The organism is Luteolibacter sp. Y139 (genome assembly GCF_038066715.1).
In the GTDB taxonomy this organism is placed as follows: Bacteria; Verrucomicrobiota; Verrucomicrobiia; order Verrucomicrobiales; family Akkermansiaceae; genus Haloferula; species Haloferula soli.
The window spans coordinates 1-115,343 of the sequence record NZ_JBBUKT010000010.1 but is presented as its reverse complement, the minus strand read 5'-3'; the positions used below and the strand labels follow the sequence as shown (position 1 = coordinate 115,343).

Annotated in this window: 97 protein-coding genes, 1 tRNA gene and 1 pseudogene (1 of these 99 running past the window's edge); 46 read left to right on the top strand and 53 right to left on the bottom strand. The window is 62.7% G+C overall.

The genetic code is table 11. The annotated features are described in order from the left end of the window. Window positions 1-1,070 carry the 3' portion of an RNA polymerase sigma factor RpoD gene (gene rpoD, locus WKV53_RS21790; protein ID WP_341406925.1) on the top strand. It extends 979 nt beyond the left edge of the window, so 1,070 of the gene's 2,049 nt are visible here — the last part of the coding sequence; the start codon falls outside the window, past its left edge; it ends in the stop codon at window positions 1,068-1,070. A gap of 259 nt (window positions 1,071-1,329) precedes the next feature. Here the strand turns inward: rpoD and WKV53_RS21785 are convergent, their stop codons facing one another. From WKV53_RS21785 to WKV53_RS21760, 6 genes are all read right to left on the bottom strand, one after another. Continuing rightward, window positions 1,330-2,145: a TerC family protein gene (locus tag WKV53_RS21785; protein ID WP_341406924.1), complete on the bottom strand. Its 816-nt coding sequence runs from the start codon at window positions 2,143-2,145 to the stop codon at window positions 1,330-1,332. A 61-nt stretch (window positions 2,146-2,206) separates the two neighbouring features. Beyond that, a complete protein-coding gene (locus WKV53_RS21780) occupies window positions 2,207-3,112 on the bottom strand; it encodes a DUF808 domain-containing protein (protein WP_341406923.1) in 906 nt (301 codons plus the stop codon). Window positions 3,113-3,213: 101 nt separating this feature from the next. Beyond that, on the bottom strand, window positions 3,214-3,630 hold the full coding sequence (locus WKV53_RS21775) for a SufE family protein (RefSeq protein WP_341406922.1): 417 nt from the start codon (window positions 3,628-3,630) through the stop codon (window positions 3,214-3,216). Window positions 3,631-4,073: 443 nt separating this feature from the next. Next, window positions 4,074-4,259 carry a hypothetical protein gene (locus WKV53_RS21770; protein WP_341406921.1) on the bottom strand — a complete coding sequence of 62 codons (186 nt, stop codon included), beginning with the start codon at window positions 4,257-4,259 and terminating at the stop codon, window positions 4,074-4,076. 76 nt (window positions 4,260-4,335) lie between these two features. Then, a complete protein-coding gene (locus WKV53_RS21765) occupies window positions 4,336-5,139 on the bottom strand; it encodes a PDZ domain-containing protein (protein WP_341406920.1) in 804 nt (267 codons plus the stop codon). Between the two features lie 41 nt (window positions 5,140-5,180). Next, window positions 5,181-5,960, bottom strand: a complete 780-nt coding sequence (locus WKV53_RS21760) for a hypothetical protein (protein ID WP_341406919.1) — start codon at window positions 5,958-5,960, stop codon at window positions 5,181-5,183. A 136-nt stretch (window positions 5,961-6,096) separates the two neighbouring features. On the opposite strand from WKV53_RS21760, the gene WKV53_RS21755 reads away from it, so the two are divergent. Both WKV53_RS21755 and WKV53_RS21750 read left to right on the top strand, forming a co-directional pair. Next, entirely contained in the window at window positions 6,097-7,824 is a 1,728-nt protein-coding gene (locus WKV53_RS21755; protein ID WP_341406918.1) for an ABC transporter ATP-binding protein, read from the top strand. A gap of 32 nt (window positions 7,825-7,856) precedes the next feature. After that, complete coding sequence (locus tag WKV53_RS21750) at window positions 7,857-9,044, top strand: redoxin family protein (RefSeq protein WP_341406917.1); 1,188 nt, start codon at window positions 7,857-7,859, stop codon at window positions 9,042-9,044. Window positions 9,045-9,050: 6 nt separating this feature from the next. Here WKV53_RS21750 and WKV53_RS21745 read toward each other — a convergent pair whose 3' ends face one another. Next, window positions 9,051-9,803, bottom strand: coding sequence for a GYF domain-containing protein (locus tag WKV53_RS21745; RefSeq protein WP_341406916.1), 753 nt, complete (start codon window positions 9,801-9,803; stop codon window positions 9,051-9,053). Window positions 9,804-10,002: 199 nt separating this feature from the next. On the opposite strand from WKV53_RS21745, the gene WKV53_RS21740 reads away from it, so the two are divergent. The 4 genes from WKV53_RS21740 to WKV53_RS21725 all read left to right on the top strand — a co-directional run bounded on the left by WKV53_RS21740 (window position 10,003) and on the right by WKV53_RS21725 (window position 19,123). Further along, window positions 10,003-10,572 carry an ECF-type sigma factor gene (locus tag WKV53_RS21740; RefSeq protein WP_341406915.1) on the top strand — a complete coding sequence of 190 codons (570 nt, stop codon included), beginning with the start codon at window positions 10,003-10,005 and terminating at the stop codon, window positions 10,570-10,572. Next, window positions 10,569-12,731, top strand: coding sequence for a serine/threonine protein kinase (locus WKV53_RS21735; protein ID WP_341406914.1), 2,163 nt, complete (start codon window positions 10,569-10,571; stop codon window positions 12,729-12,731). The genes WKV53_RS21740 and WKV53_RS21735 overlap by 4 nt, the downstream gene beginning before the upstream one ends. A 141-nt stretch (window positions 12,732-12,872) precedes the next feature. Further along, a complete protein-coding gene (locus WKV53_RS21730) occupies window positions 12,873-15,476 on the top strand; it encodes a LamG domain-containing protein (protein WP_341406913.1) in 2,604 nt (867 codons plus the stop codon). A 5-nt stretch (window positions 15,477-15,481) separates the two neighbouring features. Then, window positions 15,482-19,123 (top strand): PQQ-dependent sugar dehydrogenase, encoded by a 3,642-nt coding sequence (locus WKV53_RS21725; RefSeq protein WP_341407074.1) that lies wholly within the window; start codon window positions 15,482-15,484, stop codon window positions 19,121-19,123. 1 nt (window position 19,124) lies between these two features. On the opposite strand, the gene WKV53_RS21720 is transcribed toward WKV53_RS21725, so the two are convergent. From WKV53_RS21720 to WKV53_RS21710, 3 genes are all read right to left on the bottom strand, one after another. Further along, on the bottom strand, window positions 19,125-19,367 hold the full coding sequence (locus WKV53_RS21720) for a hypothetical protein (RefSeq protein WP_341406912.1): 243 nt from the start codon (window positions 19,365-19,367) through the stop codon (window positions 19,125-19,127). A gap of 229 nt (window positions 19,368-19,596) precedes the next feature. Next, complete coding sequence (locus WKV53_RS21715) at window positions 19,597-20,991, bottom strand: DUF1501 domain-containing protein (protein WP_341406911.1); 1,395 nt, start codon at window positions 20,989-20,991, stop codon at window positions 19,597-19,599. After that, complete coding sequence (locus WKV53_RS21710; protein ID WP_341406910.1) at window positions 20,981-23,140, bottom strand: DUF1549 and DUF1553 domain-containing protein; 2,160 nt, start codon at window positions 23,138-23,140, stop codon at window positions 20,981-20,983. The genes WKV53_RS21715 and WKV53_RS21710 overlap by 11 nt, the downstream gene beginning before the upstream one ends. Before the next feature lie 179 nt (window positions 23,141-23,319). On the opposite strand from WKV53_RS21710, the gene WKV53_RS21705 reads away from it, so the two are divergent. Then, the gene (locus tag WKV53_RS21705) at window positions 23,320-24,909 is read left to right on the top strand and encodes a putative Ig domain-containing protein (RefSeq protein ID WP_341406909.1); all 1,590 of its coding nucleotides are present in this window, start codon (window positions 23,320-23,322) and stop codon (window positions 24,907-24,909) included. A gap of 125 nt (window positions 24,910-25,034) precedes the next feature. Here the strand turns inward: WKV53_RS21705 and WKV53_RS21700 are convergent. Next, window positions 25,035-25,111: transfer RNA gene (locus WKV53_RS21700), tRNA-Arg, on the bottom strand. A 236-nt stretch (window positions 25,112-25,347) separates the two neighbouring features. Between WKV53_RS21700 and WKV53_RS21695 the strand changes: the two genes are divergently transcribed. After that, window positions 25,348-26,058, top strand: a complete 711-nt coding sequence (locus WKV53_RS21695; protein ID WP_341406908.1) for a hypothetical protein — start codon at window positions 25,348-25,350, stop codon at window positions 26,056-26,058. Here WKV53_RS21695 and nadA read toward each other — a convergent pair. From nadA to WKV53_RS21680, 3 genes are all read right to left on the bottom strand, one after another. Next, on the bottom strand, window positions 25,976-26,914 hold the full coding sequence (gene nadA / locus WKV53_RS21690) for a quinolinate synthase NadA (RefSeq protein ID WP_341406907.1): 939 nt from the start codon (window positions 26,912-26,914) through the stop codon (window positions 25,976-25,978). The two genes, WKV53_RS21695 and nadA, sit on opposite strands and share 83 nt — an antisense overlap. Before the next feature lie 114 nt (window positions 26,915-27,028). Beyond that, complete coding sequence (locus tag WKV53_RS21685; protein WP_341406906.1) at window positions 27,029-27,652, bottom strand: bactofilin family protein; 624 nt, start codon at window positions 27,650-27,652, stop codon at window positions 27,029-27,031. A gap of 56 nt (window positions 27,653-27,708) precedes the next feature. Further along, window positions 27,709-28,578, bottom strand: coding sequence for a tetratricopeptide repeat protein (locus WKV53_RS21680; RefSeq protein WP_341406905.1), 870 nt, complete (start codon window positions 28,576-28,578; stop codon window positions 27,709-27,711). A 132-nt stretch (window positions 28,579-28,710) separates the two neighbouring features. Here WKV53_RS21680 and lpxB point away from each other — a divergent pair, with 132 nt between their 5' ends. Beyond that, the gene (gene lpxB / locus WKV53_RS21675) at window positions 28,711-29,838 is read left to right on the top strand and encodes a lipid-A-disaccharide synthase (RefSeq protein WP_341406904.1); all 1,128 of its coding nucleotides are present in this window, start codon (window positions 28,711-28,713) and stop codon (window positions 29,836-29,838) included. Between the two features lie 259 nt (window positions 29,839-30,097). Continuing rightward, on the top strand, window positions 30,098-30,316 hold the full coding sequence (locus WKV53_RS21670; RefSeq protein ID WP_341406903.1) for a hypothetical protein: 219 nt from the start codon (window positions 30,098-30,100) through the stop codon (window positions 30,314-30,316). Here WKV53_RS21670 and WKV53_RS21665 read toward each other — a convergent pair. Both WKV53_RS21665 and WKV53_RS21660 read right to left on the bottom strand, forming a co-directional pair. Continuing rightward, window positions 30,310-30,948 (bottom strand): RibD family protein, encoded by a 639-nt coding sequence (locus WKV53_RS21665; RefSeq protein WP_341406902.1) that lies wholly within the window; start codon window positions 30,946-30,948, stop codon window positions 30,310-30,312. The two genes, WKV53_RS21670 and WKV53_RS21665, sit on opposite strands and share 7 nt — an antisense overlap. Next, on the bottom strand, window positions 30,945-32,096 hold the full coding sequence (locus WKV53_RS21660; protein ID WP_341406901.1) for a hypothetical protein: 1,152 nt from the start codon (window positions 32,094-32,096) through the stop codon (window positions 30,945-30,947). Before WKV53_RS21660 ends, WKV53_RS21665 begins: the two co-directional genes overlap by 4 nt. Window positions 32,097-32,169: 73 nt before the next feature. Between WKV53_RS21660 and WKV53_RS21655 the strand changes: the two genes are divergently transcribed. Further along, a complete protein-coding gene (locus WKV53_RS21655; protein ID WP_341406900.1) occupies window positions 32,170-32,541 on the top strand; it encodes a glutaredoxin family protein in 372 nt (123 codons plus the stop codon). A gap of 203 nt (window positions 32,542-32,744) precedes the next feature. Here the strand turns inward: WKV53_RS21655 and WKV53_RS21650 are convergent, their stop codons facing one another. The 7 genes from WKV53_RS21650 to WKV53_RS21620 form a co-directional block, all read right to left on the bottom strand. Then, on the bottom strand, window positions 32,745-33,869 hold the full coding sequence (locus WKV53_RS21650) for a serine hydrolase domain-containing protein (protein ID WP_341406899.1): 1,125 nt from the start codon (window positions 33,867-33,869) through the stop codon (window positions 32,745-32,747). A gap of 47 nt (window positions 33,870-33,916) precedes the next feature. Further along, complete coding sequence (locus WKV53_RS21645) at window positions 33,917-34,216, bottom strand: hypothetical protein (RefSeq protein ID WP_341406898.1); 300 nt, start codon at window positions 34,214-34,216, stop codon at window positions 33,917-33,919. An 83-nt stretch (window positions 34,217-34,299) separates the two neighbouring features. After that, window positions 34,300-35,055, bottom strand: coding sequence for an LPS export ABC transporter ATP-binding protein (gene lptB / locus WKV53_RS21640; protein WP_341406897.1), 756 nt, complete (start codon window positions 35,053-35,055; stop codon window positions 34,300-34,302). A 3-nt stretch (window positions 35,056-35,058) separates the two neighbouring features. Further along, a complete protein-coding gene (locus tag WKV53_RS21635) occupies window positions 35,059-36,891 on the bottom strand; it encodes a hypothetical protein (protein WP_341406896.1) in 1,833 nt (610 codons plus the stop codon). 25 nt (window positions 36,892-36,916) lie between these two features. Further along, the gene (kdsA, locus tag WKV53_RS21630) at window positions 36,917-37,741 is read right to left on the bottom strand and encodes a 3-deoxy-8-phosphooctulonate synthase (RefSeq protein WP_341406895.1); all 825 of its coding nucleotides are present in this window, start codon (window positions 37,739-37,741) and stop codon (window positions 36,917-36,919) included. 40 nt (window positions 37,742-37,781) lie between these two features. Next, entirely contained in the window at window positions 37,782-38,033 is a 252-nt protein-coding gene (locus WKV53_RS21625) for a DUF1844 domain-containing protein (protein ID WP_341406894.1), read from the bottom strand. 76 nt (window positions 38,034-38,109) lie between these two features. Further along, the gene (locus WKV53_RS21620; RefSeq protein WP_341406893.1) at window positions 38,110-38,469 is read right to left on the bottom strand and encodes a DUF6572 domain-containing protein; all 360 of its coding nucleotides are present in this window, start codon (window positions 38,467-38,469) and stop codon (window positions 38,110-38,112) included. A 178-nt stretch (window positions 38,470-38,647) separates the two neighbouring features. Here WKV53_RS21620 and WKV53_RS21615 point away from each other — a divergent pair, with 178 nt between their 5' ends. From WKV53_RS21615 to WKV53_RS21605, 3 genes are read left to right on the top strand one after another with little or no spacing between them, the layout of a single operon-like run. After that, complete coding sequence (locus WKV53_RS21615; protein ID WP_341406892.1) at window positions 38,648-40,126, top strand: Wadjet anti-phage system protein JetA family protein; 1,479 nt, start codon at window positions 38,648-38,650, stop codon at window positions 40,124-40,126. Window position 40,127: 1 nt separating this feature from the next. After that, window positions 40,128-40,760 (top strand): DUF4194 domain-containing protein, encoded by a 633-nt coding sequence (locus tag WKV53_RS21610; RefSeq protein WP_341406891.1) that lies wholly within the window; start codon window positions 40,128-40,130, stop codon window positions 40,758-40,760. A gap of 8 nt (window positions 40,761-40,768) precedes the next feature. Then, entirely contained in the window at window positions 40,769-44,089 is a 3,321-nt protein-coding gene (locus tag WKV53_RS21605) for an SbcC/MukB-like Walker B domain-containing protein (RefSeq protein ID WP_341406890.1), read from the top strand. 71 nt (window positions 44,090-44,160) lie between these two features. Here WKV53_RS21605 and WKV53_RS21600 read toward each other — a convergent pair whose 3' ends face one another. Both WKV53_RS21600 and WKV53_RS21595 read right to left on the bottom strand, forming a co-directional pair. Beyond that, window positions 44,161-44,529, bottom strand: a complete 369-nt coding sequence (locus WKV53_RS21600) for a hypothetical protein (protein WP_341406889.1) — start codon at window positions 44,527-44,529, stop codon at window positions 44,161-44,163. 202 nt (window positions 44,530-44,731) lie between these two features. Beyond that, complete coding sequence (locus WKV53_RS21595) at window positions 44,732-47,242, bottom strand: M16 family metallopeptidase (protein WP_341406888.1); 2,511 nt, start codon at window positions 47,240-47,242, stop codon at window positions 44,732-44,734. 45 nt (window positions 47,243-47,287) lie between these two features. On the opposite strand from WKV53_RS21595, the gene WKV53_RS21590 reads away from it, so the two are divergent. After that, window positions 47,288-47,770: a hypothetical protein gene (locus tag WKV53_RS21590; RefSeq protein WP_341406887.1), complete on the top strand. Its 483-nt coding sequence runs from the start codon at window positions 47,288-47,290 to the stop codon at window positions 47,768-47,770. An 18-nt stretch (window positions 47,771-47,788) separates the two neighbouring features. Here WKV53_RS21590 and WKV53_RS21585 read toward each other — a convergent pair whose 3' ends face one another. Then, window positions 47,789-48,628: a LamG-like jellyroll fold domain-containing protein gene (locus WKV53_RS21585; protein ID WP_341406886.1), complete on the bottom strand. Its 840-nt coding sequence runs from the start codon at window positions 48,626-48,628 to the stop codon at window positions 47,789-47,791. Between the two features lie 191 nt (window positions 48,629-48,819). Here WKV53_RS21585 and WKV53_RS21580 point away from each other — a divergent pair, with 191 nt between their 5' ends. The 3 genes from WKV53_RS21580 to WKV53_RS21570 all read left to right on the top strand — a co-directional run bounded on the left by WKV53_RS21580 (window position 48,820) and on the right by WKV53_RS21570 (window position 52,229). Beyond that, window positions 48,820-50,244, top strand: a complete 1,425-nt coding sequence (locus tag WKV53_RS21580) for a cytochrome P450 (RefSeq protein WP_341406885.1) — start codon at window positions 48,820-48,822, stop codon at window positions 50,242-50,244. Between the two features lie 294 nt (window positions 50,245-50,538). After that, window positions 50,539-51,459 (top strand): SRPBCC family protein, encoded by a 921-nt coding sequence (locus WKV53_RS21575; protein ID WP_341406884.1) that lies wholly within the window; start codon window positions 50,539-50,541, stop codon window positions 51,457-51,459. Window positions 51,460-51,599: 140 nt separating this feature from the next. Further along, a complete protein-coding gene (locus WKV53_RS21570; protein ID WP_341406883.1) occupies window positions 51,600-52,229 on the top strand; it encodes an HAD family hydrolase in 630 nt (209 codons plus the stop codon). A gap of 54 nt (window positions 52,230-52,283) precedes the next feature. Here the strand turns inward: WKV53_RS21570 and hisF are convergent, their stop codons facing one another. Next, the gene (hisF, locus tag WKV53_RS21565) at window positions 52,284-53,048 is read right to left on the bottom strand and encodes an imidazole glycerol phosphate synthase subunit HisF (RefSeq protein ID WP_345789672.1); all 765 of its coding nucleotides are present in this window, start codon (window positions 53,046-53,048) and stop codon (window positions 52,284-52,286) included. A 129-nt stretch (window positions 53,049-53,177) separates the two neighbouring features. Between hisF and WKV53_RS21560 the strand changes: the two genes are divergently transcribed. The 4 genes from WKV53_RS21560 to bioB all read left to right on the top strand — a co-directional run bounded on the left by WKV53_RS21560 (window position 53,178) and on the right by bioB (window position 56,609). Continuing rightward, entirely contained in the window at window positions 53,178-54,320 is a 1,143-nt protein-coding gene (locus WKV53_RS21560) for a MalY/PatB family protein (protein WP_341406881.1), read from the top strand. Between the two features lie 29 nt (window positions 54,321-54,349). Next, complete coding sequence (locus tag WKV53_RS21555) at window positions 54,350-54,781, top strand: hypothetical protein (RefSeq protein WP_341406880.1); 432 nt, start codon at window positions 54,350-54,352, stop codon at window positions 54,779-54,781. Window positions 54,782-54,820: 39 nt separating this feature from the next. Then, the gene (locus WKV53_RS21550) at window positions 54,821-55,489 is read left to right on the top strand and encodes a hypothetical protein (RefSeq protein WP_341406879.1); all 669 of its coding nucleotides are present in this window, start codon (window positions 54,821-54,823) and stop codon (window positions 55,487-55,489) included. Window positions 55,490-55,598: 109 nt separating this feature from the next. Beyond that, on the top strand, window positions 55,599-56,609 hold the full coding sequence (bioB, locus tag WKV53_RS21545) for a biotin synthase BioB (RefSeq protein WP_341406878.1): 1,011 nt from the start codon (window positions 55,599-55,601) through the stop codon (window positions 56,607-56,609). A gap of 296 nt (window positions 56,610-56,905) precedes the next feature. Here the strand turns inward: bioB and WKV53_RS21540 are convergent, their stop codons facing one another. Beyond that, complete coding sequence (locus WKV53_RS21540; protein WP_341406877.1) at window positions 56,906-58,330, bottom strand: S8 family serine peptidase; 1,425 nt, start codon at window positions 58,328-58,330, stop codon at window positions 56,906-56,908. 273 nt (window positions 58,331-58,603) lie between these two features. Here WKV53_RS21540 and WKV53_RS21535 point away from each other — a divergent pair, with 273 nt between their 5' ends. Both WKV53_RS21535 and WKV53_RS21530 read left to right on the top strand, forming a co-directional pair. After that, window positions 58,604-60,253 (top strand): ShlB/FhaC/HecB family hemolysin secretion/activation protein, encoded by a 1,650-nt coding sequence (locus WKV53_RS21535; RefSeq protein ID WP_341406876.1) that lies wholly within the window; start codon window positions 58,604-58,606, stop codon window positions 60,251-60,253. Window positions 60,254-60,947: 694 nt separating this feature from the next. Then, window positions 60,948-61,514 carry a hypothetical protein gene (locus WKV53_RS21530; protein WP_341406875.1) on the top strand — a complete coding sequence of 189 codons (567 nt, stop codon included), beginning with the start codon at window positions 60,948-60,950 and terminating at the stop codon, window positions 61,512-61,514. Here the strand turns inward: WKV53_RS21530 and rpoN are convergent. Further along, window positions 61,504-62,907, bottom strand: coding sequence for an RNA polymerase factor sigma-54 (gene rpoN / locus WKV53_RS21525; protein WP_341406874.1), 1,404 nt, complete (start codon window positions 62,905-62,907; stop codon window positions 61,504-61,506). The two genes, WKV53_RS21530 and rpoN, sit on opposite strands and share 11 nt — an antisense overlap. Before the next feature lie 185 nt (window positions 62,908-63,092). On the opposite strand from rpoN, the gene WKV53_RS21520 reads away from it, so the two are divergent. The 7 genes from WKV53_RS21520 (at window position 63,093) to WKV53_RS21490 (ending at window position 69,596) form a co-directional block, all read left to right on the top strand. Next, on the top strand, window positions 63,093-64,484 hold the full coding sequence (locus WKV53_RS21520) for a UTP--glucose-1-phosphate uridylyltransferase (RefSeq protein ID WP_341406873.1): 1,392 nt from the start codon (window positions 63,093-63,095) through the stop codon (window positions 64,482-64,484). A gap of 60 nt (window positions 64,485-64,544) precedes the next feature. Beyond that, window positions 64,545-65,165 (top strand): HAD family hydrolase, encoded by a 621-nt coding sequence (locus WKV53_RS21515; RefSeq protein WP_341406872.1) that lies wholly within the window; start codon window positions 64,545-64,547, stop codon window positions 65,163-65,165. Window positions 65,166-65,337: 172 nt separating this feature from the next. After that, window positions 65,338-66,792 (top strand): IMP dehydrogenase, encoded by a 1,455-nt coding sequence (gene guaB / locus WKV53_RS21510; RefSeq protein ID WP_341406871.1) that lies wholly within the window; start codon window positions 65,338-65,340, stop codon window positions 66,790-66,792. Window positions 66,793-66,822: 30 nt separating this feature from the next. Next, window positions 66,823-67,185, top strand: coding sequence for a hypothetical protein (locus WKV53_RS21505; RefSeq protein WP_341406870.1), 363 nt, complete (start codon window positions 66,823-66,825; stop codon window positions 67,183-67,185). A 39-nt stretch (window positions 67,186-67,224) separates the two neighbouring features. Beyond that, a complete protein-coding gene (gene guaA, locus WKV53_RS21500) occupies window positions 67,225-68,748 on the top strand; it encodes a glutamine-hydrolyzing GMP synthase (RefSeq protein ID WP_341406869.1) in 1,524 nt (507 codons plus the stop codon). A 9-nt stretch (window positions 68,749-68,757) separates the two neighbouring features. Further along, on the top strand, window positions 68,758-69,075 hold the full coding sequence (locus WKV53_RS21495; protein ID WP_341406868.1) for a hypothetical protein: 318 nt from the start codon (window positions 68,758-68,760) through the stop codon (window positions 69,073-69,075). Beyond that, a complete protein-coding gene (locus tag WKV53_RS21490) occupies window positions 69,012-69,596 on the top strand; it encodes a GNAT family N-acetyltransferase (RefSeq protein WP_341406867.1) in 585 nt (194 codons plus the stop codon). Before WKV53_RS21495 ends, WKV53_RS21490 begins: the two co-directional genes overlap by 64 nt. Before the next feature lie 27 nt (window positions 69,597-69,623). Here WKV53_RS21490 and WKV53_RS21485 read toward each other — a convergent pair whose 3' ends face one another. Further along, entirely contained in the window at window positions 69,624-70,079 is a 456-nt protein-coding gene (locus tag WKV53_RS21485) for a DUF3806 domain-containing protein (protein ID WP_341406866.1), read from the bottom strand. Between the two features lie 650 nt (window positions 70,080-70,729). Here WKV53_RS21485 and WKV53_RS21480 point away from each other — a divergent pair. The 4 genes from WKV53_RS21480 (at window position 70,730) to WKV53_RS21465 (ending at window position 72,783) form a co-directional block, all read left to right on the top strand. Next, complete coding sequence (locus WKV53_RS21480; protein WP_341406865.1) at window positions 70,730-71,260, top strand: macro domain-containing protein; 531 nt, start codon at window positions 70,730-70,732, stop codon at window positions 71,258-71,260. Window positions 71,261-71,290: 30 nt separating this feature from the next. Continuing rightward, window positions 71,291-71,533, top strand: a complete 243-nt coding sequence (locus tag WKV53_RS21475; RefSeq protein WP_341406864.1) for a type II toxin-antitoxin system Phd/YefM family antitoxin — start codon at window positions 71,291-71,293, stop codon at window positions 71,531-71,533. Beyond that, complete coding sequence (locus WKV53_RS21470; protein WP_341406863.1) at window positions 71,530-71,793, top strand: Txe/YoeB family addiction module toxin; 264 nt, start codon at window positions 71,530-71,532, stop codon at window positions 71,791-71,793. The genes WKV53_RS21475 and WKV53_RS21470 overlap by 4 nt, the downstream gene beginning before the upstream one ends. 78 nt (window positions 71,794-71,871) lie before the next feature. Further along, entirely contained in the window at window positions 71,872-72,783 is a 912-nt protein-coding gene (locus WKV53_RS21465) for an NAD(P)/FAD-dependent oxidoreductase (protein ID WP_341406862.1), read from the top strand. Between the two features lie 32 nt (window positions 72,784-72,815). Here WKV53_RS21465 and WKV53_RS21460 read toward each other — a convergent pair whose 3' ends face one another. Continuing rightward, window positions 72,816-74,099 carry an argininosuccinate synthase gene (locus tag WKV53_RS21460; protein ID WP_341406861.1) on the bottom strand — a complete coding sequence of 428 codons (1,284 nt, stop codon included), beginning with the start codon at window positions 74,097-74,099 and terminating at the stop codon, window positions 72,816-72,818. Between the two features lie 169 nt (window positions 74,100-74,268). Between WKV53_RS21460 and lgt the strand changes: the two genes are divergently transcribed. Beyond that, a complete protein-coding gene (gene lgt / locus WKV53_RS21455) occupies window positions 74,269-75,294 on the top strand; it encodes a prolipoprotein diacylglyceryl transferase (protein ID WP_341406860.1) in 1,026 nt (341 codons plus the stop codon). A gap of 7 nt (window positions 75,295-75,301) precedes the next feature. Here the strand turns inward: lgt and WKV53_RS21450 are convergent, their stop codons facing one another. From WKV53_RS21450 to serA, 4 genes are all read right to left on the bottom strand, one after another. Next, window positions 75,302-76,063: a hypothetical protein gene (locus WKV53_RS21450; protein WP_341406859.1), complete on the bottom strand. Its 762-nt coding sequence runs from the start codon at window positions 76,061-76,063 to the stop codon at window positions 75,302-75,304. Window positions 76,064-76,182: 119 nt separating this feature from the next. After that, window positions 76,183-76,614, bottom strand: coding sequence for an exosortase system-associated protein, TIGR04073 family (locus WKV53_RS21445; RefSeq protein WP_341406858.1), 432 nt, complete (start codon window positions 76,612-76,614; stop codon window positions 76,183-76,185). A gap of 180 nt (window positions 76,615-76,794) precedes the next feature. Further along, on the bottom strand, window positions 76,795-77,367 hold the full coding sequence (locus WKV53_RS21440) for a cytochrome P460 family protein (protein WP_341406857.1): 573 nt from the start codon (window positions 77,365-77,367) through the stop codon (window positions 76,795-76,797). A gap of 113 nt (window positions 77,368-77,480) precedes the next feature. After that, window positions 77,481-79,085, bottom strand: coding sequence for a phosphoglycerate dehydrogenase (gene serA / locus WKV53_RS21435; protein ID WP_341406856.1), 1,605 nt, complete (start codon window positions 79,083-79,085; stop codon window positions 77,481-77,483). Between the two features lie 755 nt (window positions 79,086-79,840). Between serA and ilvD the strand changes: the two genes are divergently transcribed. Continuing rightward, the gene (gene ilvD, locus WKV53_RS21430; protein ID WP_341406855.1) at window positions 79,841-81,541 is read left to right on the top strand and encodes a dihydroxy-acid dehydratase; all 1,701 of its coding nucleotides are present in this window, start codon (window positions 79,841-79,843) and stop codon (window positions 81,539-81,541) included. Between the two features lie 49 nt (window positions 81,542-81,590). On the opposite strand, the gene WKV53_RS21425 is transcribed toward ilvD, so the two are convergent. Then, window positions 81,591-81,776, bottom strand: coding sequence for a hypothetical protein (locus tag WKV53_RS21425; protein WP_341406854.1), 186 nt, complete (start codon window positions 81,774-81,776; stop codon window positions 81,591-81,593). Between the two features lie 204 nt (window positions 81,777-81,980). Continuing rightward, window positions 81,981-82,766, bottom strand: coding sequence for a DUF3108 domain-containing protein (locus WKV53_RS21420; RefSeq protein ID WP_341406853.1), 786 nt, complete (start codon window positions 82,764-82,766; stop codon window positions 81,981-81,983). 107 nt (window positions 82,767-82,873) lie between these two features. Between WKV53_RS21420 and WKV53_RS21415 the strand changes: the two genes are divergently transcribed. Next, a complete protein-coding gene (locus WKV53_RS21415; protein WP_341406852.1) occupies window positions 82,874-85,570 on the top strand; it encodes a CHAT domain-containing tetratricopeptide repeat protein in 2,697 nt (898 codons plus the stop codon). On the opposite strand, the gene argB is transcribed toward WKV53_RS21415, so the two are convergent. The 8 genes from argB to WKV53_RS21375 form a co-directional block, all read right to left on the bottom strand. Then, complete coding sequence (gene argB, locus WKV53_RS21410; protein WP_341406851.1) at window positions 85,567-86,445, bottom strand: acetylglutamate kinase; 879 nt, start codon at window positions 86,443-86,445, stop codon at window positions 85,567-85,569. The two genes, WKV53_RS21415 and argB, sit on opposite strands and share 4 nt — an antisense overlap. 35 nt (window positions 86,446-86,480) lie before the next feature. Continuing rightward, the gene (locus WKV53_RS21405; RefSeq protein WP_341406850.1) at window positions 86,481-88,124 is read right to left on the bottom strand and encodes a hypothetical protein; all 1,644 of its coding nucleotides are present in this window, start codon (window positions 88,122-88,124) and stop codon (window positions 86,481-86,483) included. Then, window positions 88,121-89,083, bottom strand: a complete 963-nt coding sequence (locus WKV53_RS21400) for a phosphotransferase (protein ID WP_341406849.1) — start codon at window positions 89,081-89,083, stop codon at window positions 88,121-88,123. The genes WKV53_RS21405 and WKV53_RS21400 overlap by 4 nt, the downstream gene beginning before the upstream one ends. Window positions 89,084-89,194: 111 nt before the next feature. Continuing rightward, a complete protein-coding gene (locus tag WKV53_RS21395) occupies window positions 89,195-89,596 on the bottom strand; it encodes a hypothetical protein (protein ID WP_341406848.1) in 402 nt (133 codons plus the stop codon). Between the two features lie 89 nt (window positions 89,597-89,685). Further along, window positions 89,686-90,507 (bottom strand): ATP-grasp domain-containing protein, encoded by an 822-nt coding sequence (locus tag WKV53_RS21390; protein ID WP_341406847.1) that lies wholly within the window; start codon window positions 90,505-90,507, stop codon window positions 89,686-89,688. 75 nt (window positions 90,508-90,582) lie between these two features. Then, window positions 90,583-90,993, bottom strand: a complete 411-nt coding sequence (locus WKV53_RS21385) for a PIN domain-containing protein (protein ID WP_341406846.1) — start codon at window positions 90,991-90,993, stop codon at window positions 90,583-90,585. After that, window positions 90,990-91,229: a plasmid mobilization protein gene (locus WKV53_RS21380; RefSeq protein WP_341406845.1), complete on the bottom strand. Its 240-nt coding sequence runs from the start codon at window positions 91,227-91,229 to the stop codon at window positions 90,990-90,992. Before WKV53_RS21380 ends, WKV53_RS21385 begins: the two co-directional genes overlap by 4 nt. Window positions 91,230-91,286: 57 nt before the next feature. Then, the gene (locus WKV53_RS21375) at window positions 91,287-94,169 is read right to left on the bottom strand and encodes a M16 family metallopeptidase (RefSeq protein ID WP_341406844.1); all 2,883 of its coding nucleotides are present in this window, start codon (window positions 94,167-94,169) and stop codon (window positions 91,287-91,289) included. 92 nt (window positions 94,170-94,261) lie between these two features. On the opposite strand from WKV53_RS21375, the gene WKV53_RS21370 reads away from it, so the two are divergent. Further along, window positions 94,262-96,085: a hypothetical protein gene (locus tag WKV53_RS21370; protein WP_341406843.1), complete on the top strand. Its 1,824-nt coding sequence runs from the start codon at window positions 94,262-94,264 to the stop codon at window positions 96,083-96,085. Between the two features lie 2 nt (window positions 96,086-96,087). Here the strand turns inward: WKV53_RS21370 and WKV53_RS21365 are convergent, their stop codons facing one another. The 3 genes from WKV53_RS21365 to WKV53_RS21355 form a co-directional block, all read right to left on the bottom strand. Then, window positions 96,088-96,789: a GNAT family N-acetyltransferase gene (locus WKV53_RS21365; protein ID WP_341406842.1), complete on the bottom strand. Its 702-nt coding sequence runs from the start codon at window positions 96,787-96,789 to the stop codon at window positions 96,088-96,090. A gap of 42 nt (window positions 96,790-96,831) precedes the next feature. Next, window positions 96,832-97,302 carry a GNAT family N-acetyltransferase gene (locus WKV53_RS21360; protein WP_341406841.1) on the bottom strand — a complete coding sequence of 157 codons (471 nt, stop codon included), beginning with the start codon at window positions 97,300-97,302 and terminating at the stop codon, window positions 96,832-96,834. Window positions 97,303-97,438: 136 nt separating this feature from the next. After that, on the bottom strand, window positions 97,439-98,413 hold the full coding sequence (locus WKV53_RS21355; RefSeq protein WP_341406840.1) for a nucleotidyltransferase family protein: 975 nt from the start codon (window positions 98,411-98,413) through the stop codon (window positions 97,439-97,441). 191 nt (window positions 98,414-98,604) lie between these two features. Between WKV53_RS21355 and WKV53_RS21350 the strand changes: the two genes are divergently transcribed. From WKV53_RS21350 to WKV53_RS21340, 3 genes are all read left to right on the top strand, one after another. Continuing rightward, window positions 98,605-101,589 (top strand): DUF7133 domain-containing protein, encoded by a 2,985-nt coding sequence (locus WKV53_RS21350; RefSeq protein ID WP_341406839.1) that lies wholly within the window; start codon window positions 98,605-98,607, stop codon window positions 101,587-101,589. Window positions 101,590-101,876: 287 nt separating this feature from the next. Further along, the gene (locus WKV53_RS21345) at window positions 101,877-102,260 is read left to right on the top strand and encodes a BlaI/MecI/CopY family transcriptional regulator (RefSeq protein ID WP_341406837.1); all 384 of its coding nucleotides are present in this window, start codon (window positions 101,877-101,879) and stop codon (window positions 102,258-102,260) included. Window positions 102,261-102,273: 13 nt separating this feature from the next. Then, the gene (locus WKV53_RS21340) at window positions 102,274-103,995 is read left to right on the top strand and encodes a M56 family metallopeptidase (RefSeq protein ID WP_341406836.1); all 1,722 of its coding nucleotides are present in this window, start codon (window positions 102,274-102,276) and stop codon (window positions 103,993-103,995) included. An 84-nt stretch (window positions 103,996-104,079) separates the two neighbouring features. Here the strand turns inward: WKV53_RS21340 and WKV53_RS21335 are convergent, their stop codons facing one another. Further along, entirely contained in the window at window positions 104,080-105,105 is a 1,026-nt protein-coding gene (locus tag WKV53_RS21335; RefSeq protein WP_341406835.1) for a DUF4419 domain-containing protein, read from the bottom strand. A 22-nt stretch (window positions 105,106-105,127) separates the two neighbouring features. Then, window positions 105,128-108,595: a DNA polymerase III subunit alpha gene (gene dnaE, locus WKV53_RS21330; protein ID WP_341406834.1), complete on the bottom strand. Its 3,468-nt coding sequence runs from the start codon at window positions 108,593-108,595 to the stop codon at window positions 105,128-105,130. Window positions 108,596-108,697: 102 nt separating this feature from the next. On the opposite strand from dnaE, the gene WKV53_RS21325 reads away from it, so the two are divergent. The 3 genes from WKV53_RS21325 (at window position 108,698) to gloA2 (ending at window position 113,264) form a co-directional block, all read left to right on the top strand. Continuing rightward, on the top strand, window positions 108,698-110,752 hold the full coding sequence (locus WKV53_RS21325) for a hypothetical protein (RefSeq protein WP_341406833.1): 2,055 nt from the start codon (window positions 108,698-108,700) through the stop codon (window positions 110,750-110,752). A gap of 78 nt (window positions 110,753-110,830) precedes the next feature. Then, a complete protein-coding gene (locus WKV53_RS21320) occupies window positions 110,831-112,849 on the top strand; it encodes a hypothetical protein (protein ID WP_341406832.1) in 2,019 nt (672 codons plus the stop codon). Between the two features lie 28 nt (window positions 112,850-112,877). Continuing rightward, window positions 112,878-113,264 carry an SMU1112c/YaeR family gloxylase I-like metalloprotein gene (gene gloA2, locus WKV53_RS21315; protein ID WP_341406831.1) on the top strand — a complete coding sequence of 129 codons (387 nt, stop codon included), beginning with the start codon at window positions 112,878-112,880 and terminating at the stop codon, window positions 113,262-113,264. Here gloA2 and WKV53_RS21310 read toward each other — a convergent pair. The 3 genes and pseudogenes from WKV53_RS21310 to WKV53_RS21300 form a co-directional block, all read right to left on the bottom strand. Beyond that, window positions 113,261-114,142: an HvfC/BufC family peptide modification chaperone gene (locus WKV53_RS21310; protein WP_341406830.1), complete on the bottom strand. Its 882-nt coding sequence runs from the start codon at window positions 114,140-114,142 to the stop codon at window positions 113,261-113,263. The genes gloA2 and WKV53_RS21310 overlap by 4 nt on opposite strands. Continuing rightward, entirely contained in the window at window positions 114,129-114,992 is an 864-nt protein-coding gene (bufB, locus tag WKV53_RS21305; RefSeq protein ID WP_341406829.1) for an MNIO family bufferin maturase, read from the bottom strand. Before bufB ends, WKV53_RS21310 begins: the two co-directional genes overlap by 14 nt. Window positions 114,993-115,136: 144 nt before the next feature. Then, window positions 115,137-115,343, bottom strand: a pseudogene (locus tag WKV53_RS21300) (hypothetical protein); the annotation flags it as partial.

Sequence of the window (115,343 nt, the reverse complement as noted above, 5' to 3'; positions counted from 1 at the left end):
AGCAGCTCCACGAGGAGAACGAGGATCTCTTCCGCCAGATGTCCGCCAAGAACCCGCGCGGCAAGAAGAAGCTGGAAGAGCAGTTCGAGAAGAACCTCCAGACCCTCCATCGCCTCTACACCCGCTTCTACTTCAAGCAGAAGGTCGTCGAGGACTTCTGCGAGCAGGTCGAGGACTACCAGCAGAAGTTCTGGAAGTACGGCCGCAAGGTCCAAGCCGATCCCGAGGACAAGGAATTCGTCACCAAGCTCCGTGAAGTCCAGCAGCGCTGCTGGCACGAGGTCGAGCAGTTCGATGAAACCAACAAGCGCCTCCGCCACTGGCTCAAGGAAGCGCTCAAGGCGAAGACCGAGATGGTCGAGGCCAACCTCCGCCTCGTGATCTCGATCGCGAAGAAGTACACCAACCGCGGCCTCTCCTTCCTCGACCTCATCCAGGAAGGCAACATGGGCCTCATGAAGGCGGTCGAGAAATTCGAATACCGCCGCGGCTACAAGTTCTCCACCTACGCCACCTGGTGGATCCGCCAGGCCATCACCCGCTCGATCGCCGATCAGGCCCGCACCATCCGTATCCCGGTGCACATGATCGAGACGATCAACAAGCTGATGCGCGTGCAGAAGCAGCTGGTGCAGGAATACGGCCGCGAACCTTCCCCGGAGGAAATCGCCGAGGAAATCCACCTTCCCGTCGAGCGTGTCCGCGCCGTGCTCAAGATGGCCCAGCAGCCCATCTCGCTGCAGGCCCCTGTCGGCGACTCCGATGACACCTCCTTCGGTGACTTCATCGAGGACAAGACCGCCGACAACCCGATGGAGGAAGCCGGCTTCTCGATGCTCAAGGACAAGATCAAGGACGTCCTCGACACCCTAACCGAGCGCGAGCGCGAGGTCCTCGAACAACGCTTCGGCCTCAAGGACGGCTACAGCCGCACCCTCGAGGAAGTCGGCCGCCAGTTCCAAGTCACCCGCGAGCGCATCCGCCAGATCGAGGCCAAGGCCCTCCGCAAGATGCGCCACCCCACCCGTATCCGGAAGCTCGAAGGATTCATCGAGCTCCCGGGAGCGTAACAAACGTCTTCCACAAAAAGGCCGGCCTCTCACGAGGCCGGCCTTTTTCTTTCGCATATACCGCCGCTCTCCCATGTAGCGGCGCGTCTATGACCGTCGCACTTCAGCGGCCATAAGCCGCATCGTGAGATCCTTCTCTTGTCCCAACGGGACTACGCTCCAAAGCCCTGGGTTGCCGACGCAGGAGGCTACCCAGGGTAAAATGCCAACCATTGACCTACGCCAAAGGCGTTGAGGAACAGTTGGAGCTCACCGGCTTTCACTCCTTCACAATCTGCTGTACCACCGTCCCCTTCGACCGCAGCTTGATGTTCAGCAGCTCCACCGCCAGCGAGAACGCCATCGAGAAGTACACATACCCCTTCGGAATGTGGAAGTGCAGTCCCTCCGCCATCAGCGCCGTCCCGATCAGGATCAGGAACGAAAGCGCCAGCATCTTGATCGTCGGATGATCCGACACGAAATCGCTGATCTTTCCGGAAGCCAGCATCATCACGGCGATCGAAATCACCACCGCCACCATCATCAGCGACACCCGCGTCGGATCATTCACCATCCCCACCGCCGTGATCACCGAATCCAGCGAGAAGATGATGTCGACCACCGCGATCTGAATCAGCACCGCCCCGAAGCTCACCAACTTCTTCGGCTTGCCCGGCTCATCCTCCTGCCCATCGAACTTGTGGTGGATCTCCTTGGTCGATTTGTAGATCAGGAAAAATCCACCCAGCAGCAGGATGATGTCCTTCAACGAAATTCCCAGAACTCCCTGGTGCAACTCAGCATCAGGCATCATGTCCCACAGCACGGGATGAACCTTGAGATGGAAAAGCGGCTCCTTCAGCCCCATCAGCCACGTGATCGAAAGCAGCAGCAACAAGCGCGCGAACATCGCCAAGCCCAAGCCCATCAAGCGCCCGGACTTCCTCCGCTCCGCAGGCAAGCGATCCACCAGGATCGAGATGAACACGATGTTGTCGATGCCCAGCACGATTTCCAGCAGCGTAAGCGTCAGAAGCGCGCCATAGGCCTGCGGATCAGCGAGCCATTGAAAATCGATCAAGGAAGCAATCATGCGAAAGAAAAAGGAATCAAAGCCGCTTTCAGCAAACGCGGCGAGGCATTTGCCGCGCCACTCAATGCGCTTTCTTCCCGCGCAGCTTCATCAGCGGATGCAGGATCGCCAGCACCACCGCACCGACGGCGATGCCGAACAGGGCGTTGAAAAGCCCCTCGGCCAGTGATTTCCCAAGCCCACCCCAGGAGCTGACCAAATGCTCGATCCAGTGATGCACCGGACCGATGCCGTGGACGAGGATCTGTCCCCCCACGAGGAACATCGCCGCAGTGCCAACCACCGACAGCCCTTTCATCATGAAGGGTGCGGCCCACAAGATAGCGCGTCCCACTCCTTGAGCCGACGATGACTTTCTCCGGCTTAAATGAAGACCGAGGTCGTCCAGTTTCACGATGCCCGCCACCAGACCATACACGCCGACGGTCATCACCACCGCGATTCCCGAGAGCACCAGCGCCTGCTTGGCGAAGGTTTCATGCGCCACAACGCCGAGCGTGATGACGATGATCTCCGCGGACAGCACGAAGTCCGTGCGGATCGCTCCTTTGATCTTCGCCTTCTCATCCACCTCACCGCCCTCCAACTCGGAAATCTCCTTCTCGGCCTCCACCTCCGTTTTCTGCCCGCGATGAGCGAATTGATGCACCAGCTTCTCGACGCCCTCATAGCAGAGATAAGCGCCCCCGAGCATCAGCAGCGGCGTCACCGACCCTGGCGCAAACTTGTTCAGCGCAAGCGCCGCCGGCACCAGGATCAGCTTGTTGACGAAGGATCCCTTCGCCACCGCCCACACCACCGGCAACTCGCGCTCCGCCACCACCCCGCTCACCTGCTGCGCATTCAGAGCCAGGTCATCCCCCAGCACGCCCGCCGTCTTCGACGCCGCTGTCTTGGTCATCACCGAGACGTCATCCAGGATCGACGCGATATCATCCAGCAGTGTCAGCAAACTCCCTCCAGCCATACCCGCGCATCATGACCTGCACATGGCCTGCGGGGGCAAGGTCAAATGGCCGTGGAAATCGCCACGGATTTCCTACTTGGCTCCTGGGATCGTAGGGTTTGTCAGGCCGCGCTGAACTCCAGCGCGCGCTGCTTCATCTGCGTGGCCATCAGATTGAGCGCATTCGCCCGGGTCGGAGCCAGGTGCTCCTTCAGCCCGGTCTTGTCGATGAAGGAAAGGTCCGCAGACAGAATCGCATCCGGCGTCTCATCATCCAGCACCCGCACGAAGAGTGCGATCATGCCCTTCGTGATCACCGAGTCGGAGTCCGCGACATAGCGGACCTTGCCGTCCGAGATCCGGGCATCCAGCCACACCTGCGACTGGCAGCCCTTGATCAGCTTATCGGCGGTCTTCATCTCCTCCCCCATCGCCGGCAGCTTGCGGCCGAGTCCGATGACGTACTCATACCGCTCCTGCCAGTCCGGGAAAAAGGACAGCTCCTCAAGGACCTCCTGCTGTTTGTCAGCGATGCTCATCGCGCCGACAGGGAAAGGCCGCAGGCCGTGGATTGCACGCGGAAAGTCATGCCACGCAGGTTAGCGGTCCCACTATCGCACCGGGCCGGGCAAAACCGGCCCGCTTCCCCCGAGATCGGGAGAATCCGATGACAGGATCGTAGTGTTCGAATGCCGGGCGCCGTGCTTCCCCTTCCCGCCAAAGAGCGAGCAGGAACTCAACCCGCAGGCTGAACCAAGCAGGAGAACCAGAAAACCGGTCAGCTTCAATTTCATCGTCGTGGTTGTTGCGGGACCGCCCCCAAGACACCAGCACCTTGCCCGGGCTGCGGCTGGCTCCAAGAGGTCTTCCGGGAACCGGAAGTGGGCGGCACCGGTTCTTGCTTCACACACGATGGTGCGAGCACGGCGGCAACCGCAGCGGCAAAGATCAGGCGCATGGCAAACTCGCGGTCACCCGGGGATTAGCGGCGTGGCTGCTGCGGAAGCGCGCCAAAGGCTCCGCCCCCCTGCCCGGCCTGGGGCTTGTTCCACGGAATCTTGCTGGAGGTGGAGGGCGGTGGCACCGGCTTGTGGCCCGTTTCTTCTTCTTTATCAACGCAGGACGGCGATAGCAAGGCGACGGCGACAGCGGCAAGGATCAGGCGCATGCCCGGAACATAAAAAAGCCTCCGCGGCTTGCAAGCTCGCGGAGGCTGGGAAAGTCAGGATGACGTGACGGTCAGATCAGTTCGTGGCCGGAGCGGCCAGAATCACGCGGTCACCCGGCTGAATGCGGGCACCGGGAGCCACGCTCTCCTTGTCGATCTCAGCGATCGTCTGGGAAGGCTCGATGGCGGACGGCTGAACCTCGGCGATCAGGCGACCATCACGCTTCACCAGCAGTTTGGTCTGCGGGGTGAAGCCGGTGTTGCTGCCGGCGCCGATGATCACGAAGCCCCACTCCTCATTCACTGCGGTCACCACGGACTCCATGGCGTTACGGCGAATGCGGGCATTGCGGGCGGTATCACGCTCGTTGACGCGGACGATCTCGGCCTGGTTGGCTTCCACGGCCTTCTGGGCCGCTTCGACCAGGGCTTGGACTTCGGCGAGCGCCTTGGTCTTGGCCTTCTTGTCTTCCTCGATCTTCACGACTTCGCCGGGCAGATCTTCGAGGGACACACCCACGCCCTTGAGGATTTCGTCCACCTTCTTGCGGATTTCATCAAGCTGGGAGAACTTGGTCTTCTGTTCGTCCAGGGTCGCTTCCGCCTTCTTCGTGTTGGCGATGGTGGTGCGCTCCTTGCCCTTGAGGGTTTCGATGGAGGCGGTGAGTTCGTCCTTCTTCTTGGTCGCCTCTTCCAAGGCGGCCAATTCCTTTTGAAGTTCGGCGTCCTTGTCGTTGCCTTGGGCCGTCACCTTCTTGTTTTGATCGATGGTGGCGATCTTTTGGTTCTGCTGGTCAACGAACTTGTTGTAGCTCGAGTAGGAGAAAAAGGCGGCCCCGCCGGTGACGAGGAGCGCGAGAACGTAGAAAATGGCTTTCATGCGGGTTTGGAAATCTGGTGCTGGATATCCGGGGCTTTAGTTCACTTCTTTTCGCCATCAGCGCCGGGGACCACGCGGTCACCCACCATCAGGGTCGTTCCCTCGGCGAGCGAGTCCGGCACGATCTCAGCCGCGGCGCGACCGGATTCCACCGAACTGACGCGGAGCTTGGCGACCACCGCGCCGTCGCGGACGACGTTGAGCGGCGATCCGGAAACCACACCACCGGCGTTGCCAATCGGCAGGGTCACGAAACCGTAAGCCGGGAAGATCTGGCTGATCCGGGTGGAAGAGAAGAAGGAGCGCTTGTTGGAGTAGTTGCTGTCCTTCACGCGGTAGGAGGAGATCACACCCTCGGTGCGGGTCTTCTCGCCGGTGAGGTCCGCGAGCTTGGCCTGGTTGGCGTCGATGTCATCCTTCAGCTTGGCGAGGTCCTGGCTGGTGGTCTTGATCTTGTCGACCATCTCGTCGATCGGACCGAGCTCCTTCATGCCTTCCTCGATGCTGGCGATTTTCTTCGCGTTCGACTCAGCCTGGGCTTCCTTTTCAGCCAGCGCCGACTCGAGGCCGGAGTTCTTCTTCTTCTGCGCGCTTTCGGTCTCGGTCAGGGACGCGTTGGTCTCATCGGTCGACTTGTGCTCCGAAGCGGTCGCAGTGTACTGCTTCGAGAGGTCCTCCAAGCGAGCCTCCGACTTGTGCAGTCGGCTCTCCTCGGTCTTGCGTGCATCAATTTCGGCCTCGTACTTCGTTTTGTTTTTCGAAGCGATAAAAGCGGCTGCGGCGAGCACAATGGCAGTTAGAATGGCAAATACGTTGGCCATGGGGTTTTGACGGTGACTGGTTGGGTCTTGTTCTAAGGCGCAAACTAGGGACGCGTGCTCCGGCCCGGCAACACCAAATTTCGCGATTGTGTCACGTGGATTTACAAAGGATGCACACCGCACCAACAGCCCGCCGATGAATTCCGTCCTGCGCGTCTTTTCCTACCTCCGCCATTATCCCGGACTCGCCACTGCCCAGCTCTGCTGCGCCGTCGGCATGACCCTCGCCGTCTTCGTGTTCCCGAATGCCACCCGGCACGTCATCGACACCATCATCCCGAACCCGGCGCGCCACGGCGAATTCCCCTTCTGGATCGGCCTCGCCCTCCTCGGCTTCCTGCTCAAGGACGGCCTGAATTCCCTGAGGATCTTTATTAACAACACTTTCGAACAAAAAGTCATCTACGACATCCGCTCCGACCTCTACGCCAAAATCCAGCGGCTCCCCCTGCGCTGGTTCGACACCCGCCGCACCGGCGACGTCATGACGCGGGTGGTCGAGGACGTGACCAATATGGAGCGGGTCCTCATCGACGGCATCGAGCAGGGCCTGGTGGCGGTCCTGCAGGTCATTGGCGTCGGCATTTTCCTCTTCATCCTGAATGCCAAGGTCGCCCTCTGGGCCACCATGCCGGTGCCCCTGCTCGCCGTGGGTGCGTGGTTTTTCTCAACCAGGGGCCGCGACCGCTACCGGAACCAGCGCGACGCCTCCTCCGACCTCAATGCCATCCTCCACGACAACATCTCCGGCATCCGCCAGATCAAGGCCTACGCCGCGGAGGAGGCCGAGCACGGCCGCTTCAATCACTACTCGGAGGCCCTCCGCCAGGCCACGCTCCGGATGATGAAATGGTGGGCCATCTATTCGCCCACCATGTCCTTCGTCCGCATGACCGGCTACGTCTTCGTGCTGGCCCTCGGTGGCCGGGCAGTCATGGAAGGCTCGCTGAAAATCGGCGATCTCACCGCCTTTTTCCTCTCCCTCTCGCTCTTCTACGAACCGATCGACCGCCTCAATGGCCTGAACCAGATGATCCTCTCCGGCCGCGCCGCAGCCGACCGGGTCTTCGAGATCGTCGATTCCGAGGACGAGCCAAATGCCTCCGGCGGCGCCACCCTCCCGGAGAAAATCCAGGCCCACGTCCGCTTCGAAAACGTCTCCTTCGCCTACGGGGACCAGCCCACCCTGCACGAGGTCGATCTGGAGGCCCGTCCCGGCCAAACCATCGCACTGGTCGGCTCGACCGGCGCCGGCAAATCCACCGTGCTCTCCATCCTCACCCGCTTCTACGAGCGCGACAGCGGCTCGGTCACGATCGACGGCATCGACATCGCCACCCTCTCGAAGGCCTCCCTGCGCGACCGCCTCGGCTACGTGACCCAGGAGCCTTTCCTCTTCAATGGCACCGTCCGCGAGAACCTCGCCCTCGCGAAACGCAATGCCACCGACGCCGAAATGTGGTCCGCCCTCAATGCCGCCCATGCCGAAGCCTTCGTGAAAGACCTCCCCCAGCAGCTCGATACCAATGTCGGCGAGCGCGGCGTGAAGCTCTCCGGCGGGGAAAAGCAGCGCCTCTCCATCGCCCGCGCGCTCCTGAAAAACGCCCCCATCCTGCTACTGGACGAGGCCACCGCCTCGGTCGACAGTGAAACCGAGCGCCAGATCCAGGACGCGCTCGACCGCCTCATGGAGAACCGCACCGCCTTCGTCATCGCCCACCGCCTTTCCACCATTCGCAATGCCGACAAGATCTACGTCCTTGAAAAAGGCCGCGTGATTGAAGAAGGAACCCACGACGAATTGTGGTCACGCGGCGGCAAATATGCCGAGCTGTGCCGGAAGTCCTTTCTTCATCAACAATAAGCAAAACCGCCTCCGGGCGTCGTTGAAATCCCGTGAAAACTGCCTACGCCTCCCTCTTCCTCGCCGCCGCCCTGCCTGCCTTCGCCCAGAAGCAAGGCGACGCGGTCACCCCTGACACCCTCGGGAAACTCGAGTGGATCAAGGGTTCCGCCCCCACCGCCTGGGAGCCGGGCAAGGTCTACGTCCTCGAGTGCTGGGCCACCTGGTGCGGCCCCTGCATCGCCGCCATCCCGCACGTCGACGAGCTTTACGACAAGTATCAGGAAAAAGGCCTGCGCGTCATCGGCGTGAACGTCTGGGAAGACGGCAAGGACAAGGTCGAAGAGTTCGTGAAGAACAAGGGCGACGGCATGTCCTACCCGGTCGCCTACACCGGCAAGGGCGGTGCCTTCGAGACCGAATGGCTCAATCCCGCCGGCGTCACCGGCATCCCGCACGCCTTCGTGGTGAAGGATGGCAAGGTGGTCCTCACCACCCACCCGATGGGAATCACCGAGTCCCTCATTGAGGGCCTGCTCGCCGGCGGCGACGCGGAAGCGAAGGCGCTCGAGGGAGTCAAGGAAGGCCAACGCAAGCAGGTGGAAGCCAGCAAGGCTCTCCATGCATTCCGGACGGCCACCATGGCGAAGGACGTCCCCGCCATGGATGCTGCCTTCGCTGACCTGAAGAAGCTCGATCCCGAAAGCCGCACGCTGCCCCTTCTTGAGCTCGACCTCTTCATGGGGAAGGGCGACTGGACCTCCGCCGAGTCCTCTCTCGCCAAGTTGTCCAGCGAGCCGATCGCGGCCTCGGTCGTCACCTCCACCGCCCAGAAAATCACCCAGACGCCGGATGTCCCGGAAAGCTTCCGCAAGGCCGTGGCTACCACCTTGGCCAAGCAGCTTGAAAAGGGCGGCCACCCCGTGCAGTACCACATCCTGGCCAAGGTCCAATGGTCGCTCGGCGACAAGGAAGCCGCCAAGGCAACCGCCAAGCAAGCGGTCGAAGCGACCAAGACACCGACCGGCAACAAGATCCCGTCAGCTCCCTTCGAGAAGTTTGCCGAGGCACTTGAGAAAGACGAGCTGCCAACCGATCAGCAGATGACCGCTTGGATTCGCGAGGCATCGCCACAAACCGCACCGACAGGCGCTGTCGCTCCGCAGCCCGCACCGGCAGCAACGGCCACGCCGCAATCCGCACCGGCAGGAACGGTCGCTCCCCAGCTGAAAGGAGAGTGACCCGGATCAGCGCTCGGGCAGGGCGGACTTCCGCAGGTCGTTGAACTGCGTGGTGATCTCCTGCAGCATTCCCGACTCCTTCAATTCACCGAAGGCACCCACGCCGGCAGCAACCGAAAGGCCAATGCCGGCGATCAGCGTACCCCAGTAGAGAACGGCCACCAGCTTCCCGGCGGTGTCCAGCTTCCGGCCCACCGAGTAGCCCGCCGGGCACGCCAGCAGGCGGTATCCCAGCCAGATATTCAGCACCGGCACCAGCAGGCCGAAGAACCACAAGCCGCTCATTCCCACGTTGCGGAAGCGCTTCACCACCGTTGCCAGCGACAGCAGCCCGGCCAGCGGGAAAATCACCGGCGGCAGGTACTTCTGGAGATTCCCCGGCACATGCGGCTGGAGGAAAGGCAGGGCAAACTGCCAGGCCACGATCAGAATCACCGGCACCACCAGTGTGCCCATCAGGTAGCCCATCCGGCCCGTGCCCGGAAAGTGAGCCTTGGGGATCGGCTTGGATTCGAAGGTGCCCGTGCTCGCAAAATCTCCGGAGGCATCCATCGATCCGCCTTCCTTGACCGCCCGGCGCTCGAACAAGCCCTCAACCTCGCCCGCCGGCTCCCAATCGCTCAGCGTGGTGGTCCAGACCATGTCATTCCGCGGGTCCAGACGCCCCGACTTGGCCAGCTCGAGAAGGTAGTCGAAACCCACCGGGCCGTATCGTTCGCCACCGGCTGAAAAGAACCACTGTTGCTGCTGGGCCGTCATTGCCCCCTTTAAATATCTAAAAATTCCGGGATGGTCAAACATCAAGGCTCGGCCCGAATCCGCCTCTCCCGCCCTCCCCTGCGGCACTCTTCGCCCCCGAACCTCTTCAGCGACAAGTCTCCGACCGTTCCACAGGGGCCTCGGCACCCGCGCCCTCCCGCATCGACAAATTTCGAACCTGCGGATTAATTTTATCGGTGTGGAAGAACTGACCCGGATTCTTCAATCGGCGAGCGGCAACAGCACCCTCATTTCCGCCGAGCTCCTGCCGCTCGTCTACGATGAACTCCGGAGCCTCGCCCAGAGACGGATGTCCACCATCCCGGCCGGCGAAACCCTGCAGGCCACCGCCCTCGTTCATGAGGCTTGGCTCAAGATCTCCGGTGACGAGAGCCGCCCTTGGGAAGGACGTGCCCACTTCTTCCGCGCCGCCGCCCAGGCAATGCGCCACATCCTCGTCGACCGCGCCCGCGCCAAGGCACGGCTGAAGCGCGGCGAAAACATGGAGCTGCTGGATATCGAGGTCCACGGCCTCGACGTCCCCGCCGCCACGCTCGATGAGCGGGTCCTGCTGGTCGATGAGATGATGACCCGCCTGGAGAAGGAGGAGCCCGAGTGCGTGCGGGTGATTTCGCTCAAGTTCTTCGGCGGCCTTTCGAACCACGAGATCGCCACCATGGATGGCGTCACCGAGCGCACCGTGGAGCGCCGCTGGGCCTACGCGAAGACCCGGCTCTATCACATGATCCGCCAGGAGACCGCGCGATGATCCCGTCGATCAACGAGATGCTCTTCACCGCCGCGGCCAGCTTCCGCGAATCGGCCGTGCGCCGCGCCTTCCTCAAGTTCGCCTGCCAGGGCGATGCCGCCCGCCTCCGGCAGCTGGAGGAAATGTTAGAGATCCAGCAGGATGCCGAAGACTTCTTCGATCTTGAACCGGCGGAGGTGGAAACGGTGGACTCTCCGGCCGAAGAAGAATCCGGCCTCGGCGCCTGCATCGGCCCCTATCACCTGATCGATCGCCTCGGCGCCGGCGGCTGCGGCGTCGTCTATCTGGCGGAGCAGCGCGAACCGGTGAAGCGGAAGGTCGCCCTCAAGATCGTCCGCCTCGGCATGGACACCGAGAACGTCGTCGCCCGCTTCAATCTCGAGCGCGAGGCCCTCGCGCTGATGGACCATCCCAATATCGCCCGCGTGCTTGATGGCGGCGCGACTCCATCAGGTCGCCCCTACTTCGTGATGGAGCTCGTGGACGGCGAGAGGATCACCGCGTTCTGCGATCGCAAGCACCTCGGCATCCGCGCCCGCTTGGATTTGTTCACCCTCGTTTGCGAGGCCATCCAGCACGCCCATCAGAAGGGCGTCATCCATCGCGACATCAAGCCATCCAATGTCCTCGTCCGCGAGCTTGAAGGACGCGCCGAGCCGAAGGTGATCGACTTCGGCATCGCCAAGGCCGCCGCTGGCAGTCTCGACGCGGAAGGCACCATGACCCTGTCCGGTCAGCTCATCGGCACCCCCGCCTACATGAGTCCCGAGCAAGCGGAAGGCGGCGTGGACATTGATACCCGCACCGACATCTACAGCCTCGGCGCCCTGCTCCGCGAGTTGCTCACGGGCAGGCCGCCTTTGACTCACGATCACTTCAAGGACCGGGGTCTCGAGGAAATCCGCGCCATCGTCCGCGAAGGCGATACCGTCGCACCATCCGTCCGCCTCAGGGACATCCCCGCCGATGAGATGGAAACGATCGCCCGTGAACGCGGGGTCGATCCCCAGCGCTTGCCCTCCCTTCTGGCGGGCGATCTCGACTGGATCGTCATGAAGGCCGTCGAGAACGAACGCCATCGCCGCTACGAAACGGCCAATGGACTCGCGATGGATGTCCGGCGCTACCTGAATGAAGAGCCGGTCCTCGCCCGCCCGCCGAGCCGCCGGTATCTCTTCACCAAGCTGGTCCGTCGCAACCGCGTGACCTTCGCCGCCGCCGGCATCGCCTTGTTCGGCCTGTTAGGCGGCCTCGCGCTTTCGACGTGGCTCTTCTTTCGCGAACGCGATGCCCGCAACGAGCAGGCCCGGCTGCTTCTGGTAGCGGAAGCCGGAGACCTCGTTTCGCAAGCGGCCGTGCGGCTGAAATACAATGACGAGAAGGAGGCGGATAAACTCCTGGAAGGCCTGCCCGTCGATCGCGTGCCACGTTCGCTCGAAGCCGCCACCACCTTCATGCGGGTGGCCAACTGGAACCTGACCAAGGGGAACCTGCAAACCGCCGCCAAGCGCTTCAACGCACTCGGGCACGTCCTCACCAGCGTGGACATGACGGACTCGGAGCACATCTCCTTCGATCTCCTTTCCGTCCTCACCGCCGTCTGCGAATGGGGCGAGCCCGGGCAATTTGAAGAGTTGCGCATGCTCGCCATCAAGCGCTTTGCCAATTCGGCCAATCCGATCGTAGCGGAGCAGGTGGTGAAGGCGACGCTGATGAAACCCGCCGACCCCACCACCTTGGAACGGCTGAAGCCGCTGATCAAAGTTCTCGAGGATTCACTCGATGAACCCCTGACCGGAAAGGGACCTCACATGGTAGCCTGGCGGCAATTCTCGCTCGCCATGATCGCCTACCGGCAAGGCCGCCTGGATGACGCCGCCGAATGGGCACAGCGCAGCCTCGATATCGGTGCCAAGAGCGAAAACGACAGCGCCCATCGGAAAGTCTCCAATCAGCTGGTCCTCGCGATGGTGGACATGCAGCAGGGCCGCGCCGCAGCCATCCCGTCCGCCTTGAAGGACCTGCGCAAGGAGGTCGACCAGTGGACCAAGCCACCGTTGCAACTCTACAACGCCGACGGGACCCTCTGGTACAACCAATGGGCCGTCCTGATGCTCCTCCGGGAAGCGGAAAAGATGGCGACGGAAAAGGGCGGCTGAGGCTGCGAACCGCAGCCTTTTTCATGCGCGCGAAAAAAGTGCGTCGGGTTCGGGGGCGAGACGTCGTCCCTTGATACTGGAGGGATGCGTTCGTCTGCGGACGGACCTCAACCCGTTCCCTCCGGTAAAAACCCAAAACCCATGAAACGCTACCTCCTACCGCTTGCCACCGGCATTTGCGGCCTGGCCACTCCCGGCCACGCCACCTTGGTCGCCCACTACAAGTTCGACGAACCCGCCGCCGCGACCACCGCTGCCAATGCAGTACCGGGCAGCTCCACCGGCGCGGTAGGCTCCCTAGTGACCACTGGCGTCGCCGGCATCGCGGGAAATGCCTACAGCTTCGGCGGTGCCACCTCGAATCAGGCGGACATCGTGGATATGGCGAATGCGTCCTTCTTCCCAGCTCTCACCACCAGCGGCAAGCTCTCCTTCACCGCTTGGGTGAAGACCAACGACACCACCGGCAATCGCAACACCGTCGTCTTCGCCGGCGATAACACCGCCACCGCGGTCTATGCCGACCTCGGAGTCGCCGCAGGTCAGGTCGGCTTCCTCGGCTCCGTCAGCGCCCGCAACCGTCCCGTCGGCTCCGGCGGTGCGCAGTCCACCGGCATCTTCAGTTCACCAGCCGTGCCGGCCGTGAATGACAATGCCTGGCACCATCTCGTCATGACCGTGGACCTGTCCGCGTCCAAGATGGAGCTCTGGGTGGACGGAGTCCTCGCCAATACCCAGACCCTGACCACCCTCGCCCTGCCGGTCTTCAACAACTTCGAAATCGGCCGCCTCGGACGCAGCGCCCCGACCGATCCCTACCAAGGCCTCGTCGATGACGTGCAAGTCTACGATCACGCCCTGACCGCCGCACAGATCGGCTACCTCAAGAATCACCCGGGCCAAGCCTACACCGATGCCGACTCCGACGTCGACGGCCTCACCGACGCCTGGGAAATCCAATACTTCGGCGACATCACCGCCCAGTCCGGTACTGATATCGGCCCCGACAATGACGGCGCCACCAATGCCGAAGAGCTCGCCGCCGGCACCAATCCCACCATCGCCGACACCGATGGCGATGGTCGCACCGACGGCGCGGAACTCCATACCGCGCCCCTCACCAATCCACTCGACGCGGACTCCGATGACGACGGCCTCAGCGACGGCATCGAGGTAAACCTCCCCGGCCCCGGCACCGATCCGAACAATCCAGACACGGACTTCGACAACCTCCCGGACGGCTGGGAAATCGCCAACACGCTCAATCCGAAGAGCGACGTGGGCGACAACGGCACCTTCGGCGATCCTGACCACGATGGACTCGACAACGTGAGCGAGTATAACTCCGGCCTGAACGGCACCAATCCCAAGGACGCCGACACCGATCACGACGGCTACACCGATCGCCAGGAAGACCGCGCCGGCACCTGGACCGGCATCGTTGCTCCGGATCCCCTGCCCTTCACCGGCACCGATCCGCTTAATCCTGACAGTGACAACGATGGCCTCCTGGATGGCCAGGAAAACCCCGACTCAGCCTACGTCGCCGGCGTCACCGCGGGCACCAATCCCAACCTCTTGGACACCGATGGCGACGGCTTCAACGACAAGGCCGAGTTCACCTTCGGCAGCAATCCCAAGGATTCCGTCTCCGTCCCAACCGTCTCCAGGGGACTCGTCGCCCACTACAAGTTCGACGAAGCCGCCGCGGCTTCCACCGCCGTCAGCGCTTTGGGCAATAGCCCGGGAGCCGTGGGCTCCGCAGTCACCACCGGCCAGACCGGCATCGCAGGCAATGCCTATCGCTTCCACAACCTGACCGGCCAAGCCGACATCGTCGACATGGGCAATGCGCCCTTCCTGACGGACATCCTCGCGGCGAAGGCACTCACCTACACCGCATGGGTCAAGTCGACCGACACCTCAAGCGGCCGCAATACCATCATCTCTGCCGCGAACAGCACCCTCGACAACAGCTACGTCGACATGGGCATCGCCGGACAGGTCGGCAATGTCGGCGCACTCAGCGGACGCCTCCGGCCGAATGGCAACGTCAACATCGCCGAGATCTTCAGCAACACCGCTCCCAACACCGCCTTGGTCAACGATGACGTCTGGCACCACGTCGCGTTCACCATCGATCTCGCCACCACCAGCACCAAGCTCTACGTGGACGGCGTGCCCACCGGCCAGAACACCGCCATCCCCTTGGCCGCGTTTCCCGTGTTCAACAACTTCGAGATCGGACGTCTCGGCCGCAAGGCTCCCACCGATGCGCTCGACGGGCTCATCGATGACGTGCAGATCTACAACGAAGCCCTTTCCCCCGCCCGCATCGCCGCCCTTCATAATACTCCCGGCATCTCGGCGGATGAAGATCACGACCGGCTCGATGACCAATGGGAAATCACCTTCTTCGGCAACATCACCGCACAGAACGGCCTCGGTGATCCCGATGGTGATGGCTTTAACAATGAAGCCGAGGAAACCGCGGGAACCTCACCCGTGAGTGCAGGCGCCACCACCATCACCTCCATGGGCTTCATTGGCGGCGACTACGTCATCCACTTCTCCGGATCTCCAAACGCCACCTTCCGCGTCACGAAATCCACCACCCTCGGTGGCTTCGCCGAGATGGCTCCACCGGTCACCGCCACCACCGATGGCACCGGTGCGGGTGTCGCGACAGTGCCCGCCGCCCAGGCCACAGGCGCACGGGGCTTCTATCGCCTTGAGAACCCTTGAGCCGGATGCGCTTCACCCATCACCTGTTAGTGGCCGCCCTGTTATCGGGCGGCCACCTTCGTGCGGACCTCGTCGCCCATTACAAGTTCGACGAGGCCGCAGGCACCACCACCGCGCTCAATCAGGTCGCCGGTGCCACCACCGGCACCGTGGGATCCGCCGTCACCACCGGTGTGGCCGGCATCGCCGGCAATGCCTACCGCTTCAACAACAACGCGAACCAAGCCGGCATCGTCGACATGGGCAATGCCTCGTTCTTCCCGGCCATCACCGGCAGCGGCGCATTGACGATCTCTGCTTGGGTCAAGACCACCGACACCACTGGCAACCGCACCACCGCCGTCTTCGCCGGGGACAATACCGTCGCCAATGTCTACGCCGACCTCGGCGTCGCCGCAGGCCAGGCAGGCTTCCTCGGCTCCGCCAGCGCCCGCAATCGTCCGGTCGGTGCCGCCGCGGCCCAACAAACCGGCATCTTCAGTTCCCCCGCAGTCCCACCGGTGAACGATGGCGCATGGCACCACCTCGCCATGACCGTGAATGTCTCCGCTGCCAAGCTGGAGCTTTGGGTGGATGGCACGCTCGCGAACACCCAGACCATGACCGCCACGAATCTGCCGGTCTTCAACAACTTCGAAATCGGCCGCCTCGGTCGCGCCGCACCCACCGATCCCTTCGACGGCACCATCGACGACGTCCAAGTCTACAACGAAGCACTGTCGGCGGAAAAAGTGGGCTTCCTTCACGAACACCCCGGCATGCCGCTTTCCGCCCTGCCGCCGGCAGTCGCTTCGGATGCGGTCATCATGCATCACTCCGCCAGCGTGCTGTTAGACGTGCTCGCAAACGACGACCCGGCCGTTCAGCCCTCCACCGTCGAAATTCTAACAGCTCCCACCTCCGGAACCGCCGTTCCCGACTCGCAGGGAAGGATCCTCTACAAGCACCTCACCGGCACTCCCGCCACCGACTCCTTCACCTATCGCGTCAAGGGAACCTTGGGAGCCTTCTCCGCTCCGGCCACGGTCACCATCACCTTCAGCACCGCCCTCCGTCTCCCGAATACCACGCTGCAGATGCCGGCCTCGCCACCCGCGGTGGACTTCGCTGTCGTCGATGCCTTTCCCGGCGTGAGCTTCACCTACCCGAGCAGCATGGAGAGCCCGCAGGGCGATACAAAGCGGCTCTTCGTCGCGGAACGCGGTGGGAAGATCTACGTCATCCCTGACGTCACCGCGAGTTCACCACAGAAGCTTCTTTACCTCGATCTTTCCACCATCACCCTCGATGACGGAAACGAAGAGGGCCTCAAGGGCTTCGCCCTTCATCCGTCCTTCGCGACGAACGGCTACATCTTCGTCGCCTACAATCATCTGGAGGCAGGCTCCGAATACATCCGCCTCTCCCGCTTCAAATCCGCCACTCCCGCCACCAACGCGCCAATCTCCCTCGCCACCGAAGAGATCCTCATCAACCAACTCTACCAGCTCGACTCCGGCAACCAGCCGCGCATCCACGGCATCGTCGAGTGCAACTTCGGACCGGATGGCTACCTCTACGTCGGCTTCGGCGATGGCGATGGCCATCCCGATCCGAGCAACAATTCCCAGCGCATCGACAAGGGCTTCTGGTCCGGCCTGATGCGCCTCGATGTCGACCTCGAGCCCGAGGACTACACGCCTGCCGATGGCACCGGCAGTGACGACAGCAGCCTCCCGCCAAACGCTCATCCCGCAGTGGTGCTCCATGGCGGACATCCGCTCTACGAGATCCCCGCGGACAATCCCTTCATCGGAGCTACCAGCTTCAATGGCCTCCCGGTCACTCCATCCGCCGTGTTCACCGAATACTACGCCATCGGCTTCCGCAATCCATGGCAGTTCAGCTGGGATCCCCTCAACAACAACCTCTGGCTCGCCGACGTCGGCCTGAACGACCGGGAGGAAATCGATCGCGTCACCAAGGGCGGCAACTACGGCTGGGCCTTCTTCGAAGGAACCCTCCCCCGCAAGGGCACCCCTCCCGCCGCCGCCACGCTCATTCCTCCCGTGTATGAATACGGCCACGGCACCGGCCCCTTCCAAGGCAACTCCATCATCGGCGGACTCGTCTATCGCGGCAATCGCTACGCCGCACTCCAGGGCAAATACCTCTTCGCCGACTTCCTTTCCGGAAACATCTGGTCGATGAATGCGGATGGCTCTCCGCCCGTCGTCGCACGCATTGCCGGCGAGTCCGGACTCGTGGCATTCGCTATGGACCCGTCCGACTCTAGCCTCTTGATGCTGGACCACGGCGACGGCGTGGTCCGCCGCCTGGTCACCACCACCGCCACCGGAACCTTCCCTCAAACCCTCGGCGCCACCGGCATCTTCGCCGATCTAACAAACCTGTCACCGAATCCCGGCGTGGTTCCTTACGAACCCAATCTCACCTTCTGGTCCGACCATGCCGTCAAGAAGCGCTGGTTCGCAATCAAAGACACCATCGGCCAGTTCGCCTACGCCGCCGATGCCCCGTGGCAATCTCCAACAGGCGCGGTCTTCGTGAAGCATTTCGACCTCGAGCTCGAACGCGGCAACCCCGCCACGAAAAAACGAATCGAAACCCGCGTCCTCGTCCGCACCACCGATGGCACCTACGGCGTCAGCTATCGTTGGAATGAAGCCGGCACCGAAGCGACTCTCGCGCCAGACGAAGGAGTCAGCTTCGACCTCAACATCACCGATCACGGCACTCCGCTGGTCCAGACATGGCAGATCCCCAGCCGCTCCCAGTGCAATACCTGCCACACCCCGCAAGGCGGCCATTTCCTCAGCCTGAATACCCGCCAGCTCAATCGCCCCGGTTCCCTGGCCAGCGCAACCGGCAACTTCCTCACCCTCCTCCAACAAGCCGGCTACCTGAACTCACTGCCCCAGGCTCCAAACACCCTGCCCCACCACATCCGGCCCGACGAAACCGCCTACACCCTCGAAGCCAGGGTCCGCTCCTACCTCGCCGTCAACTGCTCCTACTGCCACCAGAGCGGCGGCACCGGCGGCGGTGAATTCGACATCCGCGCGCATCTCTCCCTGGAGTCCACCGGCATCGTCAACGGAGCCACCTCCATCGCTTCCTCACCCTACCAACTCATCGTCCCCGGCCATCACGATCAATCCGTCATCTGGAACCGCATCGCTACCGCCAATGGCTTCACCCGCATGCCTCCCTTGGCCACTTCCCAACTCGACCCACAAGGCATCCAACTCCTCCAATCCTGGATCGATGGCCCACTCTCCACTCGCCAGTTCTACACCGAATGGCGTCAGGAACACTTCGGCAACATCACATCACCAGCCGGTGATCCCAACGCAGACCCCGACACCGATGGCATCACCAACCATCAGGAATTCCTCACCCACACCGACCCTAACAGCGGCACCAGCCTCTGGCACCCGGCACTCACCGTCGGAAATACCTCGCTGACCTTCCCGAATCTGGAAGACCGCAGCATGCGGTTAGAGACCAGCACCGACTTCCAAAGCTGGGACACTTGGAACGTCCCGGCCAACGACGGCCTTCCCGTCCCCGGCGTCAGCCGCAGCTTTCCACGTGACCCCGGCGGCACCCGCCGCCTCTTCAGATTCCGCATCGAGGAACCCTGAATTACTCATCCTCGGGCGGGTTCTTCTTCCCCGCGATCTTGTGCAAGAGCTCCAGCACCGCAGCCATCCACAGCAAACCGACCAATGAGGCCACGCACATGAAGGCATGGGAAAAGTTCTCCTTGGCCATCTCGGCGGTGCTGCCAAACGCGCCAAGCACCAGCAAGATCGTGGCAAAGCCACAAATGAACGCCACGATGCGGAGCACAAGAGCGAGGAGCAGGGGATGATTGTCAGGGTCCATGGACGGATTCACGTTCGATTGAAGGGCGATCCACGCCTTTCGTTGCCTTGATTCTTCACCATTTTTCCCGGCGCTGAAGCAGATTCTTAGGCCCCGGCGCGACCTTTCCGCCTCGTTCGATTTGCCCCATTCCCCGGCCAGAAGGAAAGCCCCCGCAACCTTTTCAGTTACAGGGCCTTGAAAGTGGCATACCCAAAGAGATTCGAACACCCAACCTCTGGGTCCTTGGCTAGCTAATGATCTCCTGAATCGGCCCCCCGTTTTCCACAAGACGCGAGACGGTCCCGAGCGACGGGATCTCCATCTTGGTATGATCGATCCCGAGCTGCCGCAGAATGGTGGCGTGAAGGTCGCTGTAGTAGTGCGGACTTTCCACCGCCTTGTAGCCGACTTCATCCGTCGCACCGTGAACAATCCCTCCCTTGATCCCGCCACCCGCGAGCCAGGAAGTATAGCCCTTCGGATTATGATCACGTCCCGTCGTATTCTGTGACCATGGCGTGCGGCCAAATTCACTCGTCCACACCACCATCGTTTCGTCGAGCATCCCCCGCTGCTTCAGATCCTTGATCAGCCCCGCGATAGGCCGATCGGTGGCCCGGCACAGCGGTTCATGGGTCTTCATGTCGCCATGCGCATCCCACCCGCCATTGCCGCCGCCCGAGTTGCAGATCTGGATGAAACGCACACCCCGCTCCGCCAGTCGACGGGCCAGCAAAAGCTGTTTTCCAAACTCCGCCGTCTCCGGGCGATCGAGTCCATACAGCGTCTTGATGTGCTCCGGCTCACGCGAGAAATCCACCGCCTCCGGTGCCGACATCTGCATGCTCGCCGCAAGCTCGTATGCCTTCGCCCGGGCCTGGATGTCCGAATTGACCGCATAGCGTTGGCGGAATTCCTGATTCATCTCATGCAGCACCTGCGCCTGCCGTTCCCGTTCGGCACCACTGCTGCCCTTCGGTGGATGCAGGTTCGGGATCGGAACCTCACCCGGTTGGAAAGGCGTCGCCGCCACCGACGCGCCGAGGTAGCCGCCCGTAAGCTGCACCGGTGACGATGGCCGGCCGATGTTAACAAAGGTCGGCAGATTCCGGTTCACCGAACCAAGCGCATAGGAAATCCAACTCCCAAACGTCGGATGCTCGAATGCCCGCCCGCGATGCCCCGTGCACGTTTCGATCACCGCCGGAAAGTGATTCCCCTCGTGGCACCACATCGAACGCACCACCGCGATATCATCGATCACCCCGCCCACATGCGGAAACCAATCCGAGACCGGAATCCCGGACTTCCCATAACGCGTGAACGTCCGCAGGCACGGAATCACCGGACGCATCATCGATGCCTGATTGTCACCGAAGCCGATGGCATCGATGAGCTTGCCCGCATGATCATTGCCCTTGGGGTCGAAGGTATCGATATGGCTGACACCCCCGCACATGAACAGGAAGATCACCGACTTCGCCTTCGGCTCGAAATGAGGTCCCAGTATCGCATCCTTGATCTCACCCTCCTGCGCCCACAGCCCGCCCAGCGCAGTGCCAAGGAATCCTCCACCCGCTTGAAAGAGGAAGTTCCGTCGCGAAATCCGTCCGCAGGGAAAGAGCTCCGAATTAGCGGACATAGGTGAATTCATCGAGGTTGAAGATGAGCCACGAAAGCTGCTTCAGGCGTTCCGGATTATTCTCAAGGTAGGCCGCCGCACGATCGCTTTCGCTTGAGCTCGGCGGACGCGCGATGGTCAAGCGATACGCGAGCTCGATCGCCCGGTTCATATCCCCACCGGACTCATCCTTCAACCGCGCGGCAAGCCCCGTGGTCGCAGCTTCGATCTCCGGACTGTTCATGAGAAAGAGCGATTGCGGCGCAGTGACCGTCTGCGTTCGCACCGGGCAAGGCACACGCCCGTCATCCACATCGAAGGACTGCAGGAAACCCGGCGTCACATCACGGCTCGGCGAATACCCGCGGATCATGTAGGCAGCGCGACGCTTGGGAGATCCACTCGCCTTCGCGGCATCATCCCCACCATTGTTACGTCCCTGCCCGCCACCGTTCGGATCGAAGGACCGGCCACCGACTTGCAAATCAAGTCTGCCCGCCGCCGCGTGAATCGAATCCCAAATCGGCTCCGCCTCCAGACGCTGCAACCTGAAGTGCCACAGCCAAGTGTCACCCGGATCGATCTCCTGGCTCGCCATGGATTCCGATGGCACTTCCGAACTCATCCGGTACGCCTGTGAAGTCACCATCAGCCGGTTCATCTGCCTCATGCTGTAGCCCTGCTTCACGAATTCCGAAGCCAGCCAGTCGAGCAATGCCGGATGCGATGGCCCATCGGATTGCAACCCGAAGTCGCTCGGCGTCTTCTGCAGCCCCAGCCCGAAATGCCATTGCCACAGGCGATTCACCGCCACGCGCGCGAAGAGCGGATTGGAAGGACTTGTCAGCCAATCCGCAAACGCCTCGATCCGCCCGTCACGGAAATCATACTCGCCGCTCGCAAAGGGCCAGCCCGCCTTCACCTCGTTTTGATGCTCGGGCCGCGTCGGATCACCGCTCGTGAGGATGTAGCTCTTTTCCTGCTCGCGGGCGCGATCCACATCCACCGAATTGAATGCTGGAAGCTCCGGCGCAGCATTCCCCCGCCCCGCCTCATCGACCTTCCTCTTCAAATCGCGATACGTCCCGATCGCATCGCCCGGCAGCACCTCCTCGATCTTGTCGTTATCGATCCGCAGGATCGGGAAATAATCATCGGCGATCTTCTGCTCCGCCACGGTCCGCTCCTTCTCGCTTTTGCGAATGACCACCTGCACGTCAGGCGGAAGCATCTGGATCCGTTCCTCGCGCAGCTTCGTCTTATACGGATCGAGGAAAGCACCCAGCTCCTTCTCGAAGGGCGCACGCTTCCTCTGCGTCTCCTCCATCACCTTCCCCGCCGCGACTAAATCACTGGCACTCGCCAGATTGATCTTCTTGGCAACGAGCGGATCGAACAACGCCTTCATCGAATAGTAGTCGACCTGCGAGACCGGATCGAACTTGTGATCATGGCACTTCGCGCAGCCGATGGTCAGTCCCATGAAGGCACTCGAAACCGTGTCCACCGCATTGATCGCCAGATCCTGCGGATCCGCCCCCACACCCCGCGCCAGGAATCCCAGCGCGAAGATGTCACCCGGCCGCGGCTCCTTGCGCGAGCGGAAGCCCGTCGGCGACATCTGGCTCCTCTCGTTGACGCGACGACCCGTCAGCTGAAGCTGCACGAATTGGTCGTAGGGAAGATCCTCGCCCAGCGCGTTGATCACCCAGTCGCGCCAAAGATAGATCCCCGTCCCCGGTCCCATCTTCTCGTCCGTATCCGCATACCGCAGCACATCCAGCCAGTGCCGCGCGTACCGCACCGCGTGCTGCTCGCTGGCCAGCAGCCGGTCCACCACCTTTTCATAAGCATCCGGAGAAGCATCCGCCAGAAAGGCCTCCTGCTCCGCAGGCGATGGTGGCAGCCCGGTCAGATCCAGATGCACGCGGCGCAGCAGCGTCAGCTTGTCCGCCGGCCCCACCGCCGCGAGCCCCTTGGCCGCACGCTCCGCTTCCAGAAAACGGTCGATCGGATTCACCATCGCCGCGTCACCTTCCGGAACCGCCGGGCGGGTTACCGGCACCAATGACCACAAAGCCCCCTCGGAACTGACAACTGGAGACAAGGTCGCAACGACGACCGCGCCGACCAGCGTCGCGACCCTCGGAAATGAACTCGAAATTCTCATGGTTAATCAGCAACCGGCTCCTTCTCAACGAGGGCGAGGAAACCAGCCTTTCGACCGTTTCGGACAATTCCCGCCAGCACCGGAAATCTGACGGCAAGCCGCGCCCATGCCAGATGCATTTTGTCAGGATCCGCCACCGCGACTGAATAGTCCTTCAACCCACGATCACCAAATCCCGGATGACCCTTCCTCGCCTCTCCGCCATCGCAATCGTCGCCCTGGGTTCGATGCTGCTCGCCCACACGAGCACCCTCCGCGCCGCTGAAATCGATCGCTCTCTGATCCTGACCCCGCCCGCTCCCGAAACGCCACGCATCAATGGCCCCGACACCTTCGGCGTCCGTCCCGGTTCACCCTTTCTATACACCATCCCGGCGTCCGGAAAAGCACCCCTCGACTACGCGGCATCCGGACTACCACCCGGCCTCCAACTGGACCCACGCACCGGCAGGATCACCGGCGTCCTGAAGGAAGAAGGCACCCACACTATCACCCTCGCCGCGAGGAACACCCTGGGTTCCTCCAAAAAGACCTTCAAGATCGTCGTCGGCAGCCAGCTCGCCCTGACCCCGCCCATGGGCTGGAGCAGCTGGAACTGCTGGGGCGCTTCCGTCAGCCAGGAAAAAGTCCTCGGCTCGGCCAAGGCCATCGTGGATAGAGGCCTCCAAGCCCACGGCTGGACCTACGTGAATATCGACGACGGCTGGCAGGGAAAGCGCGGCGGCAAACTCAACGCCATCCAACCTAACTACAAGTTCCCGGACATGGCCGGACTCGGTCGGGAGCTCCACGCCATGGGCCTCAAGTTCGGCATCTACTCGTCGCCATGGCAGGGCACCTACGCCGGCTTCATCGGTTCATCCTCGCCTAACAAGAATGGCACCTGTGATTGGATCGAAGCTGGCGATCACAATGAGTTCTACCGCATCAGCACCGAGCACGAAGCCCCACGACCGAAGAAACTCAGCATCCGGAAATTCGGCGAGTTTCCCTTCGTCACTAACGATGTCTCCCAATGGTCCGAATGGGGCGTCGACTATCTCAAATACGACTGGCATCCCCTCGACGTCCCCCACGTGGAGGAAATGACCAAGGCCCTGCGAAAGACCGACCGCGACATCATCTACAGCCTCTCGAACGGCGCCGACCACAAGTTCGCCAACGACTACCAGCGGCTCTCGAATCTATGGCGCACCACCGGCGACATCCGCGACAATTGGCAGCGTCTGAAAGACATCGGCTTCTCCCAGGACAAGTGGGCCCCACATGGCGGACCAGGCCACTGGAATGATCCCGACATGATGATCCTCGGCATGGTCGGCATCGATGAAGCCATGCACCCGACCCGCCTAACGCCCGATGAGCAATACACGCACGTCTCGCTCTGGTGCCTGCTATCCGCCCCCTTGCTGATCGGCTGCGACCTCGCACAACTCGACGATTTCACCTGCAGCCTCCTCACCAATGACGAGGTGCTCGCGATCGATCAGGACGCCCTCGGCAAATCCGCCACTCGCGTCAATGGCGAGGGCGATTTGGCCGTCTACGCCAAACCCCTCGAAGACGGCTCAATCGCAGTCGGCCTCTTCAACCTCAGCCCAACCGAAGCCGTCATCACCGCCCGCTGGGAAGACCTCAAGCTCGGGAAGGACCAGCAAATGACCGCACGCGATCTCTGGCGACAACAGGATCTGGGAACCTTCACCGCCAAATTCGAAGCCAAGGTGGCCTCCCACGGCGTCGTGCTGGTGAAGCTCGTCCCCAGGTAAGCTCGGAAACCGCGCGATAAAGCCGGCAAAGAACCCCGCATTCCGGCGCATCCGCCTCCTCGCACCCTTGAGTGCAATAACCACGAAAAAGCCCTGCAACCTTTTCGGTTACAGGGCTTTGAAAGTGGCACACCCAAAGAGACTCGAACTCCTAACCTTCTGATCCGTAGTCAGACGCTCTATCCAATTGAGCTATGGGTGCTTTGTTTCGTGTGCGCCTTTCGGCGCGCGCGGGCCGGAAAGAAGCCGGAGACAGAGCCTTCTGTCAAGGAAATCGGCGGCGCGATTCACTTTTGCGCGGAGAATTTTTCGACCTCTCCGACACCACTTCAAGTGCTCGTCCAAAATTCATTAGGAAAAGTTAATCATCAACTTTGTAAAACCTTTATTTTCAACGATTTTTGAACTTCACCACCCTGAGCGGGTCATATTTTTCGAATGATTTCGGAAATTCGCACTGAGGGCTGGATCGGCAAGATCACAAAGGGCGGACAACGCGAAAAGGGTGGATCCCCTGACTTCCGGAAAGCGCTCGGCATCATTCTCGCCGTGGGACTCGCTCCCCTCGCGATGTGGCTGGTTGGCACCGCCATCATTCAGGTGGCTCCACCCGTCTATCAGTCCGAGGCCATCCTGCGGCTTCCCGCGGCGACGATGGATACCCTAGGGAACGCCGGTGCTGCCGCCATCATCGATGAAGCCGCTGCGGCACTGTCCGCCGGACACTCGCCGGATCCGATGGCGAAGCTGCTCCTGAGGTCTCACCTGACCCTCAGGCGCGAGATCGGCCAGGACATGATTCAAGTCGCCGCACGCGGACACGATCCGCTGGAGGCGCAGCGGACGCTCCTGGCGGTGATCGAGTCCTACGAGCGCCACCGTGCCAACTCCGGCTCCCGCATGCTTGTCTACGCCACTCCGATCGAATCCGTGCCCGTCGACGTGCCCCACGGCATGCGCATGGTCCTCGGCTGCGCCGGCCTGGCATCGATCGCGCTGCTGCTCAGCATTCCCCTGCTGCGACGCCTGGAAGGCGTGCCGCTGGTGCAAAGCGCCCAAGAATTGCTCAGCGCGATTGCTCGAGCATTCGCAGTAGCGGAGCCTCCGCGCGCTTCCGGATATCTTCCGGCAGCTCAACCTGCGGGCTGAGATTGGCCAGGCAATCGTGCAGCTTCTGAAGCGTGTTCATCTTCATGTAGCGGCAATCCGCGCAAGCACAGCGATCGGTCGGCCCGGCGATCAGGTTCTTGTCCGGGCACTCGCGGCGCAGGCGATGAAGCATGCCGCTCTCCGTCACCACGATGATGTCCTTCACCGGCGCATTCCGGCAGAAGGTGATCATCTTCTCCGTCGAGCAGACTTCATCGGCTAGCAGCCGCACCGCTTGCGTGCACTCCGGGTGAGCCACCACCAGCGCATCGGGATACTCCGCCTTGATCCGGTTGATCGAATCGCGCGTGAACTCCACGTGCACATAGCAAGAGCCCTGCCACAGGTCCATCTTGCGGCCGGTCTGCTCCATCACCCACGCGCCGAGATTCGCATCCGGCACGAAGAGGATGGGCCGGTCCTGCGGGGCCTTGTTCACGATCTTCACCGCATTGCCGGAGGTGCAGATCACGTCGCACAGCGCCTTCACGTGCGCCGAGCAGTTGATGTAGGCGATCACGTAGTAGTTCTTCTCCGCATTCGCCTTGAGGAAGGCTTCGAGCTCCGGACCCGGGCAGCTTTGCTCCAGCGAGCAGCCTGCATCCTTGTCGGGAAGTACGACGACCTTAGTAGGATTCACGATCTTCGCCGTCTCCGCCATGAAGTGGACCCCGCAGAAGGCAATCACATCGGCATCCGTCTCCTTCGCGTGGTAGGCCAGACCGAGCGAGTCACCCACGTAGTCAGCAATGTCCTGGATATCGCCGGTCTGATAATTGTGAGCGAGGATGACGGCATTACGTTCCTTTTTCAGGGCGAGGATCGCTTCCTTCAGATCGAGCGCTGCGGCAGGCATGGCGGGAACATGGACGCGCCTTCCCGCGGGCTCAATGCGGAAGTCCGGGAACCAAAAAGCCCGCCGCGGCGTGAACCGGGCGGGCTTCGAAAAATCGCGATGCGATCGGACCGATCAGGAATCCACGCCGGAAAGCGTGCCCTGCTTGGTGTCGGTCGGCTTGGCAGCCGGAGCCGGAGCAGCGGCGGCTTGGCCACCCGCTGGCTTGGCAGGAGCACCCGCCGGGGTCGAAGGAGTGCCAACGGCGGACTTGCCGACGAAGATCGCACCCGGCTCGATCGAAAGGGTCTTGGCCTTGATGTCACCCACCACTTCGGCGGTCGCCTTCAGCTCCACGCGGTCGGTGGCGGTGATGTTGCCGTGGACCTTGCCATACACCACCACGGTGTTGGTCTTGATCTCGGCCTTCAGGCGGGCGTTTTCGCCCACGGTCAGGTTGCCGTCGGATTGGATTTCGCCCTCGATGCGACCGTCCACCACCAGATCATTGGTGAATTTGACCGTGCCCTTGATCTCCACGTCCGAGCTCAGGACGTTGCGGGATGGGCCCACCGGACGCTGTGGCGCGGAGGTGGCGGGAACGGAGGCAGCGGCAGCTACCGGCTCAGGGTTGTAGCTGGCCGGAGCGGGAGCCGGTGCCGGAGCGGCATAGGACGCCGTCGGCGTCGGTGCGGTGGGGGCGGCGGGTTCCTCCGGCTTGTTGCCGGTGATCTTGCGAAATCCGAAGCTATTGCTCATGGCGTAGGAATAGGGAATGCGGTGATGTTGAAAGTCAATTGATTTCCCCTATCAGGTTACTCCTTTGGAGCTTCCACAGGCGGGGTTTGCGGCTCGGTGGGCGGAGTCGGTGGCTCGGCGGGCGTCGCCGGGGCTTCTTCCGGAGCGGGCGTCGCGCCACCGCCGAGGATGTTGCCCAGCGGATTGTTGCTCAGCTCCTTCGGCAGCGAGGCAGCGTCCGGAGCACCCGGTGTCAGCCCTGCGCCTTCCTTGGGAGCCGGCGGCGTGGGCGGCGCGTCGATTTCCGTCGGCGCGTGGAAACGCAGCAGCTTCAGGCGCTGGCCGGCGAGATTGTTCAGCGGATTGCTGCCGAAGTCGCTCTGCGCCTTCTTGTAGGACTTCTCGGCCTCGTCCAGCTTGCCATCCGCCTTGTCCAGATCGCCGAGCGAAACCAGCGCATAGGGCGCGATGTAGCGCGCCGCAGGATCAGCGGCCAATTCTGTGAAAATCTTCTTCGCCTCGTCCTTCTGGCCCATCTGCACCAGGCGCGAAGCCAGGCTGGCCTTGGCGCTGATCACGCCCGGATGCTGCGGCTTGGCGGAAATGAACGCGCGCAGGGTTTCCACCGCACCTCCCTGGTCACCCGCATCCCATTGCTTGGCGGCGATCACCAGCTCCGCGCTGCCCGCAGCGGCAGTGTCAGGCTTCTCCTTCACCAGCTTCTGGAGCTGGGAGACGCCTTCGGATTTCATCAGGATCGCTCCGGCGTCTTCCTCGGACTCCTGCTTGATGCCACGGACCACGATATAGCCGGCAGCACCGAGCGCGAGGACCACGCCAAGCGCGATCATGCCCTTCTGGTTACGGTCAAGAAATGCCTCGAAGGCAGACGGGCCGTGGGAAATTTCGGCGAGCGGGCGCGGGGTATCGGCGGAGTCTTCGGCCATGATGCGGGCGCGATTAAGGAGGCGGGTCCCGCGAAAGCAATGACGAATTCCCACCTTCCCGCACATCGTTTCGAGAGTGCCCCGGGATTTTCATGGCCAGCCCGCAAAGCCTTTCCCTAGGCTCCGCCGCAGATGGCCAAGGCGCTGTATGTCATCGCGGGGGAATTGAGTGGCGATGCGCATGGCGCGGGGATGCTGCGCGCCCTGCTGTCCATGCATCCGGACCTGAAAATCCACGGGGCCGGCGGCCCGGAAATGCGTGAGGTAGCCGGCGACGGCATCCGCGACTGGGTCGAGGAGGCCGCCGTCATGGGCCTCTGGGAAGTGCTCAAGCGCTACGGCTGGTTCAAGCAGCGCTTCGATGAAATGCTCGCCGAGGCCCTCGCCCTCAAGCCCGACCTGCTGGTCCTCATCGACTACCCCGGCTTCAATCTCCGCTTCGCCGAGGCCGTCCGGAATGCGCTCCCGAAGACGAAGATCATTTACTACATCAGCCCGCAGGTCTGGGCGTGGAACAAGGGCCGCCTGCCGAAAATGGCGCGCCTTTTGGACGAAATGCTCTGCCTCTTCCCTTTCGAGAAACCGATTTTCGAGGGTGCCGGGCTGGCCACCACCTTCGTCGGCCACCCGCTGGTCGATGAGCTGGAGGAAGAGCGCAATGGCGAGCCACGCGAGGAAAACCTGGTCGCCCTGCTCCCCGGCAGCCGCGAGCGCGAGGTAGCCCGCCTTTTCCCGATGATGCTGGAGAGCGCCCGCCGCCTCCACTCGAAGCGCCCCGAAACCCGCTTCGAAGCCTGCGGAGCCTCCGCCAAGCTCACCGCCCGCATGCGCGAGCTGACCACCGCCGCCAAGCTCGGCGAATTCGTCCGCGTCCGCGAGGGCGGCGCGCACGAGCTCATGCAGCGCGCCGCCTGTGGCGTGGTCGCCAGCGGCACCGCCACCCTCGAGGCCGCCTACTTCGGCCTCCCCTACTGCCTCGTCTACAAGGTGGCCTGGCCCACCTACCTCGCCGCCAAGATGCTCGTGAAAATCGAGCACATCGGCCTCATCAATATCCTCGCCGGTGGCCGCGTCGTGGAGGAATTCATCCAGTCCGAGGCCGATCCGCTACGCGTCGAGCAAGCCCTGGCCCGTTTCCTCACCGACGACAGCTATCGCGAGGAAACCCGCCACAAGCTCCTCTCCACCGCCGCCAAGCTCGGCGGCCCCGGCGCCCACCTCCGCGCCGCCACCGCCATCTCGAAGTGGATCGGCCGCTGAAAGTTATCCCATAGCGCCCCCGGCGCGCCCATAAGGGGTGTCGACGTTCCGTCGACACGACTCATCCGGCCGCACTCATCCCCTTTTCCCGCCTCTGGATGGCGTTCTTCGCATCCTGGCGGTTCATTGAATTCCCCCTGCCTTTCTCCGCGTTCTCTCCGCGACCTCCGCGCCTCCGCGGTTCGTTCCCTCCAAAACGCCAACCCCAAAAGCTTTCACCGCTTGCCATCGGCGGTCGATCCGCTACACCCGCGCCGGGATGAAACTGACCACGCTTTTCGCCGCCGCTGCCGCCGGGCTGTTCCTCGTCGCGACCTCCTGCGAACGCCACGAGTGGGCAGAGACCAAGAAGCTCCACGAGCCGCACGAACACGGTGCCCACGGCGAAGGCCATGAAGCCGCCGCTGGCGAAGCCCACGGTGCAGCCGCTCACGGCGAAGAACACGCCGTCGAAAAGCACGAGGAAAAGGCTCACTGAGCCCCCGCCTCGCGCACCCGCCGGTAGCTCAGAAAGCACTCGCCGGTTTCCGGCCGGGGATCGAATTCCGTCAGCTCGAACTGACGCGACGCCGGCAGGAATTCTCCCGGCACCCCGCTGACCGTCGGAGCCCCGTGCCCGCCGAAAAGCCTGTGCCCTGCCCACGTCAGGTGGATCTCATCCACCAGATCGCGCTCTAACAGCACGAACACCAGCTCTCCCCCGCCCTCGCAATGAACCCGGCGCACGCCGAGGCCCGCGAGTTCATCCAGGAAATGCTCCACGCTGCCCCGATGCAGGATCGCCCCGGGAATCTCCCGGCCTTTTCGGCCTCGATCCTCCGTGGCTAACAAGTGAATCGCCCCTCCCGGCGTGTGAAACAACGGATGCTCCGGATCAAACTCCCCGCTCCGCGAAACCACACACCGCAGCGGATCATGTGGTGCCTTCATCGTCATCCGGTCCGACTCCAAGGTCCCTCGTCCCACCATCAAAGCATCCGCCCCCTTCCGCAGCTCTAACAACCGCGCGTGATCCTCCCTTGAAGTCCAGCCCGACGGCCGCTTCTGCGCCGACGAGATCTTGCCGTCAGCCGAAAGTGCGAAGTTGATGGAAACAGTAAGCCTGCTCATGAGAGTGCCAGTGCTCGCTTGCGACCTTTCACCCTCTTCCACACCGCGCGGATGTAAAACCCGATCGCCGTGAGCATCAATCCGGCGACCACGGCAACAAACACAACAGCCTTTTCCTCGAATGTCATCGGCGACCTTGGAAGCTCAGGAAACTTCGGCTCCTTCCATCCCTTCCAGAAGTCTGGATGCGTGTCGGGATGCATGCCCCGATCGAAGCGCTCAGACTGATACGCGATCCACTCCTCCTCCCGCTTCTTCGCCAATCCTCTCGTCTCTCCATACCACTGTGTGAGCAACTGCCAATCAGGGACCAGATTCTCGTGGTCATCCCGATTCCGGTTCTCCACGGGATGAAGCGATTTGTGCCCTTCAGCGGTGAGCTCACCGAGGCGAGAGCTGACGAGGCGCGCCAAGCTGCTGGCTCCGTCCGCCTGAAGCGTCGCACGTAGCGCCTCGAAGACGTCGATGTTTTCCCACGCGCTGCCAAGATGAATCAGCCCGGCTAACCCCGACTCTGCATCTTTCAAATCAGGATACCGGCTGAGTCCTCCCGGTTCAGTCCTGCGGATGTCGTCAAATGTGTCGATCCCCAGAAAATTCCCATCAAGGTCTTCCCCTCCCGGTTTCAGCAACCACTCGAAAAGCTTCAGCTGATACTTCTCCCGCCCGAAATGCGCCTCGGGATTCAGCGAGATCGCATCCGCAATGTGCTTCGTCGCCTCCTTCAAATCGGAGAGATCCGCATTGCGCTCGGCAGTCGGACGAGTCGCCCAGCGATTGCCGAGGAATGATCCGAGGTTCGCGTGGTAGCGATACCGGTCCATGTTCGGACTCGGCCCCTCGATCGCATCGAGCACGGCCTTCTTCTTCGCCATCCACGCAATCGCCTCATCGTAGCGCCCCAGCCGGTTGCAGGCCACCCCGGCATCATCATAGAGATCGAGCTTCCGGGGATCCGCCTCCAACTCCTTCGTCACCCGCTCCAGCCGCATCTCGTAAAAGCGAGGCGGGTAGCGATCAAACCACCCGGTGATTGCTTTCAGCGTGTCGATCCGGCCCTTCGCCTCCTCCCGCCAGGTATCCCGATCCCAGATACACCCCGCCGCAGGCAGCAGGGAAATCAGGAAAAGGCAGAAAATGCGAATCATGCCCCAACCTAACTCCTGCCCGGAAACAGTGGCAAGGCTTGCGGGCTCGGCTCCGGCATGTATTTTCCGCCCCATGAGCAAGCCTGCACCGAAAATCACCGCCTACCTCAAGACCTTCTGCGGCTGGAGCGAAGGCGTCCGCGCCATCATGCGGAAGTATGACCTTCAGTTCGAAGAGAAGGACATCATCAAGAACCCCGCCTTCCGCTGGGAAATGGAGCAGCGCAGCGGCCAATCCCTCTCCCCCTGCGTCGAGATCGACGGCACCATGCTGCCCGACATCTCCGGCGACGAAGTCGAGGCCTGGCTCACCAAAAACGGCTATTTCGAAAAGAGCGAAGCCGCCGCCGATGCCCCGACCAACTCCGCCTGCAGCGACGAGCAGCACGAGGCCATGGCCCGCGGCGACTTCAAGCTCCCCGGCAAGATCAAGTTCCTGGGCTAAGCCTCTCTTGGCTTCATCGTAGGCGCGCTGGTGACAGCGCGGAGCGGTCCCTTAAAGCGGACTGCTCTCATGCTTCCGCGTTCTCACGAACGCGCCTACTTCCGCATTCCCGCCTCCGCCTTTAACGTAGGCGCACTGGTGACAGTGTGGAGTGGTCCCTAGCCGCCGACTACTCCCGCGCCCCCGCGTCGTCCCCAACGCGCCTACGAAAACAGCGCCCGCACCATCTCCACGCTCTTCCTCCCCGGCAGCACGCTGAGCTCCATCTGGTTCATCACGTACGCGAAGCTCACCCCGCTATCCGGATCCCCGAGCGCATGACTCCCACCCGCCCCGGGATGCCCGAAGCCATGCACCGATGGCCCATAGAGCTCGCGCACCTTCTTTCCCGAGCCATCCAGCGGATCCAGCTGGCACCCGCACGAAAACGCCGTCGGCTGCATCAACACCCGGTCATCGCCGGACACCCGCACCACCCCAAGCGCCTGCCTCACCCGCTCATTCAGCGGACTCTCGATCGCGCCAATCGCCGCCTGATAGAACTTCGCCAGCGCCGAAGCCGTCCCCACCCCACCCATCGCCGGCAAGCCTGCCGACCACGCCTTCGGATCGTTCATCTCCTGCACCGACCTCAATCCCGTCGGCGAACCGAACGCACGCCGCGGCAACGATCCTTCCGTATTGAACTCCTTGTAAAAGCCATCCTGCATCTCCTCCGCGGATGCCTTTCCAGGATAAAGCCGCGCCACCCGCGGCCACTCGCTCTCCGGCAGCCCGATCCAGAATTCCAAGCCCAGCGGCTCCGCGATCGTCTCGCGCCACACCGCCCCCAGCGGCTTTCCTGTTAGACGCCTCACCGGCTCATCCACCATCGTGCCGAAGGTCCGCGGATGATACCCATGCCCCTCGCCCGGTCGCCACGCCGGAGCCTGCGCCTCGATCGCCGCCACCACCTCCGCATGATCCCACACCGCCGCCTTGCGATCCAGCGCCGCCAGCCCGCACTGATGCGAAAGCAAGTGTGCAAACGTCGCCTCCGCCACCGGAAAAGCCGGCCACACCTCCCTCACCAGCGTCTCCGGCCCCAATCCCTTCGCATCCAGCGCCAGCAACAACGTCGCCGCCGCCGGCCCCTTCGTCGCCGAATACACCGGCACCAGCGTTCCCGCAGTCCACGCCCGCGTCCGCTCCTTCTCGCACCACCCCTCCGCCGCCGACAGCACCTCCTCCCCGCGCCACCAGACACTCACCGACGCCCCGATCTCCCCGCGGCTGCGGAAGTTCTCTTCGAAGACGGACAGCAATTCACCCAGCGCGGACGGAGACACGGCCGATCCCCTTGCCCTATGATGACGCCGCTGGCAAGGCGCGGGACTCAATCGGCAAAGTTGACGCAGCGCTCAGCCGCCCGTCGGCGCAAAGGAAGCGTCACCAAGAAGCCGATCACGACTGGCAGCCATCCCAGCAGGATCCAGCCCGCGAAAACGTTCGGGCCGTCCGGCACGGAAAAGAACTCTTCCTCCGTCATCTGCTCCCCCCGGTGTTTTGCGAGGAATTCGGACATCTGGATCGTGTTTCGCCACATCGCCAGGCCGAGCCCGCAAATCCAGCCCACCGGAAACATCATGAAGGTCATGACACGAAGGCTGACGCTCGATTCCTCGCGCCACGTCACCGCAGCGAAGAGCAAGGCAGGGAGCACCCACACCGCGATTCCTAACAGAATAACCATGCTTCCCAAGTCCCCTCGGCTGCTGCTTACAGCCTGAAATCCTCGCCGAGGTAATACTTCCGCGCCACCGGATCATTCACCAGCACGCTCGAGTCCCCTTCCAGGATCACCCGGCCGTCATGAATCAGAAACGCGCGATCCACGATCGACAGCGTCTCACGCACCGAGTGGTCCGTGATCAGGATCGTCAGACCATCCCGCTCGCGCAGCTCGCGGACGATGCTCTTGATATCCTCCACCGCGATCGGATCGATGCCCGCGAACGGCTCGTCCAGCATCAGCAAGCGCGGCTCCGTGCACAGCGAACGGGCAATCGCCAGCCGCCGCTTCTCGCCCCCGGAAAGCGCGATCGCCTCCGAGTTGCGGACCTTCGTGATCTTGAAGCGCTCTAACAACTCCTCAGCACGAGCCTTCCGTTCCTTCTTCGAAAGCCCCTTCCGCGTCTCCAGCACCGCCAGCAAGTTCTCGAAAGCGGTCAGCTTGCGGAACACCGACTCTTCCTGCGGCAGGTAGCCGAGGCCGAGACGCGCACGCCGATGCATCGGCATCCGGGAAATGTCCGTGCCATTGAATTGTACCGAGCCCGCGTCCGGCGGGATCAGGCCCGCGATCATGTAGAAGGACGTCGTCTTGCCAGCACCGTTCGGGCCTAACAGGCCAACGATCTCACCGGGACACACAGCGATGCTGACGCCATCGACCACGGCACGGCCGCCGTAACACTTGCGGAGGCCGGAAGCGGTGAGAAGCGCCTGGCCATTGGAGGAGGTGGAGGAAGACATCAGTCAGCGGGTCGGTTGCTTCGGCTTGTCCTGCTTGGGCTTATCCTTCGGCTTGTCCTTCCCCTTGTCATCTTCCTTCTTCGGCGGAGTCTTCACGTCGAACTGCGTTCCACCGCCTTGGTTCTCGAAGAGCGCCTTGGTCAGATTCCCCTTGTCGTCGGTGTAAACGAGGATGGACGCGTTCGGTCCGATCGACTGGCCCTTCATCCCGTCATCGCCTTCCTGATACACCCACGGCGAACCGCCTTCCAGGTAGATGCGGTGCTTTTCGAAATCGTATACCACCGTATGGGCGGAAGCTTCGACCGGCTTGTCTCCTTCCTTCCCGGTCGAATAGCGGATGTGGACAGCCGGACCGGTAGCCACCATCCGCTTGATGTCACCGAACTTCCCGTCTGCCCCGCCCTTGTCGTTGCCAGCGGTCACCTTGAGGCCCTGGGCCAATTGTTTGGCCCTCAGCTTCTCCAGCTGCTCGGGAGTCGGAGCCCCCTTCTTTCCCTTGGCCTCCTTCATCTTATCCAATTGCTCGGCCGTAGGCTGGGCATTCGGATCGGCAGGCTTATCCGTGGCTGCACCCTCCTTCTCCTTTCCTGCCGCATCCGGCGTTGGAGAGGCTTGCGCCGCGTCCTTCTCGGCCTTCGCCGCTTTCATCTTATCCAACATCTCCTGCGTCACCTCCTTCTTCGGAGCGTTGGGATCCACGGGAACCTCTTCCTCCGGTTCCTTCGGCTCCATGAAAACCTTCACCTCGCTCGCACCGCTGAGGTCGAGCTCGGGATTCTTCACCGTCACGTTGCCCAGGAAAATCAGAATGCCCTCCGTCGAGTCGAAGTAGCTCCCGTCCTTGCACTTGATCACCGTGTCTTCCGGATTGGTCAGGCCCGGCGGACGCGGCACGTCCGGGAGGGCGCCCGGCGTCGGGGCCGCAGCCAGCATGCTCGCCATCGAGGCCGCCTGCAGGAAATTGTTCATCGTCAGGCGGGCATCCTCGGACTTGGTCTTCACCTCGTCGAAGTCCTTGCCAGCGGCAGCGCTCGCAGCGGCGACTTGCGGAGCGCGGCTCGCCTTGTCCGCAGCCATCTGGTCGAGCTCGGCTTTGGAAAGTCGGGCCTTGGCGAAGCGCTCGGCGGTCGTGGGTGCAGGAGCTTCGGCGGCAGGGGCCGGTGCTGGCTCTTGCGCGGGTGCGGCGGCCATCATCAGGGCTCCGGCGGCGAGCGCGCGTTGGGCGGGAGTAGCGTTCATGGAGGTTCGCTTGTCGGGAGTTTTGGCCACCGCCGTGACGGGGCCGGTCAGGAATCCACGGTTATTCTTCGTGTCGAAGGAAAGGGCCGAGCCGTCCACCTTCAGGTCGTCGGAAACAAAAGTGACAGGCTCATCCGAAGTGAGCAGCGTGAGCTTCTTCGCGACCGTGAGCATCGCCTTTGACATGGCGATCTTCCCCTTCGAGGTCCGGTCGGGGTTGAAAAAGGTGATGTGAAGATCGTTGATCTTGATCTTGTCGAGGACCGCGACGGTCTTCGGCTTGCCGGTCTTGGCGTCCACCCGCGAATCATCGCGGGTGAAGATGGTCAGATCCCCGGCCTTCACCGAGGACACCATGTTGCGCGCCACGTCATAGCTCGGCAGCGTCACGTTCTTCAGGATGCTGCCATTGGGCAACAGGCCACCGGAAAACAATCCGCCGGATCCATCCTTCTCATCCCCATCCGTCGACGCCGCGTTCTCGGGCACCGTGGTCTGCGCCGTAGCCGTCGCCAACCCCAACGCCGAACCCAACAGGCCCACAATAAGCGAGCCGGAAAGGAACCACTTCGAGCGCTGGGGGCAGAGTTGCATGAGCGGGAGAGGGAAACAGGTTCAATCAAGCGCCATGAGCGGCGTGGTGAATGGCCACCAGTCGGACGAGCAAGTCCTCCAGAAATTCGAGCGGAATTTGATTCGGTCCATCGGAAAGCGCGTTCGCCGGGTCGGAGTGCGTTTCCATGAAGATGCCATCGATCCCCGTCGCGATCGCCGCGCGGGCCAGCACCGGCGCCAGTTCGCCATCGCCACCCGTCGTGCCGCCGAGACCTCCCGGACGCTGCACCGAGTGCGTGGCATCAAAGATTACCGGCAGGCCTTCCTTGCGCATCCAGTAGAGCGAGCGCATGTCGGCCACCAGGTTGTTGTAGCCGAAGGTCGTGCCCCGTTCGGTGATCAGGAAATTCCGGCAATCGAACGAGCGCAGCTTGTCCGCGATGTTCACCGTGTCCCACGGCGCCAGGAACTGGCCCTTCTTCACGTTCACCGCCCGGCCGGTCTTGGCCGCTGCTTCGAGCAGGTCGGTCTGGCGGCACAGGAAGGCCGGGATCTGCAGCAGATCGATGTACTCCGCCGCGATCTCCGCGTCCTGCGGACTGTGAATGTCAGTCGTCACCGGCACGCCCAGTTCCTTGGAAATCTCACCGAGGATGCGGCAGCCTTCCTCGACCCCCGGGCCGCGGAAAGACGTCACCGAGGTCCGGTTCGCTTTGTCGTAGGATGCCTTGAAGAGGTAGTTGATCCCGGTGCGCTTGGCGATTTCGTCGATGGACCGGGCCATCTCCCACGCGAAGGCTTCGGACTCGAGCGCACACGGGCCGAGGATGAAAAACGGGGCTGGCCCGCCGACGGGCACGCTGCCAATTTGGAAGGGTTCGAACGACATGATTGAAACTTAAGGAGGCGGAAATAATCCAAACGACCGTTTACCCCGCGGATTTCTCGTATAGCGGACGCAAGTTGGCAAGAGCCGTCGTGAGAAGTTTTTCTTCGATCTCGGTCAAATTCCCCGCCGTCTTCGCCGCCAGCATCTCCAGCGAATCGAGCACGGACTTGGCTGCGCGCAAATTGATCGTCTTCTCGCCGGTCGCCGGATGCGGGATCTGGCCGAGGAAAAGCCCGGCATTCTGGGCCTGGAGGATGACGAATTCGTTGAAACGCGGATCAGCAGCGGCCATGGGGCAAGGAGACTGGAGTTCCGGGGGAAAGGTGCCAAGTGCCAAGAGTGCGGGTGGTTCTTTCGGTGATTTTACCTCAGGCCACGGTGGGAGATCCTCCCACTTCGGCGGGCCGCCCTCCGGGTCGATACCTGACTTTGACCTCACAAAAGGCGCAACTCGCCTCCAGTTCGCCCATGAAATCGCCATCAAACTCAGGCAGCGGGTGAAGCGCCTCGATTTCGATCACATGCTCCCGGCCGATGGAAAGCGGCATCCTCACCACCACCTTGCCCGCTTCAATCGAATCGAGATAGAAGCACACCTTGTTCAGCAGGGCCTCCAGGTGCGTTCGCCGGTCGCTCCAGTCCCACTCATCGCGGATCGTGAGGACACAGGCTCCAGTGGCCGGGTCGATATGGATGGCGTCGATGGTCTCCGGTTCGTCCAGCGGCATGCGGCGCGAACCTACTCGACGATTCTCTCCGTGCAAGATGCCACCCACATCCGAAGACCGCGCCAGCAAATCACACCGAACAAACTCCCCGTCAATCACTTACCCCGGCTTCCGAACCATGAAGTCCAACGGAGCTTGGCAGCCCGGCCCGATCCACTAGCGTCGCCGTCCGCCTCCGATGGACCTCGACCCTCTCAGCCGCCGCCTGCTCGGTTCCGTCTCCCGGGACTTCTTCCGGCCGCTTTCCCGCCCGTCCGCGGCGATCTACATCGATTGCGCCGACCGCATCGCCGATACCGCGGGCGACGCTGGCCGGATTCCCCACGCCGACGCCATCGCGCTCGTCCGCGAAACCCTCGCCTCCCATCCGGAAATCCTGCTCGCCGAGGACGAAGGCGCCTCCCTCCGCGACGCCCGCCAGCGCGCTGGCCAGCTTTTCAATCGCCTCTGCGACGCCGGCTGGCTGGAAGACCAGCAGCTCGGCCTCCACGAACGCTGGGCGCTCGTCTCCCCCGGCCTCCGTCCCCTGCTCCGACTCCTCCGCGAGCTGGCGGAAGAAGAGATCGCCGAGCTCACCACCTTCGCCGACACCGTCCGCGGCGTCTGCGAGACCTTGGAGCGCCCCGAAGTGCTGCATCCAGCCTTCCGCACCACCGACGAACTCCGAGCCACCGTCACCGACCTGAACGCGCGCTTGGAGAACGCCGTCATCCAGCTCCACGGCGTCGAGAAACTCATCTCCATCTTCGACCAACGCCAGCGCGCCAGCGAATCCCCTGCCGAGACGCTACGCCTCCTCTATCAGGAGTTCGGCACCGGCCAGCACATGGTTTGCTACGATGCCCTTCGTAGAAACGGCCTCCTGCCCCGCCTGCAAGTAGCCCGCACCAAGGTCGGCGACATCCGCGACCAGCCCTTGGTAAAAGAGCGCCTCGCCGAAGGCCTCGCCACTCACTACGGCTGGCAGCCCGATGAAGCCTATGCGCGCGGCGAGAAGATGCTGCGCGATCTCGAGCGCCGCCTCGCCTCGATCCGTCTCGTCGCCGACGCCATCGACGCCCGCATGGCAGGCTTCAATCGCCTCTCCCAGCAACGCTACAATTACCAGACCGAGCTCCGCGGCCGCCGCCCTGAAATCGTGAAAGCCTACTGCGATGCCATCAATGCGGCCCACGCAGGAACCAAGATCTCCGGCTTCAAGGACACGCCTCCGGATTTCATCCCGCTGGTCACGGAAATGAAGTGCTTCTACGGCGTCGAGTCCCTCGCCCGCACCCGCCGCGTCCGCGCCGCCGCCGATCTCTCCTTCGGCACCGATGGCGAACCCCGCGAGGACGAGGACGATACCCTGGAAGCACTCAAGGAGCGCCAGCGTCTCGCCCTCACGCCACAGCGCGCGGCCCGCCTCGTGGCCCGCCTGTTAGACGAGGTCGCCGCAAGCGTCGGCACCCAGACCATCGAGTCCGCCAGCATCGATGACGTCCTCGATCTCCTCGCCACCGCCGCCTACGACCACGCCACCATGGCGGACGGCCGCGTGGTGCGCTGGTCCGCCGATGGCCCGCGCCGACACGATGGACTCTCGCCCGATGGCGTCCCCATGGACGAGCAAGCCGACTGGACCATCGAACGATTCACCCTCACCCGCCAAGCTTGAGATGAGCGATACCGATCCCTACTGGCCGCGCTTCTGGCCGGACGTTCCCGACACCGATCGCGCTCAGGTGCGCGAGATCATCGCCGAGCTCCTGAGCCGCGGCACCTTGCTCGGCAACGAAGGCAGCGGCCGCGATCTCTTCCTGCTCGCCCGCGATCACTATCAGGAGCACCTCAAGGACTACCTCGCCCCACTCGGCCTGGAGTTGATCGTCGATGACGACTTCTACCTCCTCCAAGCACGTCCACGCCCGGAAGCATGCCTGCTCCTTGCGCAGTTCACGAAGGACGAAACGCTCCTCCTGTTAGTCCTCTGGCGTGCATGGGATGACCACCGCACCAGCCGCGCCGAGCAATCCGTCATCATCACCGTGGATGACCTGTGGCAGCGATTCAAATCCACCTTCGAAAACATCGAGCCACCCGAGAAGACTCACGTGGAAAACATGCTCGCCCGCATGAAGCGCCACCGCCTCGTCCGCACCCAGCGGCCCGATCCGAATGCACCCGCCGGTGAGACCTTGATCGAAATCCTCCCCAGCCTCGCCCGCACCATTCCCTTCGACTCCATCGAGTCGTGGAGTGCCCGCGCCGCCCTCTATCAGCCCCAGTCCGCCGCGGAAGCTTCCGCTTGAGCCCTGCCATGCGTGTTCACCTCAGTCGCATCATCGCCATCAATTGGTATGGCTACCGGGACTTCATCGACGTCTCCGGCCTCACCCTGATCACCGGCGCGAATGGCTCGGGCAAGAGCGCCCTGCTCGACCTGCTGCAGTTCGTGATGCTCGGTGAATCGCTCAGCCGCTTCAACAAAGCCGCCGCCGGTGCCGGCAGCGGACGCACCCTGCGCGGCTATTGCCTCTGCGATACCAATACCGTCGGCAAGGACGGCCAGGAGCGCTTCCTCCGCCCCAGCGGCGTGACCTTGGCTGCTTTGGAATTCGCATGGCCCGCCGCCTCCGGCGAAGATGAACCCCGCCGCGAGACGTGGGGCGCACGCATCGAATACGAAGGCCCCACCGCCAAGCCACGCACGCTCTGGTTCTGCATCCCGCAGCGCTTGCAAAAGGAAGACTTCCTCGCCCCGCAGCTGTTAGACGATGCGATGGCCTTCCTCTCGGAGGAAGAATTCCGCGTCCACGTCCGCCGCGATCTGGAAGGCGACGTCTGGGATCGCCAGGCAAGCTACCTGGAAGAGATGGCCTCTCGCAGCCACCTCGGCTTTGACCGCACCCAGATGAACAAGACCCTTCCGAACTCGATGGCCTTCCAGCCGGTCGAGAGCTTCGAGAAGTTCATCCGCGACTATCTGTTAGAGCCCGGCCTCCCGGACGTGAAGGCAGTCCGTGCCAGCGTCGATGCCCATCGTCGCGCCAAGGACCGCCTCGATACGATGCACGATCAGCATCAGCGCCTCGTCCGCATCTGCGACCAGCACGCCGCCTACCTCGCCGCCTCGCGCGAGGCCGCCCTCTTCGGCCACTTGCGCGATGCCTTGATCCACGAGGAAAAGCGCGAGGTGCTGGAAGCCCGCCAAACCAAGCTCGATCAACTGCGCCGCCAGAACGAAGAGCAGCGCGCCGACTACGAAGCCGCCATCGCCGAGCGCAATGAACTCCAGCAGCAGCTCGATGCCGTGCGCCTCGTCGCCGGCAATGACGCGCAGATCGCCCACCTCGCCCAAGGCCGCACCCGCCGTGAGGAAGTCGGCAAGGAAATCGAACTGCTCCGCGAAGCCGCCAAGACCGCCCGCCAATTCCTTCACGACAAGACCCAGCACTGGAAAAACTGGCTCAAGCACGCCGAGGAACTCGGCCTCGAAGAGCCCGAGCAAGCCGCCGGCTGGATCAAGGAAATGCAAGGCGCGGACGAAGCCCCCGCCCTCGATGCCGCCTCCCGCATGGCCCGCATCTACCGCATCCTCGAAAGCGACGGCGAAGAACGCCTCCGCCCGATCGAGGAAAAGCTCAGGGAACAGGAAACCCGCGAATCACGCCTCAAGCGCGAGCTCGATGACATCGCGATGAAAGGCAGCAACCTTTCCTCTCCCCTGCTAGATGCCCTGCGCTCGCGCGGCCAAAAAGCCGCAGCCCTCGGCCGCGTGATCGAGGTAAAGCCCGATGCCGAACCCTGGTGGCCGCTGTTAGAGACACTCGTCGGACCAAACCGCAGCGCCGTCCTCGCCGAGGACTTCACCGCCGCATGGGATCAAGCCCAGCGCCTGGGCCACATCGACGAACCACTCGTCAATACCACCGAACTCGGCAAGCCCGCCAAGACCAAGGCCGGCAGCGTCGCCGCCATGTTCGACACCTCGCACGAAGCCGCGAGAGCATTCCTCGATCACCTCTACGGCGACCTCGTCGCCGTGGACAAGGCCAAGCAACTCGACAAGCACCCGCGCGCGCTGTCGAAGGACGGTTGGCTCAAGGACCCACCGCTACGCCTTCACCTCACGCCATCCAAGGAATTCACCATCGGCGAGGAAGGCCTGCGCCGCCTCCGCACCTTGCGCGAAGAAGAACTGGAAGGCGTCCGCGAGGAACTCTCCCACCTCAACCGCTCCCGCGACGACTGGAAGACATGGCTCCACCGCGGCAAGCAATGGAAGCTCGATGAAGCCGACGCACCAGCCGGCACCTCCGGTCTCCGCGACCTGCCTCGCTTGAAGAAGGAAGCCCAAGGCCTCGATGAAACCATCCGCCTTCTCGCCACCCCCGAGCGCGAAGCCACCGTCGAAAAACTCCGCGTGCTCGACCGTACCTTCCAAGGCGTCATCGAACGCACCGGCCGCCTGAATGGCTCGCTCTCCAAGTTCGAGCAGCAGGAGCGCGAGCAGTTGGATGGCCTCGCCACTTCCAAGGAAGAAGAGCAAGCCACCCTTCACGAACGCCGCCTCAGCCGCGAAAAGCTCGTCGGCATCCGCGACGCGGAAATCGACGCCCAGATCGAATCCGCCCGCGAGCAGTTTCCGAAATGGCAGCATCGCATCGATGCCGTCCGCGAGTTCGCCGACATGCAGCGCCGTGGCTCGGAGAAAGCCCGCGACACTCGCGACCTCGAGCGCAATGCCCTCGCCGAGAAGCATCCCGACACCGCCGAGTTCTTCGACGCCGCGGACGACGAAAACGCCCGCTATGACGCCCGCCGCCGCGAACTCGAAGAACACGAACTCGAGCGCTACCGCATCGAAGCCGAAGACGCCCAGAAGCAGTGGGAAGACCGCCTGCAACACCAGGTGTTAGACGTGCTGAAGGAGAAGCTCGACGAAGCCGAGCGCACCAAGCGCGAGCTGAACAAGGCCATGGACCACGTCATCGGCGGCATGCGCTACCAGCTTTCGATGCGCGCCGATCGCACCCACAGCGCCATCTGGACCCTCGTCGACAAGGGCCTCAATCCCTCGCTGGAACTCTTCGCCGCCGGCGGCAAGGAAGACATCGAAAAGGCCAAGCAGGCCCTCATGCTCGCCATCGAAAACACCGAAGACCCGCGCCACCAGAAGGCGCTCGACTACCGCTACTATCACCACTGGGACATCCAGGCCACTCCCGCCGGCAAAGGCGAAGGCTCGGCCATCTCTCTCAACAAGAGCGCAAAGAAACAAAGCGGTGGTGAAAACCAGGCACCCTTCTTCGTCGCCATGCTCGCCGCCTTCCAGCGCGTCTATGATCTCGGCAAGAAGGACCATCGCCGCAACCTCGGCCTCGTCGTCATGGACGAAGCCTTCTCGAAGCTCTCCGGCGACCGCATCGACGCCTGTCTCGCCCTCGCCCGCAACTTCGGCCTCCAGCTCGTCATGGCCTTCCCCGAAGACCGCCTCCCCACCATGATCCAGCACGCCCAGACCGTCGTGCAGGCCAAGGTCGAACGCGCCTATGACGATCAATCCGGCACCGTCACCAGCATCCGCAACTGGTGCGTCCGCGTCGACCGCAAGCGCCTCATCGAAGCGCTCTCATAGGTTCAACGGACCACACAAAAAAGGAGCCACGGCAATCGCCATGGCTCCCATTTCGAAAGTAATAAGGCCGCTTACTTGTCCGTCAGCCCGAGCAGCGCCTCGATCTCGCTCTTCGCCAGCGCGCGGTCGCCGTTCTTGTTGAACTCGTCGAACTTCTTGCCAGCGGCTTCCTTGTCCGACTCATCAGCCAGGTATTCATCTTTGGAGACCGAGCCGTCCTTGTTCCCGTCCTTCTGCTTCAGGAAATCCTTCACGGCATCACGCTTGCGCTCCTTCTCGGCCTTCTCAGCCTTTTTGCGCTCTTCCTCCTTTTTCGGGTCTTCCTTTCTGGGGTCTTCACGCTCCTTCTTCGGATCCTCACGCTCCTTCGGCGCGGCCAAGGTCACTTGGGCGGGAACGATTAATGCAGCCAGCAGCATGGCAATGGTCGTGGTCTTCATGGGGTTTTTGCAGGTTGGTTTTTGGTGAACTCCACTGGACACGGACGATCGCCAATTCAGACCGGTCATCAGACGGGCCCCGTGGGTTCAAGAGTCCAACGTTCCACGAAATTCTCCGGAAAGACAACGGAATGTTGCCTTCCGGACAATGTCGCTCGCACCGCTTGCGTTTGGGCACAAAACCCAGTTCCACCCGTCATGCCTACTCCCTCGGCAAGACCCGCGCGACCACCGGCTTGGTCCCGAGCAGTGCCCCGGCCGCCGACTTCACTTCCTCCGGCGTGATCGTCTGGAAGATCGCCGCCACCTCGCGGTGATGAGTCACCGGCAGCCCGAACAGCACATCGATCGCCGCCAGCCGCGCGATCGAACCCGGCGACTGCAACCCAAGCGCCAAGCTCGAAAGCACCGTCGCCCGCACCCGCTCGAAAGCCTCTTCCGGAATGCCATCCTCCGCGATCTTCGCAATCTCCGCCGCCAGCTCTCGCTGGGCCAGATCCACCTGCGCGGGATCCGTCGCCAGATAGAAGCCGAAGAAGCCGGCATCGTGCCCGTGGAACTGCGTTGCGCCCACCTGATAGGCCAGCCCCAGCTCCTCGCGGATCCGGATGAAAAGCGGCCCCGCCATGTCCGTGCACCACTCCTGGATCATCCGCAGCGCGAACCGCTCCGGCGCGAGTGCCGAGCACCCGGGATACGCCAGCGCCAGCACCGCCTGCTTCTTCGGCAGGAAGGCCTCGATCTCGAAATCACCGCGCACCGTCGCCGCCGGCGGCAACCACGGCTCGCCCTGCGGCAAGCGGCCGATTCCCTCCGCGAGCGCTTCCCGCGCATGCACCAGATCGAAGTCCCCCGCGAGCGCGACCACCGTATTGCGCCCTTGGAAGTGTCGCGAGTGATGGGCCGAAAGGGAGAAACGATCCAGCCCCGCCAGCGAGGCCTCCGAGCCCAGCGAGTGAAGCCCGTAGCCCGTCCCATCGAAGAGATGCGCCCGCGCCAGTCGGAAGGCCGTCGAAAGCGGATCCTCCAGTGCCTCCCGCAGCGACGCCGTCTGGCTCGCCTTTTCCCGCTCGATCGAGTCGCCGTGGAAGGCCGGTTCCACCAGCACTTCGGACAACAGCGGCAGCAACGTGGAGAGATCCGGCGAAAGCCCTGACAGCTGTGCCAAGAGAGCATTGTTGCCCGAAGCCGCTCCCAGCGTCGCCCCATGCGACTCCAGCAGCCCCGCCAGCTCCGCCGCACTCCGCCGCACCGTCCCCTGCGGCAGCGTGGCCGCGAAAAGCGTGTTCAGCCCCGCATTCTCCGGGATCTCGGAAACCAGCCCCGCTCGCACCGCCACCTGCGCGGTGAAGATCGGCACCCGCGGGTCCGGCAGCAGCGCGATCGTCGCGCCATTCGGCAGCGTCACGCACTCCGGCTCGGGGCGCACCCGTGCCGCACGCTTCAGCGTCGCCGGGGCCGGCGCATCTTCGGGATCGAGGATCGAAACGCTCATCTGGTCCTCGGTCAGCCGCGCCATCGCACGACGCACATCCGCCGCCGTCGTCGCTTTCAGCGCCGCCAGATAGCGCCGCGTGAAATCGAGATCGCGAGCCTCATGCCAATTCGAGGCCAGATCCGTCGCTCGTCCGGACGCCGTCGTCAGCGACTTGAATTGGCTCGCCGCGATCTGCCGCCGCGCCTTCGCGAGATCATCATCCAGTGCCGTGCTCGGGAAATCCGCCAGTTCCGCCAGGATCGCAGCGATCAGTTCGTCCCGCTTCTCCGGCTCCGCCTCGGCGGAAACCGCAAACAGGCCCTCGCGTCCCGCCTGGCTCCACGACCACGCGGAAATCTCCAGCGCCAGCCCGCGCTCCTCACGCAGGTGACGATAAAACCGAGCCGATCTCCCCCGCCCCAGCACCGCCGCAGCCAGATCATACGCCGGCACATCCGGATGCCCCAGCGGCGGGATCTTCCACGCCAGGCTGATCTTGCTCGTCGGCACCGCGAAGGTCGCCCGCCCCCGGCGCGGCCCGAGCTGCACCGCATCCTGCGGCACCACCGGCTCCGCCCCGCTGCCACGCGCAAATCCACCGAAAAGCTTCTCCACCTGCTCCCTCACCACCTCCGCATCAAAGTCACCCGAAAGGCACACGCAGCACCGGTCCGGCGTGTAGCGCGTGCGATGGTATCCCGTCAGCCCCGCGAACGTGATTTCATCGAAAAGCCCGCGATGCCCGATCACCGGGTGCCGCCGCGGATCCGACGTGAAAGCCGTCGAAAACATCAGCCGCCCCGCCACGTCGTCCGGATCGTCCAGCCCCATGTCGATCTCGCGGCGGATGACGTCCTTTTCCTTCTCGAATTCCTCCTCTGGCAGCGCCGGCGCGAACACCATCGCCGCCAGCACCTCTAGGAAAGTATCCAGCCCGCTCGCCGGCCCATCAATGTAGTACACCGTCCGGTCGAAGGTCGTGTAGGCATTCCAGTGCCCCCCTGCCGCCTGCACAGCCGTCGCCAGCTCATCCGCGCCAAAACGCCCGCCACCCTTGAAAACCATGTGCTCCAGGAAGTGCGAAACCCCCGAGCCTAGCAGCATCCCCTCGTGCAGGCTGCCGGTCTCCACCCACACCTGGGCGCTGACCACCGGAGCCGCCGGATCGGGGTCGAGAATAACGGTCAGGCCATTCGGCAGGTGGTCGAGAACGGCAGCAGTGGCAGGGTAGTCCATGAATTTCCGGCTTGGACGGAGAGAAATGGAGGATACACCCGTGACATGCAACGGTGGATCGTGCTTGGCGCGCTGCTTCTCTCCCTCCTCGGGGGCGGGCTCATGTACGGCTATTGGGTGAAACACCAGAGCCGGCCGGACAAGCAGTGGATCCCCATCCCCTTCACTCCAGAGTCCACTCAGGAGCAGCGTGACAAGAGCGTGGAGGAACTCCGCAAGGCCCTGCTCACCGATACCGTGCTGACCGGCATCGTCCGCGACTGCGGCATCGAGTCGAAATGGCACCTCGAATCCGAACAGGCGGCCGTCGAAGAGCTCAAGCGCCGGGCCATCATCGAACGCGGCGAAACCACCATCAAGGGCATCCCCACCGCCACTCTCAACGTCGGCTTCACGGGCAACGTGGGCGAGCAGCCGCAGTTGAAAGCGCTCGCCGAGCGGATGATCGCTGACGTGCAGCGGTTGATCGCCCCACCGCCGCCTCCTACCCCGACTCCGACCTCGGCATCCTCCACGCCGAAGTTCTGAGCAGCGCTCCCCGCTATTTCATTTCAGCGAATAGGCCGCCGTCAGCGCCGCAATCGTCGCGGCCAGTTCCTTGTCATCCAGCGGCCGCTCCCAGATCAGCAAGCGCGCGATCTGTCCGTCGAACGACTCCACGCCCGGGTGCTGGATCGCGTCGCGCTCCTGACCCACCGCCATCCGGGAGGCATTGGCCTTCGCCGAGACCGGAGCCTCGCCCTTCGCCACCGCGACCGGACCATCCACGAAGAGTTCCAGCGCCACTGTGCCCGTTCCGGCCGCCATCCGGCCGGCTAACAGGTGAAACTTCCCGGCCTCCAATTTCGCCGGCCCGATCACCTGCGGATTGTTCACATCGAAGCGCCCGAAGGTGATCCCATTGCGACTGCCCCACCACGGCGTGTTGTCGTCGTTGAAGCAGCCCCACACACCCTCGTATTTCTCGCCGTTGCGCAAGTTACCGAAGAAGGAGTTCACGTCCTTCAACCCAGTGCGTTGCTCATGCACTGAGATCACCGCGATCCACGTGTGCCCCTTGCCCGTGATCAGCCCGTCGAAGGCATCCTCATCTAGGCAGACCAGCTCCTGCTGGCGGAAATCCAGCGCCGCCTTCCCCCCGAGGCCGGCCACACCTTTCACTAGCGTCGGCCTCCCGCTGCCCGCTTCCTTGCGCCCCTCGTCGCGCTTCACGAATTCCTTCCCCGCCGTACCCGCCGCCTGATTCGTCCACGCAGCCACGCGCTCGCCATCCTCCACTTTCACGCCCTTCTCCGCATCGAGATCCAGAACGAGCGCGGCGGACGGAAGCTCCTCCGCGACAGCGAGAACGGGAACCAACAAGCTGACCAGAAAAGTAAGTCGCATGGTTCCAAACCATACGCGCCCAATCCTAACCGGCCATCATCCGCCCGCACGATTCCTCTTCTTTCGTTCGTTTCGATCGTTTCGTTGTTCCCCTCGGCACAGCCACGGAATTTTTCCGAGTCCTCAAATTTCCTGTCCGGTTCCTTCGACAGCCGGACAGATCAATGCATCTTCAGCAGAATGATCCGGCCATGACCCCGCCCGTCGTTGATTCGCCCCGCCATTGGTTGTTCGGCAGCGCCTACTACCTCCGCAAGGATCCCGAGCGCTATGTCCCCGAATGGGGCCGCCGCTACGGCGACCTCTACATGGTGCGCATGCCGATGATCGGCGAGGCGATGGTCGTGACCTCGCCGGACCTCGCGCGCCGCATCCTCGTCAACAAGGCCTCCTGCTATCAGAGGAAGAGCCGCTCCTACGGCGTGCTCCGCATCCTCATGGGCGAGGGCCTCGTCACCAGCGAGGGCGACCTCTGGAAAACCCAGCGCAAGCTCGTGCAGCCCGCCTTCCACCCGCGCCGGCTCGATGCCCTTTTCACCATGAAGGCGGAGCGCGTGAAAGCGATGGTCGACGAACTCTCGGCCACCCCATCCAGCAACGCCATCGACCTCGTCCCACTGCTCTCGCGCCTGACGCTCGATATCATCTCGCGCGCCATGTTCAGCAGCGATTCCCAGGGCATGGCGCGCGACGTCAGCCATCACATCGCCACGCTCAATGAATGGGCCCTGCGGGCACTACGTCACCCATGGCTGCTCCTGCTGCCGCGCAAGATTCCCCTGCCCGGCTCCACCGACATGCGCCAGGCGCTTCAGGAACTCGAGCGCATCGTCACCGGCATCATTCGCGAACGCCGCGCCCATCCTGGCGATCACGATGACCTCCTCACCATGCTCCTCGCCGCCTGCGAGGAAGAAAGTGGCCGCGGCATGAGCGATGCCCAGCTCCGCGATGAAGTCATGACCATGTACGTCGCCGGCCACGAAACCACGGCCAATGCGATGGCATGGATCCTCTACCTCGTCTCGACCCATCCCGAAGTCGAAGCACGCCTTCACGCGGAGATCGACGCAAACTTCCCCGAAGGCACGCCTCGCCTCGAAGATCTCGCCTCCTTCCCCTACGTCCGCCAGGTCATCGATGAATCGTTGCGCCTCTACCCCACCATCTGGAGCGTCGGCCGCTGCTGCACCGAAGCCCATGAACTCGGCGGCTATCAGATCCCCGTCGGCACCAATGTCCTCATCCCCACGTTTCACTTCCATTGGAGCGAGGACATCTGGGAAAACGCCCGCGACTTCGATCCCGATCGCTTCTCCCCGGACCGCCGCCCACCCGCAGACAGCCCGAACTACTTCCCCTTCGGCGCCGGCCCCCGCGGCTGCATCGGCAATCACTTCGCCCTCCAGGAGCTCATGATCATGACCATCCTCCTCTGCCGCCACTTCCGCTACCGCGTCGAAGAAGGCTTCAAGGTCGAAGGCGAACTCCTCATCACCCTCCGCCCGAAATACGGCATGCGCATGGTCGTCACCGAACGCACCCCGCAGGCCCCCACAAAGCCATCCGCTGCCAGGGAAGCCCTCACCTGCCCCTACTCCGGCGCTCAGAAATAGTCGGGAGTGCCGAGCAGTTAGGCCGAGTTCCGGAACTGCCCTTCTTCGTCCCAACGGGACGGCTCATGAAAGCCCGGCACGGAAGTGCCGGGTGAAATGCCGGAGACCACCGCGTCCTGTAGGGACGCCTCATGCGTCTAGCGGCTGCACATTCCCGCCCGGTTCCGATGCTACCTCAATGACGTCTGCGATAGGCGGGGCGTTGATGCTTCTTTTCAAACATCCCCCCGCGAACACTTCCTTTCCCTAACGCAAAACCTCGTTCAAGGTGTCGGCAATTTCCCCGACCCCGCCATGCCCGTCTTTTCCGTCCGCAAGTCCATCCGCATCGCCGCCCCCGCACAGAAGGTCTACGACCTCGTCCGCGAATTCAAAAGCTGGCCCGCGTGGTCGCCATGGCTCATCGCCGAGCCCGGCGCCAAGATGACCTTCACGCCCGATGGCCGCGGCTACGCCTGGAATGGCGACATCACCGGCAGCGGCGAAATGGAAATCACCGGCGGCGATCCGCCATGGTCCATCGACTACCGCCTCACCTTCCTCAAGCCGTGGAAGTCCGTGAACAAGGTGTCCTTCCACTTCTCCGAGCACGATCACGAAACCCTCGCCGAGTGGTCCATGGAAGGCACCCTCCCATGGTACATGGGCTGGATGAAGGGCATGATGTCCGGCTGGATCGGCGCCGACTACGACCGCGGTCTGAAGATGCTCAAGGACCTGATCGAAACCGGCTCCGTTCCATCGAAGCTCGATTTCACCGGCATCCACCCGGCAGGCGGATTCAAATACATCGGCGTGAAATCATCCTGCGCCATCGCCGACATCGGCCCCTCGATGGAACGCGACATGGCCAAGCTCATGGCATGGCTCGGCAAAAGCGGGACCATCCCATTCGCATCACCCTTCGCCATCACCCACAAATGGGACCCCGCGAAAGGACTGGCTGAATACACCATCGGCTTCCCCGTCTCGAATCCCGTCGACAAGCCCGACGGCTTCGTGACCGGCGAGATCCCCACCTGCCGCGCCTACGTCATCAAACACACCGGCGCCTACCGCCACCTCGGCAATGCCTGGGCCTCCGGCATGATGCACGGCCGCGCCAAAAAATTCACCGCCGACAAAAAAGTCCCCCTGTTCGAAATCTACGACAACGACCCCACCGTCACCCCCGAAGCCGAACTCGTCACCCGGGTCCACCTCCCGGCGAAATAATGTTCGTAGCGGAACGGCTGCGCCGTTCCGGCAGAGCGAGCCTTCCAACAAGATCGCCACCCCGCATCAGACCGCGGTCCGCAGCCATTCTGCTACAAGATCGGCCTTGCCCGCCATCCCGCGTCCCTTCATCCCCACGCATGCAATTTTCCGCCGTGCTCTTCGACTTCGATGGAGTCCTCGTCGACACCGAGTGGGCCATCTACGAGGCCTGGCACCGCACCTTCCTCGCCAACGGCCACCCGCTCCCATTGGAAACCTACACCCAATGCATCGGCTCCGACTTCGACACCTGGTCTCCCAAAATCCACCTCGAAGAACTCACCGGCCGCAGCTTCGACTGGCACCAGCTCGATGAAGACCGCCAGGTCGAAATCCGCCGCGACCTCGAACAAGCCGGCCCCATGCCCGGCGTCGTCGCCTTGTTAGAAAAACTCAACGCCCAAGGCATCCCCCTCGCCGTCGTCTCAAGCTCCTCCCACCACTGGGTCGATGGCTGGCTGGAGAAACTACGATTGATGCCGTACTTCCGCCACGTCGTCTGCCGCGGCGATGCCCCGCGCATCAAGCCCGCCCCCGACCTCTGGCTGGAAGCCATCAAACGCCTCGGCCTCCCCGCCAACGAATGCCTCGCCATCGAGGACTCCCTCAATGGCGTCAAATCCGCCAAAGCCGCCGGCCTCAACGTCTGGGCCGTCCCCAACCGCACCACCGCCTGCCTCGACTTCTCCATGGCAGACAACGTCGTCCCCTCGCTGGAAGGCCTATAAGGAGTGTCGACATCCTGTCGACACGGCGTGGACAGAATGTCCACGCTCCTTACCTCACATCTCCGGCCTCACCGGAATCCCTCGCTCCGAGAAATACCGCTTCGCCTCCCCCACCGTGTGCTTCCCGAAGTGGAAGATGCTCGCTGCCAAAACAGCATCCGCCTTCCCCTTCTCTAACACCTCCACCATGTGATCCAGATTCCCGGCACCACCGCTGGCAATCACCGGAATCCCCACACTCTCCGAAATCGCCGCCGTCAGCTCGCAATCATACCCCGCCTGCGTTCCATCGGCATCCATGCTCGTCAGCAGGATCTCTCCCGCTCCACGACGCCACACTTCCTTCGCCCACTCCACCGCATCCAGTCCCACCGCCGTGCGACCGCCGTGCGTGTAAACGCCCCACTTTCCCGGACCCTCGCGCTTGGCATCGATCGCCACCACGATGCACTGGCTGCCGAAGGCCTTCGCCCCCGCATCCACCAGCCCCGGATCCTTCACTGCCGAAGTATTGATCCCCACCTTGTCCGCCCCCGCCAAAAGCATCTCGCGCATGTTCTCCACCGAGCGAATGCCACCGCCCACCGTCAGCGGGATGAAGCAATGCTCCGCCGTCCGCCGCACCACATCCACCATCGTCGCCCGATTGTCGGATGACGCCGTGATGTCCAGGAACACCAGCTCATCCGCCTGCTGCGCATTGTAAGCCATCGCCGCCTCCACCGGATCCCCGGCATCGATCAGATCCACGAAATTGACGCCTTTGACCACACGACCGTCGGTCACGTCCAGGCAAGGGATGATGCGTTTGGCAAGCACGGCGGGAGGAAAACCCGACCCGGAGCCGGGGTCAATGTCCATGACCGGAAGCTCCGGACGGGCCCAAAGTCCAACCACCCCACCGCACGGACCCTTGCCAACGCCCGAACCTGCATTAAAAACCCGCCCGTGACCTACGACTTCGACGTCCCCATCACCCGCCAAGGCACCGGCTGCATCAAGTTCGACCGCAAGCCCGAGCTCGACCCCTTCTGGGTCGCGGACATGGATTTCGCCTCCGCCCCCGAAATCATCGAAGCCCTCCACGCCCGCGTGAATCACGGCGTCTTCGGCTACGCCCAGGCCCACGCCGGCCTGAATGAAGCCATCGACCTTTACCTCGAAAACCAGCGCGGCGTCACCGTCCCCGGCGAGCAAGTCGTCCACCTCGGCGGCCTCGTCCCCGCCCTCTCCCTCGCCGGCCGCGCCTTCTGCCGCGAGGAAGGCCAGGCCCTCATGACCTGCACCCCGGTCTACCCGCCCTTCATCGGCGTCCACCACGACGGCCTCGCCAAGCTCATCACCGTCGACCACGTCCTCGTTAATGGCCGCTACGAATTCGATTGGGACGCCATGGAAGACGCCGTCACCCCGGAAACCAAGGTCTTCCTCCTCTGCAATCCCCAGAACCCCCTCGGCCGCGTCTTCACCCGCCAGGAAGTCGAGGAGCTCGCCCGCTTCTGCGTGAAGCACGATCTCGTCCTCGTCTCGGATGAAATCCACTGCGACCTCATCCTCGACGCGGAAAAGACCCCGCACTTCTCCGCCCTCCAGCTCCCCGATGACCTCCGCCAGCGGACCATCACCCTGCTCTCCCCCAGCAAGACCTGGAACATCGCCGGCCTCGGTTACGCCTTCGCCGTCATCCCCGACGATACCATCCGCCGCCGCTTCTCCGCCCAACGCGGCCACACCCTCTCGGAGATCAACGCCCTCTCCTACTACGCCGCCGAAGCCGCCTACCGCCACGGCGAGCCCTGGCGCCAGCAACTCCTCGCCTACCTCCGCGAAAACCGCGCCCTCCTCGACTCCTTCATCGCCGAGCGCATGCCCGCCCTGAAAGTCGTCCCCGGCGAAGCCACCTACCTCGCCTGGATCGACGCCCGCGGCATGAACGTCGACAACCCCGCCCAACACTTCGAAAAAAACGCCGGCCTCTTCCTCTCCGACGGCGCCTACTTCGGCTGGCCCGGCTGGATCCGCTTCAACTTCGGCACCACCCGCGCCCGCATGCTTGCCGGCTTGGAAAAAATGGCTCGTGCCATGGTCTGAGAAAACAGCTACAGGGTGATATCCAAGCCTTGCAGCACAGCCGGTATGGTCAGGCTTTCATAGCCGCTCTCGAAGCCATTTCTCCGGGGCTATCGAAAGATATTTCGCGTGCCTCACTCTTGGAAAAAGAGCAGGCACGGCAGCTCTTTTCGTTCCTGCTGGAAAGAGCCTGCCAGTGCCAACATATGGGAAACATCACCCTCGGCAGGCTAATGTTAAAGGAGGTTCCGGAGAATGTCCGGGTGGCTCACCTCGAGGAAACTGCCCATCGAGTGCTCGACTTGGAGGACGAGTGGGAGTTTAGGCAGCTCCTTTGGGTCTATGACGAACTCGGCAGGGGAGAAGCTTTTGACCGTTTGATTTTAAGGGGCTTGGCGAGCACGGATCCTGATTTAAGGGAAGCCGCTCAGGACTGGATGGAGCGACCTTTACAGCGGAATGAAATTCCGCTCTCCCAGTGAACCATTGCCACCCCGCCCCTGATCCCTACACTCGCCCCCATGCGCCACGTCCTGCTCGCCCTTTTCGCGCTCATTTCACTCGCCTCCGCCGAACACGTCATCGTCACCGGCGGCCCGGCCATGCGGAATTTTGAGAACCTCCGCGTGCCCCAAGACCAGCACGACCGCTTCTGGGGGAATTTCGTCCGCGCCTCCACCCTCCGCATGGCGGAAATCCGCACCGCCTACGGCAAGGACGCCTCCATCGTCTGGATGGTCTACCGCCCCGGCTACCAGGAGCGCGGCCAGGAAGACCACCAGCCCTACACCAGCTGGATCGCCGACCTCGCCAGCAAGCGCAATGTCTCCCTCGTCTGGATCGATGGCGGCCCGAGCCTGATCTCCTCGCTCAACAGCCGCCCGCGCGGCACCGTCCAGACCTTCGACTACTTCGGCCACTCGAACCGCTACTGCTTCATGCTCGATTACGGCAATCACATCATGGGCGCCTGCACCGCCTGGCTCCATGAACGTGACCTCGGCAAGATCCGCGGCGGCATCTTCGCCAAGGACGCCTACTGCAAGAGCTGGGGCTGCCACACCGGTGAAAGCATGGCCAAGGTCTGGAAAAGCGCCACCGGCGTGAAGATGGAAGGTGCCACCGGCAAGACCGACTACACCGTTATCAGCCAGGGCAAACTCCCCCTCGGCGAAGGCTGGGTCCGCTAACCACCGTTTCCCCACCCGCCACTCTTCTTACCTCTTTCTCTGCGTCCCTCCGCGATCTCCGCGTCTCTGCGGTAAATCCACCGGTCCGACCTCATCTGCTTCTTCACCCATGCTTCTCGCCGAACTCCAGCGCCTCCATTCCCTGCCCCTCTTCGAACTCCTCAAGCAGGCCCGCGCCGTGCATGAGGCGAATTGGGAAAACAATGAAGTCCAGCTCTGCACCCTGCTCTCCATCAAGACCGGCGGCTGCTCGGAAGACTGCTCCTACTGCGCCCAATCCGCCCGCTACAACTCCGGCGTCGAGATCGAGCGCCTCATGAGCAAGGACGCCATCATGGAGCGCGCCAAGGCCGCCCGCGAAACCGGCTCCACCCGCTTCTGCATGGGCGCCGCCTGGCGCGGCGTCCGCGGCGGCACCCAGCGCTTCGAGCAAGTGCTCGATATCGTCCGCGACGTCTCCACCCTCGGCATGGAAGTCTGCGTCACCCTCGGCGAACTCGGCCCGGAAGAAGCCAAGGCCCTCAAGGAAGCCGGCGTCACCGCCTACAATCACAACCTCGACACCTCGCGCGAGCACTACCCGAACATCGTCACCACCCACACCTACGACGATCGCCTGCGCACCATCCGCAATGCCCAGGACGCCGGCATGTCCGTCTGCTGCGGCGGCATCCTCGGCCTCGGCGAATCCACCGAGGACCGCCTGAAAATGCTCGAGGTTATCTCCGAGTTCAATCCGCAGCCCGAGAGCGTGCCGATCAATTCGCTGATGCCCATGCCCGGCACCCCGCTCGCCGACAGCCAATCGATCGACGCCTTCGATGTCGTCCGCATGATCGCCGTCACCCGCATCGCCGTGCCTAAGGCAAAGGTCCGCCTCTCCGCCGGCCGCACCCGCATGTCCGACGAAACCCAAGCCCTCTGCTACTTCGCTGGCGCGAATTCCATCTTCTACGGGGACAAGCTCCTGACCGCGAAGAACCCCGCCGTTGAAGCCGACCAAAAGCTCCTCGCCAAACTCGGCCTCGGCACCCAGGCCCCGAATCCCGCCATGGCCGCCCCCGCCGCCGAAGAAGACCGCCCCCTCAGCCCGGCTCCCGCCTGCTGCGGCTGCGACTGATCACAGGAGTGTCTTCCACTGGGAGCGCGGGATTCATCCCGCCTCCTCGTCCCAACGGGACGACTCATAAAAGCCCGGCACGAAGTGCCGGGTAAAGCGGCTGCCTGCTTTGTCTCCCAACGGGAGACCTCATGCTTCTCGGTGCCTTCTGATAGGAGTCCGCTGGGCTAACCAGGTGGGCCGTCTGCGCCTCACATGGAATCTACCTTGGATCCATAGGGCTCTTCCCCGCATAAGGCCCGACGTTAGGACAAAAAGAGCCGCCACTCACCGGACGCCTCCGCAAAAAACCACCCTCACGGCTGAGCCACCGGCGCCGCCACATCGATCCGCAGGAAAACCCTCGAGCCACCACTCGGCACCGAGAACGTCACCGGGATCAATCCACCCGCCGCTTCGCCTTGCGTCAGCGTGCCGGTCGCATCTTCCCAATCCTGCAGATTGCCGGAAACCCGCACCTTCCACGTCGATCCATCGATGAGGACATAAGGATCAGCCGGATTGAAAAGATCGCTGGAGATACTGAACGAAAGCTGCGCCTGACCCGAAACATTCACCACCGACATCGGCGTCGACAGCACTGCGGAGCTCGCGGGATTGCTGCCAAAGAAGCTCTCGAGAATATCGCTGACACCATCCAGATCCGAATCGCCTTCCGGATCCGGCAAGACCTGCACCAGCGCCTTCGGCGCCTCAAGCGCGTTCGGAGAAGACGGCTGCTCTGCCACTGCCGCGACCCCCGTGGTCGTCAGCGCCTTTTCCACTTGGGCCGGAGTGAGCGACGGATTCCGCGAAAGCTGGATCAGGGCGGCCGCTGCCGTCAGCGCCGATGCCGGGCTGGTGCCGTCAGCATAAGCGTAGTTCCCCGGTTGCGGATCCGTCCCATTCAGGGTGCGGACATTTTGGCCCGGCGCATACAGGTCCACTGCGGTCCCCGTATTCGTGCCGGTTCCACCGGTACCCACCCATGGCTTGTTGTCGGTGCCGGAAGCCCCCACGGAGATCACGCCCGCCTTGGTCCCGTAGGCAGAGGGAATGTAATTGGCCGCCTTGGCCTTCTGGTTACCTGCGGAAACCACCACCGTGATGCCCGCTTGAACCGCCTGATTCACCAGCGACTCCAGGGCCGCGCTCTTGGCAGGATCCGGAGAACTGTTGGCAATGCAAAGCACGCTCGGAAGACCCGGGTTCTCCTCATAATCATCCAGCACCCGGAAAATCGCATCCTGCAGCCTGCCCAGCGTGGTCGTGGCGTTCGTCCCTGGGTAGATATTGTAGTTCACCACGTGCACCGGCGTACCGACCGCCGCTCCCGTGCCTGGCCCCACAATCAGTGACAGCATCTGCGTGCCGTGCACCACCACGCTGGAGGTGGTCGGATCACCCGTCGCCCGCACCAGTTCGGAACGGAAGGACTTCAGGTTCTTGTTCGCCGTGAACCAGGAGCCGATCGGGCTCACCCCGGTATCGATAATGTAGAGCCGCACCGGCGTGGTCGTCTCCGGATAGACAAAAGACGCATTGGTGGCCGAGGCGGCCTTGTTCAAGCGCCCCAATGCCCAGCCGGCATCCGCCACCGCGCCGTTCGGAGAGATCGGAATGTCCCGCTCCGCCTGCGCACAGTCCGCCGTCGACGGCTCTGCCGACACCTGCGCGAGAGCCAAGATTGGCAGCAGGAATCGGAAGATGCCGCGGGAAATCCGGAGTGCGGTTTCGGTCACGGGGCGAGGTGTTAGGACGCGCGCGATTTATCTAACTTTTTCCCCATTTGTCCAGCCCTTGTCATGATTGACCTATCATGCTTGGAAGTCTTAAAAACCTTATAATTTCAAGGGTTTGGAAGCTTGTATTTCTAAAAATAAAGAAACCCAGAAGGTCTATTTTAAAAAGATTCGTATAACTCTTTCGCTTTGCCTTGATAGCTCGGAATTGCTAATCATCGGCCGTTGTTGGAAGTCGGCATGCTCCCCCTGCCGTCCCCTCCGCTGTCGGCCATGCGCTTCCTACTCGCCGTCTGCCTCGTCGCCACCGTCCGTGGGCAATCGCTGCCGGGCATCGACCCGCGCTTGCCCGAGGCCCAGGCCACCGAATCCCTGCCCGCCGTGCGCGCCTCCGCTGAGGCCACTCCCGGCGGCGAAATCCTGGTGAAGCGACTGGACAAGGTGGTGCTCGTCGCGCCCGGAGGAGGCGAAGAGGCAGACCTGGCAACCGGCCTCTCAGCCACGAAAGACCTCGAGGTCCCCTCACCCGCCAGGCTCGCCAAGCGCCTCAGCCGCTTCTCCGGCCAGCCGCTCGATGCCAGCCAGATGGCCTCCATCGCCGATGAGATCCTCATCCACTACGACCGCGAGGGTTTCCCCGTCGTGGCGCTGGAGGTCCCCGATCAGGATTTCTCCCAGGGCATCCTCCGCTTTACCTTGGAAATCGGCCGCTTCGGCGAAGTCGGCGTCTCCCGCCCGAAATACGGCACCCCGGAAAAACTCGCCAAAGGCCTGCGACTCCGCAGCGGCGAGCCCATCCGGCGCGGCGATATCGATGAGCAATTGGGCTGGTACGGCCGCACCGCCTTCCGCCACCCGCGGCTGTTCGTTTCGCCCGGCGTGGAGCCCGCCACCGCCGATCTCCTCATCGCCTTCGAGGAAACCCGCCCGTGGCGCGTCAATGTCGGCTACGAAAACAGCGGCCCCGATCTCCTCGGTCGTGATCGCTTCCTGATCGGTGCCGCTGGCTGGACACCTGGCGAGCAACTCATTGCTTGGCAAGCCGTTATCGGCGCACCCGCGTCCTCCCTGCTGGCCAATGCCCTTCACTGGGAGATCCCCTTCCACGCCAGCCACCAGATCCTACAGCTCGATGCCGCCTACGCCGAAGTCGCCTCCCGCTACTCCACCGGCGGCATCCCGGTGGAAAGCGAAGGCTCGTCATGGTCGCTGGCCGCCCAGCAGAAGATCTCGCTGCCATCATGGGGAGGCTGGCAGCAAAAATTCGGTGCCGGCTTCGAACTGAAAGGCACCGACCAATTCCTCCTCTTCGGCGGCAGCAGCGTCTCGCCCGGCGAGGTCGTCTTCTTCCACGGCAAGCTCAGCCACGAGCTCAGCGGCCATTGGGAAGACGCCTCCGCCTCCTTCGAATCCAGCCTCATCGCCTCCCCCGGTGGTGTCAGCGGCAACAATGACGACGCCGATTTCCACACCTACGATCCCGAGGCCAACTCGAACTACCTCATCGGCCGCCTCAGCGGCGACGGCTGGTGGAGCCCCGGCAAGGACTGGCAGCTTCACCTCCGCGGCACCGCCCAGGTCGCCGACTCCCGCCTCCTGCCCGCCGAGCAATTCGCCGTCGGCGGCTACCAGACCGTCCGCGGCGTTGGGGAGCGCGAATACTCCGCCGACTCCGGTCTCCAAACCTCCCTGGAACTCCAGTCGCCCCTGATCTCGACCGGCAAGATCGCCGCCTTCCGCGTCCTCGGCTTCTTCGACTACGCCGCCCTCGAAATGCGGGATGGCCCCTCCTCCTCCCTCTCCAGTGCCGGCTTCGGCCTGCGCATGAAAGTCGCCGATTCCGTCGATGTCCGCTTCGATCACGGCTGGCGGATCGACTTCGCCGAGCAGGCCAGCCACGTCGGGATCAATCTGACCTTCTGAGAACCCGAATCATCGGCTTCTAAAAATTTTACGGATTTTTTGGAAATCCGCTCAGGTCGATTGCGATTGGTTCAGTAATGACGAGCTTCCTCCACTTCCAAGTTTCCCTGACCGGACTGCAAGTTCCGGGGGGTGCTTGCCGGATGGCCGGGGAATTGGAAGCGAAGGAACTCGTGGCACCGCGCGGCAGCTTCGGCTCCCCGGTGCCGACCAATTTCCAAAAGTCGGTCCGCCTGTCGGGGGGAACGGTAGCCAACAAGGGCAGAGAAACGCTCGCGAATATTGCCGGGGGGCATGCTTCACGACGTTACAGCCTTGGCTCCGTCTGGCAGGTAACCGGTCGCCGGGGAATGACGCCAGCCCGTCGGGGGATGGGTTACGCGTCAGCCCCCAAGCTTTCATGGGTGTCGCCAACATCATCGTTGTAGTAGTGCTAATGATGCCGTGGTCGGGGGATCGCGGCTCGGAGAAAAAGAAAAGACCGGATTCACGCACAAGGTATCCGGTTCATCAGAAGGTTGGGACGAATCACTCGGGGGGAACCGGGGACCGTCCCGGCCTTTTGTGTTTCCCGGCATGAGCATCCGGCCCGTCGCCATCGGGGCTGCTCGCGGGGTCCGCCGCCGGGAATTGAATCGACACCGATTCACCCGCAGGGCTTCCTAACAACGCTCCTGCACCCGTCTCCCCCGGCATGGACCTGCTGTTGAAAATCCGCTGGCGCCCCGTCATCGGCGATCCCTCGCCCATGGGCTGGTTCACCGTCACCGCCTACGCGCTCGCCGCCGTTCTCGCTTGGCGAGTGTGGAGTCAAAACCGCGAACGGAATCGCGTCTGGTTCTTCGTCACGGTGCTGATGGCCTTCCTCTGCTTCAATAAGCAGCTCGACCTCCAATCGCTCGTTACCGACATCGGCCGCGAGATCTCCCGCTTCTTCGGAGAATACGAGAACCGCCGCGGCTTCCAGAAGTTCTTCATCATCGCCATCCTCGCGCTCGTGGCATTCTTCGGTCCGCTCTTCGCGTGGAAATACCGCGCCTTTGTTAGAGGCCACAAGCTCCTCAGCGCAGGCCTCGTGTTCCTGCTGACCTTCATCGTCATCCGCGCCATCTCATTCCATCACATGGACGTCTTCCTGAAGACCTCGCGCATCGGCGGGATCAAGATGAACTGGGTCCTCGAACTCACCGGCATCGGCCTCGTCGCCCTCGCCGCAGCTCGGGAGCTGATGGCAGGCGTTACGATCCGGCTCAGGAGGTGAACGATTTCCGCAAGTGCGAGGGCAAGATCCCGAGCTGCTCGCGATACTTCGCCACGGTCCGACGCGCCACCGGAATCCCCTGCTCCTTCAGTTGTTTCGCCAGTGCATCGTCGGACAGCGGCTTGCCGGGATCTTCCTTCCCGATCAGCGCCTGAATCGCCTCTCTAACACCCGCGTTCGAGACCTCGGTCCCATCCGCCGTCTGATAGCCGGCGGCGAAGAACGCGCGCATCTCCATCAGGCCATGGGGCGTGAGCACATACTTGCCCGCCACCGCGCGTGAAATGGTCGTCGCATGCAGGCTGATCTGGTCCGCGATCTCATTCATCGTCAGCGGCCGCAAGTGACGCGGCCCCTTCTCAAGGAACGCCGGCTGATGCTCGATCAACTTCTCCGCGATCGAAAGGATCGTCTCCTGCCGCAGCGATAGCGAACGGATCAGCGTGCGCCCTTCACGGATTTGCTCCCGCAGGAAATGCCGCGCCTTCCGGTCATTGGAAGACTTCCCGAGCATGTCCTTGTAGAAGTCGCTGATGCGAAGCTTCGGCATGTACTCGTTGGTGAGACGCGCACGGAAGCCTTCGTCGGTCTTCTCAATGACCACATCCGGCTGGATGTAGGGATTGCCCGTCGGATCAAAATCACCACCAGGATTCGGTGTCAGGCGTCCAATCCGCGAAGCTGCTTCCGAGATGCGCTCAACGCTCGTTCCAAGCGTCCTCGCAATCTGCGGGTAGCGCTTTCTCGCGAGTTCCTCGAGGTGATCGCGGACGATCTTGTATTCGAGACTGTTCCCCTCGCCATTGCGCTCCAGCTGGAGCAATAACGACTCTTGGATCCCCGCCGCACCGATGCCCGGCGGATCGAAGCTCTGCAAAAGCTTCAGCGCCGCATCCATGCTCTTCTTCGGAATGCCCAGCCGCTGCGCCAGTTCTCCCGCAGGCAGATCAAGGAAGCCCCGCGGATCGAGGTTGCCGATCAAATGCCGCGCCGCCTGGCGGACATCGGGTTCCACCAGCGAAAGATCAAGCTGATGGGAAAGGTGCTGCTGCAGCGTCTCCGGCGCCACGATCGAGTTGTAGAGATGCTCGCGGCGTTCCTCGTCATCCGCGCTCCACGGATTCGAGCGGCGCTCCATGATCTCGAGGTCGCGCCAGTCATCGTCAGTCTCATTGAGACTCGCCAGCGAGTCCGCCTCCTCGGGATCCGGCGAATTCTCATCCAGCGAAATGGACTCCGTGATGTCCTCTAACACCGGATTGATCTCCAGCGCCTGCTGCACGAGCTGCTGGAGCTCCATCGAGTTCGCCTGGAGGATTTCCAAGCTGCGCCGCATCTGGGGAGCCAGCGATTGCTGCAGTCCCTGAGATTGATGGAGCGAGGCATCGGCCATGGTTCAAATTCCACAGTTTGCTGCGGACAGACCGATGAAAACCTACGATCAGGAATAGTCTAGCAGATTTCGTGCCAGCGGAAAAATATATTTTTCTTGCGACCTCGGCAGTTGTGTGGGAGGGCGGGGCGCGGTCGGCGCGAATGCGGGAATTTCCCCGCACCAGACGTCACCTCCCACCCCAAATGAATCGAGGAGATTTTTCAGCTTTTGAGAGCAAGATGCGCGCCGCAGGCGTGATGGAAGCGGCAATTGGTGCATTTCGCCACAACTACGAAGCACTTTGCCGCGACGAAACCGGTCTCATCCCCGAATCCGAGATCAAGCCCGCCCAAGGCCTCGCCGTCTTCGAACCCGGCAATGGCGAATGGGATCCCACCCTCCTCGCCCAGACCGTGGTCATCAAGCTGAACGGCGGCCTCGGCACCAGCATGGGCCTGCAAAAGGTGAAGAGCGTCCTCGAAGTCCGGCCCGGCGTGAACTTCCTCGATCTCATCGTCCGCCAGGTCATGGCCCTCCGCGAGGCCAGCGGCTCCAAGGTCCGCCTGCTCCTGATGAACAGCTTCTCCACCAGCGATGACACGCTGGAGTACCTGAAGAAGCACGCCGCCGGTGGCTTCGCCGAAGCCTCCGAGGTCGAGCTGATGCAAAATCAGGTGCCGAAGATCGACGAGGCCACCCTCGCCCCCGCCGAGTGGCCCGCGAATCCCTCCCTCGAATGGTGCCCCCCCGGCCACGGCGACCTCTACCCCGCCCTCGTTGGCAGCGGCTGGCTGGATCGCCTGCTGGCGGACGGCGTGAAATACGCCTTCGTCTCGAACTCCGACAACCTTGGCGCAGTCCTCGAACCCGGCCTGCTGAAGCATTTCGCCGACTCCGGCGCGCCCTTCCTCATGGAAGTCACCCGCCGCACCCCCGCCGACCGCAAGGGCGGCCACCTCGCCGTCCGCGCCGACAATGGCCGCCTGCTCCTCCGCGAGGTCGCCCAGTGCCCGGACTCCGATCTCGATGCCTTCCAGGACATCGATACCCACCAGTATTTCAACACGAACTCGATCTGGCTCCGCCTCGACCTCCTCAAGGAAGAGCTCGCCAAGGGCGGCGGTGTCCTCCCGCTGCCCATGATCAAGAACCGCAAAACCATCGACCCGCGCGACAAGAATTCCACCCCGGTCATCCAGCTCGAAGTCGCCATGGGCGCCGCCATCGAGTGCTTCGAGGGTGCCCAGGCGATCGAGGTCCCCCGCTCCCGCTTCGCCCCGGTCAAATCGACCGCCGACCTCTTCGCCCTGCGCTCCAGCGCCTACTCGATCAGCGATGATGGCCGGGTGGCGCTCGTCCCCGCCCGCAATGGCCAGCCGCCGGTCGTGAAGTTAGATGATTCCTATAAACTGGTGGATGCCATCGAACATCTCGGCACCCCCTGCCTCGCGGATTGTGAGGAAGTGAGCATTTCCGGCCACTTAGCCTTTGAAAATGGGGTGGTTCTGCGCGGAAAAGTCGCGTTTTCAGCCCCTTCCGGCGACGGGAAGGTTGTTAGATCGGGAACCTACACCGACGGGGAATTTCCTCTGTGAAGGACATTTTCAATTTGCCTACTTGCCATTATGTGCCGGGCTGATACCCGGACGGCGCGCATGGCGACCATTGGTGAGATCGAACTGTCGGCGGAGGGCTTTGATGCGGTGATTTTCGACTGCGACGGGACTCTGGTGCACTCAATGCCCTACCATTTTGAAGCCTGGTGCGAAGCACTGGCGCTCCACGGTGCGGGCGGCATTTTCAAGGAAGACGTGTTCTACGCGATGGGCGGCCGCCCAACGAAGGACATCGTCGTCGAAATCAACGACGAATACGGCCTGAAGCTCGATCCCGAGCGCGTCGCCTTCTCCAAGCGCGAAGCCTTCCTCAAGAAGCTCGATAAGCTGGAACTCATCGACGAGGTCGCCGCCTTCGCGGAAAGCCTCCGCGGCAAGGTCCCGATGGCCATCGCCACCGGCGGCACCCGCATGGTGATCGAAAAGACCCTCCAGGCCGTGGGCGTCTCCGACCTCTTCGAGGACGTGGTCACCGCCGACGACGTGAAAATCGGCAAACCCGCCCCGGACATCTTCCTCCGTGCCGCCCAACTCCTCGGCGTGAAGCCGGAGAAGTGCCTGGTGCTCGAAGACGCCCCCGCTGGCGTCATGGCCGGCCAACTCGCCGGAATGACCGTCATCTCCATCCCCGCGCCACTGAACTACGTGGTGAAGAAGTAAGCCCCGCGCCTCCTTCTCAAATTTCCCAACCCCGCCCCGGTTTACCGCGGCGGGGTTTTTCGTGGACACATCCCGCTGGTCCCCAATCCCCTGCGCAAACTCACCCACTCAAAGTTCGTCCTTCCGCAAGATTCGCTCTTGATACCGGGGGGGCTCCTCTTTTGACTCCGCCATGGCGGATATTTCCCTCGGATTGTCTTTCGACGACGTGCTTCTCGTTCCTGCGTTGAGCGAGATTCTCCCTACGGAATCGGACATTTCCACGTTTGTGACAGCCGACATCCGGCTGAACATCCCGGTCGTTTCGGCCGCGATGGATACGGTCTCGGAGACGGAATTGGCAGTGGCCCTGGCCCGCGAGGGCGGCATGGGCGTGATTCACCGCGCGTGCTCGATCGCCGAGCAGGCCTCGATGGTTTCCCGCGTGAAGCGCTCGGAAAACGCGGTCATCCAGAAGCCGCTCACCGTTCGCAAGGAGCAGACCATCGATGAAATCCGCGCCATCATGGCCGAGCATGGCTTCTCCGGCTTCCCGGTCATCGACGCCGACGGCCGCCTCGAAGGCATGGTCACCGGCCGCGATGTCCGCTACCTCGACCGCCACGACGCGAAGGTCGAGGACGTGATGACCAAGCGCGACAAGCTGGTCACCGCCCCCGCCAATACCGAGCTCGAGGAAGCCCGCCGCATTCTCTATCAGAACCGCATCGAGAAGCTCCCGCTCGTCGATGCCGATGGCAAACTCGTCGGCCTCATCACCGGCTCCGACATCGAGAAGCGCATCACCTTCACCAGCGCGGCCAAGGACCAATCCGGCCGTCTCCGCTGCGGTGCCGCCGTGGGCGTCGGTCCGGACTGCGTAGAACGCGGCCAGGCGATGATCGATGCGGGTGCCGATGCGCTCTTCATCGACGCTGCTACCGGTCACACCTCGCGCGTGATGGAAGTCATCTCGAAGCTCCGCTCGCTTTCCGACCGCCCGGTCGTCGCCGGCAACGTGGTCACCGAACAAGGCGCCAAGGACCTCGTCGCCGCCGGTGCCAGCGCACTGAAGGTCGGCGTCGGCCCCGGCTCCATCTGCACCACCCGCGTCATCGCCGGTGTCGGCATGCCGCAGTTCACCGCGATCCAGAATGTCTCCCGTTACTGCCGCGAGGTTGGCGTGAAGGTCATCGCCGACGGTGGCATCCGCTACTCGGGCGATGTCGTCAAAGCCCTCGCCGCCGGTGCTGACCTCGTCATGCTCGGCTCCCTGCTCGCCGGCACCCGCGAAAGCCCCGGCCAGTCGGTCTATTTCCAAGGCCGCCGCTTCAAGACCTACCGCGGCATGGGTTCCCTCGGCGCGATGAACAAGGGCTCCAGCGACCGCTACGGCCAGAACAGCTCCGGCAAGCTCGTCGCCGAGGGCGTCGAAGGCCGCGTCCCCTACAAGGGCCCCCTTTCCGATGTCATCTTCCAGCTCATGGGCGGCCTCCGCTCCGGCATGGGCTACGTCGGTGCCAATAGCCTCGAGGAACTCCGCAAGCGCGCCACCTTCACCCGCATCACCGCGGGCGGCCTGCGCGAAAGCCACGTTCACGACATCGTCATCACCGAGGAGCCGACGAACTATCAGCCGCTTGGCTGATAGTTCCCACACTCCCCGTCCTTGGGAACCATGCTCGAACTGTCCAAAGTCCTACTGATCTTCGTCGGCACCATCGTGGTGTTCCGGGTGATCCGTGGACTTTGGATGAAGGCCCAGGTCAAATCAGCCGTGCGGCGAGATCTTCTCCCGCCTCAGGCAACCGTGCTTGCTCTGACGGAGGAGCACTTTTTCCAGAGCTGCGGGTCGATCAGAAACGCCATCCGAACGAGCCTTTGCGACCGCAACTTTAGTGTGACCTATCGGAAGCCCGGCGGAACCGACCATAAGCTCGATATTATCGCAGTCTTCCATCCGGTAATCGGTATTCTGCGCGAGGTCGTGCTTAGTTCCGAACGATGGGAGCTTGTCATCGGTCCGCAGGGTGAAGCTTGATCCCCTGTCCATCTCCAGATTTCCTTTCCCTTTCCCTTCATGCACGACACCAATCACGTCGCAGTCCTCGATTTCGGCTCGCAGTATACCCAGCTCATCGTTCGTCGCGTTCGCGAGCTCGGCTACTTCGCGAAGCTTTACGCGCTTGAGGATTTCCCGGACATCGGCAAGCCCGGCGCCATCATCCTCTCCGGTGGCCCGAAGAGCACTTCCGAGGTGGATGCACCCGACCTCGACTTCGAAGCGTTGAAGGCCTTCGGCGTCCCGGTGCTCGGCGTCTGCTACGGAATGCAGCTGCTCAACATCAAGTTCGGCGGCACCGTGAAGGCCAGCAACCGCCGCGAATACGGCCCCGCCGCTCTGAAGCCCGATTCCTGCACCGGTCTCTACGAAGGCGTCTCGCCCGAGTCTCAGGTCTGGATGAGCCATTCCGACACGGTGGAGAAGCTCCCCGAGTGCTCCGTCGTCCTCGCCTCCAACCAGCACGGCACCCCCGTTTCCCTCAAGTGGGACGACCGCTTCTACGGCATCCAGTTCCACCCGGAAGTGACGCACAGCCACGAGGGCAATCGCATCCTCCACAACTTCCTTCTCACCGCCAGCAACCTCGAGCCCTTCCGCATCGATGACCTCAAGCGCGAGATCATCGACGGCATTCGCGCCGCGGTTGGCACCAAGCAAGTCGTCTGCGGTGTCTCCGGTGGCGTCGATAGTACGGTGCTCGCCGTACTTCTCCACGAAGCCGGAGTGAACGTCCGCGCCATCTACGTCGACCACGGCCTGATGCGGAAGAACGAGACCGAGGAAGTGCAGAACAACTTCCACCGCATGGGCGTGAAGATCGAGACCATCGATGCCTCCGAGCGCTTCCTCGGCGCACTCGTCGGCGTGGCCGATCCCGAAGCCAAGCGGAAGATCATCGGTGAACTCTTCATCGACACCTTCTGGGACGCCGTCGGCGATGCTGAAATGCTCGCCCAGGGTACGCTCTACCCGGACGTCATCGAAAGCGCCTCCAACGCCAAGTCGAAGGCCTCCAAGATCAAGACTCACCACAACCGCGTCGACCGCATCCTCGAGCTTCAAGCCCAGGGCAAGGTCCTCGAGCCGCTCGCCGAACTCTTCAAGGACGAGGTCCGCGCCCTCGGTGCCTCGCTCGGCATCGCGCACGATATCCTCTGGCGTCACCCCTTCCCCGGCCCCGGCCTCGCCGTCCGCTGCCCCGGCGACATCACCGAGGAAAAGCTCCACATCATCCGCGAGTGCGACGCCATCTTCATCGGCAAGCTCAAGGAGCACGGCTGGTATGAGAAAGTCTGGCAGGCCTACGCCGGCCTGATCCCGGTCAAGACCGTCGGAGTCAAGGGCGACGAGCGCTCCTACGAATGGTCCACCAATCTCCGCGCCGTCATCTCCGACGACGCCATGACCGCCGACTGGGTCGAACTACCCTCTCAAATCCTGCGCGAGACCAGCAACCGCATCCTCAACGAGGTGAAGGGCATCAATCGAGTACTCTACGACATCTCGACCAAGCCCCCGGCCAGCATCGAGTGGGAGTAATCCCCGGCCATGAAACCGAAGGTGACGATCACTGGCGTCCTGGGCATTTGGCTCTGCGTCAGCCTCGTCGCCGGGATGTGCCTCACCCAAGTTCCATGGGGCAAGCCCGACGGCTTCCACGGCACGGGATTTCCGTTTGCGCAGGTCTATTGGGATCTCCGCCCCGGGACTGGCCAGATGATCGACTACCCGAACCCTTTGGCGCCCGCACTTAACGTGGCAGCGGTTGCCGTCACCGGTGCCGCGGTGATTCTCGCCACTTGGTGGTCACTCACTTTATTCCAGAGATTCAGAAAGCGCCGGGCCTCCACTGGCACCTCAGAATGAAATCCTCCATTGTCTTGCGCCAGTGGATTGATGCTGATCTCGAGCCGTTCTCAGCGATGAACGCCGATCCAGAGGTCATGCGGTTCTTCGCGCATCGTCTGAGTGCCGACGAATCCCGGCAAGCCCTGCAGCGATTCCGCGACGGCATCGACCAGCGGGGATGGGGTCTATGGGCAATCGAAGTAGACGGAGAATTCGCGGGCTTTACGGGTCTGTCCGAGCCCAAGTTCTCAGCCCATTTCACCCCTTGTGTGGAAATCGGATGGCGTCTTCTCCAGAAATTCTGGGGCCAAGGCATTGCCTTCGCCGCAGCCCGGCAGGCGGAGGACTACGCTTTTTCGGCGCTGAAGCTAAAGCAACTGGTCTCCTTCACGACCGCATCGAATACAAGGTCGCGGAAGCTGATGGAGCGCCTGGGATTTTCTCATGACCCGGGCGATGACTTCGAGCATCCCTCCTTGGAGGCCGACCATCCCTTGATCCATCACGTTCTCTACAGGAAGAATGCCATCACCCAATGAGATCTTGGTAGAAGATGGCCTCTTCAATCAAGACTGCCGGTGTTTGGCCGCATTCGCCACATCCTCGGCCAACGCCGCGTGCAAGTTCTCCAGTATTGCCTCCAGGTTGACCTCATTGATGTCCTCTCCTTCTTCAACCCGCTTCACGATCATATCGCAGGGGAAAAGAAAGAGGCTCAGGTCCTGGTATTGTAAGGCATAGTCACTTCCGTCGTCATCGCGATAAATGACCCAGCGCATCCCAAGCTCACGCGCGAGCACGTGCCCGAAGACCATCCCGAACGACGTCAGCTCTGTCTCCACATCCTCCGTGTAAGGCCCCTCGCTCAGCATCGTGTGCAGCGTCGGAATATCCTCCCGCGTCCCCTTCAACCGCACCTTGGTTTTGAACTCCTTCTCAAGAATCTCGTTCACCCAAGCGGTGGCACCCTGAAGGGTCGCTTGCTCTTCGGCATTCGGAAGGCGTGTGGCAATCTTGGACATGAAGATGAAGCGTTGATCTTTCCCGGCGGAGGCTACCCCAGCTCAGGAAGCCTGAATGGATAGCCCGCCAGCGAGATATCGTGGAGGCGAGTGAGACGCAAGAGATCAGGACGCCTCGTTCATTTGGTGTCAAATTTCACCAATCGCACGAAGACTTCACGATCGTATCTTCGCACCCCGTGATAGGATCAGTGTCGATCTACCCGATGGTTGGCAACCTCCTTGCGATTCTCTGGCTTGCGCTTCCGCTTGCGACTTGGTTTTCGAAGCACCGTTTGCCGTGGGTTGAGGGCAGCACGGTTCGTTGGTTTGTCGGCTGCGTGGTCCTGAGCTCAGCGCTGTATCTGTGCGTGGTGGTGGCAGCCGAAATCGAGCTGCGGTGGGCGTGGGAGAAATATGACCTGGATGGAAACGGCGAATTATCCCCCAAAGAGATGACCCCGACTGCTCGAGAAGCCATGAGCCGCTGGTCGAGCGACACCGGACGGAACTTCGCTCTGATCGCAGCAATTCCGACGAGTCTCATTTGGTCTACCGTGAACCTTCTAGCTCTAGCCTTCCTCTCATGGCTTTGGTCGCGAATTGGCCGACGATCTTAGCCATGAAGACGAAGCATTGATCTTTCTCAGCGAAGGCGCAACCTTACGAAGATGGCTGAACGGATAATCTGCCAAGGTGATATCGTGGACACGGTGGCTGACGCCATCGTCTTTTCAACCAATGAGCACCTCTTCCTCTCCGGTGGCGCAGGTGCGAGCCTGTTGGGCAAGCACGGCAAGCCCTTGCAGGACGCCATGACCCGCGCCTTGGCAGCGAGCGGCTCAAAGATCGCCCACCGCGGCAGCGTCTTCGAGATCGAGCCAGCGGAAACCTGGGGCCGCATGTTCGCCGTCGTCGCCGCCAATGGCTTCTACGAAACCACCCGCGAAGACACCGTAGAAGCGATTCGCCTGGTGCTCCAGCGTTGCTCGGAAATCGACGGCTTGAAAACCGTCGCCATCACTGCCCTCGGCACCGGCTACGGCAATATGGAGATCGAGGACTTCGTCGCCCTCTTCTGTGGGATCGACATCCCACAGCCTTTGGAATCGATCGAACTCGTGATCCCCAGCGAGCTCTTCTTCCGCGAAGCATGTCTCACGAATGACCGCTTGGGGAATCCGGCCAAGATTGCCGGTTGATTTACGAGCGGAATCCCGTACGCTTCCACCATGAAGACGGTGACCGCCACCTCCGCTCGCACGGATCTCTACAATCTCATTGATGCGACCTTGTCGGACCATGAGCCGATCCAGATCACCGGCAAACGAGGCAATGCCGTGCTGGTGGGTGAGGACGATTGGCGTGCGATCCAAGAGACTTTGCATCTCGTGAGCATCCCGGGCATGCGCGAGTCGATCCTTCAGGGCATGAAGGAGCCCCTGTCGAAGTGCAGCAGCGAAATCGACCTGTGAGCTACGAACTCGCCTTCACCCGTCAGGCAAAGAAGGACGCAAAGAAGCTCAAGGGCACTCCGCTCGCCACCAAGGCAAAGGAGCTTCTGGAAGTCATCCGTCTCGATCCCTTCGCCAATCCCCCGCCGTTCGAAGCCTTGGTCGGCGACCTGAAGGGAGCCTATTCTCGGCGGATCAACATTCAGCACCGCTTGGTCTACGAGGTGTTGGAAGAAGAGAAAACCGTGAAGGTCCTGCGGCTTTGGACGCACTACGATTAAGGCTTTTGCCACGGCGGTTGATTTCCACCCCGCGCGAGTCACCATCGTAGCATCAGCGACTCCATCCACATCACCGGCATGGGCCTCGCGGGCTGCAGCCTCGCCTGGCAGCGGCATTTCCGCGGCGAGCCGTTCACCTGGGAAGACGACGATCGCCCCGGCGCAGCATCGAAGGTCGCCGCCGGCCTGATCAATCCCGTCACCGGCAAGAACTTCAGCCCGAGCTGGCGGATCGCGGAATTCCTGCCGGAAGCAGAGGCATTCTACGCGCGCGTCGGCGAGTTGTTAGGAAAGCAGCTCTGGTTTCCCCTCCCCGTCTGGCGATTGGTCGCGGAGGCCGAATGGACCAAGGTCGATTCCAAGCTCGAAGAAGCCGAGCCGTGGATCGACCGCATCGAGGAAGACGTCCCGGGATGGAGCCGCGCGATCATCCTCAAAGGCGGCGGCCGTGTCGCCACTCGCGAGTTCTGCGAAGGCACCCGAGCCTATTTCGCGGACCAGCGAAACACAGGATCAGGCACCCCAATTCTCTGCGAAGGCGCAGCCGGCTTGATGGCCGGACGCCTCGGACGACACCGCTGCGCCAAGGGCGAGATCCTCACCCTCCGCGCCCCATGGAAAAACGACCGCATGCTCATCGGCGGCGGCGGCTGGCTGGTGCCCACCGGCGGCGACACCTTCAAGGTAGGATCCACCTACGTCTGGGATCGGCTCGATGGTGAACCCACCCCTGAAGGTCGCGCACGAGTGGAAAAGATCGCCCGCCTGTTAGGCGGCGAGGATTTTGAAGTCGTCGCCCACGATGCGGGCGTGCGCCCCATCGTTAGAAAGAGCCAGCCAGTGATCGGCCCGCTGGAAGACGGCCGCATCGTCTTCAACGGCCTCGGATCCAAAGGCTCTCTTTACGCCCCCGGCGTGGCCCGCCGCTTGGCCGCTTGGCTGGCAAACGAAACGGACATCGAGCCTGAACTCGATGTCCGCTGCTTGTGAGTCGTTAAGCGTCGACGGAACGTCGACACCCCTTACTTCACCTGCCGCGCGCTCGCCTTCAGGCGCAGCGCATTCAGCGAGATGAAGCCAGTCGCGTCGTCCTGATTGTAGGCTTCTTCCTGGCCGCCTTCCATGGTGGCGACGGCTTCGGAGTAGAGGCTGTGCGGGCTCTTGCGGCCGGCGTTCATCACGTTGCCCTTGTAGAGCTTCACGCGCACTTCGCCGGAAACCGTCTGCTGCGTATGAGTGACCAGCGCCTGGATCGCCTCGCGTTCCGGAGCGAACCAGAAGCCATTATAGACGAGCTGCGCATACTTCGGAATCAGACCGTCGCGGATGAACATCGCCTCGCGGTCCACCGTCAGCGCTTCAAGGTCGCGGTGAGCGGCGAGCAAGATCGTGCCGCCCGGCGTTTCATAAACACCGCGGGACTTCATCCCGACGAAGCGGTTCTCCACGATGTCCACCCGGCCAACGCCATTGCGTCCGCCGAGCAGGTTCAGCACGCGCATCACGCCATACGGAGTGAGCAGTGCGTAGCCATCCTTCTGGCCGGTCACCTTCACATCGCCGAGTTCGGCAACGAGCGCATCGATGTTCTCGTGCTTGATGCCGATCGCGTTGCCCTTGTCGAAAAGGATCTCCACGTATTCCGGCGTGTCCGGCGCGTCTTCCGGAGCCACCGACAGCACATACATTTCGCGGTCGGCCGGAGTGGTCGCGTCATACCAAGGATCTTCCAGCATGCCGGCTTCGAAGGAAATGTGCAGGAGATTCCGGTCCATCGAATACGGCTTCTTCATCGAAGCCTTGATTGGGATGTTCTTCGCCTCGGCGAAAGCGATCATCTCCGCGCGGCCCGGGAATTGCGCGCGGAATGAAGCGTCGCGCCAAGGCGCGATGCACTTCACATTCGGCGCCAGCGAGGCGGCGGAAAGCTCGAAGCGGACCTGGTCATTGCCCTTGCCGGTGGCACCGTGCGCGATCGCGTCGGCGCCTTCCTTGAGGGCGATGTCCAGCATGCCCTTCGCGATGCACGGGCGGGCGATCGAGGTGCCGAGCAGGTAGCGGCCCTCGTAGATCGCGCCAGCCTGGATCATCGGGAAGATGTAATTGGCGGCGAAGTCCTCCTTCAGGTCGCCGATGTAGCACTTCGAGGCACCGGTGGTGAGCGCCTTCTGCTCCAGACCATCGAGCTCGTCGCCCTGACCCACGTCGGCGCAATAGGCGATGATTTCAGCGTTGTACTTCTCCTTGAGCCAGAGAAGCAGAACGGAGGTGTCGAGACCTCCCGAGTATGCGACGACGATTTTCATGGCGGCGGGAGGACAGCACGAGCCGCCTTGGCGGACAATGACGAATGACGATTTTTCAAATGACAAATGCGCCCCGGAAAGGCGGCCAGATCCCCGGCCCGTCCGGACGGCACCCTTCATCCGTCATTCTCCTCCCCATGGGTTGCGCGAGTGAGGTGAATGGTGTGAGGTGCGCCCCGTGTTCGCGACTTACGTCCATGACCTGAGCCCGGTGCTCGTCCGCTTCACCGATGCCATCCAGCTCCGCTGGTACGGGCTGGCCTACCTGGCAGCCTTCCTCGTCGGAGCCTGGCTGCTCAACGTATTGGCCAAGCGCAAGCTGTGGGTGCTGCCCCCCGGCGCGGCGGGCGATTTCATTGCGGCAGCGGCCATCTTCGGCGTCTTCATCGGCGGCCGGCTCGGCTACATGCTGTGGTATCACACCCGCGAACACGGCTGGGATTGGCTCACTGAGGATCCGCTGATGGTCTTCAAGGTCTGGGAAGGCGGGATGGCCAGCCACGGCGGTATCCTCGGACTGGTGATCTTCACCTGGTTCTACGCCAAGAAAAAGAACGTCTCTTGGCGTGGCCTCGGCGATGGCCTCTGCGTCGTCTCCCCGCTCGGCCTGTTCTTTGGCCGCATGGCGAATTTCATCAACGGCGAGCTCTACGGCCGCACCGCCGAGGGCGTCGCCTGGGCGGTGAAATTCCCTCGCGCGCTCGTGGAGCAGAAAAACGCCGAGGGATTGAATCTGGACTCCGCCCTCACAGCCGCGGGAGATGCTTCTGAAAAGCTCGCGACCCTGTGGTCGGAGCAAATGCCACCGGACCGCATCGCCTTCGAGCAGATGCTGGAAGTCCAGCGCCACGAACCCGCGGTTACGAAGGCCATCGAGCCCTTCCTGCTCCCCCGCCACCCGTCCCAGCTTTACGAGGGCCTGTTGGAAGGCATCGCCCTCTTCGCCATCCTCTGGTTCGTCCGCACCCGCTTCCCGAAAGCCCCGGCTGGCGTGCTCACCGGCCTGTTCTTCATCTTCTACGCGCTGTTCCGGATCTTCGCCGAGCAATTCCGCGAGCCCGACTCGAAGATGGTCGGCATGCTGACCAGCGGTCAGTTCCTCTCGCTGTTCATGATCGTCGCCGGCACCGCCTTCATCGTTTCCGGAAAGCTGATCCCCGCGAAGACCAGCCCGGCTCCAGCGCCCGAAAGCTGATCGCCGGTCACGGCAACGCCGTCGGCTGCACCTTCTCCGTGGTGAAACGAACCACCACGAGATAAGCGCCCTGCTGCATCGAGACGCCGAGCAAGGCCGAGCCGCCGCTCTGCAGCTTCCACAGGTGCGTCGGCAGGAACATGTCATCCTTCACCTGCTTGACGCCCGGGTAGGAGCCGGCCTGGACCGGCTTGCCATGGAGCGCGCCCATCAGCTCCACGAGTTGCGTCCACGTGTCCTTGAGCTGCGTCGGATACACATCCGCCGTCTGCCCCTGCGTCTGCAGCATCACCTCATTCAAGGTGTCCATGGCGGTCCAGTCGAAGAAGAGCTCGCAGTGCAGCCCGCCGATCTTCTGGCGGGTGTGATACACGCCATTGATGCCGGTGCGGCCCAGATAGGTGTCGTCGAGGGTGGTTTCGACCGCCTTGCTCTCCTTGAGCTTCTTTTTGACCGTATCGATGCTGTCACCGAAGCACAGCGTGTCGAAAATCGCCTTCGGATCCGGTGCCGCTTCGGTTTCCGCGCCCGCTTTCCCCCCGGCATTCTCCGGCTGGGCGGCCACCCAGGTTTTGTCGTCGGGATGGAGCTTGGTGTAGGCCACGGTGAATACCTTCCCGTCCTCACGGCGGATCGTGACCTGCTTGTCATCGTGCGAGACATATTCGCCGCTGAAGGAGCTTGCCCCGTCGGCGCTCTTCCACGTCCGCGATTCCGCGAAAAGAGGAACGGCACTAGATAACAGGAGCGTGAGGAGGAGTGATCGCATGGGTGTGTGTGGTGAAAGAACGCCGCCGGGGACCAAAAGTTGACAAAAAAAATCCCGACAGCGGTATGAAACCGCTGCCGGGAAAAACTTAGACGATTTGTCCTACACGTCCTACCGGATTACCAGCGCTGGGAGCGGGTGTGGTAGAAGTAGCTTTCGAAGCCCAGTTCCGGCGGGAACTCGGAGAGGCCATCGTGCGGGTTCATCTGGATGCGATTGTCTTCGCCGCAGCGCTCATACGGCTGCTTGAAGGTGCCGCGATAGGTCGGGCAGGTGAAGGTGAAGACTTCGTAGAAGCCATAGCCGAGGCGGCGGAGGGCGCGGCTGGTGCCATCCACGACGCCGTAGGACCAAGCAGCCTTGCGGCCGTAGTCATCGGACTTGCGGACCATTTGCTCCGGGATTTCCATGAATCCGTAGAGAATATTGCTGATGCCGCGGCCGAGCTTGCGAGCCGACGTGTAGGTCGATCCCGGAGGAGCTTGGATGTCGGCTGATGCAACGCCGCCAAAGGCGAGCACGGCGGTAGCGAGAACGGCGAGTTTTTTCATGTGCTGGGGTTAGCCTAGGAGTGGCTTTCAGGGGTTGGCAACGGGAAAGTTAGGCACACGGGAAGTTCCATCGTCAAATTCCGGACAGTCGAACGAAGAGGTAAATACCGAGTCCCTACTTTCTCGATGCATTCCGCTAGCCGGGCAACCGGATCTTCTCAAAACCGGGAATCCCCGCCTTCACTTCTGCCCCGCCAAGCCACCCAGGGAGTAGCGCGTGAAAACGAAATCATGCGCCGCAGCTGGCTGGTGACAGGTGTAGCAAGCGGCCAGCTTAACCTTGTCAATCAATGGCTTGCCATCGGCCTCACTGAATTGCGCGTAGCCCCAGCCTCCGGTGGCAGCATACTTCTTGGCATCCTTGAACATGAACTGGACGCCATTCTTGGGCGCCCCCGCCACGTGGGACTGGGCTTGGCCGAAGGCCTTGTTGTTCTCTTCCGAGGGCACCAGCGCCCACGCGATCCGCGCAATGATCGCCCCATCGGGAAACGGCAGCGTCCCCTCGCGATAGGCCTTGATCGCGATGTCGTTGCCCAGCACCGCCCGGATGTCGTCCTGCTTCCCCTCCTCCCGAGCCACGGAAATGAGCTTCCAGTCGCGATAGCCTTCCGGAATCTGCATCAGGCCCGGATCCGGACGGGCAGGATCCGCGGCCTTGGAATCCTCGGCCTGCGCGCTCGCACGGCCACCGATCGTCGCGGCGGATAGGATCAGCGAGGCCGCAGCCCCGGGATAGATGAAGTATCTCATGGCTTGTTGTTGGTCGAAATCCACCCCTCTCCCATCTCCAAGGGGCTAAATAAAAGAACCCGGGGCAAGCGCTAGCTCAGCCCCGGGCCTGAATCTTCAGAGAAGCTCCAAAATCAGAGCTCCAGCGTGATCACCTTCACGATCCCCGGCGTGCTCTTCAGCAGGTCGAGCAGCGAGGCCGGCGGCTCGGAATCGACCTCGATCACCGTCAGCGCGCGCGTCCGATCGGACGTGCGAGCCAGACCCATGTTCGCGATGTTCACGCCGGCATTGCCGAGCGCCGTGCCGATCACACCCACGATACCCGGGCGGTCATCGTTCTCCACAAACAGGAAGCGGCCCGCGATGTTGCAGTCCACGTAGAGCTTGTCGATTTCCACGATCCGCGGCGATTGGCCGATCAGGGTGCCAGCCACGCGATAGCGCACGTCGCCCTTCTTCAGCTCCACCACCACCAGCTCGTTGAACTCGGTCTTGGCGTTGATCGTCGACTCGGTCACGTCCAGCCCGAGCTGGGTCGCGATGGCGGGCGCATTCACAATGTTCACCTGCCCGTCAGGCCGCGAGGCCTCCAGCAGCGCCATCAAGGCCGTGCGCGAGACGAGGCCGGTATCCTTCGTCGCCAGCGGGCCATGGTAGGACACACGCAGCGCGTCCGGGTTCTCCGGTCCAAGCTTGGCAAGCAGCTTGCCCAGCGCCGCAGCCAGATCGAGGTAGGGGCCCACCGCCGCGCGCGTCGCCGCATCCAGCGACGGCATGTTGATGGCGTTCTTGATCTCCCCGGTGACGAAGAAATCGCGAAGCTGCTCGGCCACCTGGATGCCCACGTTCTCCTGCGCCTCATTGGTCGAGGCGCCGAGGTGCGGGGTGTAAACCACGTGCTTGTTCAGCGTGAAAAGCGGGTGGTCATTCGGCGGTGGCTCCACTTCGAAGACGTCCAGACCAGCCCCGGCGATGTGTCCGGATTCGATCGCCTCCTTCAGCGCGACTTCATCCACCAGGCCGCCACGGGCGCAGTTGATGACCAGCGCGCCCTTGTTCATCAGGGCAAGGCGGTCGGCATTGATCAGGCGGTTGGTTTCCGGGGTCAGCGGCACGTGCAGCGTCACCACGTCGGCACCCTTCAGGGCTTCGTCCGGGGTCTTCGCCAGCTCCACCTTCAGCTCATCGGCGCGGGCTTGGGTCAGGAAGGGGTCATAAGCGACCACCGTCATGTTGAAGGCCTGCGCACGCTTGGCGAACTCGGTGCCGATCCGGCCCATACCGAGGACGGCGAGGCGCTTGGTATTGAGCTCGATGCCTTGGTAGGCCTTGCGGGCCGCCTTGAAATCACCCTTCAGCACCGCGGAGTGCGCCGGGCCGATATTGCGGGCCGCGCTCAGCATCAGCGTGAACGCGTGCTCGGCGGTGGAAATCGTATTCCCGGTCGGCGTGTTCATCACGATCACGCCGTGATCGGTGGCAGCCTTGCGGTCGATGTTGTCCACTCCGACGCCGGCGCGGCCGATCGCCTTGAGATTCTTGGCAGCGGCGAGCACCTCAGGGGTGACCTTGGTTTCGGATCGGACGACGAGGCCGTGGTAGTCGCCGATGATCTTCAGCAGTTCTTCCGGTTTGAGACCGGTATTTACATCCACGGAGATTCCCGGAGCGGCAGCGAGAGCCTCGACACCTTTCTCCGAAATCGGATCCGAAACGAGCACGCGGTAAGTGGCCATGTCGGGAGCCCCATAGGCCTGCCCGGACAGGCTGGCAAGAGCAGGTGGGGCACTTTCGCGTCACCACGCCGGACTACCTGGAAAATCAAAGCCCTGGGAGGGGTAAAGCGCAGTGTCGCAGGCAAACGGGGAGGAGCGACTGCTCGCCCTTGCCGGACCCTCTCCCTACGGAATCTCTTGGGTTTGTGCCGGTGTTTCCCTGGGTTCAAAGGAACCGGCGATTTTCGTGAGGAGAGTGTCTCGGCAAGGGCAGCAACCTGCAATTAACGCGGTATTTACAAACGATACTAATTGCGGGCACGGCAAGAGATTTTTCTGACTTCCCACGAAAATTTTAAGCGAAATCGCGAACGGACTAAACCCTTGTCAGGAAAAGCCCTACAGCTCCGCAACTTCGTGAATGGTGCCATTTCAAACGCTTCCGGAGATTACGTGCGGAATTTACACGAGCCTCTCGCCCACGCCCTCATTTACCGCCTCATTTTCGGCGGAATCGGCAGCGCATCCCCCTGCAACACCCGGCAGGCATTTCACTATTCCCGTATGCCTATATGGCGGAATTACGGGAGTCCTGGATCACATCCAAATTTATCCCATCCCGGTCCCAATCTCTTCCATCCATGCCATCCTCGTAATCCGTGGTTGAATCTCTCATCGCCCACCAACCGGCCTCAAAATCAGAGCCCGCCATTCCTAGCCGAGGAATCGATTCCGCTCTTGGCTCCCTCGGACTCTCCCCCTAGCGTCCCTCTCCCATGTCCGATCAGACCCGACCTTACTCCTCGCCCATGCTGGACGGCCCAGACCGCGCGCCTTCCCGCGCGATGCTCTACGCGGTCGGCTTCAAGAAGGAAGATTTCGCCAAAGTGCAAATCGGCATCGCCTCCACTTGGTCGCAGGTCACCCCGTGCAACATTCACATCGACCGCCTCGCCAGGGAGTCCGCGAAGGGCACCGACGCCGCGGGCGGCAAGGCCGTCATTTTCAATACCATCACCATCTCGGACGGCATCTCGATGGGCACCGAAGGGATGAAATACTCCCTCGTCTCCCGTGAGGTCATCGCCGACTCGATCGAGACCGTCGTCGGCTGCGAAGGCATGGACGGCTTCGTCGCCATCGGCGGCTGCGACAAGAACATGCCCGCCTGCGTGATCGCCATGGCCCGCATGAATCGCCCGTCCGTCTTCGTCTACGGCGGCACCATTCTCCCCGGCTGCGCCACCATCAAGGGCGAGCTGAAGGAGCTCGACGTCGTTTCCGTGTTCGAAGCCGTCGGCAAGCACGCCTCGGGCGAATATTCGGACGAGGAGCTCGAAACCGTGGAATCCTGCGCCATCCCCGGTGAAGGCTCCTGCGGCGGCATGTATACCGCGAACACCATGGCCTCCGCCATCGAGGCGCTCGGCCTTTCCCTGCCGAACTCCTCGTCCCAGACCGCCGTCTCGGACGAGAAGATGCAGGACTGCTTCGACGCCGGTGCCGCGGTGGTGAACATGATCAAGCTCGGCATCAAGCCGCGCGATATCATGACCCGGAAAGCCTTCGAGAACGCCATCACCGTCGTGATCGCCCTCGGCGGCTCCACCAATGCCGTGCTGCACCTGCTCGCCGCCGCCCACGCCGCGGAAGTGCCGCTTTGCATCGATGACTTCACCGAGATCGGCAAGCGCGTGCCCCTGCTCGCCGACCTGAAGCCCTCCGGCAAGTATTCCATGGCCGCGCTGGTGAAGATCGGCGGCACCATGCCGCTGCTCCGCATCCTGCTGGAAGGCGGCCTGCTCCACGGCGACTGCATGACCGTGACCGGCAAGACCCTCGCGGAGAACATCGCGAACTCGAAGCTCTACTACCCCGAAGGCCAGGAAATCGTCCGCCCGGTCAGCAACCCGATCAAGAAGGACAGCCACCTCCGCATCCTCTACGGAAACCTCGCCCCCGGCGGCGCGGTCGCCAAGATCACCGGCAAGGAAGGCGAGCTCTTCACCGGCCGCGCCCGCGTCTTCGATTCCGAGGACGAAGGCATGAAGGCCATCCTCGGCGGCGAGATCGTCGAGGGCGACGTGATCGTCATCCGCCGCGAAGGCCCGAAGGGCGGTCCCGGCATGCGTGAGATGCTCGGGCCCACCGCCGCCATCATGGGCCGCGGACTAGGCAAGAAGGTCGCCTTCATCACCGACGGCCGTTTCTCCGGCGGCAGCCACGGCTTCGTCGTCGGCCACGTCACCCCGGAAGCCCACGAAGGTGGTCCCATCGGCCTGCTCGTGGACGGCGACATCATCACCATCGACGCCGTGAACAACACCCTCTCCGTCGATCTCGACGAGGCCACCCTCAAGGCCCGCCGTGACGCTTGGACCCAGCCCGCTCCCCGCTACACCCGCGGCGTGCTGGCGAAGTATGCCAAGCTCACGACCAGCGCCAGCGAGGGCGCTGTGACCGACAAGTATCTCTGATCCCAATGGGGCCCGGAGGACCAACGCGGTTCTCCGGGCTTCAGATCCATCAATTCTCCCCGTTCGCCTGCAGCGCCGCCTGGCTCTCCAGCACGGCAAGCCGGCTGTTAAGATCCTGCATGCAGGCAAACAGGCCGCGCAGGATGGTCGTGAGACGTTCCGCGCTTGCCTCATTCAAGGCCCCCAACTCGGTGGCCAAGGCATTCATTAGGTCGTCCGGCGTGGTCGAAGACATGGTTACTATCGGGGGAAGGGAACAGAACCCCTTGGGAATCATGCATTTCGCACTAGAAATACTTACTTCCGGCTAAGGTTGACTTATCTTTTCCAAAATCGGACAAAATGGCAAGCGAGTGTTTTAGCGTAGTTCTACGTGCTTGACGCGTTTTGCACGCCAAACGGCCGTCAATTAAACGTGGTCGAGGCAACCGACCGCTACTCAGAGCTTCTTCGCCCCGGCCAGGGTCATCCGCACATCGCCGATGAAAACCTCCGAACGCAGCTCCACCGGGATCCGGTTGGCATCGTCGGACAGCCACATCGTCGTGCTCTTCATCTTCTTGTAGGGCAGCAGTGTCTTGGTCTTCGGCTCGATCTTTTGGAGGGAAACCGAGAGCTTGATCGTGTCCCGGTTGGCGAATTTCTCCCTCCCCAGCACCTCTACCCGCATCAGGTAGGGCTTGTTGAAAGGCATCAGCGGCATCGTGAGCGTGTCGCCATTGTCCAACTTCTGGCTGCGGACATGAAGCATCGCCGAGACGATGTCGTGCACCGGGGTGAACACAAAAGTGCTGTCCAGCTTGGCCTCCACACCGGTCTTGACCACCTTGGTCACGTGCTCGCTGGTCACCTGGGTGCCCGCCCACGTGCTGCGGGTGGTCACGATTTCATCCCCTTCGTTTTGCACGCCCACCGACGCGCGCGGCCTCAGGGTCGCGGGATCGAGCCGTGAAATCAGGGCGATATCGCTCTTGTAGAGCTTGGAAGCCACGCCCGTGCTGCCACCCGTCACCCGCGTCACGTAGTCGGTCGGGAACTTCGGATCCGGCTTGCCGAAGGTGAAGGTGAGCTTTCCGGCATCCACCATCCCATTCCACGAGAGCCGGTACTCGAACTCCTGCGGCACCAGCTTCGGCTGAGGGCCCAGCGTGGCCGGGGTCACATCGTCTTTCCAGTCGGCCAGAGCCGGCAAGCTCAGGGCAAGAATCAGTGCAGCGACTTTCATGGCATTTCAGACTCCGCCCAAAGCGCGGGTATTCAAGCGAAGACTGGCTGGCAGGCTTGTCACCGGAGAACACTTCGGGGATGTTAACGACGTAGCTTCTAACCCCGATGCCCCCGATTCGTCGCGCTCTCGCCACCCTGCTGATCCTCGGCATGGGAGCGGCCCGTGCGCTCGATACGAACGACTTGGCCGCGGCGGAAAAGGAACTCGAAGCTCTCGTCGCCGACTGGGAAGCGGCGTGGCAAAAAGCACCCTCGGACGAAAACGCCATCGAACTCGGCCGCGCGCTGCAAGCGCTCGGCGTCATCGAGCGACAGGCCGGCAAGGCGGAGGAGGCCCTTCCCCATCTGCAAACCGCGGTCGAGCGCCTCGCCACCGACAGCCCCGCGGGACGCTCGGATGCCTTGGAGGCATTGGCCATGGCCGAGCAGGATCTCGGAAAAGGAACGGACGCCGAGAAACACCTTCGACAAGTCATCGAACTCCGCCCTGAGGGAGCCGAGCGGCTACAAGGCACCGACAACCTCGCCCTCAACCTCCTCGCCCAAGGAAACTACCCGGAAGCCGGCGAGCTGCTCCGCCAAGCGCTCGATGCCACCCCGGCCGATGACGTCGAGTCCCGGGCACGCCGGCTCGGCAATCTCGGCCGCTACCTCCACGTGCTCGGCAGCCACGCCCGTGCGGCGGACACTTTCCGTGAGGCGCTCGCGCTCAAATTCGAGAATCCCGAGCTGCGCCTCTCGCTTTCCAGCCAGCTCGCGCTGTCGAACCTGCGCTTGGGAAAAACCGAAGAAGCCCGCAAGGGCATGGAAGAAGCCGCCAGCGAAGCACGCACCTTTTACCACGACACCCCTTTCCGGGCCGTCCCCTTCATCAACAACCTCGGCGCGCTCGATCTCTCCGCCGGCAATGCCTCGGAGGCCCGCGCCTCTTTCGCGGAGGCCCTGGCGCTGTTGGAGAAATCCTTCGATCCCCAGCACCCTTCGCTGATCACTCCGCTGAACAATCTGGGAGCCGCCCAACAAGCCGAGGGCGACTACAAGGGCGCGGAACAATCCCTGCGCCGGGCCGCAGCGCTCCAAGAGAAGCACCTCCCCCGCATCCACCTCCAGACCGCCGAGACCGCCCGCAATCTCGCCCGGAATGCGCTGCTCTCCGGCGCACCCAATGCCGCGGCCGAAATCAATCGCGCCACCAACATCGGCATCTCGGTGATCGAATCCGCCGCCCCGGAAATCGACCGCGCCACCGAACTCGGCATCGCCGTGCTCGATGAACTCATCGGCCACGGCAGCGAGCAGGAGCGGCTGAATTTCCTCCAGCGCCACGATCTCGTCTCCCTGCCCTGCGCCACCGGCGATCCCCAGCGCATCGCTCATGTTCTGCTCGCCACGAAGGCACGCCTCTTCGATGCCATGCTCTCCGGAGGCAAGACCGATGCCGTCCCTGACTGGCAAACGGTGCAGAAGTCACTCGCACCCGGCTCGGCGCTGGTCGATGCCACGCGCTTCACCGCCCTCGACGGCACGGACACCTACGGAGCCGTCATCCTGCTTCCCCAGGGCCCGCCGAAGTGGGTGCTGCTAGGCACCGAGGAGGACCTCCAGCGCTGGCTCGCCGCCTTCCGCGAACGCCTCGCCTGGCGGGCCAGTGCCCTCGCTGGCAAAAGCAATCCACCACCCGCGCTGAAGCTCCGCGGCATCCTCCGCTCCCTTCATCAGAAATTCTGGGAACCCATCGCCCGCGAGCTTCCCGCCGAGACGCAGCACATCGCCTTCTCCCCGGACGGCGCGCTGCATTTCCTGCCCCTGCCCGCACTGATGGATGAGGGCATGCAGCCGCTATGCTCGCGCTTCCTCCAGGTCGCCACCGTCACCAGTGGCCGCGATCTCCTGAATCCCGCCGCAACCACGAAGCTCTCCTCATCGCCATGGGAACTACTAGGAGTCTCGGAGTTCCCGAAATCGAAAGAGCCTCCCGGCGATGACCCTTTGTTAGAACTTCTCGCCAGCCTCGCCGACATGCCGGGCACCGCCGACGAAATGAGCCGGCTGGAGAAGCTCGCACCGCGCGGCTCCGAGTTCCTGCGGAATGAAAAGGCCAGCGAACAAGCACTCGCCTCTCTCCCGAAAGCACCCGCCGTGCTGCACCTGGGCTGCCACGCCTTCTTCCTCGCGGATGACCTGTCACCCGCCACCGACCTCGACTTCGACGAGCACGCGGACCTGCTCCACGCCGGCGGCCTGCTCTTGCATGGAGCAGCGCTGAGAAAGGCAGACAGTCCGCTCTTCTCACCGGACGATGACCTCCTCTTCCCCTCCGAGGTCGCCAAGCTCCCGCTGCAAGGCACCCGCCTCGTCACCCTCTCCTCCTGCGAATCCGGCGCCGGCACCGCCGTCTCCGGCGAAGGCCTGCTCGGCCTGCGCCGGGGCTTCGCCCTCGCCGGTGCCCGCGAAGTCGTCGTCGCCCTGTGGCCAGTCTCCGACCGCTCCACGCCCGAGTTCATGGAGCGTTTCTATCAGCTCGCACTCGCCTCCGATCGTCCGGCTCAAGCACTCTGGCAATGCCAACGCGAGTTCCTCGCCAAGGCCAAGAACGACGACGAATTCGAAGCCGCCGTGCTACGCTACGCCCCCTTCGTCCTGAGCCAGAATACGCCGCTCGCCACCGGCGCGGAAATCGCCGCCGCGCAATCCACCAGCACACCCGCGACCAAGCCCGCCTTCCCCTGGAAGCGCCTCGCGCTCGTGCTGCCGCTGCTCCTCTTCGTCGTCGCGCGCCTCTTCAAGCGCCGCACCGCTTAGCGCGTCACCTCGGTGCCGATGCCACCGTGCGTGAAGATCTCCAGCAGCAACGCATGCGGCAGTCGGCCATCGATGAAGTGCACCTTCCTCACCCCCGCATTCAGCGCATCCACCGCGCTCTTCACCTTCGGGATCATGCCGCCGGAAATCGTTCCGTCCGCCATCAGCTCATCCGCCTGCGCGCGGCTCACCGACTTGATCAGGGTCTCCGGCTTTGTCGGGTCCTTCATCAGCCCGGGCACATCGGAAAGATAGACCAACTTCGCGACCCGCAACTCCTTCGCGAGCGCGGCCGCGGCAAGGTCCGCATTGATATTGAGCGGACGCCCGGTCGCAAGTTCCGCAGCGAGCGGCGAGATCACCGGCACGATGCCCGCGCGGTGCGCCGCATCCATCTGCCCGAGCTGGCAACCCACCACTTCCCCCACCCGGCCGAGATCCACGCGTTCGCCATCCTTGCCCGTGGCATGCATCTTCTCGCCGAGGAAAACATCCGTCCCCGCGATGCCCACGGCCTTGCCGCCGAGGTCACGGATCATGCGGACGAGGCCCGGATTGATCTCATTCGAGAGCACCTTCTCCACGATCGAAATCGCCTGGTCCGAGGTCACGCGGAAGCCGCCGACGAACTCGGCATCCAGTCCCGCATCCTTCATCGCCGCGGAGATCGCCTTGCCACCGCCGTGCACCACGATCGGATTGATGCCGGCCACCTCAAGGAAGACGACATCGCGCATCACCTTCGCCACCAAGTCCGGATCCTCCATCGCCGAGCCACCCATCTTGATGAGAAAGGTCTTCCCGCGGAAGGCCTGCAAATACGGCAGCGCTTCGATCAGGGACTCGGCTTTTTCGATGGGATGCTGGAGCGACATGGGAGCGAGGATCTTGGATTGGAAATCTGGAAATGTCAGGAAGCCGTTTCGTCGTCAGCCGGCTCGGCTTCCACGTCGTCCGTGGCTTCGGCCTTCTTCCGCGTTGCCTTCTTCGCGGCCTTTTTGGCGGGAGCTTTCTTGGCCGCCTTCTTCGCCGGAGCCTTGGTGGCCGCTTTCTTCGCAGCGGCTTTCTTGGCCGCCTTGCGGGCCGGCTTGGGAGCCGACTCTACCTCATCCACCGGTGCAACCGAATCAGGCCAGTCATACACGGACGGGTAAATGGGTTCCGTCTCGGGCGCGGGTTCGGAAATGACCAGCTGCGCAGGAGCAGGCAGCACCACCGGCGCAGGTCTCACGATCTCCGAGGAAATATCGATCACCGGAGAAGAGCCCGCCGCTACTACGACCGGAGCTTCAGCTCCGCCCTTCTTCGCAAACGCCAGCCCGAAGGCCGTCAGCCCCGGCGACAGGATCGCCAGCGGCGGCAGCCACAGGTTCTGCCGCGAGGCGAAGAGATACAGCAGCTGTGCCCCGATCCCCGCCAGCATCAGCGCCGTGATGGCCCGCCACGCGATGTGCCGCTGGCAGGTCGCCCACGTGCCGAAGAAAACCATGCCCAGCATCAGCGCCAGCTCCATCAGCGTGTCCGGCCGCGGCAGCGTCACCGCCTGCTGGAAGCGCTGCGCCTGCCGCAGCGCCTGCACGCTCGCGGCCAGCCGGTCCGACCACGCCTTCTCCTCGGGCGGCAAGTCCGCCCGCACATCGCGCGTGACCAGCGGCTCCGCCATCGGCGGCAGCGAGTTCTTCTCGTAAATCAGCCGCATCGCCGGGGCCTCGATCGTCTGCACGTTCGCCGCCACCGCACCCCGGCCGAAGCCATCGATGGGAATCACCGGGCCATCCATGCCGAGACGGACCTCCCGCCCGACATTGACCAGCACATCGGCGGGCGTCAGCCCGTTCGCGGCGATCTCCACCGCCAGCGGGAAAGAGAAAATCACCCGGTCTCCCCACTGCGCGAGCAGGGCCTGCTTCCCATCCCCCGGGTCCTTCTCGTTCTCTAACAGCGAGAACCCACCCAGGGTCTTCTGCCCTCCAAGCTCCACATTCGGGATCGAGACTCGGTTCACTTGCGGCAACCCCGAAACCTTCCCCTTCGCATCGCTCGCCGGGATCGACCAGCGAAGGAAAGGCGCGGCCACCGGCTCCGGCGCGGCACCATGGGCCAGCGGCAGTGCCAGCACCGCCGCATCGAAGCGGTCCAGCTGCTTCCGCAGCGCCCCCATCGCCAGTGGATCCGTCTGATCCCACACCATCAGGTGGCCCACCCCGAGCGTCTTGTGACCGACATCGGCCAGCCGGGCGAAAATCAAGGCATGATCGACTGCTGCCAGCGGCGAAGCACTGAACCAATGCTCCGGATCCTCATCGATCGTCAGCACCCGCGGCGGCGGTGGCACCACCGGCGGCACCGCCTTCCGGCGCGTCCACGGGGTCTCCTGGCTGCCCTGGCCATCGAGAATCGTATCTACCGGATCGATCTGCAGTGCGATCTGCTTCACGATGAACCGCTCCAGCGCCCGCAGCGGCGGGATCAGCGAGGCTCCACCGAGCGCGAACAGCCCCACGCCGAGCAAAATCGCGGCGTTGGTGAAGGTCCGGCTCGACGGGGTATTCACGGCGCGAACTCTGTCGCTTTCGCGAGCACCGGCGCGAGGGGTTTTTCCAGCGGCGTCCCCGCGGTCACCTCCGCCAGACTGCGTGCGGCCGGCGCGACGAACTGGAGATACCACTCATCCCCCTTGTTCCTGGCGATGTTTCCATACGCCCCCAGCGCCTGCATCAGCCGCTGGGCCGCGCACTGGCGGAAGATCGTCGTCTCCGGCCGGTCCTCGGAAATGTCCTCCCAGATCGAGAGGATCGCCTCCCGGTCCTCCGCCGAGTGATCCATGTAGGGGTCAAACACGAGCGAGGCGATGTCATACTCCTGCCGCCCGCGGCGCATCCCCTGGAAATCGATCCACCACGCCTTCCCGTCTTTCAACAGCAGGTTCTGCGACTGGAAATCCCGGTGCACCAGGTGCTTCGCCGAGCTCCCGAGACGTTTCGCCAGCGCCTGGAAATCCTCGTTTTCCCGAAGCCCGGAGGCATCCATCCCCAGCAGGTCCTCCACCAGGTGATCGAAGAAATACTCCTGCTCCCAGCGATAGAGCGACTCATCGAAGGCTGGCATCAGCTCGAAATCCTTCGGCCCTTTCGAGTAGAAGAGCTTGTCGATCTGCTGCAGCGCCGAGCGGTAATATGGCTCCCGCTCCGCAAACGGCCGGTCCTTCAGGGACAGCAGATCCGTGTCTCCCAGGTCCTCCACCAGCGCCACCCGGCGGTGCGGGATTTCGTGGAAAATCTCCGGCACGTTGATCTTCGTCGCCTTCAGGAACTTCGCCACCGGCAGGAAATTGTCGCTGTCCGGCCGCTCGTCCGTCCAGTGGATGCCGATGAACGGGTCCTTCCCCGGCGTCGCAACCCGCACGATCGTCCGCCCCGAAGCGCCCTTCTTGATCGGGGTCAGGGTCACGGACACAGTCGGGGCGATCCCCAGGTACTGGCGGGTGGCGTAGAGAATCGAGTCGGTCGGCATCGCGGCGCCGGAGTTTTCGAAAGAACTCCCGCGGGACAAGGGGGAAATTTCAGCCGTCAAGGGGTGCCGACGTTCCGTCGACCCGGCCGGGGCCTCCCCTTCCCGGGCCCCTCACCTCAAAACCTCTTTCGCAATCATCACTATCAACCAAACCAACCCGATCCCCGAAATGCCAAAGAACAAGAACTGGACGATCCGGTCCGTCACCGGATTGGTGACCAGTGTCCGGTCAAAAACGTGGCCACAATGTTCGCAAACCTTGGCCCGCTGCGTGTCGGGATTCCACGCGGCCAATCTCCCGAGAAACTGAATCCGCCCCCAATCGGCAGCCTCCGTTTCGATCTCGATGCGCTTGGTCGATTTCTGACAGGACGGGCAGACACACAGCTCCGGCTCGTCCCGGATTTCAGCGCTGGGCCGCGATTCGGAGTCCATCAGCAAACGAGCCGCCAAAGTAGCCCGTTCCTCCGCCGTGAGTTTCGCCGATTCCCTCTCGATTTCCTCCAGAGTCATCGCCGTCAGGCTATCAGGTCACCGTTCTCCTGCGATGGGAATTGCCCCGATCCATTGGAATGCCCTCGGCGCAAACCAAAGACTTCCTCTCATGGGAGAAGGGTGGCCCGTCGCTTGGAAACCCAGCGCTTGTCGTCATCAGACAACGAGCCTCTCGGCACAATCGCATCCCGGATGGAGAGCAACACTTCCTTCGCGTCGCATCCATACAGCCCTGCACCCCAGCAGGGATTTGCCTCGATCACCGCCCATTCGCCGCCGCTCAGGCGACCGACGTCGAGCGTGCATGCCGACGGCAGCGCCACACGAGCATCCGCCAGCACCATTCCGGCGAAATCCCGGGCTCCGCTTTCTTCGTCCTCTAGAAAGCTCCACTGCCCGCCTTCATCCTGGGCGAGTTCACCATCCCGCCAATAGGGGCTGAGAGTAACGATGTTCCGCTGCCGGACGAAGCATCTCACCTCGAGCCGGAAATCCACGATGCCCGAGCGCAACACGGGGATGTCCATGTCCACGTGCTCGTCGGTGGGAAGCTCGTTTCCGGAAGGATAAACCTTCGGCTCGAAGATCTTGCCATCGGCAGGTTTGACGAAGGCGGGCGACGTCCGCGCGCGTGCTTCGCCCAGCGTCATCAGCTCGATGTCCCGCAGCAGATGCTCCCGGGGCAACGTCGTCAGCCAATCGATCGATGGCTCTAACAGCACTAACCCGGTCTGGTCAGCCACCGCTTCAGCAAAGAGCGGCTCTCCGTAAATCATCACCGGTCGCCCTGAGATCGCGAGATGCTCTGCAACCCGCCAGCCTTGGATTCGCTCAGGCGTCCAGCCGAGCTCCAGGCACGTCCGCCACACGGTGACCGAATCATCGGTCATCCGCGGTCCTAACAGGACAATGGGTGTTTCAGGGTTCATCGGACAATTCGGTGGCGCAATCTGATACCAGAGCTTAACCGCCTCGTAGGGGGCACGACAAGCATGTGCACCCAGCTACACGGACGGAATCACGAAGGCGCCGGGTATTCCGAGATCTAGAGTCGCCAGTTCGGCACCGTGACGCGCCGCCAACGCCAGCAAGTGCGCATCGGTTGTTCGCGAGGCTCCCGCGCACCAATTCGCAAATCCCATGGTCGACGACTGATCATCTGGCAGGAACGCATGAGACCCGCCCAATGAGCCGATCATGGATTGCAGCGTCTTCACGGCGTCTTCCACGGTCAGACGTCCGGCAGCACGCTGGAGAGAGACACGGACAAAACCAAGTTCCGGGATGGATGATGTCACCAGGGAATCACTGGTCGACGACTTCGTCGACGCGATCCATCTGACAACCCGCTTGTGGTCGGCGTGATCCGCCCAGCCCCACGCGACCAGCACATTGACATCGAGCAGGTAGTTCACGGGAAATCAGCGAGCATCTCGCGCACGGCTTCCGTGGTCAGTGGCTCGGCTCCAGCCAATGGAGCAAAGATCTCCGCACCGGTGAATTCGCAGCGGATTTTCTCCACCACTTCACCTGGCTCATTTCCCATCGCACGACGACGAAGGAATTCGGAGACCGTGACGCCGGCGAGCTTCGCTTGTCGGCGAATCTCCCTCGCCTCGTCCTCGCTCACTTTGAAGCTCAAGGTGGTCATCGGTATTACCGTATTACAGATATTTCCCCATTTCAAGTCTGTTCACCCAGCCGCCCCTCACTCATCCACCCGCAACTCCACCACCGCCTCCACATCCAACACCCGCTGCGCCAGTTCCCGCACCGAGCTCTCCATCCCTGCCAAGGCCGCCGGATCGAGCTGCTCGGGAACAGGCATCCGGACCGGTGCCTGAAGATTCGCCAAGACCGCCGACGGGCTGCGATTCCGGCGGGCGATGGTGCGCGGCAGAGGACGCAGCGCGCGCTGGAATTCATCCCAGGTCCACCCCTTCATGCGGAAATTCGCTATCATCTCCCGCAGGGTGGCCGACGTTTCCTCCGCGTGGCCTTCCTGACAAGCGACGCGCACCTCCAGCCACTCGATGCCATCCTTCACCGGCCAGCTCCGCATCACCATCGGCGCATAGCTCTCCCCTCGCTCTTCCCGCATCACCTGGCGAACCCGGAGCTGCAGAAGCTCCTCTAGCAAACGTCGCCGCAGCATCTCTTCCGCATCGCCAGCCGGCCCCAGCGGAAACGAAAGCGTGACCAAAGCCGCCGCCTCCGGCGCATCCAGCGGCAGGCGGGTGACGCCCGGCCCGGTCACCGGCGGCGGCGGAAACGGACTCGGCGCGTCCCACGGCGGCCGCTCCGGCAAGGCCCCGAAACTCGCGGCCACCGCCGTCAACGCGGCCTCCGGCTCGAAGTCACCGGCGAGACTCACGCACACACGCTCGCCCGCCAGCTGCGGAAGCAGCCAATCCGCGACCTGGCTGCTGTCCGACTCCATCAGCCCATCCGGATAGAGCTCGAAGCGCGGATCTCTGCCGGTGTGTTGCCGCCAGCGCTCCCTCGTCGAGGCGCTGAAAAAACTGCGCACGTTTTCCTCCCACGCCTTGGTGTGAGCGCTCGGCTTCCAGACCGGCGAATGGGTGGCGAGACCGGGTCGCTGCACCAGCGCGGCCAGCAGATCCAATTGGCGGCGGAGCTGGCTGCGATCGGTTTCCCCTTCCCATTGCAACGAATCCGACTGCGCGCCGAAGAAACGGCTGACGTCCTCGTCGGCAAGCGCCGCAGTGAGCTTCAGATCATCCCAGCCCTCCAGTGGATACCAGCGGCAGAGCGACCGGGCCGCCGTCGCCAGTGCGGCCTTTCCCGGCGGCAAGGACTGCCGGCCATAGCCCACATCCACCTGCACTTGGACAAAGCCTCCGAGCGAAGGAATGGGCGCCAGCCGCACCAAGACGTGATTCGATAGCTCCGCTTCCAGATAGCCGCGGCTCTCCTCCAATTGGCGACGGATGATCTTGCCCGGCGGGCCGATGGGCTCCGGAGCCCACCTCGTGGCTTCCGTTCCCTGAATCATCCCCGACGCCGGGTCGCTCATGGCACGAGTCGCCGTGCTGGACAGCCACTCGTCTTTGGAAAGATCGGCTGGGCCACTGAATAGGATGCGCAACGGCATCGGCCACTCTGCCTTCAAAACAGCCTCGCACTCTTCCCTCGTGATCGTCGCTAGATCCGCTTGCGAGCGATTCAGCTCATCCTCCGGCAACTCCACCAGCCGGCCGGTCCGCGCGCCATCGGCCAAGCGCGTCGCAAGATCTGCCGTGCTATCGATCAGGCGCGATAGCAATGCCTGCCGCAGTTCATGCCGGATCTCTCCGCGTGCCTCTGCGAATTCCGTCGGATGAAATCCACTCGCCACCGCTCCCCTCAAGCCAAGGATCAGCGGCCTCAGGATCCGCCGCGTATCCTGCCGGCTCGCGGTGGCGGATACTTGAAACCACCGCATTCCCGGCATCACTTCCACCCCTGCCCCCTCAGGCGGTGATCCGGCGATATCCCTGCCTTGGAACTCCCGCTTGAGGCGGTGCTCTAACATCTCAAGCGCCACCCATCGCACCAACTCGTCGCGCCGCTTGCCGAGGCTGTCCGGCTCGCGGTCGATCGGACGCGGCGAAGCAAGCGTCAGCGTGACCTGCTTCGTCGTTTCATCGTCCACGAACGCGACCGGCGCGGAGCTGGCGGCCATCGGGTCACCGAGTGCAGGCTCGGCAGGCGCCGGTCTCGCCGGGATCTCCGCAAAGTGCCGCCGCAGCCGCTCGATCATCGGCCCTGCTTTCAAGTCGCCCACCGCCACCACCACCATCCGCGAGGGCACGTAGTTGCGATTCCAGAAGTTCCACAGCGCCGCACGACTCGCACTCTCGATCGACTCCTTCGTGCCGCCCGGTGAACGTTTCAATGCCGGCACGCCCGGCAACAGCGCAGCGGCTTTCCGGAAAAACTTCGTGCTCCCCGGCTTCTCTTCCAGCTCCCGCAACACCACCCGTCGTTCATCATCCACCGTCGCGTCTGAAAAAGTGATGCCGCCCGCAGTGCGGCTCAGAAAGCTGCAGGCAATATCCAGCGCCGCATCATCGGCCGCCGGCAGATCGAGCTGATACAGCGTGTGATCGAGCCCGGTGTGGGCATTCGTGTCCGCCCCGGTCGCCAGGCCGAGCCGCTCGAAGACCTCCATCGCCTTCCCCTGTCCCGTCTCTTGAAACGCGAGGTGCTCGATGAAGTGGGCATAACCGTCCTCTCCCGGTCCCTCATGCATCGATCCCGCCAGCACCAGCAAGCGCAAGCTCACCTCACCCGGCCCCGCCGGATGCTCCATCACCAGGTAGCGGATCCCATTCTCGAATGCCCCCGACTGCTGCGCCGGATCCGCCCGCAGTTCATCCGGCGGCGGCCGTTGGATCGCGAAGCGCTTCGACCACCCCGCGATGTCCTCCGTCCCTGCCTTCCTCACCTTCGTCAACCGGGAAGCCTGGGCAGGAGCCGCCTCCACTCCGCCATCCTCATGCCGGCAGGTCCCCATCACCAAAGCCACGCCCGCCACCACCGCCACGGCGGCCAGCCAACGCGAACGGCGGGAGCGAAACAGAATCACGCCTACCTGTGTGACGAATCCGCTGCCGGGTGTCAAAGATCCCCACGAAGTTTGGCGATGACCTTTTCCATGGCCATGCATAACTTGGAGCCATGCGTTTCCCCTCCTCGCGCCATCGCATCCCTTCGCTGCGGATCACGGTAGCGACGCTGGCATTGGCGGCCACCGCATCATCCCAGCTCACGCCAGATCAGATCAAGGCGCGCGAAACCCAAGGGCGGGAGGCCCTCAAGAACCGCCACACCGTCGATGAATATGGTGATTTTGGCGTGGCCAGAAGTATATCGACCTTTCCGATCACGGAACTCTCAAGGGAGCTGAAAGTGAAAGCCGGAGCGGTTTCACTCTTTCCCGACCTGAAGGACCACGGCGGTGAAAGGACTGCGGTCTACCTCCTGAACGCGACCGACAAGCCCCTGAAAAACGCCGATTCCAATTTCCTCCGCTGCTTCGCGGAGGTGAAGGACGGCGACCACTGGCGGAGTTGCCACGACAACTCCATCGACTGCGGAGTGGGGATGATGCCACCACAGGATCTGGCACCCGGCCACGGGAAGCTGCTCCTTGGATGGGACCCGGCCGTCGGAGACATGACCGGCGAGTTGCGATATTGTGTCCAACTCCGTGATCACCGGCCCGTCGTCTCGGCATCCTTCAAGGGACACTACAGTTCGGAGCAATTGAATCGCGCGAGCCCACCCCGGGGCTTCGCCGGGAAAGCCATCGCCAACGGGCTCGATGGCAAGGACTGGAATTCGCCGGAATACATCTCAAGCGACCTGACCCACTCTCCCGAAGAATGCCTCGCCGCGGCCGAGCTCGACCGGGTCTACGACGAGTCACCCCTGACCAAGGCAGCCTTGGTCCGCTGGAAAACAACTCCCGTGACCGGAGAAGAGATGGCCCGATGCCACGCAGTGGTGGAAAAGCTCCTGCGACAGCCATGGAAAAAAAACTGGCTGGATGCACCCGCCCTGTTTCGGCGCGGCCACGCAGCGCTTATCCGTCCTCGTGGGCAGGCGGAGTTCGGTTCGCCGGAGAACTGCCGCGCCCTCGTATGGCGTTATCTGCGAAGCGTTCCGGTCTACGGCGTCCCGATCAACGTGAATCCGGCCCGCTGGGAGCAACTCGAAGCGATCCGGCTTTCCGGAAATCCATGGGGCGTCGATCACAAGCTCGCGGCCGCCCTGCTGGAGGAAGCCATCGCAAGCCTGCGGTCACCGGATGCCGCCGAGCGGGAAGCCGCAGGTTCCTTCCTGGAAGGTGAATGGATCACACCGGACTATCTGCCTGACGAGCGTTGGTCGTTCATCATGGAACAAGATGCCGCCAGCGCCCGGATTTCGGCGTTCCGCGCCCTGAAGCGGCGGGGAAAAATCCAGCAAGCTAACAAGTGGCTGGGGTATCATTTGGATCTGCCTCCCAAGGAGCTCGCGTGGCTATGGCCAGCCTCCGTCGAGGAGGAGGGAAAACTTGCCGGATGGGAACTGGCGATCGCCTTGCATCTCTTGGAGACTTCACCTCTCGATGCCGCCAGCCCCCTGTGGCAGAGGCGAAATAAGATCGAGGAGGCCGGAGGAAAGTTGCCGGCGGAACTCTGCCAACCCTTGCGCCGGTTCCTGGCGAAAGAGGCGGAAGAAAAGCGACTCGCAGGATCACCTCCACCAGAGCCAGGAGTAATGGGATATGCTGATTCTCAGGTCTGCGATCTCGATAGCCTGCTCCGCTTGCTTGCGGCTTGGGAAGATCCCGCCGACACCCCTTTGATCAGAAGCTACCTCGCGCATCCCGCAGCAAGCTACTGGGAAGCCCCGCTCACCCGCGATTACACCTTGAGGTCCACGGCAGCCAAGCTTCTCAAGGAGCGCAACGAAAACGTGCCGGAGGGTATCGTTTTCGAAGAGCTGGTGAAGTGAACTCACGGCACCGGTGCCAGCCTCACCGCCATCGACGTCGCATAGCGTTGAAACCCGAGCGCTTCAGCGATGCGGATCGATGGCGTGTTCGCATCCAGCGTCCGATACTGCGCGAGCAGGCCATTCGTGAGGGCTCGACGCGCAAGATGGGCAACGGCACTGCGGCCAAAGCCCCGCCCCCGATAACCGGGATGCGTGACGATGTAGAGGTGAGCAATGGTCTCGCCCCATGTTTCATATCCTGCGAGTGCGACCAGTTGGCCATCGTGGAAGACCCCCGAGCAAGGAACTTCAAGGGATGATCCTCCATGATCCCATTCCTCTTCGCCGCAGGCTTCACGAAGATCCTTCACGGCAGCGGCGTCAGCTTCATTCAAGGCGCGGGCTTGCGAATCATCGCCGCAAATCTCCGTCGTGTAGCCGAGATACGCAGGACCAAGCACCAAGGCTGCAACCGGTGCGAGCGCCGCAGCGAATTGCTCCGGCGTGCAGCCGTTCTCCAGACCTGCGAGCAACCCACGAAGCTCTTCCTCGCGATCCGGCGGCACCGACACGGTCGCCGTTCCATCGCGAAACAATCCCAGCGCTCCGCTATAGCCGCGCAGTTCCTCGCCATGGGTGACGACATCGAACGGCTTTGTTAGAAGCTGATCCGGCAAGCAATTCAGGTGACCTGCCCAGTAACGGTCTGCGGTGGAAAACACACTTCCCTCCTAACAACCCAACCCCGGATCAGCGAGAATCAATCACCGCTCCCCCAGCCCATGCTTGATGAACCGCCGCGCCTCCACCGCATAGCCCAGCCGCACGTAAAACGCATGCGCCCCCGGCCGATGATCGCCACTCGTGAGTTCCATCCGCTCGCACCCCTGCTTGCGCGCGAAGGCTTCAGCCTCTTCCACCAGTTGCCGGCCGATTCCCCGCCCGCGCATTTCGTCGGCCACCACCAGCGCCGTGATTCTCCCCAACGCCGCATCGGAAATCAGCGTGGGCACGCAATGCACCGCCACCACGCCAACGATGCGTTCATCCATCGTCGCCACCACAATCGATAGCCCCGGCACATCCGCGCAGGCTGAAATGCGGCGGACAACGGCTTCCGGTGCCGAAGGATAACCGAGTTCTGAAAGCAGCACTGACAGCTCCTCCGCATCTCTTGGTCCGGCAGGACGAAGGATCGCCGCAGGCGCTGCATCTTCGGAAGCAGGTGGCGTCATAGGATCGAGTGAAGCGACTCCGCGGGATCTATCAGATCCATCGTGGTCCGCACTCTCCGAGTGCGGCCGAAGTGAGATTGGAGCGGACTTTACCGATCGCTTCACCGACCTGTGAACCACACGTTGGGCGTGCGGACTACCAGGTCACGATCCGCGACTCGACAACCTCCCCCGCCCCAACCTTCGCCCCCGGCCACACGACCGAGTCCCGCACCACCGCCCCGGCACCAATTTCCGCCCGGGGCCCGATCACGCTCCGCTCAATCACGGCATCCGGCGCCACGACAGCCTCCGCATGAATCGCCGGAGCCAGCGCCAGCTCCCGATGCGCCGCAAGATAAGCCGCCGGATCTCCCAGATCCGCCCAGTGCCCGTCATCCAGCACGACCCCACCGAGTCGGCCCTGTTTGGCCAGCTCCAGAAAAGCCGGGATCACCGAAATCTTCTCCCTGCCCGGAATCAGCCCAAGCAGCTCCGGCGTGAAGCAATAGATCCCCGAGAACACGTGCGTTCCCTCGGCCCGTCCCAGCTTCCCGCGAATGTCGATCGCCTGCTCTCCATCGATCGCGATGTGCTTCGCATCCCCCTGCGACCGCAGCGCCAGCGTCACCGGATTCCCCGAGGCCTCGTGCGCCGCGATCAGCCGGTCGAGTGGCAGTGAGGAGAAAATGTCGCCATTGTGAATGAGCACGCTTTCGCCTCCAGCCCACGCCTCGATGTTCTTCACGCCGCCGCCTGTTTCCAGAACGTCCGGCTCATGGAAGAGATGCAACGGAAGTCCCTGCCAGGTTCCCTTCTTCGAAGGCAGACCGTTTCCACCCGCGATCCCCTCGCCATCCGTCTGCCATGCACCACCCACCCGCAGCCATTCTTCCGCCAAGTGGTGCGTATTGATCGCGAACTCCTCGATCCCCGCCGCGCGGCACGAGTCCATCGCCCACTCGATCAGCGGACGGTGGAAAAGCGGCACCAGCGGCTTTGGCAGCAGGTCGGTCAGCGGACGCAGCCGCGTGCCGAGACCGGCGCCCAGGAGGAAGGCCTTGCGAATCACCCGGCGGATTTGCGCGGCCAGCCCCCGCCGGGCAAGGGATTTCGTGACCAGTGAAAACACATTTTCGCCGGATCCGTTCTCCTCTGGAGGGTGAGAATCTCCCTTCGCCGCCGGCCTGCCCTGCCCGGCGGAAATTTGTCCTAACCCTCACCCATACGGGGAGGGTCACATTGGGAGCTTGAGAAATTTCCAGATTCAGTCCGTATTCGCCCCTGCCGATGCACCATTCCAGTCCTCTAATCGCACTTATCGTGACAGTAAGTTGCGTTTCCGCCGTCCCGGAAGGCTTCGTGATGAAGGAATTCGCCGGTCCGCCGGACGCCGACTATCCGACCGCCATCACCGCTGCCGCCAATGGCGACGTCTACGTCTCGTCCGACCAAAACGGCTCCCTGGGCCACAAGGAACACATGGGGCGGATCATCCGCTGCCGTGACAAGGACGGCGACGGCAAGGCGGACGAGTTCGTCAAGTTCGTCCCGGACGTGAATAGCCCGCGCGGCGGCCACATGGTCGGCGATACGCTTTACCTCATCCACCCGCCCTTCCTGAGCAGCTTCCGCGACAAGGACGGCGACGGCGTGGCGGACGAGAAAAAGGACCTCGTCACCGGTCTCGGCGGCGGCATCGAGCACCCGCGCGGTGCCGACCACACCACGAATGGCGTGCGCATGGGCATCGATGGCTGGCTCTACATCGCCGTCGGCGATTTCGGAGCCCACCCGGCCAAGGGCACCGATGGCTCCACCTACATCCTCCACGGCGGCGGTGTGCTCCGCGTGCGTCCGGATGGCTCGCAGATCGAGCCCTACGACCTGATGGTCCGCAATATCTGCGACACCGCCATCTCCCCCGAGCTCGATCTCTTCAGCCGCGACAATACGAACGACGGCAAGGGCTGGAACACCCGCTTCCACCACTTCACCCAGTTCGGCGATCACGGCTACCCGCGCCTCTATCAGAACTTCGCCGATGACGCGATCAAGCCTCTCGCCGACTACGGCGGTGGCTCCGGCACCGGCGCGCTCTGGCTCAGCGAGCCGGGCTTCCCGCCGCAGTTCACGGATGCACTGTTCTCCACCGACTGGACCACCGGCACCGTCCACTACCATCCGTGGAAGCGCGAAGGCGCGAGCTTCTCGATCGAGCAAAAGGACTTCGAAAAGCTGCCCCACGCAACCGATGTCGATGTGGATGGCAATTCCCACCTCTACCTCGCCGACTGGCGGAATGGTGGCTTCGACTACACGCCGGACCAGAAGGTCGGCAAGATCTTCCAGGTCACCTATCCCGGCCTGCCCGCCGCGAAGTATCAGGACGTGAACAAGGCCAGCGATGCCGAGCTCGTGAAGCTCATCGCTTCGCCGAGCGCCGTGCAGCGTCTGGAAACCCAGCGTGAGATCCTCAGCCGCGGCAAAAAGCCGGAATTCGCGGAAGGCATCTTCGCCGTCGCGAAGGATACCAAGCTCTCCGTGGGTGCCCGCACCGCTGCCGTGTGGACCTTCAAGCAGCTCTACGGGAAAGATAGTACCAAGTATCTGACCGAGCTCGCTGCCGACGAGACCATGCGCGAGCAAGCCCTGCGCGCCATGACCGACCGCAGCGGCGAACTCGCCGGCGTGCCGGTGAAGCTCTATGTGGATTCGCTGAAGGACAAGAACCCGCGCGTGGTGCTCCAGGCCCTGATCGGCCTCAACCGCCTCAAGGCAAAGGAAGCCGCTCCGGCGATCCTCGCCGCGTCGGGCGATTGGCGTGAGGAAGGCGTCTCGCCCCGCCTCAAGCTCACCGCCGTGCAAGTGCTCGCCACCCTCGGCAATATCCCGCCCTGCCTGAAGGCAGTCGAAGACACCGCCACCCGCAAGCTGGCGCTGCAGGCGCTCCAGAAGGTTCACACCATGGAAGTGGTGAATGGCCTGCTCGGCCTCTTCGGCAAGTCCGCCGACCTCGAGCTGCGCTACGATGTCCTCTCCGCCCTCGCCCGCCTCTATTTCCAGGAGAAGGAATGGGACCTGAAGAGCTGGTGGAACACCCGCCCCGATGACCGCGGCCCGTATTACGAGACCGAGGAATGGGAAGGCACCGCCAAGATCAAGCCGGCCATCGAAAAGGGCTTCGGCATGGTTTCCCCGGAGCGCCAGAACGCGCTGCTGGACATCCTCGGCAAGAACCGCCTGCCGGTCGCCGAGCTGAAACTCGCCGGCGTCGACCCGGTGATCGCCGCCCTCAGCGCGAAGGAGCTTAATCCGACCCAGCTCATGCTGCTCGTCTCCGCGGCGAAGGAGCCGAAGCGCCCCTTCCCGCAGCGTGTGGAAGCCTACAAGGCGCTCTCGAAAGGCGGCGAGGATTCGTCCATGCCGCACCGTCTCGCCGTGCTCGCCACCTGGAGTCAGGAAAAGAATGCACCAGCCGAAGCAGCCCAGCACATCAGCGACTTCGTCAATGCACCCGACCGTGGCAACCAGATCGGCGCCCTCCGCGACATCGCCGCGAAGCAAGGCAATGCCGTCAGTTGCATCGCGTGGAAGGCCATCCTCACCGTGCTGAATAGCCCGCTGGCCAAGCCCGAGGCGAAGAAGAAGATCAAGGAAGAGCTGGAGAAGACCCCGCGTGAAGTCGGCTTCTTCCAAGCCATCGCCGATCTCAAGATGTCCGGCTTCGACAAGCAGATCGAGGAAGGCATGAAGTGGGATAACTCCGAGCTGATCAATGCCGCGAAGGCCGCCAAGGAAGCCGTCGCCGCCGCCGGCCCCGGAGGCAAGAAGGTGGCTGAGCTGTCCGTCGCCGAAGTGGCCAAGGCCGCCATGACCGGCAAGGGTGATCCCGCTGTCGGAGCACGCCTCTTCACCGCACAGGGCTGCATCGCCTGCCACGCCATCGACCTGAAGGCCGAGCAAAAGGGTCCTTACCTCGGTGCTGCCGGTGCCAAGTTCACCCGCGACTACCTCATCGATTCCGTCCTCGAGCCCAGCAAGGTCGTGGCCCAGGGCTTCCAGACCTCGATGCTCAAGCTCAAGGATGGCACCGCCAAGATGGGCTTCGTCACCGCTGAAGTCGACGGCGTCGTCGAAGTCCGCGACATCACCGGCCAGGTCGCCAAGATCAAGCGCGAGGACATCACCGAGGAGACTCACATGCCCTCCTCCATGATGCCCCCCGGCCTCGCCGCCGGCCTCTCGGTCGAGGACTTCACCTCGCTCATCGAGTATCTCTCCTCGCTGAAGTCGACGGGCGGCTGATCTCCACAAGATCATCGACCTGCCAAGTCTCAGAAGGCCGCCCGGAAACGGGCGGCCTTCTTTTTTCAAAAGCCAAGCACTCTACAGCCCCAACGGGGCGAGATCCCTTAGCCCAGCCCATCGGGCTGGGTCTCCAGCCCGCAAATCAAGGCGGCCTGAAGGGCGGCGAGACGTGCGCGGCGCGCCCTTGTCGAAAAACTCAAAACCACCGCGAGCGCCACATTTTCACCACCCACCACAATTGTAGTGGACAACCCCACTACAATTGTGGTGAATGCACTCAAGCCATGAACGCACCGAACATTTCCGAATCCGAATGGGCCGTCATGGAAGTGCTCTGGGACCACTCTCCCCGCACCGCTTCCGAGATCGCCAAGACTCTCCGCGAGAAAACCTCCTGGGCCGAAAACACCGTTCGCACCCTCCTCACCCGCTTGGTCGAAAAAGGCGCACTCGCCATCGAAGAGCAAACCGGCTCACCGAAACTCTACTCCCCCGCCATCAAACGCGAAGCCTGCGTCCGGGCCGAGAGCGAGTCCTTCCTCGAACGCATCTTCCAAGGAGCCGCGAAACCGCTGCTCGTCCACTTCGCCAAGAATGCCCGGCTCACCCCGGACGAGGTCAAAGAGCTGAAGAAGCTCCTCGATCAATCGACCCAGAACAAATCCTGAATCCCCGAAAACCATGAACCTGTTAGAGACTGTATTCGAATGGGTGGTCTCGACCACCATCCGCGCCTCGCTGGTCGCCGTCGCGATCCTCGCGATCCAGATGATGCTGCGTCCCTGGCTGCCCGCCAAGTGGCGGCACCCGCTGTGGCTGCCCTTGCTATTGGTAATGGTGCTCCCCTTCGTGCCGGCGCTCCCGGTGCATCTGATTCCCGCACGTCATGCGACTCCTCCGGCAGCCGCTCCGGTGACATTGCAAGCCTCCCCTGCGAACACCGGTGCTGAACAAGCCCCTGTGGCAACGACTACCGCCATCGCCTCTAACAACGTCGCGCTTCTCCCGACCCTCTGGCTCGCCGGCCTCCTCATCACCATGACCGCCGGCATCACCGGCTATCGTTTGAAGCTCACATCCATCCGCACCCACGCCCTCACTCCTGATCCTGACTTGCAGGAGGAAATCGAGGCCGCAAGCAAGGCCGCCGGCCTCTCGAAAGCCCCCCTCGTCTGGCTCTCCCGCGAGGTGGAAAGCCCCGCCGTCTCCGGTCTGCTCCGCCCCGTGCTCCTGCTACCCGCTGGATTCTCGGCGACCTTCACCGCCACGGAAACGCGCCTGATCCTCCTGCACGAGTTCAGCCACATCAAACGCCACGACCTCGCCCAAAACTGGCTCCTCTTCGCCCTCCAATCCCTCCACTGGTTCAACCCCGTGATCTGGTTCGCCTTCGCCCGTCTGCGACAGGACCGCGAAACCGCCTGCGACGCCCGCGTCCTCGCCCTCGATTCACAGGACCGCCGCTCGGAATACGGCCACGCCCTTTTGAAGATGCAGGAACTCCCCGCGGTCCCCGGCCTTCGCCTCGGCTTCGTCGGACTCTTTGAAAATCTCTCCGGCCTCCGTTCGCGGATCTCGGACGTCGCCCGCTACCGCCGCAGCCATCCCGCATGGCAAGTCACCGGCAGCCTGCTCGTCGCCACCATCGCGCTCTTCGGCTCCACTCGAGCCCAGGAAAAGACCACTGCCGGCAACGAGGAAAAGACGACACCCACGCCCAAGAAAGAGGACGCCCCGCCAATGACCCCGGGCCAAGCCTACATTTCGAAGAAGCTGGATACTATCATCATCCCGCTGGCGTCCTTCGATGACACCTCACTGGAGGAATCCATCGACTTCATCCGCATCCGGAGCGTGCAGTTGGACGAGGGTGAGAAGGATCCCACGAAGAAGGGCATCAACTTCGTCATCCGCAAGGCGCGCGGCGCAGATGGTCAAGAAACGTGGACGCCGAATCGTTCGACGCTTCAATTGAAGAACGTCTCGCTCCGCCGGCTTCTTGAGGAAGTCGCCGAGCAATCGGGAACGAAGATGAAGATCGACGACTTCGCGATCACTCTCATTCCCAAAGGAGAAGTAGACCGCCCCGCCGATCCTCCGGCACCCCGCCCCGAGCCCCTGAAAGGCAAGGCCGCGGACGCCGCGCAGGAAATCATCATCCCGGTGGTCGATGTCGAGGACGTCACGCTCACCGAAATGGTGGACTTCCTGAACAAGCGATCGAAGGAACTGGCTGGCACGAAGGCCCCCGCCATCAATATCGGCCCCGGCACCAAAGGCGATACCAGGATCAAGGAGCTACGGCTGAAAAACGTCCCACTCGTCGAAGCAGCCCGCTATGTCGCCGAATCGACGAAGAATCAGCTCAGCGCGGACGACACCAGCATTCAGATCGGAAAGTAAGGAGCTTCACGATCGGGCGTGGCCGGCGGGGAGCGCCGGCCACGTTTTTTTGTCCATTGCTGCCGCAAGGCTTTCCCCTGCGGCCTATGTCCCCTCAGCGACGGCCCAACCGATGGCCGACCTCACTTCCAAGGTGCACGGATCCTGCGACACTCCGGCAAAGCCCGCGAACAGCTTCATCGGGATCTTAGTGTCGAGATAGTCCCACACGAATGGTGCAAGCGACATGCCCGACGGAAACCTATCACTGCAGATTCCTTCGTGAACGAGTCCCCCGACGCCCGCGTTGCGGAAAAGAAATGGCTCACCCGCCGGTCTTCCCTGGTCCTCCAGGTAGGGAAAGAACGCATTGATCCAGCCGCTGATGAACGGTCCGCCCGAGCTATCGTTGAATTTGTAGAAGGACCTCCAGAACTGCCGGTCCTGGTTCCCTTCGGCGGATCGGACGAACTCATCGAGCACCGGACGGAGCACGCGCACCCACCATTCGAAATCGAACTCGGCCAGTGCCTCGATCCGCTGGCGGATCATCCTCCAATCCTCCACTGTTCCCAGCAGGGTGATCCGCGGGATGCCGCAGCGGGTGACCACGGTGTAATCAAAGTAATGGCGCATGGCAGCCATCAGGACGATCTCCGATGCCGCCTTCTCGATCGGCCCTGTCGTGGAGAAGCCCGACACCAGCAGATCGCGGGTGCTGCCGACATATTCTCCGATCCTGTCCGAAAACTCGCTGAAGCAGCCCTGCCAATCGTTGTCAGGAGAGCCCTTGATGAACTCGTCCCGGAGCACGACGATCTCCACCTTGCCTTCATGGGCGACGAGCCGCTTCCTGAGATCCTCCGCATGCTGATCAACATGAAGGGCGAAGCCTTGGGCGATGCACAGCCACACATCGTCCGGTGAAAGCACCAACGGATGGTGATCCATGAAAGCGTAGTGGGCGGCCGCCACGAATCCGTTCACCCCGGCGTCTTCCACGAGCAGCGGCAAATTGCTCGCATACGCCTCCACGGGATGCTTGAGGCGAGACTGCAATGCCACACGCGGAGCGCTGGCAGGCAAAGGCTTCGTGCCCGGCTCCACATCGCTGACGTCAAAGGTGATCATGGCGAATCGCGGAGTTCATTGGTTACCCATCCATCCACCTCCCGAGCGCCCGATCCAGCACATCCGTCCGCTTCACCCGGAACTCCTCTCCCAGCTCTACCGTCGCACGGCGCCCCGCACTATTCTGGAAGTGCAGGAACACCGGAATCTTTCCAGGACTCGAGGAAATCGCCTCGCGGATGTCCTGCAAATCCCGCTCCGAGTGACGCGCGGTCCACAGCGTGAGTTCCACCGCGCCTTTGCTTGCTGTGCTACCGCGCGGCTTGAGCTCGTTGATCTCGGAGCCAGTCAGGCGTCGCGAATCGGTTCGATCATCCACTTGGATCTGCGCCTTGAAACGAATCACCTTCCCCGCAGCCAACACCCCGGCATCACGCGCGGGAACGAACGATTCGCCCCACATCACCACCTCGGCGGATCCGGTAAAGTCCTCCACCACCATCACCCCAAAGGGCTTGCCGCTCTTGGTCACCTTGCTCTCCAGCGTGCGGATCATCCCCGCAAACGGAAACCGGTCACGCGGATTGCTCACCTCGATCTCATCCAGCAAGCCGAGCTTCATGTATTTGTCCGAGTCCAGCACCCCACGGAATTTATCCAGCGGATGGCCCGTGACATAGAAGCCCAGCAGCTCCTTCTCGTGTGCGAGCCGGTCGTCCTTGCTCCACTCCTCCACCGCTACGACGGTCATCGTAGTAGCCTTGGGAGCGGCCCCGAAATCCATCGCATCGAACATCGACACCTGGCCTTGCGCCCGGTCCTTCTGCGCCGAGGACGCACTGGCCACGATCTGCTCCAGACGCGAGGTCATCCCCGCGCGCGTCTCATTCGTCCAGTCGAAGGCACCGGCCTTGATCAGGTTTTCCAGGATGCGCTTGTTCACCGCCTTTGAGTCGAGGCGGTTTGCAAAGTCCTCGATGGTCGTGAACACCCCATTCTTCTCGCGGTCGGCAATGGCCGTCGCCATCGCGCCTTCACCCACGTTCTTGATCGCGGCGAGGCCATAGCGGATCGCGAAAGCACCCGAGGCCAATTGCTCCGGCGCGAACCGCAGCTTCGACTTGTTCAAATCCGGCGGCAAAATCTCGATCCCCATCCGGTGACACTCCGCCACGAAAACGCCGATCTTGTCGGTGTTGTTGATTTCGTTCGAGAGCAAGCCGGACATGAACTCCACCGGGAAGTTCGCCTTCAGGTAAGCCGTCCAATACGAGATGTGACCGTAGCAAGCGGAGTGCGACTTGTTGAAGCCGTAGCCCGCGAACATCTCGATCTTCTCGAAGATCGCGTTGGCCAGCTTCTCATTGATATTGTTCACCCGCCCCGCGCCCTCGACGAATTTCGAGCGCTCCTCCGCCATCTTCTTCGGGTCCTTCTTACCCATCGCGCGTCGGAGAAGGTCCGCACCGCCGAGCGTGTAGCCCGCGAGCACCTTGGCCGCGTTTTGCACCTGCTCCTGGTAAATCATCACCCCGTAGGTGTTGCCGCAGACCTGCTCCAGCAGCGGGTGCTCGTAGAAGGGCTTCTTGCGCCCCTTCTTCACCTCGATCATCTGGTCGATGAACTGCATAGCGCCCGGTCGATAGAGCGCAAGAAGGTCGATGATGTCGTCGATCTTCTCGATCTGGTATTTCCGGCAGGTCTCAACCATGCCACCGGATTCCAGCTGGAACACACCCATCGTCTCGCCGCGGTTCAGGATGTCGAAGGTCGGCTGGTTATCGAGCGGCACCTTGTCGATCTCGAAGTCCGGCGTGTGAACGCGGATGTGCCCCACTGCATCCTGGATCACCGTAAGGTTCTTCAGGCCGAGGAAGTCCATCTTCAGCAGGCCCACCTCGGTGATCGCGCCCATGTCATACTGGGTCACGACTTCCCCCTCATTGCCGCGGGTCAGCGGCACGTGCTCGTCGAGCGAGCGGTCCCCGATCACGACGCCTGCCGCGTGAATGCCCACGTTTCGCGTCAGACCTTCCAGCTTCAGCGCATACTGCCACAGCTCTTGATAGGTCGAGGACGCCTCCACCATCTCCTTCAGCTCCGGCTTCGCCTCATACTCTCCCTTCAGCGTCACGCCCGGCTTGGCTTCGATCATCTTCGCCAGCCGGTCCGCATCACCATAGGAGACGCCCATCACCCGCGCCACGTCGCGCAACACGCTCTTCGCACCGAGGGTGCCGTAGGTGATGATGTGGGAAACACTACGTTCACCGTACTTCTGGCGCACGTAGTCGATGACCTCGGGCCGACGGCTCTGGCAAAAGTCGATATCGACGTCGGGCGGGCTGACACGCTCGGGATTCAGGAAGCGCTCGAACAGCAGGCCGAAATCCAGCGGACAGATATTCGTGATCCCCATCGCATAAGCGACCAGCGACCCCGCCGCCGAACCACGACCCGGCCCCACCGGAATATCATGATCCCGCGCCCACTGGATGAAGTCCGCCGTAATCAAGAAGTACGACGCGAACCCAAGCTGATTGATAATGTTCACCTCATACTTGAGGCGCTCCTGCACTTCCGGACTCGCCGCCCGCTCCGCCGTGTAACGCTTCAGCAGGCCTTCCTGACACCAGCGCATCAGATACTCCTCACGCGGCGAACCATCCGGCGAATCGAACTGCGGATACTTCTCCGAACTCGTCGAATCCAGCTTGATCTCCACATTGCAGCGCTCGGCGATCTCCAGCGTCGCATCACAAGCCCCTGGAATCTCCGCGAACAAGGCCCGCATCTCCTCCGCCGACTTGAAATACACCTCCGGCGTGTAGCGCATGCGGTTCTCGTCGATGATCAGTCGGCCGGTGCCGATGCAGATCATCACATCGTGCGCCTCATGGTCGCTGCGATTCACGAAGTGGACATCGTTCGCCGCCACCGGCTTCAGCCCGAACTCCGCCGCCAGCTTCAGCAGCCCCGGCGTGATCTTCCGCTGCGGCTCCAGACCATGATCGTGGATCTCCACGTAAACGTTCTCCTTGCCGTAGATATCCACCAGCTCCGCCATCGTCTCGCGGGCCTTCACTTCGTCGCCGAGCAACAGCCACTCATTGACCGGCCCCGAAATGCAGCCGGTGAGGCAAATCACGCCCTTCGCAAACTCCCGCAGCGCCTTCCGGTCCACCCGCGGCTTCCCATGGTAGAGCCCCTCCAGGTGCCCCCGCGAAACCAGCTTCTGCAAATTCGTCCACCCCTCATCCGTCTCCGCCAGCAGCGTCATGTGGCACGCCCGCTTGCGGCCCGGAATGTCTTTCTTGTCCTCCAGATTCTGCGGCGCCAGGTAGATCTCACACCCGAAAATCGGCTTCACCCCCGCCTTCTTGCAGGACTGGAAAAACTCGATCGCCCCGAAAAGGTTCCCGTGGTCCGTCATCGCCACCGCCGGCATCCCATACTCCTTCGCCTTCGCAGCCACCTCCTTGGTCCGGGCAAGCCCGTCGAGCAGCGAATATTCAGTGTGCAGGTGAAGGTGGACGAAGGAATCGGACATCGGAATCGGGCGCGCAGGAATTTGGACGCCCCGGCCCGGGGTGGCAAGGCAGCGCGCCACGATCCTTGATAGCTACGTGGAAAAACTGCTAACAGACCCACCGTGACCGACCCCGCCGAGCGATTCATCGAAGCCGCCGTCCGCCCCCTGGCGGACAATGCGGAGCTTCAGATGATGGCGGCCCAGGAGCTTCGCGCCGGTCTCCCTGCCGACCCCGCCCCCGAGGCGATTTCCTTCGAGGAGGCGACTGCCAATCTCACCAAGCCGCGAATCCCGCCTTGGATACTCAGGTCATGCCTCTTCCTGATCGTCGCCTTGGCCATTGCAGCGCTTCTTCCGACCGTGCGCGACTGCCTGAAAATACGCTTGGCGCTGCACGCTCTGATTTTTCGCGGTGAAGACCCAGTCCCCCTTTTGCCGGCACTAAACTTGGAGTGGCACCCTGTGGCCCGACTCCCGGCAACCTTCGGAGAACGCTCTCCCCAGCAGAGTCTCTTGTTGTTCGGCGACCTCTCGAAAAGACCGTGGCTCGATCGCTTTCAGGCCCTGCGAGACAGCACCCCGGCAGATCCGGCCTTGTTCGCTGACTATGCCCGCGCTTCCTACGAGGACTCCAAGGCTCTGCCCGCGAATTTCCTCACAAGCGCAGACCGGATCGATCCCGGCAATGGCTGGTACCAGCATTTGGCGGCAGGAGTCGCGGCTCGCAAGGTCACCAAGCTCAACGAGGTTCCCTACCATATCAGGAAAAAAGGCGGCTCGTTTCCCCCCTATCTCATCATCGACGCCCCGAAGGCCGCGGAAGCACTCGATCTCCTGCAACAGGCAGCGGCGATGCCACGCTACGAGACCTACGAAGACCGGATGCTACTGCAACGCCTCGCAGTCTTGCCACCGGGTGACAACTGGTGGGACCGGAAATTGGCCTACGACTATCTTCTCATCTATCGACCCGGCAGCTGGATCAGCTCTCGGCCCAATGAACTCGCCAAGCTCGTCGCCGCGCGCTCGTGGGAGCTTGCTTCCACCGGGGATCGCCATGGTTTGGAACAGTTGGCCTCCTCATGGGAGACCTGCGTCATTCGCGCAATCCAACACTCGGAATCCACGCCTCGCCAGATCGCCAACGCGAGCTATGGAGTGACCATCGCGTCTCACGCCATTTCCAAGGCAGCCCGGGACTTGGACCTTCCGGCTTTGGCAGCGCGCCACGAAGCGTGGCATGAGGCGATCAAGGCCCGGAACACGAAGCCCAACGAGCAGAACCTCGACCGAATCCGCGAGCGCGGCGGGCTGCAATTTGCCGATCTCTCTTGGACCAATGCCCCCTCCTTCAACGACTCCGAACTCGAGCCCGGTCGCCTGGCGGACCACTCCTTGATCCGGCGCTTCGCCTGTGCAGGGATGATTGCGGTCTTTGCCGTGGCCGCGTTCCTGCTGGCAGTCACGCGCTTTCTCCGCGGCAATCAGGCCCGGCGGCTCTCCCATTCGCTGAGCCACGTGCTACAACCGGTCGACTATGCTTGGATCCTCGGCGGCGGCGTGCTTCTGCCCTTCGCCGTGCTCCTGTTGCTCGACCAGGCGACTCCGCTGGGGCTGCAAGAATTTGGCATTCGGGCAAGCGGATGTCTCGAAGGCACCCTTCTACGATTCCTGATAACGGCGGCTGTGATGCTCACCTTCCCGATGCTGCTGGCAGGACGCAGGCTCGACATGCGTTTGCATTGCGTCGGCTGGAATCACAATACCGTTCGCGAGCGGTGGATTCTGGTGGGAGCCGCGGCTATCCCGGCGATCACCATTCTTGTGACCGCATTCCTCCGTGCATCGGCGCTATCCTCGACCGTGTTCCAGATCTTCTTCTGGGTCGCAGCAGCGATGGCACTCGGCTTCCTCGTGGCATTGCTGACCTGCGCCGTCGAGGCAAGGCGAAAGGTCTTGTTCTGGCTCGTCTGCGGACGGGCGGCACTCCCTGCCCAGCTCGTTGCGATCCTGCTGGCGGCATTGGCATCGTGGACCTTCCAAGCCCGGGAACTCCATTGGGTAAAAATGGATACAGTGAGCCGATGGGAACCCGGCATCCCCGCGACCTCTCTCCGTGAGTATCAGGCCGCCGAACAAATGCGGCGCGAACTGCTGGAAATCTTGAAACAATGAAAGGCCTGCTCGAACTCCTCGACGTAAAACCCTGAGAGGCCCCTTTCCCCATACCTCCAATCTGCTAGAGAATCGCCAATGCCCGACCCCGCCGAGCGCTTTATCGAAGCTGCCGTCCGCCCCCTGGCGGACAATGCGGAGCTTCAGCTAATGGCGGCCCAGGAGCTGCGGTCGGTCCTCTCGCAGGAATCCGGAGAACACCGGGGAGATTCGCTTGAGCAAGCCGCCGCGAATCTGGAGACGGCCCGGCCAAAATCGCGGGCCAAGGTCATCTTGTATGTCGCCGCAGCACTTGCCGTGGTTCTTGCCGCCATTCCGCTGGCACGGGACTACGTGCGACTCCGGCTCGCCTCCTATGATCTTTTTGCGATGACCGATCCGGCTGCAATCGGTTTGCCGGGCCTGCCCTTCGGCCCCGATATCGATCAAAAGGTTCCCGGACTTTTTGGCCCTCTAACGGCGCCTGAGCGCTTGCTGCTATTCGGCGATCCCTCGCAACCCAGCAAAGCCGATGTGATAAAAAGCCTGTGGGACAGCGACCCCGGAAACCCCGCGCTCTTTGCAGACTACGCCCGGACAGTCGCCTCCGGGCCAGACATTCCGCCCGATCTTCTCAAAACCGCAGACCGCCTGGATCCGCAGAATGCCTGGTTCCGCTACCTCGCGGCAGGAGCAAAGGCGCGGGGAAATATCAACGAACTCCCTGTCCCCTCCCACGTCCTCAAGCTGAATCCGAAAGCCCCGAGGTATCATATCTTCGATACCGCGGGCCAAGCGGAAGCCATCCGGCTTTTCCAGGAAGCCACCCGCCTTCCAAGCATGAAGTCGTATGAACACGAGCTTCTGCTCCAGCGCCTGAAAATTCTTCCTCCCGGAGACGATGTGCTCGGACGGAAGCTCACCGCGTCCTACCTCCACATGGTGGTGCCAAGAACAGGAGCAAGCTTCGGGCACCTTTCCCAAGCCATTGCCGCTCGCGCCGAGGAACTTGCCATCGCCGGTGATCGCGAGGGCTTTGTGGCACTCACGGATGCATGGGAAATCTTCGCCCGACGCTCGATCGGAAATGACGGTTCCATCCTTTTCCCATTCAGCTCCCTGCCCGCTTTCACACGGGCAGCCCGCATGCTCGGCCTTGCCTCGCAGGAGGCCCGATATTCGAGCCTTGAAGCAGCCATCGGGAAACGCAAGGAAGCCCAAAGTCAGCGCACGGACAAACTGGTGAAGCAATGGCGAGGGCTCGCGGAGGATGCAGGTGGAGGCATCCTTCTTGCCGGAGCCGCTGTGGAATCTCCGCCGCCGATCAGCTTGGCCGATCTCATCCCGGGCGAAATGGCCGCACGCGAGATGTGGCGGCGCATCGCCTCGGCCATGGTCGGCGTAGTCGTCCTCATGGTACTGCTGCTGGCTGCTGGAGGCCGCTTCACCCGAGGCAAGCAAGCACAGGCCCTTTCCGAGGCTCTGGTCCAAGTATTGCGTCCCTCCGATCACCGATGGATCGTGGGAGTCGGCATCATCCTCCCCATCGTGATTCATCTGCTTCTGGAGTGGCTGCTGCCCCTCACCACCGCATCGGCCACGCAGGAGGCTGGCCTCGCCACCTTTCTCAGATTCGGAGCCCTTGCCGGAGCGATCCTTCTTCTCCCCGCCCAATTCGCATCGCGACGGCTTGGCCTCCGCCTCGGTTGTTTGGGTTGGCCGCGTCCACGGGTCCTGTCGGTTGTCGCGAGTGCCACCATGATGACGATCGCCACCGCTACCGGATGGAGCCAGAGCGAAGGAGCGCATATCCTTGGAGGAACGCTTGTCATCGCACTGCTTGCCGTGATCATCATCAATCTCGCGGTGGGAGTTCCCACCTGCCCACGCCATCATGCCGTGCGCTTTCTCACTTGGGGACGCAGCCTCGTTCCCGCGTATGCCACGGGGCTTCTCTTGATGGCCCTGCTTGTCCCTTTCCATCACGCCCGGGAGAAGCATTGGACCAAGTTGAACGTCCTCACGAAGATCGAACCCCGCATTCCAGCGGCAAACCGCTACGAGTATGAGGTGGACCAGCAGGAGAGGAAGGACCTGCTTGAACTGCTGGATGCATAACCCTGAGAGACCGCGAACACCTGAAGCCATGAACCTCCTCCGCCTCCACCACGCCGCCATCATCGCCTCGGACTATCCGCGATCGAAGGCCTTCTACACCGAAATCCTGGGCCTCCGCATCATCGCCGAAACCTATCGCGAAGCCCGCGACTCCTGGAAGCTGGACCTCGAAATCGCCGATGGCACGCAAATCGAGCTCTTCTCCTTCCCCGATCCTCCGAAGCGACCGAGCTACCCGGAAGCCTGCGGCCTCCGCCACCTCGCCTTCACCGCGCCAGACGTCGCCGAAGCCGTGACTCTGTTAGAATCGAAAGGCGTGAAGGTAGAGCCCGTGAGAATCGACGAGCTAACCGGCAAGCGCTTCACCTTCTTCGCCGACCCCGACGGCCTGCCGCTGGAACTCTACGAGGCCTAATCCTCCATCGCCCGCGCCTGCGAGCCCATCTTGTCCACACCGCTCCAATCATCATCCTGCGGAACAAGCTCGATCACCTCGCTCCCCCGCGCCGTGATCCAGCCGCGCGATTGCCAGTCGGCAAACCACCCTTGCACCTCCTCCGGCGTCGGCTCCGGCTCCACCGGATCCGCGAACAGCTCTTCCAGCGAACGCCCCTCTTTCAACCGCCCTAACAAAACAAACTCCACCGCATCCAGCCGTTGCATGTGAGCGCCCTTCGGCCCCCGCCACACCGCCACCCGCGTCACCTCCTCCTCACACGGCTCGAAGCTCTCCCACGCATAACAAAGATCCGCCGGCACCGGCATCTCAAGCAATCGCACATGCGGCTGCAGCTCCAGCACCTCGCTCGCGATCCGCTCCGGCGGCAATGGCTCGCGCTCCGCCGCCTCGAACGTCTCCATCGCCGCATACTCCAGCTCCGCCACCGCGGTGAACCAGCGACGACGCATCGCATCGATCCCCTCCCATCCGGAAACGAACCGCGCCACCGCCCGCCCCAAATGCCGCAGCGTGTAGCTCTCCGAAGGAAACGCCTGCAAATACCCCTCTAACAAACTCCAGAAAGTCTCCTCCCCCGCCATTCTCCGCAGCACCGGAAAATCATCCGCCACCGAATCCAGCACGCGGAACCAGTACTGCCGGTGATAAAGCTCCAGCCGCTCCGCCGAGGACAGGTTCTCGCCCGCCTTCATCAGCTCGTCCGCCTTCGCCAGGAACTCCGGCAAATGCCCCTCGCTGCATGGCGGTAGCTCCGTGCTCCGCCGGCTCGTCCCCCGCAGCGGCATGTGCAGCGCGGCGAAGAACTCCCGCTGGATCTCTTCAAGCGGCTTCATGCTCTTCCTTCTTCGCCAAGGCCGACTCGCGCCACGCCTCCGACTTCTTCGCCTCCGTCCACACTTCATCGAACGATGGAATGCGCCCGTCCCACTCTAACAAAGTCGCCACCGGCCCGCAGCGCTCGATCGCCCGCTCATAGAGCTTCCACACCGGATCGACCACCGGATGGTCATGCGTGTCCACGATGAACCGCTCATAGCGCGAATGCCCCGCGATGTGGATCTGCGCCACCCGCTCCGGCGGCACGAAATTCACATACTCCATCGCATCGAACCCGTTGTTCACCGAGGAAACGTAGATGTTGTTCACGTCTAACAGAATCCCCACGTCCGCCAGCTCCGTGACCTCAGCCAGGAACTCCCACTCGGTCATCTCGTTGCCGTTGAACTCGCCGTAGCTGCTCACGTTCTCCATCGCCAGCGGCACCTCCAGGAAGTCCTGGATGATCCGCAGATTCTCCGCCGTTTTCCGAGCCGCTTCGAAAGTGAAGGGAATTGGCAGCAGGTCATGGCTCATGCTGCCATCCACGCTGCCCCAGCACAGGTGATCGGAAAGCCACGGCGTCTTCGTCCGCCGCACCAGCCGCTTGAGCCGGCGCAGATGGTCGAATTTCACGCCGCCTGCATCCCCCGGATACATCCCCACGCCATGCTGGACCACACGGTATTGATCTAGGATCTGATCGAGCACCGCGAGCGCCCGCCCGCCTTCCACCATGTAGTTCTCCGAAATGATCTCGAACCACCCGACCGCCGGCTTCTCCGCCAGGATGTGGTTGTAGTGCGGCACCCGCAGGCCGATGCCCGTAGCCAGTTCCACGCCTGCCGTGAATCGCGAGCCGCTCATAGGAATCGAGAAACCAGATACAATAGACCAGAAACCAGATCGGAGTAAAGGAGAGCGTCCACCCGGGCCTCTGGCTTCTTTGCTTAAAGACGGAAAAACCCCGCGGCACCGAAATGGCCGCGGGGCGATCCGTGGAACGGAAAATCAGAGAATCGCGAGCTTCTCTTCCTTCTTCTCCTTGTCCTTGTCAGGGCAGTCGTCCTTGTCCTTGTCCTTGCCGCCGGACATCACGAGTTCTTCCTTCTTCTTCTCCTTGTCCTTGTCCTTGTCGGGGCAGTCATCCTTGTCCTTGTCCTTGCCGCCGGACATCACGAGTTCTTCCTTCTTCTTCTCCTTGTCCTTGTCGGGGCA

Coding starts and splice junctions, on each gene's coding strand:
- WKV53_RS21785 (WP_341406924.1), bottom strand. CDS start 2,145: ATGATTGCTTCCTTGATCGATTTTCAATGGCTCGCTGATCCGCAGGCC.
- WKV53_RS21780 (WP_341406923.1), bottom strand. CDS start 3,112: ATGGCTGGAGGGAGTTTGCTGACACTGCTGGATGATATCGCGTCGATC.
- WKV53_RS21775 (WP_341406922.1), bottom strand. CDS start 3,630: ATGAGCATCGCTGACAAACAGCAGGAGGTCCTTGAGGAGCTGTCCTTT.
- WKV53_RS21770 (WP_341406921.1), bottom strand. CDS start 4,259: ATGCGCCTGATCCTTGCCGCTGTCGCCGTCGCCTTGCTATCGCCGTCC.
- WKV53_RS21765 (WP_341406920.1), bottom strand. CDS start 5,139: ATGAAAGCCATTTTCTACGTTCTCGCGCTCCTCGTCACCGGCGGGGCC.
- WKV53_RS21760 (WP_341406919.1), bottom strand. CDS start 5,960: ATGGCCAACGTATTTGCCATTCTAACTGCCATTGTGCTCGCCGCAGCC.
- WKV53_RS21755 (WP_341406918.1), top strand. CDS start 6,097: ATGAATTCCGTCCTGCGCGTCTTTTCCTACCTCCGCCATTATCCCGGA.
- WKV53_RS21745 (WP_341406916.1), bottom strand. CDS start 9,803: ATGACGGCCCAGCAGCAACAGTGGTTCTTTTCAGCCGGTGGCGAACGA.
- WKV53_RS21735 (WP_341406914.1), top strand. CDS start 10,569: ATGATCCCGTCGATCAACGAGATGCTCTTCACCGCCGCGGCCAGCTTC.
- WKV53_RS21730 (WP_341406913.1), top strand. CDS start 12,873: ATGAAACGCTACCTCCTACCGCTTGCCACCGGCATTTGCGGCCTGGCC.
- WKV53_RS21725 (WP_341407074.1), top strand. CDS start 15,482: ATGCGCTTCACCCATCACCTGTTAGTGGCCGCCCTGTTATCGGGCGGC.
- WKV53_RS21720 (WP_341406912.1), bottom strand. CDS start 19,367: ATGGACCCTGACAATCATCCCCTGCTCCTCGCTCTTGTGCTCCGCATC.
- WKV53_RS21715 (WP_341406911.1), bottom strand. CDS start 20,991: ATGTCCGCTAATTCGGAGCTCTTTCCCTGCGGACGGATTTCGCGACGG.
- WKV53_RS21710 (WP_341406910.1), bottom strand. CDS start 23,140: ATGAGAATTTCGAGTTCATTTCCGAGGGTCGCGACGCTGGTCGGCGCG.
- WKV53_RS21705 (WP_341406909.1), top strand. CDS start 23,320: ATGACCCTTCCTCGCCTCTCCGCCATCGCAATCGTCGCCCTGGGTTCG.
- WKV53_RS21695 (WP_341406908.1), top strand. CDS start 25,348: ATGATTTCGGAAATTCGCACTGAGGGCTGGATCGGCAAGATCACAAAG.
- nadA (WP_341406907.1), bottom strand. CDS start 26,914: ATGCCTGCCGCAGCGCTCGATCTGAAGGAAGCGATCCTCGCCCTGAAA.
- WKV53_RS21685 (WP_341406906.1), bottom strand. CDS start 27,652: ATGAGCAATAGCTTCGGATTTCGCAAGATCACCGGCAACAAGCCGGAG.
- WKV53_RS21680 (WP_341406905.1), bottom strand. CDS start 28,578: ATGGCCGAAGACTCCGCCGATACCCCGCGCCCGCTCGCCGAAATTTCC.
- lpxB (WP_341406904.1), top strand. CDS start 28,711: ATGGCCAAGGCGCTGTATGTCATCGCGGGGGAATTGAGTGGCGATGCG.
- WKV53_RS21670 (WP_341406903.1), top strand. CDS start 30,098: ATGAAACTGACCACGCTTTTCGCCGCCGCTGCCGCCGGGCTGTTCCTC.
- WKV53_RS21665 (WP_341406902.1), bottom strand. CDS start 30,948: ATGAGCAGGCTTACTGTTTCCATCAACTTCGCACTTTCGGCTGACGGC.
- WKV53_RS21660 (WP_341406901.1), bottom strand. CDS start 32,096: ATGATTCGCATTTTCTGCCTTTTCCTGATTTCCCTGCTGCCTGCGGCG.
- WKV53_RS21655 (WP_341406900.1), top strand. CDS start 32,170: ATGAGCAAGCCTGCACCGAAAATCACCGCCTACCTCAAGACCTTCTGC.
- lptB (WP_341406897.1), bottom strand. CDS start 35,055: ATGTCTTCCTCCACCTCCTCCAATGGCCAGGCGCTTCTCACCGCTTCC.
- WKV53_RS21635 (WP_341406896.1), bottom strand. CDS start 36,891: ATGCAACTCTGCCCCCAGCGCTCGAAGTGGTTCCTTTCCGGCTCGCTT.
- kdsA (WP_341406895.1), bottom strand. CDS start 37,741: ATGTCGTTCGAACCCTTCCAAATTGGCAGCGTGCCCGTCGGCGGGCCA.
- WKV53_RS21625 (WP_341406894.1), bottom strand. CDS start 38,033: ATGGCCGCTGCTGATCCGCGTTTCAACGAATTCGTCATCCTCCAGGCC.
- WKV53_RS21620 (WP_341406893.1), bottom strand. CDS start 38,469: ATGCCGCTGGACGAACCGGAGACCATCGACGCCATCCATATCGACCCG.
- WKV53_RS21615 (WP_341406892.1), top strand. CDS start 38,648: ATGGACCTCGACCCTCTCAGCCGCCGCCTGCTCGGTTCCGTCTCCCGG.
- WKV53_RS21610 (WP_341406891.1), top strand. CDS start 40,128: ATGAGCGATACCGATCCCTACTGGCCGCGCTTCTGGCCGGACGTTCCC.
- WKV53_RS21605 (WP_341406890.1), top strand. CDS start 40,769: ATGCGTGTTCACCTCAGTCGCATCATCGCCATCAATTGGTATGGCTAC.
- WKV53_RS21600 (WP_341406889.1), bottom strand. CDS start 44,529: ATGAAGACCACGACCATTGCCATGCTGCTGGCTGCATTAATCGTTCCC.
- WKV53_RS21595 (WP_341406888.1), bottom strand. CDS start 47,242: ATGGACTACCCTGCCACTGCTGCCGTTCTCGACCACCTGCCGAATGGC.
- WKV53_RS21590 (WP_341406887.1), top strand. CDS start 47,288: ATGCAACGGTGGATCGTGCTTGGCGCGCTGCTTCTCTCCCTCCTCGGG.
- WKV53_RS21585 (WP_341406886.1), bottom strand. CDS start 48,628: ATGCGACTTACTTTTCTGGTCAGCTTGTTGGTTCCCGTTCTCGCTGTC.
- WKV53_RS21580 (WP_341406885.1), top strand. CDS start 48,820: ATGACCCCGCCCGTCGTTGATTCGCCCCGCCATTGGTTGTTCGGCAGC.
- WKV53_RS21575 (WP_341406884.1), top strand. CDS start 50,539: ATGCCCGTCTTTTCCGTCCGCAAGTCCATCCGCATCGCCGCCCCCGCA.
- WKV53_RS21570 (WP_341406883.1), top strand. CDS start 51,600: ATGCAATTTTCCGCCGTGCTCTTCGACTTCGATGGAGTCCTCGTCGAC.
- WKV53_RS21550 (WP_341406879.1), top strand. CDS start 54,821: ATGCGCCACGTCCTGCTCGCCCTTTTCGCGCTCATTTCACTCGCCTCC.
- bioB (WP_341406878.1), top strand. CDS start 55,599: ATGCTTCTCGCCGAACTCCAGCGCCTCCATTCCCTGCCCCTCTTCGAA.
- WKV53_RS21535 (WP_341406876.1), top strand. CDS start 58,604: ATGCGCTTCCTACTCGCCGTCTGCCTCGTCGCCACCGTCCGTGGGCAA.
- WKV53_RS21530 (WP_341406875.1), top strand. CDS start 60,948: ATGGACCTGCTGTTGAAAATCCGCTGGCGCCCCGTCATCGGCGATCCC.
- rpoN (WP_341406874.1), bottom strand. CDS start 62,907: ATGGCCGATGCCTCGCTCCATCAATCTCAGGGACTGCAGCAATCGCTG.
- WKV53_RS21520 (WP_341406873.1), top strand. CDS start 63,093: ATGAATCGAGGAGATTTTTCAGCTTTTGAGAGCAAGATGCGCGCCGCA.
- WKV53_RS21515 (WP_341406872.1), top strand. CDS start 64,545: ATGGCGACCATTGGTGAGATCGAACTGTCGGCGGAGGGCTTTGATGCG.
- guaB (WP_341406871.1), top strand. CDS start 65,338: ATGGCGGATATTTCCCTCGGATTGTCTTTCGACGACGTGCTTCTCGTT.
- WKV53_RS21505 (WP_341406870.1), top strand. CDS start 66,823: ATGCTCGAACTGTCCAAAGTCCTACTGATCTTCGTCGGCACCATCGTG.
- guaA (WP_341406869.1), top strand. CDS start 67,225: ATGCACGACACCAATCACGTCGCAGTCCTCGATTTCGGCTCGCAGTAT.
- WKV53_RS21495 (WP_341406868.1), top strand. CDS start 68,758: ATGAAACCGAAGGTGACGATCACTGGCGTCCTGGGCATTTGGCTCTGC.
- WKV53_RS21485 (WP_341406866.1), bottom strand. CDS start 70,079: ATGTCCAAGATTGCCACACGCCTTCCGAATGCCGAAGAGCAAGCGACC.
- WKV53_RS21480 (WP_341406865.1), top strand. CDS start 70,730: ATGGCTGAACGGATAATCTGCCAAGGTGATATCGTGGACACGGTGGCT.
- WKV53_RS21475 (WP_341406864.1), top strand. CDS start 71,291: ATGAAGACGGTGACCGCCACCTCCGCTCGCACGGATCTCTACAATCTC.
- WKV53_RS21465 (WP_341406862.1), top strand. CDS start 71,872: ATGGGCCTCGCGGGCTGCAGCCTCGCCTGGCAGCGGCATTTCCGCGGC.
- WKV53_RS21460 (WP_341406861.1), bottom strand. CDS start 74,099: ATGAAAATCGTCGTCGCATACTCGGGAGGTCTCGACACCTCCGTTCTG.
- WKV53_RS21450 (WP_341406859.1), bottom strand. CDS start 76,063: ATGCGATCACTCCTCCTCACGCTCCTGTTATCTAGTGCCGTTCCTCTT.
- WKV53_RS21445 (WP_341406858.1), bottom strand. CDS start 76,614: ATGAAAAAACTCGCCGTTCTCGCTACCGCCGTGCTCGCCTTTGGCGGC.
- WKV53_RS21440 (WP_341406857.1), bottom strand. CDS start 77,367: ATGAGATACTTCATCTATCCCGGGGCTGCGGCCTCGCTGATCCTATCC.
- serA (WP_341406856.1), bottom strand. CDS start 79,085: ATGGCCACTTACCGCGTGCTCGTTTCGGATCCGATTTCGGAGAAAGGT.
- ilvD (WP_341406855.1), top strand. CDS start 79,841: ATGTCCGATCAGACCCGACCTTACTCCTCGCCCATGCTGGACGGCCCA.
- WKV53_RS21425 (WP_341406854.1), bottom strand. CDS start 81,776: ATGTCTTCGACCACGCCGGACGACCTAATGAATGCCTTGGCCACCGAG.
- WKV53_RS21420 (WP_341406853.1), bottom strand. CDS start 82,766: ATGAAAGTCGCTGCACTGATTCTTGCCCTGAGCTTGCCGGCTCTGGCC.
- WKV53_RS21415 (WP_341406852.1), top strand. CDS start 82,874: ATGCCCCCGATTCGTCGCGCTCTCGCCACCCTGCTGATCCTCGGCATG.
- argB (WP_341406851.1), bottom strand. CDS start 86,445: ATGTCGCTCCAGCATCCCATCGAAAAAGCCGAGTCCCTGATCGAAGCG.
- WKV53_RS21400 (WP_341406849.1), bottom strand. CDS start 89,083: ATGCCGACCGACTCGATTCTCTACGCCACCCGCCAGTACCTGGGGATC.
- WKV53_RS21395 (WP_341406848.1), bottom strand. CDS start 89,596: ATGACTCTGGAGGAAATCGAGAGGGAATCGGCGAAACTCACGGCGGAG.
- WKV53_RS21390 (WP_341406847.1), bottom strand. CDS start 90,507: ATGAACCCTGAAACACCCATTGTCCTGTTAGGACCGCGGATGACCGAT.
- WKV53_RS21380 (WP_341406845.1), bottom strand. CDS start 91,229: ATGACCACCTTGAGCTTCAAAGTGAGCGAGGACGAGGCGAGGGAGATT.
- WKV53_RS21370 (WP_341406843.1), top strand. CDS start 94,262: ATGCGTTTCCCCTCCTCGCGCCATCGCATCCCTTCGCTGCGGATCACG.
- WKV53_RS21360 (WP_341406841.1), bottom strand. CDS start 97,302: ATGACGCCACCTGCTTCCGAAGATGCAGCGCCTGCGGCGATCCTTCGT.
- WKV53_RS21345 (WP_341406837.1), top strand. CDS start 101,877: ATGAACGCACCGAACATTTCCGAATCCGAATGGGCCGTCATGGAAGTG.
- WKV53_RS21340 (WP_341406836.1), top strand. CDS start 102,274: ATGAACCTGTTAGAGACTGTATTCGAATGGGTGGTCTCGACCACCATC.
- WKV53_RS21335 (WP_341406835.1), bottom strand. CDS start 105,105: ATGATCACCTTTGACGTCAGCGATGTGGAGCCGGGCACGAAGCCTTTG.
- dnaE (WP_341406834.1), bottom strand. CDS start 108,595: ATGTCCGATTCCTTCGTCCACCTTCACCTGCACACTGAATATTCGCTG.
- WKV53_RS21320 (WP_341406832.1), top strand. CDS start 110,831: ATGCCCGACCCCGCCGAGCGCTTTATCGAAGCTGCCGTCCGCCCCCTG.
- gloA2 (WP_341406831.1), top strand. CDS start 112,878: ATGAACCTCCTCCGCCTCCACCACGCCGCCATCATCGCCTCGGACTAT.
- WKV53_RS21310 (WP_341406830.1), bottom strand. CDS start 114,142: ATGAAGCCGCTTGAAGAGATCCAGCGGGAGTTCTTCGCCGCGCTGCAC.
- bufB (WP_341406829.1), bottom strand. CDS start 114,992: ATGAGCGGCTCGCGATTCACGGCAGGCGTGGAACTGGCTACGGGCATC.